Consider the following 109190-nt stretch of genomic DNA (forward strand, 5'->3'; position numbering starts at 1 on the left):
GCGCCCGGCACACGGTGGTGGACGCGCTCAACAACGGTGACTGGTCGGGCAAGACCAGGGTGGTGCGCGTCAACGACTGGACCACGCACTGGACCTACCGGGACGTGATCACCGTGGTCGAGGGCGCCGGCCCCAACCTGGACTGCATCATGCTGCCCAAGGTGCAGGACGCCCAGCAGGTGGTGGCGCTGGACCTGCTGCTCACCCAGATCGAGAAGACCATGGGCTTCGAGGTCGGCCGGATCGGCATCGAGGCGCAGATCGAGAACGCCAAGGGCCTGGTGAACGTCGACGAGATCGCCGCCGCCTCACCGCGCCTGGAGACCATCATCTTCGGCCCGGCCGACTTCATGGCCTCGATCAATATGAAGTCCCTGGTGGTCGGCGAGCAGCCGCCCGGGTACCCGGCGGACGCCTACCACTACATCCTGATGCGCATCCTGATGGCCGCCCGCGCCCATGACCTCCAGGCGATCGACGGCCCTTACCTGCAGATCCGCAATGTGGACGGCTACCGCGAGGTGGCCGGCCGGGCCGCGGCGCTGGGCTTCGACGGCAAGTGGGTGCTGCACCCCGGCCAGGTGGAAGCGGCCAACGAGGTCTTCTCCCCCTCGCAGGAGGACTACGACCACGCCGAGCTGATCCTGGACGCCTATGAGTACTGCACCTCCGAGGCGGGCGGCAAGAAGGGCTCGGCCATGCTGGGCGACGAGATGATCGACGAGGCCAGCCGGAAGATGGCGCTGGTGATCGCGGGCAAGGGGCGGGCCGCGGGCATGACGCGGACGTCGAAGTTCGAGGCTCCGGAGGCGTAAGCACCATGCAATTCGGCCGCACCTATGAGGAATTCACCGTCGGGGACGTCTACAAGCACTGGCCCGGAAAAACGGTCACCGAATACGACGACCACCTCTTCTGTCTGCTCACCATGAACCACCACCCGCTGCACATGGACAGCAACTACGCCGAGCGGACCACCGATTTCGGAAAGAACGTGGTGGTCGGCAACTACATCTACTCACTGCTGCTGGGCATGTCCGTGGCGGATGTCTCCGGAAAGGCCATCGCCAATCTGGAGGTGGAGTCGCTCAAGCACATCGCGCCCACCTTCCATGGCGACACCATCTACGGCGAGACCACGGTGCTGGACAAGACGCCGTCGAAGTCGAAGAGCGACCGGGGCATCGTCCATGTGGAGACCCGTGGTTACAAGCAGGACGGCACCGTGGTCTGCGTCTTCCGGCGCAAGGTGATGGTGCCCACCGCCGAGTACATCGACAAGCGCGGTGGGGACCAGCCGGGCCGCCCCGCACCGATCAGCCGGGAGAAGTGATTCCATGGGCCGCCTCGCACAGACCGACGGGCTCACCGACGTCCAGCGGGAAATCCTCGCCACCGTCCGGGACTTCGTCGACAAGGAGATCATCCCGGTCGCCACCGAGCTGGAACACCGGGACGAATACCCCACAAAGATAGTCGAGGGCCTCAAGGAACTCGGCCTCTTCGGACTGATGATTCCGGAGGAGTACGGCGGGCTCGGCGAGTCACTGCTCACCTACGCGCTGTGCGTGGAGGAGATCGCCCGGGGCTGGATGAGCGTCTCCGGCATCATCAACACGCATTTCATCGTCGCCTATATGCTCAAGCAGCACGGCACCCAGGAGCAGAAGGACCACTTCCTGCCGCGTATGGCGCTGGGCGAGGTGCGCGGGGCGTTTTCCATGTCGGAGCCGGGACTTGGCTCCGATGTGTCGGCCATCACATCCAAGGGCGTGCGGGACGGCGAGGATTACCTGCTGACCGGCCAGAAGATGTGGCTCACCAATGGCGGTTCGTCCACTTTGGTGGCGGTGTTGTGCCGCACCGACGAGGGCCATCCCGAGGGGACCGCTCCGCACAAGTCGATGACCACCTTCCTGATCGAGAAGGAGCCGGGCTTCGGCGAGGTCCGGCCGGGTCTCACCATTCCCGGCAAAATCGACAAAATGGGCTACAAGGGTGTGGACACCACCGAGTTGATCATGGATGGCCTGCGCATTCCGGCCGACCGGGTGCTCGGCGGGACCACCGGCCGCGGTTTTTACCAGATGATGGACGGCGTGGAGGTCGGCCGCGTCAATGTCGCGGCACGTGGCTGCGGCGTCGCACAGCGTGCCTTTGAGCTGGGTGTCGCCTACGCCCAGCAGCGGCGGACCTTTGGCAAACCCATCGCCCAGCACCAGGCGATTCAGTTCAAGCTTGCTGAAATGGGGACAAAGGTCGAGGCGGCCCATGCGATGATGGTCAATGCTGCCCGTAAGAAGGACTCGGGCCAGCGCAACGACCTCGAGGCCGGCATGGCCAAGTACCTCGCCTCGGAGTACTGCAAGGAGGTCGTGGAGGACGCCTTCCGCATCCACGGCGGCTATGGCTTCTCCAAGGAGTATGAGATCGAACGCCTCTACCGGGAGGCTCCGATGCTGCTCATCGGTGAGGGCACGGCGGAGATCCAGAAAATGATCATTGGGCGCCGACTACTCGAGGAGTATCGGATCCAGGGGTGATTGTCCAGAAAGGTGCGATTTGGGAGAGAACTAGATCACACCCTGTCATCAATGTTCGGCCACCTACTGGCCCTGGCGCTTAGCCAGTTGTCGCTCGCAACCGATAGCATCGCCGGAAAGCCGCCGTCCCCACATTGTTACGCGGCCCCCTCCGCTACGAAGGTCATCCATGCCCCACAGCTCTACCTCTGCACCACGCGATAGCCGTCTCGGCGTACGCCTCGCGCGCGGAGCATCGCCGTGGCTCCTCCCGACCGTCGCCACGGCGGCGGTCAGCCTCTCCCGCAGCCGCCGCTCCGGCCGCTGGGCGGCGCTGGCCGTGCCCTCCACCGCGCTCGCGGCGGGCATGCTGTGGTTCTTCCGTGACCCCGACCGAGAGATCGCCCAGGGCAGGGTGATCTCCCCGGCGGACGGCGTGGTGCAGAGCATCATGCCGTGGAAGGACGGACGCACCCGTGTCGCGATCTTCATGAGCCCGTTGAACGTCCACGTCAACCGTGCGCCGCTGGCCGGCACGGTGGCCTCGGTGGAGCACATCCCCGGCGGCTTCGTTCCGGCGTTCAACAAGGAGAGCGAGAACAACGAGCGCGTCGTCTGGCACTTCGACACCGAGATCGGTGACGTGGAGATGATCCAGATCGCGGGCGCCGTCGCCCGGCGCATCGTGCCGTATGTCCCCCAGGGCACCAAGGTCGAGCAGGGCGAGCGGATCGGTCTGATCCGTTTCGGTTCCCGGGTCGACGTCTACCTGCCGGAGGGCATCGAGCCCGCTGTCGAGGTCGGCCAGGTCACCAAGGCAGGAGTGACACGCCTTGACCGTGATTGATCCAGATACCCAGGCCGCCTGGGTTCCGGAAGCGGAGCCCGAGGACGATGTGGATGACATGCCGCTGTCCACTCGGCTGTCGATAGCGGACACCCTCACCCTGGGTAACGCCATCTGCGGCTTCATGGCGGTGTACTTCACCACCACCGGTGTGCTGATGCCGCACCTGACCGGCAACGACGACGGGGGCATGGCCCGCAACAGCGCCGCCACGGCGGTGATGCTGATGCTGCTCGCCTCGGTCTTCGACCTGTTCGACGGTCTGGTGGCCCGCAAGCTGCGCAGCTCGGCGATGGGTGCCGAGCTGGACAACCTCTCGGACCTGATCAGCTTCGGGCTGGCCCCCGCCTACTTCGTGGTGGTGTGGGGCGTGGTCGCCGAGGGCGCACACCAGAAGGTGTCGGCGATGGCGGCCGTGGTGCTGCTGTTGTCGGTGGTGCTGCGGCTGGCGCGGTTCTCCTGCGTTCCGATGCGGGATGGCATCTTCCAGGGGATGCCCAGTCCCTTTGGCGCGCTGACCGTGGTGTCGGTGGTGCTGCTGGAGCTGCCGTTTATCCCGACGCTGCTGGCCATCGTGGGTGTGGCCTGGCTGATGGTGAGCCGGGTCGAGTACCCCAAGCCGCGGGGCCGGCTGGCGGTGGCGATGCTCAGCTGGATCGTGCTCAGCATGGGGCTGCTGTGTGCGTGGGCTTTTGACGCGCCGGGCGGCGAGCTGCTGCTGCAGACGGGCTGTGCGCTTCAGCTGGTGCTGGGGGCGGTGATTCCGCTGTTCGCCACGGCGCGGCGGGTGAACACGTTCCGTGACAACCGCCGGGAGGCGCGGGCGGCTGCCCAGTCGTGACGCTGCGTGCCGAGGGGCCCGGGCTTTTGCCCGGGCCTCTTCGCGTTTCCGGGTGCGGCCGCATTTCCGGGTGCGGCGGGCTCGCCCCGCCCACCGGGGGTCAGCCGAGGAAGTCCGCCGCCACCCGTGCGGCGAGCCGTTCCAGCAGCGGCCCGGTTTCGGTCATGCACCGCGCCACGTCCGGCTCCAGCGAGGTCAGCGCATAGGCGGCGGCCAGCCCCAGCGCCTGCGGCGCGACCGACAGCCGCCCGCACACGGCGACCGTGGGCACCCCCAGCCGCGCGGCAGCGGCGGCAACCCCCACCGGCGCCTTGCCCCGCAGGGTCTGCTCGTCCAGCGACCCCTCCCCCGTGACCACCAGCGAAGCGCCCCGCACCGCGTCCGCGAAGCCGATGACCTCCAGCACCACCTCGATCCCGGGCCGGAACCGCGCTCCCAGGCCCACCAGCGCGCCGTAGCCGACCCCGCCCGCGGCGCCCGCGCCCGGCACCTCCGGGTGGACGCCCAGCACCCGCGCGTACCGGGCCAGCGCCGCGTCCAGCAGCCGGACATCCGCCTCACCGGCCCCCTTCTGCGGCCCGTAGACCGCGGCGGCGCCCTCCGGACCGGTCAGCGGATTGTCGACGTCACTGGCCAGCACCACCGAGGTCGCCCGCAGCCGGGGGTCCAGGCCCGACCAGTCGACCGAGGCGACCTCGGCCAGCCCGGCCCCGCCGGGCCCGGTCTCCCGGCCGTCCACGGCCAGGAAGCGCGCGCCCAGCGCGGCCAGCATCCCGGCCCTGCCGTCGGTCGAGGCGCTGCCGCCGACGCCCAGGATCACGGTCCGGGCCCCCGCGTCCAGGGCCGCCCGTACCAGTTCCCCGGTCCCGTAGGAGCTGGCCGTCAGCGGCGCGGGACGGCGGGCGCGCCGCAGCCCGGAGGCCTCGGCCAGTTCCACCACCGCCACCTCGCCGCGCAGCGCGTACGCCGCCGTCACCGGCTCTCCCAGCGGTCCGCGCACCCATGCCCGGCGGCGTTCGTACCCGGCCGCCACCGCCGCGTCCACGGTGCCGTCACCGCCGTCGGCGACCGGCAGCGCGGTCACCGCCACGCCGGGCGCCGCCCGGCGCAGCCCGGCCGTCAGATGCCGGGCGACCTCCACCGCCGTCAGCGACCCCTTGAACTTGTCGGGAGCCAGCAGTACCCGCCGGTCCACCGCCATCAGCCATCCCTTCGCTCGGGCCCTGGTCGGATGACCCTACCCAGCCGGCCGGGGTAACCCGGTTGCGGGCGCCGGCCCGTTCTGGTTGCGTGCCGGGCATGGACGAGACGGAACTGCTGCGCCGCTCCGGCGGCCCGGTCTCCCGGAGCCAACTGGTCGGCGATCTCAGGGCACTTGGGCTGGCCGAGGGCGACACCCTGATGTTCCACACCCGGCTGTCCGCGCTGGGATATGTGGCGGGCGGGGCCCGTACCGTGATCGAGGCATTGCTCGAAGTGGTGGGAGAACAGGGCACCTTGCTGGTCTACTGCGGCTGGAACGATGCCCTGCCCTATGACTTCACCGAGTGGCCCGAGCCATGGCAGGCGGCGGTACGGGCCGAACTGCCCGCCTATGACCCGCTGTTGAGCGAGTCGGACCACCACAACGGCCGGCTGCCCGAGGTCCTGCGCCGCTGGCCTGGGGCCGTGCGCAGCCGTCATCCGGATGTGAGCTTCGCGGCGCTGGGGGCGGCGGCCGGGGAGTTGACGGCCGGGCATCCCTGGGACGACCCGCATGGTCCCGGCAGCCCGCTGGCCCGTCTGGTGGCCCGTGGCGGCCGGGTGCTGCTGCTGGGGGCGCCGCTGGACACCCTCACCGTGCTGCACCATGCGGAGGCGCTGGCCCAGGCGCCGGGCAAGCGGTTCGTCGACTATGAGCTGCCGGTGGTGGAGGACGGGCGCCGGGTGTGGCGGCGCTTTCACGACATCGACACGGACGAGGGCGCCTTCGACTACTCCGGGGTGGTCCCGGCGGGAGAGTGGCCGTTCACGGTGATCGCGCGGGAGCTGCTGGCCGCCGGGGGCGGGGTGCGCGGGCTGGTGGGCGCCGCGGAGAGTCATCTCTTCGACGCCGCGGCCCTGGTGCGGTTCGGGGTGCGGTGGATCGAGGCTCACCTGGCCTGACGGATGAGCTCGAAGAACTGGTCGCCGCGCACCACGGTGAAGCGTTCGTCCAGGCCCTGGGCGATCTCCGCGACATCGCCGGGGGTGAGGGTCCAGGCCAGCACCCCGATGGTGAGGAAGAGCGGCGCGGTCCCCTTCCAGCCCTGGGCGGCCTTGGCCAGCACCTGGCGGGCGCCATGGACATCGGCGACCAGCCGGGCGGTGCTGACGGGCATCCCCGAGGACAGGGCGGTGCCGAAGTGGCTGGTCCAGTGCTGCCAGATGCCCGCCGGGCGGACATCGCGGGCATAGGCCGCCAGCGTCCCGGCGCTGAGGTTGATGTCCCGTCCGTGCGCCCGGTTGAGCGCACAGAGCGCCGGCAGCCCGGTGTCGCGCATATACGCGCCGGTCTGCCGGGTGAAGTGGGAGAGCTTGCCGGCGGGCCAGTCGTCGGGGTAGGCGTAGCCCAGGCCGGAGGGACCGGCGACCAGGAGGTCGTGCCGGGTGGCGGTGCGCTGGTAGTAGGAGAGGAACAGTGAGGCGGCGTCGGCGGCCAGCGGGCTGACCGACCAGTTGAGCGGGACCTGTCCCCGGGCGGGGTCGTCCCAGAGCTTGCGCAGCCGGTGCTGGTTGTACTGGAGGTTGTCGCCCTCGGTGAAGGTGAAGGTCACATAGATCCGCCGGCGCAGCCGGGGCGGGGCGGCAGCGGGCTGCCGGGAGGCGTAGCGGCGCTGGGCGCCGGCGAACACGGTGAGGTTGTTGATGTAGTCGGCGGCCACCACATACGCCCCGTGCCGGGAGGCCAGTTCGGTGCCGGCGTTCTCCCGGTCGTTGGGAAACCAGCCCAGGAACGGGGAGTTGTCCGGCATGCCGCGCAGCAGCGAGGTCAGCAGGGCGGCCTCCTTGGCGCGGGTGGGGTCGGCCCACAGGACGAAGGCGCGGTGGGCCACCGCGTAGTCGCGCAGGTTCTCGGCGTTGCGCTGGGGGTCGACGGCTACCAGCATCCGGTGGGTGCAGCGGGGCCACAGCTCCCTGGCCGCCCAGGCGTAGGCGGAGGTGGCGTCCTTGAACCGGCCGCGCAGGTCCTTGACCACCGGCAGCCCCAGCCGGGATGCCAGGCCCGCGGTGGCGGCCACCGCGTTCTCCAGGCCGGCCAGGGTGGTGGCCACATTGCGGGTGGCCGGCACCGCCGGGTCGGTGACGATCGCTCCCCTGATCTCGGACCGGTACCGGCGCACCAGGGTGGCCAGGCCGTTCACCGGGGCGTAGGGCACCTCCAGTTCGCGGAGCCAGGTGTGGCGGCCCTCCTCGAACGGCGCCGAGAGGTAGAGGCAGGGGCGCCGCCGGGCAGTGACCCCTTGCAGGGTGCTCAGCAGCAGCCGTTCGTCCACCGAGAGGCCGTCCACTTCGCAGACGTCCAGCCGGTAGGGCTCGGGCAGGGTGGGCAGGGCCTGGTCCTGGGGCCAGCTCGCGGCCCGGGCCGGCCGGGCGGCGGTCGCCCCGGCCTCGGTCGCCCGGGTCGCGGCCGGGGCCCCGGTCGCGGCCAGGGGCACCAGCGCCGCGCCCGCGCCCAGCGCCGCCCGGCAGAAGTGCCGTCGCGATCTTCCTACGGTCATGTTCGAGAGGGTCGCAGCAAGGGGCCCGTCCCGGGTGCGGCGACGCGCGTCCGACCGGGTGCGGGTGGCCGCGCTTGACCTTGCCCCCGGGGGCAGGCTTTAGCCTCCCTACCTGGCACAGCGGAGGTGAGCGGGATGCGGATCGGGGATGCCGCGCGGGCGGCGGGGGTGTCGGTCAAGGCGGTGCGCTACTACGAGTCGCTGGGGCTGATCGCGCCCGGCCGGCTGGCCAACGGCTACCGCGACTACGCGGAGCGGGAGGTGCGGCTGATCCGGGAGATCAGGGCGCTGAGCCGGCTGGGGATTCCGGTGGAGCGCACCCGTCCGTTCCTGGACTGCCTGGCCACCGGACAGGACAACGCCGACGACTGCCCGGCCTCGCTGGCGGGCTATCGCCGGGTGATCGATGAACTGACCGAGCGCATCGAGGAGTTGACCGCCCGCCGGGCGGCCGTGACGGCCCGGCTGCACCGGGCCGCCCACCGCACCATCACTCAAGGAGAAGCGATGCACGACCACTCCCGGCCGCCGGCCGGTCTTCCGGTGCCCGAGGACGACGGGGCGGCCGCCCATCTGCCCGGCGCCGTACTGCCGGGGCTGACGCTCATGGCCACCTCGGGCGAGCGGATACGGCTGGACGCCCTGGGCCCGGGACGTACGGTGCTCTACCTCTACCCGCTGACCGGGCGGCCGGACGCCGACCTGCCGGAGGGCTGGGACAGCATCCCCGGTGCCCGGGGCTGCACCCCGCAGGCCTGCGGGTTCCGTGATCACCACCAGGAGCTGCTGGCGGCCGGGGCGGGCCGGGTGTTCGGGCTGTCCGGGCAGGACACCGGCTACCAGCGGGAGGTGACGGAGCGGCTGCACCTGCCCTTCGCCATGCTCTCCGACCCGGGGCTGGAGCTGGCCCGGCGGCTGGGGCTGCCCACCTTCGAGGCGGGCGGGACGGAGCTCTACCGGCGGCTGACCCTGGTGGTGCGCGGGGGCGTGGTGGAGCATGTCTTCCATCCGGTGTTCCCGCCGGGCGAGCACGCCGGGCAGGTGCTGGACTGGCTGCGGGCCAACCCGCGCTGAACGGCCGCGCCGCACAGCCGCGCCGAATTCGCTCGCCGGGTGCCCGGAGCGCCGCATACCCTCCCCGCATGAGCAGCGAGCAGCCCGCCCCGGCCCGCAAGCCCCTGGTCGCCATTCTCAGCGGCGCCGGGATCTCCACGGACTCCGGCATCCCGGACTACCGGGGGCCCCATGGCCTGTGGCGACGCGACCCGGAGGCGGAGAAGCTGGTCACCTACGGGTTCTATATGGCGGACCCGGAGATCCGGCGCCGGTCCTGGCGGATGCGGCAGGACGCGCCCACGCTGCGCGCCCGGCCCAACGCGGCGCATGAGGCGGTGGTGCGACTGGAGCGGTCCGGCACCCCGGTGCGGGTGATCACCCAGAATGTGGACGGGCTGCACCAGCTGGCCGGGCTGCCCGGGCGCAAGGTCCTGGAACTGCACGGCACCGCACGGGCGGTGGTCTGCACGGGCTGCCGGGCGCGCTCGGGGATGGCCGAGGCGCTGGCCCGGGTGGCGGCCGGGGATCCCGATCCGGCCTGTGAGTCCTGCGGCGGGATCCTGAAGTCCGCGACGGTCATGTTCGGTGAAAGCCTGGATCCCCTGGTGCTGGGCGAGGCGGTGGCGGTGGCCAAGGCCTGCGAGGTGTTCATCGCGGTGGGCACCAGCCTCACCGTCCAGCCCGCCGCCTCGCTCGCCGGGGTGGCCGCCGACCACGGGGCCCGGCTGGTCATCGTCAACGCCGAGCCCACGCCCTATGACGGGCGGGCCGACGAGGTGATCCGGGAGCCGATCGGCACCGCGCTGCCCGCGCTGCTGGAGCGCTTCGGCGGCTAGGGCAGGCCCGGCGGGTCCATGGCTCGCGGACCCGCCGGCTCGCCATGGCGTGGGATCAGACCGGTTCGGGTTGCGGTTCCGGTTGCCGCACCGGTGCGGCCTTCGGTTCCCACAGCCTGGTGGTCTGGAGGTAGCCGTAGATGACCGAGGTCATTGCCAGAATGAGAAGTGGTCCGAACACCCAGGGGTGCCCGGCCATTTCCATCGGCAGATAGCGGTATGCCGCCAGGAGCGCGGTGAAGACCGCCGCGCCATAGGCGACCAGCTGGATTCCCGCCCGGTCCCAGCCACGGTCGAACGAGCGCAGGGCCGTCTCGATGGTGAGCGCGAACACCACACCGGCGACAAGATCCGCCCCGTAGTGGTAGCCGAACCCCAGCGTGGCGCAGAGCGTGGCGATCAGCCAGAACGTCCCCGCGTATCGCAGCACGCGAGGGCCCTTGCGGGAGTGGATGAAGATCGCGGTGGCCCACGCCGTGTGCAGGCTGGGCATGCAGTTGCGCGGGGTGATCGCGTCATAGGGCACCGGGTGCGGGGTGGTGACCGGCGGCAGCATGTCCGGCCATACATTGGTCACCGCCCAGTGCACGCCGCCGGTGCCGGAGGCGCCCGGGCCGTAGGCGAAGACCGGTCCGACCACCGGGAAGACCATGTAGATGGCCGGTCCCAGGAGGCCGATCACCAGAAAGGTGCGCACCAGATGGTGGCGCGGGAAGCGGCGCTCCACCGCCACGTTCCGCAGCTGGTACAGCGTGACGGCGACCGCGGCCACCGCGAGCTGCGCGTAGACCACATGGAGAAGGTGGTTGCCGACCGGGCCGGTGGCCTTGAGGATCCGGCCTGCCAGCCACGAGGGGTTGCCCAGTGCGTGATCGGCGGTCGCCACATAGGGGTCGAGCACCATATGGCGGGTCTTCGAGGTGATCTGCAGCCAGGTGTCGCCGGTCTTGCGGCCGGCCACCAGCAGCAGGCCCAGCCCGACGCCCTTCAGCAGCAGGGCACGTTCCCGGCCGGTACGGCGGGTGAGGGCGATGACCGCACAGCCCAGCATCACCCACAACGCGCCGTTGCCGAAGAACTGGTCGTCGGGCACCTTGGCGCCGATCGCCCACCGCACCAGCACAAAGACCAGGTCGATGCCGATCGCCGCACCGGCCGCGATAAACCGTTGCCGCCAGGTGAGCACCACCATCATCAGCGCCATACCGCCGTACAGCGGTCCCGGTTTGGGGGCGAATATCACCTCCCGCACCTGGCTGGTGATCGGCCCCCGGAGGCCGTAGTGGCGCGCGGTGATCTCCAGCGCGATGAGAAGTCCGAGGGTCGCCACACCCGCCATGGCCCACAGGATCGCCCGTGGCTGACGCCACGCGGCGGACTTATTGCTGCTGCTGGGTCGCGCTATAGGTATCAATTGCCTGGCCGATTTGTTAGGTGTTGGTTTCCGTGAGGGCGGGCGATGAGGGCGCTCGTCAAGAGTCCGATCATGCCATTGGCGTGGTGCGGGTGGTTTCGCCGGTCACGGGCGGCACGGAGGTCAGCCGATGCCGCGCTCGATGTTCCAGCATCTCAGGGATGGCATAAAGCGCCGGCCGCCGGGTGGTCCGCCGGGCACGCCTCAGAACAGCGTGGGCGGACCGGACAGCTCGCGTTCGAAGGCCAGCAGCCGGCGCTTGCGGTCCAGGCCTCCGCCATAGCCGGTGAGGCTGCCGTCGGCGCCGATGACCCGGTGGCAGGGGACGATGATGCCAATGGGGTTCTTGCCATTGGCGAGCCCGACGGCGCGGGAGGCGCCGGGTGCGCCGATGTGGTCGGCGAGTTGGCCGTAGGACAGGGTGGTCCCGTAGGGGATCTCCTGGAGGCCGGCCCAGACCTTCTGCTGGAACGGTGTTCCCTTCAGCCGGAGTTGGAGGTCGAAGCGCTTCAGCTCGCCGGCGAAGTAGGCCTCCAGCTGGCGGATCACCTCGGCGAAGCCGGAGGGGGCGGTGCGGTCACCGAAGAGCTCCGGCTGCGGGCGGTGCCGCTGCTCGGTCATATAGAGGCCGCACAGGGCGCCGTCCTCGGCGACCAGGGTGAGTGTCCCGTAGGGGCTGTCGATGACGGTGTGCACGGTGGGCATGGCGATTCCTCGGTGTTCGGGCTCAGTTGCCGGGCATGCGGGCGGCGGCATGGCCGTCAGCCGACCACAGGTATTGAACGGCATAGGCGCGCCAGGGCCGCCAGGCGGCCGCGTGCCGGGTCAGGGCGGCGGGGGTGCCGGGCAGGCCGAGGTGGGCGGCGGCCCGGCGCACCCCCAGGTCGGTGGGGAGAAAGGCATCGGGGTCGCCCAGCGCGCGCATGGCGATCAGCTCGGCGGTCCAGGGGCCGATGCCGGGCAGTCCGGCGAGCCGGGCGCGGGCCGCGGACCAGTCGCTGTCGACGCCCAGCCGCAGCTCGCCGGAGGCCAGGGCGGTCACCAGGGACCGTATGGTCTCCCGCCGGGCGGCGGGCATGGCCAGGGCGGCGGGGTCCAGCCCGGCCAGGGCCTCGGCGGTGGGGAACAGATGGGTCAGGCCGCCTTCGGCCCGCTCCAGGGGTTCGCCGTGCGCGGTGACCAGGCGGGCGGCCAGGGTGCGGGCGGCGGCGGTGGAGACCTGCTGTCCGAGGACGGCCCGGATGGCGAACTCGCCGCCGTCCACGGTGCGCGGCACCCGGCGTCCGGGCGCCCGGGTCACCAGCGGTGCCAGGCGGGCGTCGGTGCGCAGCTGGGCGTCCACCGCCTCCGGGTCGGCGTCCAGGTCCAGCAGGCGGCGGCAGCGGCTGATGGCACCGGTCAGGTCGCGCTGGTCGGTCAGGGCGAGCCGGCAGTCGATGTGCCCGGGGCGGGGGGCCAGGCTGACGGTGCCCTGACCGTAGGACAGGCGCAGGGTGCGGTGGTACGCGCCGTCACGCCACTCCTCCACGCCGGGTACGGCGGTGGCGGCCAGCATCCCGAAGAGATTGTCCGGGCACAGCGGCCGGCGGTAGGGCAGGCGGAGGGTCAGTGCGCCGGGTGCGGCCGGGAGCCTGCCGTTGCCGGCCCGGGTGCGCAGTTCGGTCGGGGAGAGCGCGAAGACCTCGCGGACGGTCTCATTGAAGGTGCGGATGGAGGAGAAGCCCGCGGCGAAGGCGATGTCCGCCATGGGCAGGGCGCTGGTCTCGATCAGGAGCCGGGCGGTCTGGGCCCGCTGGGCACGGGCCAGGGCCAGCGGTCCGGCGCCCAGCTCGGCCAGCAGCTGGCGTTCTATCTGCCGGGTGCTGTAGCCGAGGCGGGCGGCCAGTCCGGGTACGCCCTCCCGGTCGACCGCGCCATCGGCGATCAGCCGCATGGCCCGGGCCACCAGGTCGGCGCGCTCGTTCCACTGCGGTGAGCCGGGGCTGGCGTCCGGGCGGCAGCGCTTGCAGGCCCGGAAGCCGGCCTGCTGGGCGGCGGCCGCGCTCGGATAGAAGGTCATATTGCGCGGCTTGGGCGGGACCACCGGGCAACTGGGGCGGCAGTAGATGCCGGTGGTGCGCACGGCGGTGAAGAACCAGCCGTCGAAGCGGGCGTCCTTGGACTGTACGGCTCTCACACAGCGGTCGAAGTCGGCGTGCATGCCTCAAGGGTCACCCCTGGTGGTGCCCTCGGCTGGCGAGAATCCGACAGCTACCCCGGCCCCAACCCTGTCAATGATGGTTGACGCCGGAGCCCTTGTCATCCTAAGTTGACAGCATGGCCGGAACGGATGCGAAGGAAGCGGTCGGCACCACCGAGGCCGCCATGCACGCGGATCCCCGGGTGGGACTGCGCGCGGTCGCCGCGCTACGGCGGCTGGTCGAGCGCCTGGAGGCGCTCCAGGTCGGCAACGCACGGCGGCAGGGCTGGTCCTGGGAGGAGATCGGGACCGCACTGGGTGTCAGCAGGCAGGCAGTCCACAAGAAGCACGCCAGGAGGTAGGGGCATGTTCGAGCGGTTCACCAAGGAGGCCCGCACGGCGGTGGTGTGGGCGCAGGAGGAGGCGCGCGGGCTGTACGCGCACCGGGTCGGCGTGGCACACCTGCTGCTGGGCACGGCGTTCCGGGACGGCTACCCGCCCCTGAACCAGCTGGGGGTCACGGCCGGGGCGCTGCGCGAGGCGATACGGACCCAGGGCCCGCTGGGGGCGGACGACGCGGCCGCCCTGCGGTCACTGGGCATCGACCTGGACGCGGTGCGCGACCGGGCCGAGCACACCTTCGGCCCCGGGGCACTGGACTGGCCGGCCCCGCAGCCACCGCCCGGGCGCGGGCCGCGCCGGCGGCTCCCCGAGGGGATGCCCAAGGGGCACATCCCCTTCGCCTCGGAGGCCAAGCGGGCACTGGAACTCTCGCTGGGCGAGGCGCGGGCCCTCCAGCATGGCCATATCGGGGTGCCGCACCTGGTCCTGGGGCTGCTCCGCACCGAGGACCCCACGGTGACGGCGGCCCTGCGGGAGCTGGGTACCGACGGAGCGGCGGTGCGCACCGCGGTGCTGGCCGACCTGCGGCGGGCCGCCTGACACTGCGATTCCTGCCCGATTCCGGGCAGGAATCTGGAACATCGCATGACCCCCGGCCTAGGGTGACCGTTCATGATCACCCTAGGCGCACTCGGAACCTTCACCCTGATAGTCGGGCTCCTCACGCTCACCCCTGGACTGGATACCGCACTCATCCTGCGCACCGCGGCCCTCGGGCACCGGCGTCGTGCCTGGGGCGTGGTCCTCGGCATCCAGAGCGGCACGCTGATCTGGGGCGCCTTCGCGTCCCTGGGCGTCACCGCCCTGCTCACCGCCTCCCACCTGGCCTACGAGATCCTGCGCTGGGCAGGAGCCGCCTACCTGCTGTGGATGGGGGCTCGCATGCTCCTCCATACGCGGCGCGACCGGTCGGGTGAGGCCGTGCCCGACGCCTCCACGGCCGGCCCCATGGCACCCGGCGCCGCGGCGGTGGCCGGGAACACCCTGGCCGGCGGCTGGCGCCAGGGCACTCTGACCAACCTCCTCAACCCGAAGATGGGGGCGTTCTATGTCGCCCTCCTGCCCCAGTTCATCCCGCCGGGCGCCCCGCACCTCACCCTGGCCCTGCTTCTCACCAGCGTGCACATCGTGCTGGGGCTGCTCTGGTCGGCGGTCCTGATCGCCTTCACCCATATGCTCCGCGGCTGGCTCCGCAAGCCACCGGCCAAGCGGCTGCTGGACCGCGTCACCGGCACGGTCATCGTGGGCTTCGGGCTGCGTCTCGCTCTTGGCGACTAGGGCCGCGACCGGCCGTACTGGCCGCGCAGCCGCCGCCATACCGCCCGGGCCGCATGGTGACCGGACATGCCGTGCACCCCGGGCCCGGGCGGGGTGGCCGAGGAGCAGAGGAAGACCGCCGGGTGCGCGGTGGCGTACGGCACCCGTGCGAGCTTGGGACGGACCAGCAGCCGCAGGCCCGCCACCGAACCGGTGGCGATGTCGCCCCCCACGTAGTTGGCATTGCGCGCGGCGAGCTGGGGCGGCCCCTGCACCGCACGGGCCAGCACCAGGTCGCGGAAGCCGGGTGCGAAGCGTTCGATCTGACGCTCAATCACCTCGGTGGCATCACCGGTCCAGCCGTTGGGCACATGCCCGTACACCCAGAAGGTGTGCTTGCCCTCCGGCGCCCGGCTGGGGTCGATCAGCGAGGGCTGGGCGGTGATCAGGAACGGTACGGAAGGGTCACGCCCGTGCACCGCCGCGTCCAGTGCGGCGCTGATCTCCTGGTAGCTCGCTCCCACATGGACCGTGCCCGCCCGGCGGGCCGCCGCCGCGGTCCAGGGCACCGGAGCGGACAGCGCGTAGTCCACCTTGAAGACGGACGGGCCGTAGCGGTAGCCGCGGTAGGCGTCGCCCAGGCCGGCGATGCGGGCCAGCGCGGTGGGCGAGGTGTCGAAGACATAGGCCCGGGCCGGCGGCAGGTCGTCCAGCCGTTTGACCTCGAACCCGGTGTGCACCACCCCGCCCTCGGCCCGCAGACAGGAGGCCAGGGCGTCGGCGATGGCCTGGGAGCCGCCGCGCGGCACCGGCCAGCCCCGCTCATGGGCAGCCAGCGCGAAGATCATGGCCATGCCCGCGGTGCCCAGGCCGGTGAGCGGGGCGATGCCATGCGCGGAGAGCCCGGCGAACAGCGCCCGCGCTCTGGCCTCGCGGAAGCGGCGCACCAGCAGCGCCACCGGCTGCCCGGCCCACAGCCCGAAGCGGGCGTAGGTCACCGGGTCACCGGGCAGCCCGTCCCACTGGGTGCGCAGGAAGTCCCGGGCCAGCACCGGCCACTTGCCGTGGAAGGGCGCCACCAGCCGCCGGTACGAACCGGCGTCGCGCGGCCCCAGGGCGGCGGCGGTGTCACCGACCAGCCGGGAGAGCACCGCGGCCGTGCCATCGGGGAAGGGGTGCGCCAGCGGCAGCTCGGGGTGCAGCCACTCAAGGCCGTGCTCGGCCAGTGGCAGCGCCTCGAAAGCGGGCGAGCCCACCGCCAGCGGGTGCACCGCGGAGCAGGGATCGTGCCGGAAGCCGGGGAGGGTCAGCTCCTCGGTGCGGGCGCCGCCGCCGATGGCGTCGGCCGCCTCGTACACCTCCACCGCCAGCCCGCGCCGGGCCAGTTCGACGGCGGCGGTCAGACCGTTGGGCCCCGCTCCCACCACGACCGCGTCAAGCATGCTGGGCACCGATGGACTCCCCTCGCACCGCTCAGCCGGCGGACGCCAGCAGCCCCAGGATATGCCGCAGGGTGGCCTCGTCCCGGGCGGCGGCGAAGGGCAGGGCGTTGCCGCCCTCGATCCGGAACGGCTGCCCGGCGATCGTGGCACTGACCCCGCCCGCCTCGGCCACCAGCAGCAGCCCGGCGGCGTGATCCCAAGAGTTTTCCCAGGTGAAAGCCAGCGCGTCCAGCGTGCCCTGGGCTATGTGCAGATACTCCAGGCCGGCCGAGCCACAGGAGCGCGGCGCCAGGCCGTCGGTGAACAGCGGGGACAGCGTGCGCTTCTCCTCGTCGGTGGTGAAGTCATGGTGGGAGACGGCCACTTGGAGCACCCGGCCGGGCTCCGGCGAACCGGCCTGCAGCGGCGCCCCGTTGAGCCACGCTCCCCCGCCCCGGCGGGCCACCGCCATCAGCTCCAGTGCCGGGGCGTGGATCCAGGAGGCCAGCAGCTCGCCGCGGTGCGCCAGGCAGACCAGGGTGGCGAAGCCGGGGTCGCCGTGGACGAACTGCCGGGTGCCGTCGACCGGATCGACGATCCACACCGGGTCGCCGCCGTGCAGCGCCTCCAGCACGGAGGGGTCGGCGTGCACCGCCTCCTCGCCGACCACCACCGAGCCGGGCAGCAGGGTGGTCAGCGCGGTCGTGAGGTGTTCCTCGGCCAGCCGGTCGGCGACCGTCACCAGGTCGTGCGGGCCGTTCTTCTCCACGATCTCGTCCGCGGCCAGTTGCCGGAAGCGCGGCATGATCTCGGCGGCGGCCGCCTTGCGCACCGCCTCCTCGACATCGGACAGGTCACCGGAGAGAAAGTCTTCGAGCATGCGTCCATCGAACCACGGGGGTACGACAGCCGGTGAAGGGACGGTGGCCGGCCGCCGTCCCCCGGGCGAACGGGCGGGGTCACCGCCCGGTCGCATAGCCCTGCATGGCACGGGGGTTGGCGGCGGCCGACAGCAGGCCGCTGTCCGGATCACGGGCCACCGCGCAGAGCCTGCCCTCGGTCCACGGCCCGGCCACGGTCACCCGGTGCCCCCGGCGGCGCAGTTCCCCGATCACCGCATCCCCGGCCCGTGACTCCACGGTGACCGCCCCGGGGTCGGCCAGCCTCGGCTGGAAGGAGCCGGGGAAGGAGCTCTGGTGCCAGTTGGGGGCGTCGATGGCGCCCTGCAGATCCAGCCCGCCGCGCACCGGCGGGCGCAGCGCCACCGCCAGGAAGAAGTGCAGCTGCCACTGGTCCTGCTGGTCGCCGCCGGGGGTGCCGAAGGCCAGCACCGGTTCGCCGTCGCGCAGCGCCAGGGTGGGGCTGAGGGTGGTGCGCGGGCGGCGGCCGGGGGTGAGCGAGGCCGGCAGACCGGGTTCCAGCCAGGCCATCTGCAGCCGGGTGCCCAGCGGGAAGCCCAGTTCGGGGACGACCGGGTTGGACTGCAGCCAGCCACCGCTGGGGGTCGCGGAGATCATGTTGCCCCAGCGGTCCACCACATCCAGATGGCAGGTGTCGCCCCGGGTGACTCCGTCGGCGGCCACGGTGGGTTCGCCCCAGCCCGGCAGGGGCGGCGCCGTCCCTATGGCGGTACGCGCCCGGGCGGGCAGCCTGGGGGCGCGGCCGCCGGGGCTGCCGGGGCGCAGCTCGGGGCAGGCGGTGGGGCCGATCAGCTTGCGCCGCCCGGCGTTGTACTCCGCCGAGAGCAGGTCGTCCAGCGGCACCTCGGCGGCGTCCCCGTACCAGGCCTCCCGGTCGGCCATGGCCAGCTTGCTCACCTCGATCAGGGTGTGCACATACTCCGGGCTCTGGTAGGGCGCCAACTCCCCCAGCAGCGCCAGCTGTTGAAGCAGCACCGGCCCCTGTGACCAGGGTCCGGCCTTGCACAGGGTCCAGTCCCGCCAGCGGTAGGTGACCGGGTCCTCGTAGCGGGCCCGGCAGCGGGCGAGGTCCTCCCCGCTGAGGGTGGCGATATGCCGTTCTCCCGAGCTGTCCAGGGTGGGGCGGGCGGCGGTGCGCAGCAGCGCCTCGGCGACAAAGCCCTCACGCCAGGTCCGGCGGGCGGCGTCGATGCGCGCCTCGCGGTCCCCGCCGGCCGCGTCCGCCTCGGCTATCAGCCGCCGCCAGGTGGCCGCCAGCGCCGGGTTGCGGAACAGGGTGCCGCAGGCGGGCGGCCGGCCACCGGGCAGGTAGACGGCGGCCGAGCTGTGCCACTCGGTCTCGAACAGCTCCCGGACCGCGCCCACCGCCCAGCCGAGCGCCTTGACCGGCGGATGTCCGTGCTCGGCGTAGCCGATGGCGGGCTCCAGCACCTCGGCCAGCGGCCGGGTGCCGAAGTCGCGCAGCAGCAGCATCCAGGCGTCGAAGGCGCCGGGGACGGCGGCGGCCAGCGGCCCGGTGCCGGGGACCTCGGTCAGTCCCAGCGCGGTGTAGTGCGCGATGCTCGCCCCGCCCGGCGCCGGCCCCTGACCGCACAGCACCCTGACCGCCCCGCCGGCCGGTGCGATCAGCGCGGGCACCTCACCGGCCGGACCGTTGAGATGGGGTTCGACGACATGCAGGACAAAGGCCGCCGCCACGGCGGCGTCATAGGCGTTGCCGCCGCGCTCCAGGACGGACATCGCCGAGGCGGAGGCAAGCCAGTGGGTGGAGGACACCATGCCGAAGGTGCCCTGCAGGGTGGGCCGCGTGGTGAACATGCCGTACAGGAGGGCAGATGCGGGCCCGGTGGTGCAAGACCCCGGTGGGGTTACCGTGGGGTTCGTTGTCTGACAAGGCTGGAGGATGCGCCGTGCATGGCGAGTACAAGGTCCCGGGCGGCAAGCTGGTCGTGGTGGACCTGGAGGTCCATGGCGGCGTGCTGCGCGAGGTGCGGGTGGCCGGGGACTTCTTCCTGGAGCCGGATGAGGCGCTGGTGGAGATCGACCGGGCACTGGAGGGCGCCGACGCCTCACTGTCCGCCCCCGAGCTCGCCGCCCGGATCCAGGCCGCACTGCCCGAGGGCACCGTGATGTTCGGCTTCTCCGCCGAGGCGGTGGGCATCGCGGTGCGCCGGGCACTGGCCAACGCCACCGACTGGCATCACTACGACTGGCAGCTGATCCATGACGGCCCCCAGGCGCCCGAGTTGCATATGGCGCTGGACGAGGTGCTCACCGCCGAGGTGGCGGCCGGGCGGCGGCCGCCCACGCTGCGGGTGTGGGAGTGGGGCTCCCCCGCGGTGGTCATCGGCAGCTTCCAGTCGCTGCGCAATGAGGTCGATCCAGAGGGGGCGGCCCGGCATGGCATCACGGTGGTGCGCCGGATCAGTGGTGGTGGGGCCATGTTCTGTGAGCCCGGCAATACCATCACCTACTCGCTGTGCGTGCCGGACGCGCTGGTGCAGGGGCTGTCCTTCGCCGACAGCTACGCCTACCTGGACGACTGGGTGCTGGGGGCGCTGGGCGACATGGGGATCAGGGCCTGGTACCAGCCGCTGAACGACATCGCGACGGAGGCCGGGAAGATCGCCGGAGCGGCGCAGAAGCGGGTGGTGTCCGGGGGTGGGGCCGTGCTGCACCACGTGACGATGGCCTACGACATCGACGCGGACAAGATGCTGGACGTGCTCCGGATCGGGAAGGAGAAGCTTTCCGACAAGGGGACGAAGAGCGCGAAGAAGCGGGTGGATCCATTGCGGCGGCAGACGGGCTTGTCGCGGGCTGCCGTTATCGAGCGGATGATTGACTCCTTCGGGAGCCGGTACGGGCTGACGGCCGGGGCCGTCACGCCCGAAGAGATGGCTCGCGCCGAGGAGTTGGCGGCGAGCAAGTTCTCCTCCGAGGAGTGGACGGCCCGGGTGCCGTAGGTTTCATTACCGGGTGCGGTCCGGTGGGCACAACCGCAGAGCCGCGCCCCGTAAGGGGCGCGGGGAACTGCGCGACCAGCCACAAACCACCCGCACCCGACGACGAACCCTCGTTACCCCAGCGCCGGAATCACCGCGCTCCCATAGGCGTCGATCGTCGCCTCCCGCGCATCGTGCATCGCATAGACCGCGAACTGGTCCACCCCCAACTCCCGCAGCGCCCGCAGCCGTTCCCTATGCGCCTCCGCCGGTCCCAGCAGGCAGAAGCGGTCCACGATCTCGTCCGGGACAAAGTCCGTGGACGGGTTCCCGGCGCGGCCGTGGTGGGAGTAGTCGTACCCGTGCCGGTCCTTCACATAGGCGGTGAGCTCGGACGGAACCGCGCCCGCCGCCCCGTACCGGGCCACCAGGTCGGCGACATGGTTGCCGACCATGCCGCCGAACCACCGGCACTGCTCGCGGGCATGGGCCAGGTCGTCCCCGATGTAGGCGGGGGCGGCCACGCAGATGGTGATGGCGGAGGGGTCGCGGCCCGCCTCCGCCGCCGCGGTCCGTACCGACTTGACCATCCACTCGGTCAGGTACGGATCCGCGAGCTGGAGGATGAACCCGTCGGCCTCCTGCCCGGCCAGGGCGAGTGCCTTGGGGCCGTACGCCGCCATCCACACCGGCAGCCGCCCGTCCCGTACCCAGGGCAGCTTCAGCGTCGTGCCGCCGACATCCGCCTCCCGGCCCTCGGCGAGGTCGCGGATGACGCGGATGGCATCCCGCAGCACCGCCAGGGTGTTGGGCTTGCGGCCGGCCACCCGCATCGCCGAGTCGCCCCGCCCGATGCCGCACACGGTGCGGTTGCCGTACATGTCGTTGAGGGTGGCGAAGGTGGAGGCGGTGACCTCCGGGGTGCGGGTGGAGGGGTTGGTGACCATGGGGCCGACGATCAGCCGCTCGGTGTGTTCCAGGATCCGGCTGTGGATGACAAACGGTTCCTGCCACAGCACGGCCGAGTCAAAGGTCCAGCCATAGCGGAAGCCGCGCTGCTCGGCGCGGCGCATCAGCTCCACCACGGCCGAGGCGGGCGGGTCGGTCTGCAGGACGAGGCCGAAGTCCAAGGCAGGGCTCCTTCTTGCGCATGCGGGTCGCGTGGAGTTATGAGAGGGCCGTGCGGGGAACATAGCGGCCATGGCCGGCGCGTCCGGTGAAGTGCCGCCGGTCGATGACCACTTCGCCCCGGGAGAGCACCGTTTCCACCTGTCCGGTGACCCGTTTGCCCTCGTACGCCGAGTAGTCGACGTTCATATGGTGGGTGGCGGCGGAGAGGGTCTGCTCGGTGTGCGGGTCATAGACGACGATGTCGGCGTCCGCGCCGGGGGCGATGGTGCCCTTCCCGGGCAGGCCGAACATCCGGGCCGGGGCGGCGCAGGCGATCTCGATCCAGCGGCGGCGGCTGAGGTGGCCGTCCACCACCGCCTGATGGAGCAGGTCCATCCGGTTCTCCACGCCGGGCAGCCCGTTGGGGATCTTGGAGAAGTCGCCCCGGCCCAGTTCCTTCTGTCCGGAGAAGCAGAACGGGCAGTGGTCGGTGGAGACCACCTGGAGGTCACCGGTGCGCAGCGCGTGCCAGAGTGCCGCCTGGTGTTCGCGGGGCCTGAGCGGTGTGGAGCAGACGTACTTGGCGCCCTCGAAGTCCGGTTCGGCGAGGTTGTCGGTGGACAGGAACAGGTACTGCGGGCAGGTTTCGCCGTAGACCGGCAGGCCCAGGTCCCGGGCCCGGGCGAGTTCGGCGACCGCCTCCTGGGCGGAGACATGCACCACATACAGCGGGGCGCCGGCCACCCGGGCCAGCTGGATGGCGCGATGGGTGGCCTCGGCCTCCAGCAGTGCCCTGCGCACCTCGCCGTGGTAGCGGGGTTCGGTGTGGCCGGCGGCCAGCGCCTGTTCCACCAGGACATCGATGGCCAGGCCGTTCTCGGCATGCATCATGATCAACCCGCCGTTGCCGGCGGCGCGTTGCATGGCCCGCAGGATCTGGCCGTCGTCGCTGTAGAACACGCCGGGGTAGGCCATAAAGAGCTTGAAACTGGTGCAGCCCTCGGCCACCAGGAGGTCCATCTCCTTGAGGGTGCCCTCGTTGACATCGGAGAGGATCATATGGAAGCCGTAGTCGACGGCGCACTTGCCCTCGGCCTTGGCGCGCCAGGTGTCCAGCCCTTCGCGCAGCGCCCGGCCGCGGGTCTGCACCGCGAAGTCGACCACGGTGGTGGTGCCGCCCCAGGCGGCGGCGCGGGTGCCGGTGGCGAAGTCGTCCGAGGAGGAGGTGCCGCCGAAGGGGAGGTCGAAGTGGGTGTGGGCGTCAACTCCGCCCGGGATGACGTACTTTCCGGTGGCGTCGATCACGCGGTCGGCGGTCCAGCTCTGGGCGGCGGTGCTGTCCGGGGCGGCCAGTGCCGCCACCTTGCCGCCTTCGGTGAGGACGTCGGCCCGCATCTCCTCGGCCGAGGTGATCACCAGTCCGCCGCGGATCAGGGTCCTGTTCATGCCGGTTCTCCTCCGTTCACCTGGCGCAGGGTCCGTTCCAGCAGGGCGGCACCCTCCTCGGCCTCCGCGACGGTCAGCGACAGCGGCGGGGCGATGCGCAGCACTTGGCCCGCCCGGCCACCCTTGCCGATCAACAGGCCGTGTTCCCGGGCCAGTTCAAGGGCTTGACCGGCGGCCTCGGGGCCGGTCAGTTCCACGCCGATCATCAGGCCCCGGCCGCGTACCTCGCGTACCACCGCCAGGGGCGCGGCGGCGGCGCGCAGCCGCTCGGTGAGCAGGCCGCCGACGCGGCGGGCGTTGCCCTGGAGGTCGTGCTCCAGCAGATGGGTGAGGTTGGCCAGGCCGGCCGCCATGGTCACGGGGCTGCCGCCGAAGGTGGAGATGGAGTTGGCGTCCAGGCAGTTCATCACCTCGGCCCGGGCCACCACTCCGCCGACGGCCATCCCGTTGCCGATGCCCTTGGCGAAGGTGAGCAGGTCGGGCGGGCCGTTCTCGGCGTGCGCCTGCCAGCCCCAGAAGTGGTCGCCGGTACGGCCCCAGCCGGTCTGCACCTCGTCGCTGATCCATAGGATGCCGTGCTGGTCGAGGACTTGGCGGAAGGCGGCGTACAGCCCGTCCGGCGGGGCGGTGAACCCGCCCACGCCCTGCACCGGTTCGGCGATCAGCGCGGCGACATTGCCATGCGCCTGGCCGAGCATGTCTTCCAGGTCGGCCACACAGGCCTGGATGAAGTCCTGGTCGGAGAGCCGGCCGTAGCGGCCGCCGGAGCGCACCGCGCCATGGAGGTAGAGGGTCTGCAGCGGGGACAGACTGGTGGGCGACCAGGCCGAGTTGCCCGTGATGCCGACGGTCGAGAAGGAACGGCCGTGGTAGCTGTTGCGCATGGCCAGGATCTGGTTGGAGCGCCGGTAGGTGGTGGCCAGCAGCAGGGCGGTGTCATTGGCCTCGGTGCCGGAGGTGGTGAAGAAGACCCGGGCGTCGGGGATGCCGGACAGGGCGGCGATCCGCTCGGCCAGCTCGACCATATGGCGGTCGAGGTAGAGGGTGGAGGTGTGCAGGATGCGCCCGGCCTGCTCGGTGACGGCCTTGGTGACCTCGGGCAGGGCGTGTGCGGTCATGGTGGTGAGGATGCCGCCGAAGAAGTCCAGGTAGCGGCGGCCCTGAACGTCGAAGACATGGCGGCCCTCGCCATGGGTGAGCTCCAGCGGCTCGCGGTAGTAGAGGGCGAGCCACTGCGGCATGACCGCCCGGTGGCGCTGGTGCAGCGGCGCGGTCATGGGCGCACCAGCCCCTCGTAGGCGTCCGGCCTGCGGTCGCGGTAGAAGGCCCACTGCCGGCGCACCTGGTCGATCAGATCGAGGTCCAGGTCGCGCACCAGGAGTTCCTCCTTGGTGTCGCTGGCCGGCTCGCCGACGAACTGGCCGCGCGGGTCGACGAAGTAGGAGGTGCCGTAGAAGTCGTTGTCGCCGTACTCCTCCCGTCCCACCCGGTTGATGGCGGCGATGAAGTACTCATTGGCCACGGCGGCCGCGGGCTGTTCCAGCTTCCAGAGATAGCCGGACAGGCCGCGGGAGGTGGCGGAGGGGTTGTAGACCAGCTGGGCGCCGTTGAGCCCCAGTTGCCGCCACCCCTCGGGGAAGTGTCGGTCGTAGCAGATGTAGACGCCGACCCGGCCCACCGCGGTGTCGAACACCGGCCAGCCGAGGTTGCCGGGTTTGAAGTAGAACTTCTCCCAGAATCCGGTGACTTGGGGGATGTGGTGCTTGCGGTACTTGCCCAGGTAGCTGCCGTCGGCGTCGATGACGGCGGCGGTGTTGTAGTAGAAGCCGGAGGACTCGATCTCGAACACCGGCACCACGATCACCATGCCGGTCTCCCGGGCCAGTTGCCGCATCCGGGTCACGGTGGGGCCGTCCGGGACGGGCTCGGCCCAGCGGTAGTGCTCGTCGTCCTGGACCTGGCAGAAGTAGGGGGCGTTGAAGACTTCCTGGAAGCCGATCACCTTGGCGCCCTGCGCGGCGGCGGCGCGGGCGTGTTCCTCATGCTTGGCGATCATCGACTCGGTGTCGCCGGTCCAGGTGGCCTGGACCAGGGCGGCGCGGAGGACTTGGGTCACGAGCTGCTCCTTCGCCGGGGTTCAGCCGGGGTTCAGCTGGATTCAGCCGGGTTCAGCCCTGGGTTCAGCCGGGCTGACACGCGTAGACCGCGTGGGATGCCGACCGTAGATCCGGGTGATCCACCGAGGCAAGACCGCCGCACCCTCGGAAGGCGAACGCCGGGAACCCCCGGAAAATCCAACAGGGAAACTTGCAAGCCTGCCTGTCTACCTTCTACGGTGGCGGCATGCCTGTTACCACTCTGGATCCGCGGACCGCCCTTGTCCTGATCGATCTGCAGCAGGGCATCACCGCCCTGCCCACCGTCCATCCCGCCGAGGAGATCGTGGCCCGTGGCGCCCGGCTGGCCACCGCGTTCCGCGCCCATGACCTGCCCGTGGTGCTGGTGCGGGTGACCGGCCCCGGCTCGCCGGGGCGCAATGAGCTGCCGCCGCGCCAGGGCGAGCCGCCGGCCGGCTTCGCCGAGCTGCGGCCCGAACTGGGCCGCCAGGACGGTGACATCGTGGTCACCAAGCAGACCTGGGGCGCCTTCCACGCCACCGACCTGGATCTTCAGCTGCGCCGCCGGGGGGTGACACAGATCGTGCTCGCGGGCATCGCGACCAGCATCGGGGTGGAGTCCACCGCCCGCGCCGCCCACGAGCACGGCTATCACGTGACGGTCGCCGCCGACGCGGTGACCGACCTGGACCCGGAGACGCACCGGGTCAGCCTGACCCGGATCCTGCCGCGGCTGGCCGAGACCGGCACCACGGACGCGATCATCGCCTTGCTGGGCTGACCACCATGGCCGAGCCGCCGCCGCGCCGGACCTTCTCGGCGGCGGCCAGCCACCGGCCGTCCGGCAGCCGCTGGACCCCGGTGGCGGCGCCGATCTCCGGGTTCGGCTTGAACACCTGCCCCCTGGCCTCCAGTTGGCCGCGCAGCCTGCTGTTCCACAGCGCCGGCTCCAGCTCGGTGGCGGCGGTGTTGCGCTGGCTGGCGCGCGGTGCGGCGATCGCGTCCACCAGCGGCATGCCCCGGTCCACATGGTTGAGGAAGGTCTGCAACACGGTGGTGATGATGGTGGCGCCGCCGGGCGAGCCGATGGCGAAGTCGAACTTCCCGTGCTTGAGCACGATGGTCGGCGAGATGGAGGAGCGCGGCCGCTTGCCGGGGCCCGGCAGGTTGGGGTCGTGCACCCCCGGAGTGACGGGTACGAAGGAGAAGTCGGTCAGCTCGTTGTTGAGCAGGAAGCCCCGGCCGGGCACGGCGATGCCGCTGCCGCCGGTCTGCTCGATGGTGAAGGTGTAGGCGACCACATTGCCCCACTTGTCGGCCACCGTCATATGGGTGGTCTGCTGCCCTTCGTAGGGCGTGGGGGCGGCCCGGCCCAGCTGCCGGCAGGCGGCCGGGTGGTACGGGTCACCGGGCGCCAGCGGACTGGTCAGCGCCTTGTGGTCGTTGACCAGACAGGCCCGGGAGTCGGCGAACCGCTGGGAGGTCAGGGCGGCGGTGGGCACCTTCTCCTGCGCCGGGTCGCCGATCCAGCGGTTGCGGTCGGCGAAGGCGATCCGGCTGGCCTCCAAGTAGCGCTGGAGGTAGGTGACTTGGTCCACCTTGCTGAGATCGCCGCGCTTCTGCAGGATGTTGAGCGCCTCGGCGACGGCGGTGCCACCGGAGGAGGACGGCGCCATGCCGTACACATCCAGGCCCCGGTAGCCGGTGTGGGTGGGCGCGGGCCGCTTGACCGTATAGGCGCGCAGATCACGCTCGGTCAGCCCGCCCGGCCGGGCGTTGCGGCCCGACCTGGGGTCGACCGGGGGCTTGCGTACGGTCTTGACCAGGTCGCGCCCGATCTCGCCGCCGTAGACGGCACCGATGCCCTTGCGGCCCAGCAGCTGGTAAGTCCGGGCCAGATCGGGGTTCTTGAGCGTGGAGCCGACGGCCGGCGGCTTGCCGCCCGGCAGGAAGAGCCTGGCGGTGGCCGGGAAATCCTTGAAGCGCTTGGCGTTGTCGGCGGTCTGCTGCCGGAAGGTCTCGTCCACGGTGAAGCCCTTGCGGGCCAGCCGCTCGGCCGGCTCAAGCACCTTGGCCAGCGGCCTGCTGCCCCAGGACCTCAGGGCGGTGTCCCAGGTGGCGGGCGTTCCGGGGACGCCCACGCTCAGTCCGCTGGTGACCGCGTCATCGAAGGCCAGCGGCTTGCCGTGCGCCAGGAAGAGGTCCTGGCCGGCGGAGAGCGGGGCGCGCTCCCGCCCGTCGATGGTCAGGACCTTGTGCGACCTGGCGTTGTAGTAGACAAAGAATCCGCCACCGCCGATGCCGCCCGAGTACGGCTCGGTGACACCCAGCGCGGCAGCGGTGGCCACGGCCGCGTCCACGGCGTTGCCGCCCTTGCGCAGCACCTCCAGACCGGCCGCCGAGGCATCGGCGTCCACGCTGGCCACCGCGCCGCCGCTGCCGATGGCCAGGGGCGACTTGACGGGCGGACGTACGGCCGCGGAGCCCTGGGCCATGGCGGTCGGTGCGACACCGACTCCGGCCAGCAGGGCGGCCGTTACGGCCAGGACGGGCAGTTGTCGGCGTCGGGGTGGTCTGGTTCGGACCATCACAGCCTCCTGTCGGCGAACGGGTCCCGGAGCCTACTCGGCCGACACCGTTCGCCAACAGATACGGGGGTGTTGGGCGCGCCCCGCGCGCTTACCGCGCCCGCTGGGGCGCGCTCCCGTCAGTGGGCGCGGGCCTGGGAGATCACCGGCCGGCTCATGGCCTGCTCACCATCCGCGTTGGGGTGGAAGGGGGCGGCCGGACGGCTCGGCTGGGCGCCCTCTATCCAGCGGGTGGCCTCCGGCTGGCAGACATCATGGCCGACGGTGGCCCGGTAGGTGTCCGCGTAGCGGATGTGCGCCTTGCCCGCCTGCGCCTGGAGCATGGCGTTCAGCTGCTTCTCGGTGTCCCGCAGGTAGGCCACGTCACCGGCGGCCATGGGGACGGCGGGGAAGCAGCCCACCCCGTTGTCCGGCATGATCGACGGGTAACCGACCAGCACCACCTTGGCCTTGGGGGCGCGCTGGTGGATGGCGGCCAGCACCTGGGCGATCTTGGGCGCGGTGTCGTTGATCCGCTGGGTGAGCTGGTCGGTGCCGCCCGCGGTGTACTGCTTGCGGCAGGGGTCCCCGGCCGGGTCGCTGACCGACAGCTGGGCGCAGGTGCGGATGATCTCGCCAAAGCCGACGTCATTGCCGCCGATGCCCACGGTGACCAGCCGGGTGGTCCGGCCGAGCGCGTTGAGCTGGGGCCCGTTGGCGCCCTGGGCCTGCCACATGTCACCGGTCTTGGCACCGCTGCAGCTGACGTCCCGGAAGGACTTCTGGTGCAGCGCCTTGGCGGTCAGCGAGGGGTAGTTGACGCTGGAGCGGGCACAGTCACCGCCGCTCTGCTCGGGGATGCCCGGTCCGGAGGTGTAGGAGTCGCCGAGGGCGACATAACGCTCGCCGCCGGTGACGGGCGTCGCGGCCATCGTGGGTGCGGCGGCGCCGGCCGCCAGGGCCGTGGCCGCGCCGACCGCTGCCAGCGCCTTGCCGTACCGCCCGCCGTTGTGGCGTACCTCTGTCACCCATGCCTCCTGGGATCGGGGTTTATTACTGGCCAGTCAGATTCGCCGCGCACCGGCTTCCTGTCAATCTCGTCAGCCACAGACGTGTCTTCCGTTACACCCCGTCAAGGTCCCCCGCCAGCGCCCGGCGGGCCGCGCGGACGAACTCCTCACGGGCGCCCTCCAGCCCGTCGGGCGTCCCCTCGCCGCGCAGCCGGCGCTCCATCTCCCGGGCCGCGCGCACCACTTCGGAGGGTCCCTCCAACAGCACGGCGCCCAGCGCCCGCTGGAGCTCAAAGCGGTCCGAGCCCTGCCCCTCCCCCGTCCACCGGGTCAGCAACCGGACCTCCACGGCCTCCAGAAAGCGCAGATAGCTCTGCCGCCGCTGCTCCAGCCCCCGGACCCGCCGCTGGTCCAGCAGCATCATCCGGGCCGCGCTCCGGCTGAACCAGCCGGTGACCAGGCTGCCGGCCAGCGCCGAACCGGCCGCGATCAATGCGATCCCCACCTCACTCATGGGCGCATTCTGCCGGGCCCGTCCAGGGCGCGGGTACGATCTCCGGCATGCCGCCGTCCGCCCCCTGGATATGCGCTCCGATCTGCGGAAACGACCATCGGGGCGAGGCGGCCTGTCCTACCATGGAGACTGGCCCAGCGGGCAGCGGGCAGCGGGCAGCGGGCAGCGGGCAGCGGGCAGCGGGCAGCGGGCAGCGGGCAGCGGGCAGCAAGTCGGTGCTGTTCGCGGTGCGCTCGGCGGCCGCCCTGCACCGGCTGCTCGATGTGCTGCCGGTCTTCGCGGGCGACCGGCGCGTCCGGCGGCTGTTCACCCTCGTCCCGGGCTCGGACTTCGACCTCGGCGCGCTGGCCGCCCTGGAACACGCCGGGGCGCGCACGCTGCCCTGGGCGGCCGCCTGCCGCCGTTCCTTCGACCTGATCCTGGCCGCCAGCCCCAAGGGCGAACTCCACCGGCTGGACGGCCCGCTGGTCCTGCTCCCCCATGGCGCCGGCTTCAACAAGACGGTACCCAAGGAGGGTTCGGACGGTCTGGCCTCCGGGCTGGACCCGGTCCACCTGCTGGCCGGCGGCCGGGCACTGGCCGCCGTGCACGCCCTGGCCCACCCCAGCCAGGTGGCCCGGCTGGCCGAGCACTCTCCCGAGGCCGCGGCACGGGCCACCGTGACCGGTGACCCCACCCTGGACCGGCTGCTGCAGTCGGTGCCGCACCGCGACGCCTACCGGGCGGCGCTGGGCACCGGCGGGCGCCGGCTGATCGTGCTCACCTCGACCTGGGGGCCCGAGTCCCTGCTCGCCACCCGGCCGGATCTGCCGGCCCGGCTGGCCGCCGGACTCCCCTGGGACACCCACCAGCTGGCGCTGATCGTGCACCCCAATGACCACAGCAGCCTGGGCGGCTTCGACCTCGCCGAGCAGCTGGCCCCGGCACTGGCCGCCGGGATGATCCTGGCCCGGCCCTACGAGGAGTGGGCGGCGGTACTGGTGGCGGCCGACGCCGTGCTCACCGACCATGGCTCGGCCGCGCTCTACGCGGCCGCCCTGGACCGCCCGGTGATCGCGGCCGGGGGCGGCGGCGCCGAGCTGATACCGGGCAGCCCCATGGACCGTCTCCTCGGCCACAGCCCCCGTCTGACGGACCCCCGGGCCATCGACGACGTCCTGCGCGCCCACCGTCCCGGAAGCGTACGGGCCCTGACCCAGGGCGCGTTCGCCGAACAGGGGCGCGCGCTTGAGCTGTTGCGCCGGGAGGGGTACGCGCAACTGGGTTTGGCCCCGCCGCCCGGGCCGGTGACCGCGTCACCGCTGCCCCGGCCGGAACCGCCGGCCCGGCGGCCGTCCGCCTTCGCGGTACGCACCGAACGGCGGGGTCGTGAGGTGCGGGTGGAGCGCTTCCCCGCCCATCTGGCCCCGCCCGCGCGGCATTTGGCCGCCGAATACGGGGTGGCGGGTGAACGGCAGGTGCGCAGTGCCGGGTTGCTCTACCTACGGGCCGGGGCGGCGGAGGGCGCCGGGCATGGTGCGGGCTGGACGGCGGGCGGCTGGACCGGCCGGATCCTGGCCGAGCACCCCGCCTGCCGGATGGCCGCGGTGATCCTGCCCTCCGGGGAGTGTCTGGCGCGGCCGCGCGGGGGTGATCTGCTGTGGGTGCGGGCTGGTTTCTGCGCCTCGCAGGGGGGTCGGGTGGTGCTTGCCGATCCGGCGGCGGTGCTTTCTGCGGTGTACGCAGCTGTCGACTTGCTGCCCGGCGAACTCCGCTGCGTTCTGGGCGATCACGTCCACCGGGTTCGGGGGCGGGGCGCCTCGCGGCGGGAGGGGGAGCGAGTGCTTGTGCCTGCGTGACGGTCCTTGGGCGGCGCCAATGGCGGTTCGGGGTGGCCTCCGTTGCGTTTCGCGCGCGGGCCGTCGGTGGCTGGTCGCGCCCACGCGGCGGAGCCGCATGACGCAGCCGCCCCGCGCCCCTTATGGGGCGCCCGGCCCCATAAGGGCCCCGCACCGCTCGCGGACCGCCCGGGCCGTCGCGCGGTGTTCGCGGGCCGTGTCGGTGTCGCCGGTGTCCTCGGCCAGTTCGGCCAGCGCGTCCAGCACCCTGGCCTCGTCGAAGCCGGAGCCGCGTGCCCGGGCGGCCGCCAGGGCCGAGGTGCAGAGGCGGTGGGCCTCCTCGGTGCGGCCCAGTCGGCGCAGGACCAGGGCCAGTTCGAAGCCGGTGCGCGCGGTCATCCGTTCGCGTCCCAGGTCGCGCGCGGCCCGGTGGGCCCGGGTGAGCAGGTCGGCGGCGCGGGCGGGGTCGCCCAGGGCCGCGGCGGCCTGGCCCAGGCGGTGGGTCTGGAGCAGCACACCGTAGTCATTGCCCATGGCCTGGTGGGCGGCCCGGGACTCCTCGAAGTCCGTGGCGGCGCCCGCCCAGTCGCCCTGCGCCGAGCGCAGCATGCCGCGGAACTCGGTGACGGAGGCGGACAGTTTACGCTCGGCCTCCGAACTCCCCAGCGCCTGGCGGGCATTGACGGCGGCCTCCAGTTCCCGGCCGGCTTCGGCGAAGCGGCCCCGTTCCCACAGCGGCCGGGCCAGTTGACAGCGCATCCGCGCCAGGGCGGCCACCCGCCCGGCACGCTGGGCCGCGTCCCGGCCGATACGGAAGGAGTCGATGACCTCGGCATGGTGCGGATGGTCGAGGTAGTGGGTCCACAGCGGCTCGCACAACGCCCAGGCGGCATCGTCCAGTTGCCCGGCATGGGCGAGGGTGACACAGCCGTGCAGGGTGTGCCGTTCGGTCTCCAGCCAGTCATAGGCCGCCGCCGGGCCGGAGAGGGGCACATCGGGGGCGGGGAGGGCCGGTACCGGTGCGGCCAGGGTCAGGCGGCGGCCGGCCGCCAGCGCATCGGCCCGCTGGGCCTGGCGGAGATACCAGAGCACCATGGCCCGGCGCGCCTCAATATGCTCCCGTGCGCCGCCGTCGCGCCGCGCACAGCGCCCGGCGTGGGCGCGCAGCAGTTCATGCAGGCGCAGTCTGCCGTCCCTGATCTGCGCCAGGCCGACGGCCTCCAGGGCGTCCAGCGCCTCCTCGGCCGCGTCCGGCCCCAGACCGAGCAGGGCGGCCGCGCCGGGCAGCGAAAGGGACGGGCCGGGGTGTTGCGGAAGCAACCGGTAGAGCAGGGCGGCCTCCCGGCTCAGCTCGCGGTAGGCGGCGTCCCAGACCTTCTCCACCATGGGCAGGCCCTTGTCGTCCAGTTCGGCGGTGAGGGTTTCCAGCAGCCGGGCGAGCGGGCGGCGGGGGCGGGCGCGCATCAGGCGGCCGGCCACCTGAAGGGCGGCGGGCAGGCCGGAGCACAGGCGGACAAAGCCGCGTACCGCCTCCGGCTCGGCGGCCGGCCGGGGATCACCGACGAGGCGGTGCAGCAGTTCGGTGGCGTGCTCGTCGGAGAGCGGGGCCAGCGGCAGCTCCAGCGCCGCCCCGCCCTCCAGGTCGTACAGCGGGCCATGACTGGCGACGATCACCACGCCGGCGCCGGAGGCCGGTAGCAGGGGGTGCAACTCGGTGGCGTAGCGCACATTGTCGACCACCAGCAGCGGCCGCTTGTCCCTGGTCCGCTGCCAGTACTGCCGGGCGCGGGCCCTGGGCGACTGCTCCAGGCAGCGGGACTCCACGCCGAGGGCGAGCAGCAGCTGGCCCTGGGCGTCCACGGGGTCCACCGCGCCCTCGCGCCGCAGATCGTCCAGGTCGAGGCTGAGGACATGGGGACGGTCGTCGGATAACGCCCGGGCGATCCGGAAGGCCAGTTCGGTCTTCCCGGTGCCGCCCGGGCCGCTGAGCGCGATGACCAGCGGGCGGTCCGGCTCGCACCACTGGGCGGCGGCCCGCAGGGCGCGCTCCTGCTCGTCCGCCCGGTTGACGAAGTTGGCGATGCCGGGCGGCAGTTGGTACGTCATCCCCGCGCTCCCCCCTAGGTCACGGGCTCACCCTATGTCGCGGGGAGCCGGGTGTGCGCGGAGGTCGGCCAGATCACACCCGGTTAATTGGACTCTGAAAATCCAATTAGCTAGCGTGAATGTGTGCGACTGAACAAGAGCACGGACATCGCTTTGCGCATCGCCATGCGCCTGGCCATGGCCGGCCCCGAGGAGGCGCCCACCACCCGCGAGGTGGCGGAGGCCATGGCCGTGCCGTACACCCATGCCGCCAAGGTGGTCAGCCGCCTCCAGCACCTGGGAGTGGTCGAGGCCCGCCGGGGCCGTGGCGGCGGCCTGAGCCTGACCTCCGCCGGGCGCACCGGCTCCCTGGGCCGCCTGGTGCGGGAGCTGGAGGGCGTGGGCGATGTGGTGGGCTGCGAGGACGATCCGCCCTGCCCCCTGCGGGCCGGCTGCCGGCTGCGCGGCGCGCTGCGCAACGCCCAGGAGGCGTTCTTCGCCGCGCTGGACCCGCTGTCCGTCAGTGACCTGGTGGAGCCGCCCACCGGGCCGCTGCTGCTCAGCCTGGGAAGTCGCTGATCTTTTCACAAGCCGCCCGGTGAGGGCGGCTTCCCTTTGCCGATAAATACGCATCCAGGATGCATATTAAGAGGAGTCGCCGATGCTGTCCGCGAAGTCCACCGAGCTGGTCCGCGCCACCCTGCCCGCCGTCGGCGGCGCCATCGGCGAGATCACCTCGCTCTTCTACGACAAGCTCTTCGCCGCCCACCCCGAGCTGGAGCGGGACCTGTTCAACCGGGGCAACCAGGCCACCGGCAGCCAGCAGCAGGCCCTGGCCGGGGCCGTCGCCGCGTTCGCGGTGATGCTGGTCGAGAACCCGGACCAGCGCCCCGACGCCATGCTCTCCCGCATCGCCCACAAGCACGCCTCGCTGGGCATCGTCCCCGAGCAGTACCCGATCGTGCGGCAGCATCTGTTCGCCGCGATCGCCGAGGTGCTGGGCGAGGCGGTCACCCCGGAGGTGGCCGCGGCCTGGGACGAGGTCTACTGGCTGCTGGCCAATGCGCTGATCGCCCTGGAGGCACGGCTCCACCAGGAGGCGGGCACCGTGCCGGGCGAGGTCTTCGCCTCGTACGAGGTGGTGGAGCGCCGGGCGGAGACCGCCGAAGTGGCCACCTTCCTGGTCCGCCCGGTGGACGGCCGCGCGCTGCCCGCCTCGCGTCCCGGCCAGTATGTGTCCGTCCAGGTCACCCTGGCGGACGGGGCCCGGCAGATCCGCCAGTACAGCCTGTCCGGCCGGCCGGAGGGTGCCCTGCAGTTCTCGGTGAAGCGGGTCACCGACGACCCGGCCGGCGAGGTCTCCAACCACCTGCACGACCAGCTCACCGTGGGTGACACCCTGCTGCTCAGCCACCCCTTCGGCGATGTGACCCTGGAGGGGGGCGACTGCCCGGTGCTGCTGGCCTCGGCGGGCATCGGCTGCACGCCGATGATCGGCATGCTCGCCGAGCTGGCCGCCACCGGCGCCACCCGCCGGGTGATCTCGGTGCACGCCGACCGCAGCGAGGACGACCACGCCTTCCGGGCCGAGCTGGAGCAGCTCACCGGGAAGCTGGCCGACGCGGAGGCGCACATCTGGTACGAGAGCCCGGTGGGCGAGTGGCCCGCCGAGCGCACCGGGCGGGCCGACCTGTCGCGGATCACGGTCCCGCGGGGCACCGTCGCCTACCTCTGCGGCCCGCTGCCGTTCCTGCGCGCGGCCCGGGCCCAGCTGCTGGCGGCCGGAGTGGCCCCGGCGGATGTGCACTACGAGGTCTTCGGCCCCGACCTGTGGCTGGGTTCCGACAGCTGAGTCTGCTGGGTCTGCGGATGGCCGGCCGGGCCCGCGAGCAGCGTGCCCGGCTCGGCCGCGGCCACCTCCACCGCCTCCGTCTTCGGGCTGTGCCGTTCCCGCCGGGCCACCCAGGAGGCCAGCCAGGACAGCAACATGCACATGCCGATATAGACGGGCGCGATCACCATCACCACCGGGATGAACGGCAGGTCGTAGTCGAGGTTGCCGGCGATCAGCTTGCCCGCGTGCAGGAACTCCTCGTAGGTGATCAGAAAGCCCAGCGAGGTGTCCTTGAGCGCCACCACCAGCTGGCTGATGATCGTCGGCAGCATCGCCCGGACCGCCTGCGGGACCAGCACATGGGTCATCACCTGGGTCTTGCGCATGCCCAGCGCGTAGGCCGCCTCCCGCTGGCCGCGTTCCACCGAGTCCACCCCGGTGCGGAAGATCTCGGCCAGCACCGAGCCGTTGTACAGCGTCAGCCCGGTGACCAGGGCGGTCAGCGGCTGGGCCTGGAGGGCCACAAAGACAAAGAAGATCATGACCAGCACCGGCATCGCCCGGAAGAACTCCACCAGCACGGTGGCCGTCCAGCGCAGCGGGCGGTGGTCGGACAGCCGCCCGCAGGCCAGCACCGCGCCCAGCGCCAGGGCGAGCACCGCGGCGAGCGCGAATGCCTTGAGGGTGTTGCCCAGGCCGCGCAGCAACAGCTCCTGGATTCCGGTGTATTCGAAGGGCGTCCACTTGGCGGCGGTGAACTGCCCGGTGCTGAACAGCAGATGGACGATCCAGCCGGCCAGCACCAGGATGAGGGCGCCGGCCACCAGCGCGCAGAGCAGATGCCGGCGGCGGGCGCGCGGGCCGGGGACGTCATAGAGCGCGGTGCTCATCGGGCCACCCCGTAACGGCTCTCCAGCACATTGAAGACCGCGCTGATGGACAGGGTGATCACCAGATAGCCCACCGCGATCCAGACAAAGCTCCAGATGACGCTGTAGCCCAGCTCCCCCAGTGACTTATAGGTGCTGAGCAGTTCGGTGACGCTGAACGAGCCGGCGATCGCGGAGTTCTTGGCCAGGGCGATCAGGGTGGAGCCCACGGGCGGGATCACCGAGCGGAACGCCTGCGGCAGCACAATGGCGCGCAGTGTCTGGGCAAAGGTCATGCCCAGGCTGCGGGCGGCCTCGCCCTGGCCGGTGGGCACCGTGTTGATGCCGGAGCGGATGGCCTCACAGATGAAGGCCGAGGTGTAGCAGCCCAGGGCCAGCACCGCGAACAGCTGGAAGGGCAGCACCAGGCCGAACCGGGGCAGCCCCAGCAGCACCGCGAAGAACAGCAGCGTCAAAGGGGTGTTGCGCAGCACCGTCACCCATACGGTGCCCAACGCGCGCAGCGGGGCGACGGGCGCGACCCGGAAGGAGGCCATCACAAAGCCCAGCACCATGGCCAGCAGACCGGCGTAGACGGTGAGTTCGACGGTGCCCAGAAAGCCCTTGGCGTACAGGGCGAAGTTGTCGGTCAGTACGTTCACGGTGTGGCGCTCCCGGTGCCGTAGCGGTCGACGGCGGGCGGCCGCGGGGCGGGCACCCCGGACAGCCCGAGCGTGGTGTCATACGCCTTCGTCCAGTCGCCGTTGTGTTCATGGGTCTCGATGGCGTCGTCCAGGGCCAGGCGCAGCGCCGTGTCCGAGCGCGGCACGCCGATGCCGTAGGGCTCCTTGGAGAACGGCTTGCCCACCACCTTCAGCTCGTCGGGGGCCTTGGCGGCGAAGCCCAGCAGGATGGTGTCGTCGGTGGTGACGGCGGCCACCTGCAGGCTGAGCAGGTTGTCCACACAGATCGAGTAGGTGTCATAGGCCACCGCCTGGGCCTTGGGGTAGTCGCGTTCGATGCGCATCAGCGGGGTGGAGCCGGTGGCCGAGCAGACGCGTTTGCCGGCCAGGTCCTGGGGGCCGTTGATGCCCTGTTCCTTCTTGCGCACCAGCAGCGACTGTCCGGCCAGGTAGTACGGGCCGGCGAAGCCGACCTGCCGTTTGCGCAGGTCGTTGATGGTGTAGGTGCCCACGTAGTAGTCGATCTGGCCGTTCTGCAGGGCGGTTTCACGGTTGGCGGAGGCGATGGTGCGAAAGGCGATGGCCGCCGGGTCGAAGCCCAGTGAGGCGGACATCATCCTGGCGATCTCGATGTCGAAGCCGGAGTAGGTGCCGGTGGCCGGGTCCTTCTCGCCCAGGTAGGGCTGGTCCTCCTTGGCGCCGACCACCAGGTGGCCGCGGGCGCGGGCCCGGCGCCAGGTGGGCGAGGCGGTCAGGTCCACCCCGGTGGCCACCCGGTAGACGGGCAGGCTGCCGGGCTTGGGGCCCTTGACCGGGGGGCTGCCCGGTTTGCCGCAGGCGCCGCCGAGCAGGGCGAGGACGGCCAGGGCGAGGGCGGTGAGGCGGCAGCGCTTCATCAAGGTGGGCATCGGCGTGGGCACCCCGCTCAGTGCTTGAGGATCTTGGAGAGGAAGTCCCTGGCCCGGTCGCTCTCCGGCGCGGTGAAGAACTCCTCGGGGGCCCGGTCCTCGACGATCCGGCCGTCCGCCATGAACACCACGCGGTTGGCGGCCGAGCGGGCGAAGCCCATCTCATGGGTGACCACCACCATCGTCATGCCGTCCCGGGCGAGTTGCCGCATCACCTCCAGCACCTCGTTGATCATCTCCGGGTCCAGCGCCGAGGTCGGCTCGTCGAACAGCAGCGCCTGGGGCGACATGGCCAGGGCGCGGGCGATGGCCACCCGCTGCTGCTGGCCGCCGGAGAGCTGGGCCGGGTACTTCTCGGCGTGCGCCAGCAGCCCCACCCGTTCCAGCAGTTCACGGGAGCGCCGGTCGGCCTCCTCCTTGCCGCGGCCGCGCACCTTGATCTGGGCCAGCGAGACATTGGCCAGCACGGTCTTATGGGCGAAGAGGTTGAAGGACTGGAAGACCATGCCCACCTCGGCCCGCAGCCGGGCCAGTTCCCGGCCCTCCTCGGGCAGCGGCTGCCCGGCCAGGGTGATGGTGCCCGAATCCACCGGCTCCAGCCGGTTGATGGTGCGGCACAGGGTGGACTTCCCGGAGCCCGAGGGCCCGATGACCACCACCACCTCGCCCCGGCCGACGGTCAGGTTGATGTCCTTGAGCACATGGACGGGCCCGTAGTGCTTGTTGACGTCCCGCAGTTCGATCAGTGGCTCGACGGCCATGCTCAGCCCCACTCACTCTCGGCGCTCGCCCTCTCGCGGCCGGAGCAAACTATCCACCCGATTACGGGACTTCACCGATTTCACCGATGACACGCCTGAAAGAGATACAAATCGCCATTTGTTCCGGGCAGGCCCTAGGTACACAGACCAAGCCTGGGTACCTAGCCTGTGGGGACCGGTTGGGGGCACATGGGGGAAGGGAGCCCTGGGTGGGCGACAGCAGGCCCGTATATCTGCGCATCGCGGACGACCTGCGGCGGCGCATCGACGAGGGCTCGCTGGCGGTGGGCGCCCGCATCCCCTCCCGGTCCGAGCTCAAACGCGCCTACGCGGCCAGCGACCAGACCGTGGACCGGGCGGTGCGGGTGCTCAAGGCCGCCGGTTACGCGGAGGGCCAGTTCGGGCGCGGGGTGTTTGTCGCCGACCGGGCTCCGCTGGGCACCCTGCTGCGCTCCACCGGCGCGGTGGACTCCCCCTTCGCGGCGGAGATCCTGGCCTACCAGCCCTGGGAACGCCCGGTTCCGCACCGGGAGACCGTGCTGACCTGGGAGGCGTCCTCGGGCGAGACGCCCGCGCCGGAGCCGGTGGCCCGCCGGCTGGGCATCGCACCGGGCGAGCCGGTGCTGCGTACCGACTATGAGTACCTGGCCGACCGGCATCCGGTGCAGCTGGCCACCAGCTGGGAGCCGCTGACCGTGACCGAGGGCACCGATGTGTGTCATCCGGAGCGCGGGCCGTACGCCCGGCGTGGAGTGCGCGGCCGGCTGGCCGCCATCGGCATCCGGGTGGTACGGGCCAGGGAGCTGGTCGGCTCCCGGCCGGCCACCACCCCGGAGGCGGAGGCACTGGGCTGTGCGGCGGGCCAGTGCGTCACGGTGGTGGAGCGCACCCACTTCGACGGCGACGACCGGGCGGTGGAGACCTCGGACCTGGTGATCCGCGCGGACCGCTGGCGGCTGGAGTACGCCATCGCTTTCACGAGTTGAGCGCCCCGCAAGGGGCGCGGGGCGGCTGTGCCATGCGGCTCCGCCGCGTCGGCGTGATCAGCCACGGACGGTCCGGCCCCGCTCAGCTCTCCGCGATCTCCGCATACCGCTGGGACAGTTGCGGCGCACCGTCCTCGGCCCACTGGTGGCCGGCCTCCACCACATCGATCTCCCGGCCGTTGACCAGGCGGACGAACGGCTGCCCGTCCGGCCACATCCGCCAGGCCGCGCCCGCGACCCGGTGGACCACCACCGTGCCCAGGTAGAGGCCGGCGTCATTGCCGAGCCAGGACTGCAGCTCCTCGTCCTCGCGCCAGCGCGGCTGCAACTGGTCCAGCGCCTCCAGGGACGACGGCGAGTCATCGAGCACCACCCCGGCCGACTGCGCCTGCGCACGCAGCAGTTCGCACTCCGACAGCAGCTCGGCCAGACCCTGCGGGTCCCACTCGCCGGTGCCGGCGCCCACCCCGTGCGCCGCCACCGCATGCCGCCTGCGCCAGCCGTCCAAAAAGGGAATGTTCATACCGGCAAGGATCGCACTCGCGCAGATGGCCTCACCACCGGCACGCGGCGGAGTGTGTGCCCGATCGGCCTCCTTGACGTTGCCCGGATGTCTCCTTAGCTTCATCCCGCCACTGTCCGAGCGGAGAACGCGGGAGGCATGACCGGCATGCTCAAGGCATTGACGCAGGGGGCGGGACGGCACAGACGGTGGCCGGCCAGGACGGTGGTCGCGGCGTTCGCCGCCTGCGCCGCCGCCCTGGCGAACGTCCCCGCACTCGCCGCCTCCGGTGAACTCCGCCCAGAGCCGCTCCCCTTGGAGCGGCTCTTCGACAATGTGGCGGTCAGCGAGGACGCCCGGCCGGGTGCCGCCGACTTCGACGGGGCGGGCAACTCCTTCTCAGCCCAGGACCTCCGGGCCGCCGGCTGGACCCCCGGCCGGCTGCTGCACCTGGACGGCTCGGCACTGCGCTGGCCGCGCCCCGGTGCCGGACGGCCGGACAATGTACGCGCCGACGGGCAGGCGGTGCGGCTGACCGGGCGCGGTACGGCGCTGACCTTCCTGGTGGCCGGCAGCACCAGAACGGCGGGCGGCACCGGAACGGTGCGCTACCGGGACGGCTCGCATGGCTCCTACCGGCTGACCGTGCCCGACTGGCGGCACGGCACCCTGGCCACCAAGGCCGTCGCCCTCCCGCACCTCAACTCCCGTGCCGGGCAACGCCGGGAGACCGTGCGGCTGTACGCGGTGACGGTGCCCTTGGCCCCCGGCCGGGAGACCGAGTCGGTGGTGCTGCCCCGCTCCGCCGGGCTGCATGTCTTCGCCATGGCGCTGCGCGTTCCCACGAACGGGTGGACCGGCAGCTGGGCGGCGCCCATCTCCGGCTACACCGCGGTGGGCCCCTGGCGGGACCGGACCCTGCGGCTGGTGGTGCACAGCAGCACCGGCGGGCCACGGACCCGGATCCGGCTGGAGAACACCTTCGCCGGGCGCCCGGTGCGGATCGGGCGGGCCACGGTGGCCCTGCAGGACCGGGGCGCGACGGCGGACGCCCGTCCCAGGGCACTGACCTTCGGCGGCCGCGCCCAGGCCGAACTGCCCGCCGGTGCCCAGCAGTTGAGCGATCCGGTGGGGCTGCGGGTGCCGCCGGACACCAATCTGCTGGTGAGCCTGTATCTGCCCGGCACGGTGCGGGCACTGCCGCTGCACAGCTACACCAGCGGCCAGCGCTCGTACCTCACCGCCGACGGTGGCGGCGACCGGACCGGGGACACGGCGGGCGGCGCCTTCACCGGCGGCCTGTCCACCTGGCCGCTGCTGACCGGGGTGGATGTGGCCGGCGGCCCCGGCTCGGTGGTGGCGCTGGGCGACTCCATCACCGACGGCGAACGGTCCACGCCGGAGGCCAATGTCCGCTGGCCGGACCTGCTGGCCCGCAGGCTCCGCGACCAGGACGATGTGCCCGAGCTGGGCGTGCTCAACAGCGGGATCTCCGGGAACCAGGTGGCCAACGACCGCTACCCCGGCGACGGGACCGGCGGCTCACTCGCCGGAGTGAGTGCCGAGCACCGGCTGGAGCGGGATGTCCTGGCCCAGACCTCGGCCCGGAGCGTGATCGTCTTCGAGGGCGTCAATGACATCCGGACCGACACCACCGCGGCCCAGGTGATCGCCGGACTGCATGCCATCGCGGCCCGGGCGCACGCCCACGGCCTACGGGTGATCATGGCGACCATCGCGCCCTGCGGCGGCTTCCATGACTGCACCCGGCAGGCCGAGGCCAAACGCATCGCCATCAACCGGGACATCCGGGCCCGCAACGGGGCCTGGGACGCGGTCTTCGACTTCGACGCCGCCATCCGGGACCCCGACCGGCCGGACCGGATGCTGCCGCGCTATGACGGCGGCGACCACCTGCATCCCAATGACGCCGGAATGCGGGTGTTCACCGGCGCCGTGGATCCCCGCGAACTGCTCTAGACCTCCAGGTCCACCACCACCGGGGCATGGTCGGAAGCGCCCTTGCCCTTGCGCTCCTCACGGTCGACATAGGCATCCTTGACCGCGCCCGCGAAGGGGGCGTTGCCATAGACCAGGTCGATGCGCATGCCCCGGTTCTTGGGGAAGCACAGCTGGCGGTAGTCCCAGTAGGTGTACGGGCGGTCGTACTTCAGCGGGCGGGGCAGCACATCCGCCAGGCCCGCGTCGCGCAGCGCCGCCAGGGCGGCGCGCTCGGCGGGTGTGACATGGGTGGCGCCCTCGAAGACGGCCGGGTCGTGGACGTCCTCGTCGGTGGGGGCGATATTGAAGTCACCCAGCACCGCGAACGGGCGCTGACCCGCGGCGTCCGGCGCCACGGCGTTGCGCAGCGCCTCCAGCCAGTGCAGCTTGTAGCCGTAGTGGTCATGGCCGACCTCGCGGCCGTTGGGCACATACACCGACCACAGGCGCACCCCGCCGCAGTCCGCGGAGACGGCCCGGGGCTCCTGCACCCCTTCGTACTCCGGGCCGTCGGGCAGTCCGGTGACCACATTCTCCAGCCCGACCCGGGAGACCAGCGCCACGCCGTTCCACCGTCCGGTGGCGTGGACGGCGGACTCATAGCCCAGCTCGCGCAGCTCCTCGACGGGGAACTGCTCGGCGGCGCACTTGGTCTCCTGTATGCACAGCACATCCGTGCCGCTGCTTTCCAGCCAGGCCAGCAGCCGGGGCAGGCGGGCGGTGATCGAGTTCACGTTCCAGGTGGCGATGCGCATAACCGCCACCCTAACGGTGGGGTCGGACAGTCACAGATCCATGCTGTCCCCGGGGGCCAGCCGCAGGTGCTCCGCGCCCGAGGTGCCGCCCGGTCCGTCCGGGCCCAGCATCCGGTCGTAGACCGGGCGGGCCAGGTCGGTCAGCAGCCCGTCGTGGATGTCGACGGCCAGGCGCGGCTTCAACTCCCGTACATAGTCGATGACTTCGGACACCTTGTTCCAAGGGGCCATCACCGGCACCATCAGGGTGTCCACCGGCTGCCCGGGCACGGTCAGCGCGTCCCCGGGGTGGAACAGCGAACCGTCCACGAGATAGCCGACGTTGGTGATCCTCGGCAGGTCCGGGTGAATCACGGCGTGCAATTGACCATGCACCTGTACCTCAAACCCGGCGGCGGTGAAGGCGTCGCCCTCGCCGACGATGTGCACCCGGCCGGGGAAGCCCGCCGAGATCTGCTCGGCGACACTGCGCAGGGTCCACAGCTCGGCGGCCGGATTGGCGTCCAGCGCGGCCCGCAGCCGGTCCTCGCTGAAGTGGTCCGGGTGCTCATGGGTGATGAGGATGGCGTCGGCGCCCACGGCGGCGTCCGCCTCGCTGAAGGCACCGGGGTCGATGACGAGGGTGCGGCCGTCCTTCTGCAGGCGCACACAGGCGTGGCTGTGCTTGGTCAGCTTCATGCCTCCCATCCTGCTACCCGGGGGGCCGCGGCGCCGCGCCGTCGCCTCCGGTCTCCGCCTCGATCACCCGCCGCGCGATGCCGAAGGCCGCCGAGGCGGCGGGCAGCCCGCAGTACAGGGCCGTATGCCGCAGGGTCTCCGCTATCTCCGCCACCGTGGCACCGGCACGCAGCGCGACCCGGGTGTACGGGGCCAGCTCCGCGAGGTGCCCGCCGACGGTCAGCGCGGTGAGGGTGAGCAGAGCGCGGGTGCGGGTGTCCAGGCCAGGGCCGGCCCAGGTCTCGCCCCAGGCGGTGCGGGTGACGAAGTCGTCGAAGTCCGCGCCGAACCTGTCCCGGTCCGGCTCCGGAGTCTCGCCGAGCAGCTCATGGCGCAGCCGGGCGCCACGGGCGAGGGCGTCCTCGCCCTCGCCACCGGCGGCGGCGGGCATGGGCCGGGCCGGGTGCCCGGCCGCTCCGTACCCGACGGGCCCCTCCACCGCTTCCGGCAGCGAGCCGTAGGCGGGCAGCACGGTGGTGGGGGCCGCCGAGTCATGCCCGTGCTCCTCGCCCACCATCGGCGGCGGACCGAACGCCCCCGGCGGCACGGCCGCCGCCCCGGGCTGCGGCCAGCCCGCCGCCTCGGCGGACGGCATACCGAACCCGCCGGGTGCGCCGGGTGCGTTGGCCGCGCCGGCGGAGGGCGCGGCCCCCGGGACGCTGCCGGCACCCGCCGGGGCACCGGCGGCACCGGGCCCGCCATGCGCGGCAGCGCCGGCTGGAGCGGCCGCCCCGGCCATCACATGTGCGGGCGCCCCCATCGGGCCGACCGGGTCAACCGAGGGCGCGGGCGCATCGGCACCGACCGGCCCCGTCACTCCGGGCACCGCGGCCGCGGGCGCTCCACCAGGACCAGGAACCCCGGGTCCAAGGGATCCTCCCATCGAGCCGGACGAGTCACCGGGCGGCGCCATATCGCCGCCGGCCGGACCCGCCGCCCCGGACAGCGACGGCGACGGCGAATCGGCTGCGGCCATGCCCGCCAAGCCGGGCAGCTGCCCCGCCGCGCCGGCGGCACCGGGAACCGCCGAATCCGCGCCGCCCGCCCCCGTTGCCCCAGGCATCGCACCCGGCATCCCATGCCCGGCGGACCCCATGGACCCCACGGACCCCGTCGACCCCGACGAGTCACCGGGAGGCGAAGCCATGCCGACGCCGCGCGGCCCGGCCACCCCGGACACCGCAGGCCCCTGCATCCCCTGCCCGATGGAGGCCATCGAGCCGGATGACTCCCCCGTCGGCGAAGTACGGCCGTCGCCGGCCGGACCCGGGGGCATGGGCGACGTTCCCGGCCCGCCCTGCGGGCCGGGCGGAACGGCCGCCGGGGCACCGGTCATGGCGGGCGCGCCCAACGGCCCCGCGGGCGAAGGTCCCGGCGGCGGGTTCAGCAGGGACGGCGGGACGGTGGAAGCCGGCTTGGGAGCGCCAGGGCGGGCCGGCGGGGCCGGGTGGTGCTGCCAGGCAGTGGTGAAGTGGCGGACCAGCAGGTCGGTGACGGCGGCGGGCTGTTCCACCGGCGCCAGGTGGCGGGTGTTGGGCACCACGGCCAGCCGGGAGTCGGGGATGCCCGCGACCAGCACCCGGGCATCCGCGGGCGGGGTGACCTGGTCCTCGGCACCCACCAGGACCAGGGTGGGCACCTGGACGCGGTCCAGCCCGGGGCGTATGTCGAAGACGGCGAGCGCCTCGCAGGCGGCGGCGTAGCTCGGCATATCAGTGGTGCGAACCATCTGGACGGCCCAGTCCACTATGGCCGGCTGGGCACCCGCGAAGGCCGGGGTGAACCAGCGCTCGGGGGCCGCGCGGGCGGCCGGGTCGAGTCCGTGCGAGCGGGCCTCCGAGGAGCGGACGCCCCAGGTGTCGGCCGTACCGAAGCGAGCGGAGGAGCCGACCAGGGCCAGCGAGGCCAGCCGCTCCGGGCGGCGCAACGCGAGGTCGGCGCCGATCGCGCCGCCGATGCAGCAGCCGGCGTAGCCGAAGCGGTCGATCCCCAGCGCGTCCAGGGTGGCGGCCAGCCAGTCGGCCAGCTCCGCCACGGTCGCCGCGGGCCGGGCGGGCGCTCCGCCGTGGCCGGGCAGGTCATAGCGCAGGACGCGCCAGTGGCGGGTCAGCTCCGGAATCTGCCGATCCCACATGTGCCAGGTGGTACCCAGCGCAGGGCCCAGGACCAGGACCGGAGCGTCTTCTGGCCCGTCAGAGCGGTATTGCAGGGTGTTCGCCGGTGTCTCACTCACCCGCCAGACCCTCTCACGTATCACGACTGCCCCTATAGCGGGGTTCATGACTGTGCGGGTCCGACCAGGTGGAAGACCTCTCGGGCAACGTAGCGTTTGAGGCACCGGACGACCTCGTTGCGGGTCTTGCCCTCCTTGATACGGCGTTCGTAGTAGTCCTTGGTGCGCGGGTCGCAGGGCAGCCGGCTCTGCACGATCCGGTGCAGGGCGGCATTCGCCTGCCGGTCGCCGCCGCGGTTGAGGCGACGGTACTGCCGACTCCCGGAGGAACGCTCCACGGGGCTTACTCCGCACAGCGCGGCAAACGACGCCTCGCTCGCCAGACGTTCCGGGTTGTCCCCCACCGTGGTCAGCAGGGTGACGGCCGTGTCCGGACCGATGCCCACCACGTCCGGCAACTGCGGGGCGTGCCGCTCCACGAGCCGGGCCGGACGACAGCTCCTGGATCTGCGGAATGTCGATCGGGTTCGAAGACGTCACGGCGGTTGACACCCGCATAGGCAGGGCGCCGCTCGACGAGATGGTCACGTTCGTCGAGGGACTCTGACGCCGCCCTTCCTTGGTCGGCCGACAAATTTGGTCGACCAGCGAACTCGGTCGATCAGCGAGCCGTTCATACCCCGCCCACATAACGCTGTATATGCCCTATTGCGCAGTAATCCCGATGAAAGGCACGTCATGAAGATCGCAGTCATCGGCGGTACCGGACTGATCGGTTCGCAGGTCGTCAAGAACCTGAACGCCGCCGGACACGAGGCCGTACCGCACTCGAAGTCCACCGGAGTCGACGTCATCGGCGGCCAGGGGCTGGACGAGGCGGTGGCGGGAGCCGACGCCGTCGTCAACCTGACCAACTCCCCGACCTTCGACGAAGCCTCGCTCGCATTCTTCCAGACCTCGATGGACAACCTCCTGACCGCAGCCCGGAAGGGCGGCGTCGGCCACTTCGTCATCCTCTCGATCGTCGGCGCGGACCAGGTGCCGGAACTGGACTACTACCGCGCCAAGGTGCTCCAGGAGAAGATCCTCGCGGCCGGGCCGATCCCCTACTCGATCGTGCGGGCCACGCAGTTCATGGACTTCATGGACGCGGTTCTGTCCTGGACCGCCGACGCCGACACCGTCCGGCTGCCCGCCACGCCCATCCAGCCCATCGCTTCCAAGGACGTGGCCCACGCGGTGGCGGAGGTCGCCGCCGGGGCTCCGCTGAACGGCATCCGCAACATCGCAGGACCCGAGGTCTTCCCCCTGGACGAGCTGGGCCGGATCACCCTGTCCCACAAGGGCGACAGCCGTACCGTCGTCACCGACCCCACCGCCGGCATGTTCGCCGTCGTCAAGGGCGATGTCCTCACCGACAAGAACGCCCGCCTCGCCCCCACCCGCTACACCGACTGGCTCTCCTGACAGTCCCGCCTCCTGCATCTCCATGGAGCAGTTGAGAGCGGTAGATGATCGAGGGAGGTAGCTGATCGTGGATGTCTATGAGGCGGTCACGAGCCGAAGGGCGGTGCGCGGGTTCACCGACCGGCCCGTCCCGCGACGGGTGCTGGAGCGGGTGCTGTCGGCCGCGGCCTGGGCGCCGTCCGGATCGAATCTCCAGCCGTGGCGCTCCTACGTGGTGACCGGTCGGCCGCTGGCCGAGCTCAAGAAGCGCGCCGGCGAGCGGGTGGCCGCATGTGACCCCTGGGACGAGCGGGAGTACGAGATGTACCCGCCCGCACTGAAGTCCCCGTACCACGAGCGCCGATCCGCCTTCGGTCATGAGCGCTACAGCGCACTCGGCATCGAGCGCGAGGACTGGGAGGCGCGCCAGCGGGCCGCCGCGGCGAACTGGGACTGTTTTGGTGCGCCCGCCGCCCTGTTCTGCTATATCGACCGCGACATGGGCCGCCCTCAGTGGTCCGACGTCGGCATGTATCTGCAGACGGCCATGCTGCTGCTGCGCGCCGAAGGGCTGCACAGTTGCCCGCAGATGGCGTGGTCGGTGTACCGCAGGACTGTCGCGGAGATCCTGTCACCCCCGGACGAACTCATCCTCTTCTGCGGCATGTCGATCGGCTTCGAGGACCGCACGGTGGGCTACGTCCGTACGGGCCGGGCGCTGCTCGACGAGACCGTCACATTCGTCGGGGGATAGATCCGGGTGGATCCGCGACCGCGCGACGATCACGGCCGACCGGGCGGCCGGGACAGAAGAGCTTCGCCGCGGATGTCCCACCTGTCCAGGACATGCCGATCTTCAGCACGGCCTTCGAGTTCGCCCACACGGTGATGGGTGATTACCTCCCCACCCTGGAGGAGTGGAGGCCCGTCCGTTGGCGTAGACCGCGGCGGCGATGCCTGTGGGCGCCGCGATCGAGGCGACGAGGAAAATCTGGTACGGAAGCCGGCGCCAGGCACCGGACGCCCAGGAGGAGTGGACGGCCTTCACCCAGGCCCTGCGCTCAGCCTCACCCGAGCGCTACCCGAACCTGGCAGCGGCGACTGACGACCTGTTCACCGGAACCCCGGGCGAACGACGCATCTAGATCTTCCAGGTCCTCCTCAACGGCATCCTCACCGCACCCGCACCCGGCGCCCGTCCTGCGTGAAGCCCCAGGTCGCTGTCGAGCCGCGAGGACCACACCGGCGCCGGGAAGGCCGGGGCACCACTGACGACGGGCCCCTGCCGATCTTCGTGCACTTCGTGCCCCGGTCATGTACGGGCCCATCGGTCGGCTGGTCAGCCCCTGCCGCCTCCTGGGCGCGCGTGCAGGTAGTTCAGGAGATCGGCGAGGCGTTCGGGCATGGAGAGGAACGGGGAGTGGCCGCTGGGCAAACGGTGCACGCTCTGCGCTCGGGCTGCCAGGCGCTCCTGGTCCTGTGGTGCGAAAGCGCGGTCGCGGTCACACAGGACGTACGTGGAAGGAACGTCCCGCCATCCCGCCGCCGTCACCGGTTCGCAGAAGCTCCGCAGGCTCTGGCGCGTCAGGCGCCGCACGGCACGCTCGGCCTCTTCCTCGGGCACGTCGGAGTAGAAGGACTCCCGGGGGTTGTCCAGCGGTGGGACCGTGCCCTGGGCGGGGTCGGGTGCGGGCCTGCCGTGAAAGCCCAGCAGGCTTTCGCCAGCGTCGAGTTGATACGCCGCCAGATAGACGAGATGAGCAATGCGCCGGTCGCCGACGGCGGCCATGGTGGCGGGTATGCCTGCGTAGGAATGGGCGACGACAGTGGCAGGGCCGTCGATACGGTCCAGCGCGGCGCGCAAGGTCTGTGTGTCTTCCCGCAGACCTGTTCCGAGGTTCCCGTCCGGTGACGCGCTGGGCAGGTCGACCGTCACGGCGGACAGGCCGCGTCCGTTCAGGGCCGGCAGGAGCCGTTCCCAGCACCAGGAGCCGTGCCAGGCTCCGTGGACGAGCAGGAGGGTATTTTCGGCATTCTGCATGTGCGCTTCCTTCATCTCGCCCGGGTGGGTCGTGGCGCGCTTCCGTTTGCCCTGGGGTGGTGGGTCCAGGGATTGGGCCGGCTGCTTGTGGCGGTGCCTGCCCGGCGGGCTGTGCCGGTGGCTACGACAAGGCCCGCATAGGCCAGAAACAAAGCGGTGACGAGGGAAACGAGCGAGCGTAATCGCCGGCTTCTCCCCGACTTTGGGGCGTCGGCGCCATTGCGCCGGACAAGACTATGAGCGTGCATCAACCTACCTTTCTACAGGGGTAATTGAGGCGTAGGGGTTCCCCGCATGCCGACGTGAGGCCCCGCACACCCCGGCCCATGTCAGCCGCCCCCAGGCGACCTGCGAGCACTGAGACCGAGGAGGCACCAGGGCGACGTCCCGCGCTCCGGGCGATCACTCATGCCCGGTAGCCGGACCTGGCGATTGCACCGTGTGAGGACGATGCCGTGGTCACGGCGCAGGTGTCTGCCACCGGGCCAGATTAGGGCGGTGCGGTCGGCTCGGGACATGCGCGGGGTTGCCCGCCTGTCGATGAAATCTTGCGGCAGGCCGACGGCCGGACACCGACGTGGGCCAGGAAGGCTGTGGACAGGCTGCCGGGGCTGGAGAAGCCGCAGCGTTCGGCGGTCTGTCCGATGGTGAGGCCGGTGCCGTCGAGCAGTCGTCACGCCTGTCACTCCGGCCGAGTCTTGAACTGTCACGTGACCGCGCAACAAGCCTAGGATTGTGGGGTGTTCGACACATCTGACTTCGATCTGGCGCCGTACGCCGGTTTCGACATGGACAGGTTCGTTCGGCGCTCCTTCTGCAGTTGGCAGGACGCCGGCTGGCGGTCGTTGCTGGTGCAGCGCTTCACCCACGCGCGGGAGGCGGAGGATCTTCCGCTGCCGGCGGTGTCCGACCTGCATCTCGTGCTCTGCACGAGCGGGGATACGGAGATGCGGGTCCACGCCGGTGGGAAGGCGACCCGGCGACGTTGGGTCGCCGGCCGCCTGGAACTCATGATCCCCGACCACTCGACCATGCGCAGCTACCGCGCGACGTCGACGATGCACACCGTCCAGGTGCACATTCCGCGGGCGACCGTGGAGCGGGCCGCAGCCGAACTGGGTGGGCCCGGACCGGACTTCGAAGCACTGTCCGCGGGCCTGGGCGCGGGCGACGCCCTTGTCGAACACGTTGTACGCGCGCTGCCGGCCGTCAAGGACACGAACGACGTGTACGCGGAAGCAGCCGCGGCCTTCCTCACGACACATCTGCTGTCCCAAGGCCGGGACCAGCGCATACCGGGCCCCGAGCGCACGGCCGTCCGCCAGAGCATCGCGGTCATGCGAGAGCGCCTGGCCCATCCGCTGACGCTCGCCGACCTCGCCGCCGAAGTGCACTTGAGCGTGTACCACTTCATCCGCGTGTTCCGCGAAGCCACCGGCCAGACGCCGCACCGGTTCCTCACCCGGCTACGGATCGAGCAGGCACGGCGGCTGCTCGACGGCACCGGTCTCACCATCGGACAGATCGCCGATCGCTGCGGCTTCTCCAGCCCCGGCAGCCTGTCCTCGGCTTTCCTGGCCCACGTCGGTGTCCGGCCGTCGGCGTACCGCAAGATTTCATCGACCGGCGGGCAATCCCGCGCATGTCCCGGGCCAACCGCACCGTCCTAGCGTGGCGGAATGACCTACGCCTATGCCGTGACCTCACATTCGCCGGCGAACCCCGACGCCGTCTTCACGGTTCTCGTCCATGCGGCCACCTGGTCGACGTGGGCACCGATCGACACCGTTGAGATCGAGGGCGGCGATCCCAAAGGCCCTCAGCAGGTCGGCGACACACGAGTCTTCCGTACCGGCCGGGCGACCTCCCATGAACGCATCGTCGAACTGGTCACCGACCGGCGGTTCGGATACGAGAATGCGAGCGGTCCGTTCCGGTCCTATCGAGGCACCGTCGAACTCGCCGAGGCGCCGCAGGGCGGCACCGACATCACCTGGTCGGCAGCCTTCGAGCCGAAGCTGCGTCTGTCGGGGCCGTTCTGGCGGTGGTACCTGACCCGCTTCATGCAGAAGATGGCCGATGGCCTGGCCGCCTACGCCGAGCGCTCACAGAACGTCACCACAGCCCGAACGACCACCCCCTCGATCACCGGGGTGCCATCCCAGACCAATGAGGAGTGACCATGGACGGGAACCGGTTCGCCGACAAGGTCGTGGTCGTCACCGGTGCCGGGTCCGGCATCGGGCACAGGCGCCCTGTGGCGGGAAGCGACGCGATGGAGGCGAAGAATGTCCAGCCATACCTCAACTTTCAGTCCTGTCGGGTGGGTTGCGGCGAACCACGGCGGCGAGCAGATGCCGGGGGTCTGGAGGAAGGAGCTGCTGAACTCCTCCTCCCAGGGCGACTCGTTCTCGCTGCTGCGGCTCGCGGCAGGCGGCGAAGGCACTATCGCGGGGGCCGCGGACGACCGGATTCTTGTGTTGGACGGCCGGCTCTCGATCGCGGCGGCCGACGCCGGGGTCGTCGCGGACCACCGCACCGGAGCCTACGCCGCGCTGCCCGGGGACGCCCTCGTGTCCAGTACAGACGGCGCCCTGGCCCTGTTACTGACCGGAAAGCGGCTGGGAAGCCCGGCCGACGACGTGTTCAGCCCGCAGGGGTGGCAGCAGTCGGGGCCGGGCCAGTGGTTCCGGCTGCTCCTCGACGTCGCCTTCGACGAGGACTTCGACGAACGTGTCGTCGGGCTGTCCTATTTCGAGCCGGGCTCCGCCTCGCCCCGCCACCCGCACCGCACGGCGCACCGCTTCCTGTTCCTCGACGGCGAGGCCGACGACGAGCTGGTCTTCCCCGACGGGACCCGGCACACGGCACACCGGGCCAAGGGCGACTTCATCGACTACCCGCACCCCGTCGAGCACCAGACCTTCAGCAGGACGGGCTGCACGATCCTCTTCCTGCACGAACCCATCCCGCCCATCCCGGCCGAAGAAAGGTGACCAGCTCCAGGCCAGGATCACCACGTTGTGAAGTGGTACGCGTGCTGCGGGCGGACGGACACTCGCGCGGGTGATCTCAGTCGGTCTTCGCCGTCGTGGGGGTTGGTACCTCGGCGGCGAGGCGCGCGGCTCGCTCCACGACGGCCCGTTGGTGCGGTTGCAGCTGCTGGCCCCCGAAGCCGTCGACGAGTTCGAGGTAGGGGTCTTCGAGCAGGTGCCGGCCGGCCATCTCCTCGATCACCGCGTGCCCGCAGAACGGCACATAGACCTCGCTGTACCCGCCTTCGTGGATCATGCTGACCCGTCCGGAGCACAGCCGGTCCGCAGCGTCAAGGACATGGCGCGCCATGGCGCGGAAGCCACTGGAGCTGACCAGCTGGCGCGCGAGTGGGTCCATGGCCCCGGCGTCGAAGCCGGACGCGACGATGATCAGTTCCGGATGGAAACGGTCCAGTGCCGGCACGACCACCTCGGTGAAGGCGAAGTCGTATCCGCCGTTGCCGGTTCCCGGGGGCAGCGGCACGTTGACGGCGCTGCCGTATCCCGGTCCGACACCTCGCTCGGATATGTCACCGCTGCCCGGCGGGAAGCAGTTCTCCTGGTGCAGCGAGATGGTGAGCACGCCGGGGTCCTGCTCGAAGGCGTGCTGGGTACCGTTGCCGTGGTGGGCATCCCAGTCGACGATCGCCATGCGCTCGATCCCGAGTGCCTTCGCGTGGTGTGCGGCGATGGCAACGTTGCCCAGGTAGGCCATTCCCATGCCGTGATCGGGCAGCGCATGGTGGCCGGACGGCCTCACCAAGGCGTAGCTGTTGCGCACCGTGGCGTCGACCACCGCTTCCACCGCGCTGATCGCTCCGCCCGCAGCGCGCCGCAGGATGTCCAACCCGCCTGCGCCGAACGGTGAGATGCCGTCCCCGGCATCACCGCCGGCGCCATCGCTCTGTGCCGAAAGCCGTTGCAGGTAGTCCTCGGTGTGCACGGTGAGCAGTTGCTCGTCGGATGCCACGGCAGGCTGTAACCGCACCAGATGGTCGAGCAGACCGGACACGGCGACCAACTCGTGTAGCCGGCGCTTCGTGTCGGGCGTGTCAAGGTGGTGCAACGGCTGAAGTCCGCGGCGCGGGTCGGCCGGCAGCAGGCCGGTCACCGAGCCGGATTCGTGCCAGGAGTAGATCTCGTGGTAGACGTACCCGCTGCTCATCTCAAACTCCTCACTGGGCTGGCGCGTTGGGCGCTCCGCCGGGGTTACCCGGGGGCATTATGTCCGCCTGTGGACTCGTCCATGGGCGTCAAGCTGCTGCTCGGCCTCGACGTCAACAAGCCGGCGGGCAACTCTGTGTGCGGCCTGCTGCCTTGGCAGACCCACCGATCAGACAGTCCCGTCGTGGGACCGCGTCGAATCCCCGAACGCCGAAGCCCCCGCCGGCCGACAGGGGGCGTGGCTGTGGCATCCCCCGCACCATTCGAGCCGAGCGGGGCCCGCGCCGGACTCCGCGTGCCGTCGTGGGCCGCTGCGCGCCGGGGCCCAGCACCAAGCCCATTCACCGGTGGGGCGCCAAAGGCACCTGTTCACCCGCCTCGACAGAGGCACGGCCATTTCTCGCCACCCATGAGGAGGATTGCCGGTAGGATTGGTGGCATGAGTGAGCCTACCGGCAAGTACTCGATCACCATGCCGCGCGACATCGCGGAGGCAGCCCGGACCCGCAGCGGCCCGTCCGGCCTGTCCGCGTACGTGACTGCCGCCGTCGCCCGCCAGATCGAACGCGACAATCTCAACGAACTCATCACCGTCGCCGAGGCCGATCACGGCCCCATCACCGACGACGAGGTCCAGGCGCTGCGTGACCAGCTCCACCAGGCCCGGCAGGAACAGGCCCACGGCGGGGCGGACGCCGCGTGAACCGCTCGCCGGCCGCCCCCGGCGGCACCCTCGTCCTCGACAGCGAGGGACTGGCAAAGGCTGTCCTGCGCGACCGCACGGTCACCGCATGGCTCGCCCTTGCCCGCGCCGACGATCTCCGTGTCATCACCTCCGCGGCCACCCTCGTCGAGGTGGTCCACCCTCGCATCAACCGGCCGGCCCTGGAGTGGACCTTGTCCCGCCTCGTCGTCGAACCGGTCACCGAACCGATCGCCCGCCATGCTGCCGCGCTCCTGGCCGACGCCGGACTGCACGGACACAAGTACGCCATCGACGCCATGCTCAGCGCCACCGCCCTCGCCGCTCCCGGCCCTGTCACGGTCCTCACCTCCGACCCCGAGGACCTCACCACCCTGTGCGGCGCACGCGTCACCGTCATCAAGGTCTGAGCCGGACCGCCGTGGCGCGTGCCCGGTTTACACGAACAGCGCACGCTTGCCCCGTGACAACCGCCGGATCAGTCCCCTCCGGCGAGTTTGTGCGGCCAACTGCCGGGCCGAGGAAGGCAGTCCACGTAACTGGCTCGCCGTCCGGGGGGTGGGCCTGGTCCAGGGCGGGGACCAGGCTGGGGGCGCGCTCGGCGGGTGCGCGTTGCAGGACGGTAGTGCCGGTCTCGGCCCATGTGAGCCCTCACCCCGTTACCGCCTCGCCCCCTCCGCCGCGTCAACGGTGAGCCGGAGCACAGCAAGATCGCGCCGAACACCGCGAACCAGGCAGCCCCCGAACGCAGGGACCCCCGTCGGCACCTCCCGACGGGGCTCCCTCATCTGTCACTTGCTCTCACATGCGTCTCGCCAACACCGTCGACGCGCTTGGACCACAAGGCCCCCACCTGCACAAACAGCCCTGACCTAGACCACGTGGACGCCAGAAGACGCTTTCGCCTACCTATGCCATGTGGTACCCAGCGCGGCCCCAGGACCAGGACGGGAGCGTCTTCTGGCCCGTCAGAGCGGTATTGGAGGGTGTTCGCCGGTGTCTCACTCACCCGCCAGACCCTCTCACGTATCACCTGCAGTCCTACCGCCAGGGCCAGAAGGTGTGGGGAGAGGCGGGCATGGACGCCATGTGGTCCGCCTCCACCATCAAGGTCATCGGCTCCGGCATCGACGACCCCGACTTCGCCGACAAGCTCTCCCGCCTGATCGGCGACCACGACGTGGAGACCAAGTCCACCTCCACCTCGGACTCCGGCACCTCCACCAGCATCAGCATGCGCCAGGAACGGATCATGCCGGCCGATGCCATCCGCGCCCTGCCCAAGGGCACCGCGCTGTGCTTCGCCACCGGCATGCGCGCGGCCATGCTCAACCTGCGCCCCCGGTACCTCGAGCCCGACGCCGACGAACTTGCCGCCGCTTCCGGCCGTGCTTCCAAGGCCATCACCGCCCGTGCGGTGGCCAAGGCAGCGCCGAAGCAGGGGCGACTTCGGCACCGCCGCGTAGGGCCTTCCCCCTGGCCATCCTGCCCAATTCGCCTAGGGAGGAGCCCCATTCACACCTACGAGCCCGCCGATCTGGAGGGCATGGAGCCGCTCGAAGCACTGAACGCCGTCATCGCCGACATGCGCGAGCACCACATCACCGGTGACGGCAGCGGTCTGTTCACCGCCATTCGCCGCGTCGACCTGCTCTGTCATCTCGCCGCCCGCATGGCCGCCGACACCGGATACCGGCTCGTTCCCGGCCGCCCTGGTGCCCGTGCCCGGCATTCGGCCGACACCCTTGGCCAGGCGACGGGGCACATCGGACGCGCCGTCGCCCACTACACCCAGGCCCTCGCCCCGCTCGTCGCCCTCGCCAAGCCCGACGCGCAGACCACGATCCAACAGCAGTTCCACGCGATCGACCACCACAGCCGACTCCGCATGCACCTCGACGACGCCGGCCAGGCCATGGCAGCGGCCCACGCCTCCCTGGCCGGGTATCACCGCCCCGCCTCTGCGCGCAAGCCCGCACTACCCCTCGTGATCACCCCGGCCCCGCGGCCCCGTTGACGTTCACATCCGCGCGCCGTTCGCCATCCGCCGCCCAGCTCACCTCCAGGGAAGACCTGCCATTGCCATGACGACACCGCCCTCCGATGCCCTCCTGTTCGAGGTGCCCGCGCCGCTCACTCCCATCGAACGGCTACTGGTCCTCGCCGACCAGTACACCCGGCACAACGACGCGATCGACTACCCCAACCTCAGTTCTCCTCGGGCCCCTATCCGGGCGCGCACGCCGACTCCGCGCAGCGCCTGGCCCACGAGGCCCTAGCCGAGGCTGCCCGCCACCTCACCGACGCGCAAGAAGCCCTCACCATCCCGCCCGCCACGGCAGGCGACCGGAGCGTGGCCGTCCTGACGTTCTGGAGAACGTCGGCCGCCAGGCGCGGCCGGCTTGTGACCTGACCGCACTCGCTCCTGAAGCGGCCGTTGAGCCTGCCGGTCGCATCGCCCGGGAAATGCGCCGACGGCGGCCCTCGGCCGCCGCCGCGGCACAGGAGTTGACCGCCGCCGAGCACTGCGATCTGCAGGAAGTCGCCCGCGGCCACATCCGGGTGTCCGAGAGTCTCGACCGGCAGTACGTCCACAGCCGCAAGGCCCGTGTACTGATCAGCACGCTGCGATCCCTGGAAGCCAAGGGCCTCATCGCACGTCGGACGGGTACGCCGGCACCCTCACCGTGGCGGCCAAGGCCGAGGCCGCCCAGCACACCAACACCGCACAGCACAGCGCCGGTTCGGTGACCACCACGGTCACCGCGCTGATTCGCGCACGACAGTGCCAGGTGCCCCGGCAGGGCATCCGGTGATCCCTCGATTCCGCCCAGAGCATCACCGCATGTGGAGACGGGGCAGCCCGGGAAGACGGAACGGCCCTTGCTCACCAGCTCCCCCTGTGAAGAAGCGCAGTGTTGTGTATGTGACGGCAGAGGGGCTCGCGCCATGCCTTGGGAAACGGGTGGGTTCAGGGGGGTGTGAGGGTGTCGAGCCGGGCGGCGAGGTCGGGGTGGGCGGTGGCCAGGTGGGGGCGGATGGCGGTCAGGGGGGCGATGAGGTCGGCGGGGTCGTCGTGGGCGAGGGCCGCGTGGAGCTTGTCGAGCGGGCGGCGGGCGGCGGCGGGGAGGTCGGTGAGTGCGGTGATCTGGCCGGCGAGGCGGCGCAGGACGGCGGCGTTGGTGCGGGCCCAGGTGGCGGTGTTGCGTTCGGCGGCCCGAGCCTGGCGGGTGGCCGTCACACGCTGCTCGCCGGTGGTCCCGGCCGGACCGGGACGGCCGCGCAGATAGCGGCGTTCGGCTGCCTGGCGGCTGGCGACGCCGAGGGGATGAGCGAGGTCCGCCCAGCTGGCTCCCGCGTCGCGGGCGGTTTCGATCAGCCCGGTCTCCCATCCGGCGAGCTGCTCGCGCACCTGCCGCAGCAGCAGCAGGGAGGCCAGCGCCTGCTCCGGCCCGGGACCGGGACCTTCGGGCGCGTCCGGAGAGTCGCACCGGGCGTCGCGCAGGGCGTCTTCTATGGCGTTGAGAGCCGCCGCTGCGGCGAGGAACGACGCCGGGCTGTGGGCGTTCGCGCCGGTCGCGGGTGGTTGGTCGGCTGCGGTCACGGGCACCTCCCTCGGGTTGTCATCACATCGACGACATTTTGTTTGTCATCCATTGGATGACATGTTACAACAGTGTCAGTGAGGCGCATTGGCAGCAACTGCCCGAACCTGCTGGAGGTGTTTTCACGATGTTGATGCGCACTGACCCCTTCCGTGAGCTGGACCGGCTGGCGCAGCAGCTGATGGGCCCGGGCACCTGGTCCCGCCCGTCGGCGATGCCGATGGACGCCTACCGCGAGGGCGACGAGTACGTGGTGGCCTTCGACCTGCCCGGCGTCAGCACCGACGCGATCGACATCGACGTCGAGCGGAACATGCTCACCGTCAAGGCCGAGCGCCGGCCGGCGGCGAAGACCGACGCCGTGCAGATGGAGCTGTCCGAGCGGCCGCTGGGCGTCTTCTCCCGCCAGATCGTGCTCGCCGACACCCTCGACACCGAGCACATCAAGGCCGACTACGACGCGGGTGTGCTCACCCTGCGCATCCCGATCGCCGAGCGCGCCAAGCCCCGCAAGATCTCCATCGGCGTCGGCTCCGGCCACAAGGAGATCTCCGGCTGACACCGGCCGGACGGGTGCGGAGAGCGGGCGCCTGATCTCCCCCCTCGCCCCGCTTTCCGCACTCCCTTCGGCGGTCCGAAGAAGCGGTCCGAAGAAGAAGAGGGATGGCGGCCGAGATGACTCTGCGACGTGAAGCGTTCCTCGGTCATGTGAAGGAACGCGGGAAATACGGCACTGCGGAGGAAGCCGAGCGCGCGGCCCGCGTGGTGCTCGCCCTGCTCGGCGCGCATCTGGTCGGCGACGTCCGCGCCCAGCTTGCGGCGCGCCTTCCTGAGGCGTTCGCCCTGATCCTGCTCAACCCGCTGCAGAGCGCCGAACCGCTGTCTCCGGAGCGGTTCATCCGGGCCACCGCCGCCTGGATCGAGGGCGCCACCGAACGGACCGCGGCCTGGGACGTCAGCGCCGTGCTGTCCACCGTCGCCGACGCAGCCGGCGATGACCTGCTGGGGCAGATCCTGCTCCAGCTCCCGGCCGGCTACGACCTGCTCTTCGGCCGCCCCCAGCCCACCTGACCATCCCGCACGCCGGTGCACGGACACCGGCCACAGCAAGAAAGGCAACCACCCCAGTGATCTCCGACCGGCATGCACCGCTCCAGCAGCCGTACGGGACGGCATACGAGCAGATGCTGGAGAAGGTCCGCTACGAGGGCGCCTACCCCACCCGCGAGCGAGCCGACGAAGCCGTCCGCCTGGTTCTTGCCGGACTGGGGCGCCAGCTGACCGGCGACGAACGCGTCGACCTGGCCGGCTGCCTGCCCTTGGAAGCCGCACGCGTGCTGACCGCGCAGATCCCCGACCCCCAGCCGCTGACCGGCTGGGCCTTCGTCAAGGACCTCGCCGCCCGCACCGGCGCCTCCTTGGCCACCACTCGCTGGGACACCGGATCCGTCTTCTCCGCCATCGCCGCCTACGCCGGCCCCGACCTGATCACCCGTATCCTCCACCAACTCCCCACCGGCTACGCCCTGCTGTTCGGCCGCGCCGAACTCACCCCCGCCGCGTAGACGGCGACGTGCGTGCTCGGGGCGGGCGCGGCCACCGCCGCGTCGCCGGCCGGGCGCCGGCACGTCCTCCGAGGGCGAGCGCGACCTGCCGCAGCAGGTCGCGCAGCGGCACACTGCGGCGTCCGTACCGGACCGTCAGCCCGTCGATCCGCTCGGCGAACATCCGGCGCCCGCACTCATCGTCGTCGCCGAAGTACCGGTGGACGCGCAGGTCGATGCCTACTTCCCACCCGCCCACCGCAGCGGTCGGCGAGGCGCCGGGGGTATCCGCTGTGCCGCCGGTGCGAGGCGGTCCCGCACCCCGGGCACCGGGCTTCCACCGCCCGGCTCCGGGCCCGTATCCGCACGGACCGGCCGCTGCGGAACACCAACTCGACCACCACCGAGCCGAGATGCGGGAACAGGACACTCAGCAGGCCGGACCTGCGACCAAGGCTCTGCGGGCCGCCCAAGCTCTGACCGATGCCCGCTGCTGACGACCGCAGAACGGCCCTCGCTCACCGTAGGGACCTTGTGGTGCCGGTGCACATGATGTTGGTGCCGGTGCACGTGATGTCGTCCGACGTGCAGAAGAGTCGGCGCACGTCCACCCGCTCGAGGAAGGCGACCTGCCCCGCCGCCTGTGGCGCGTCCCCCAGAGGCTGCCTTGATGAGCCACGCCCCGATACTCGACCCGCACCACACCGTTGAGTCTTTGCCCTGGTTCGGCGGCGATGGGCAGGAGCGTCGCGGTCGTCGGAACGCCGGTCCGATGTGGTGTCGCGCCGGCCGGCGTGGGAACGTCGCCCAGCCGTTCCAGTAAGTCGACCAGCCGTTCCAGTGGTTGGCCGAGCGCGGCCTGGTCGTCGCCGGCGGCGGCGCGCTCTTCGTCGTTGAGCGGACGTTCACCAGCATGCGCGTCGGCGCGGTCCGGGCCTCGTGCACTCGCACCTCGGGTGCCGGCGTCATGATTCCGTGAATGGGCCGGTGGCGACAGAGCGGTGGAGTTGGCGGGCGAAGCTCTGCGCCTCCTCGGGTAGCCAGGAGGCGAGGGACGCTTCGATGATCGTGGCGAGGCGCTGCCGGGTGGTCCGGACCGTCTGCTGTCCGGTTTCGGTCAGGGTGAGCAGGGTGGCGCGGCGGTCGTCGGGGTGGGGTTCGCGGCGCAGCAGGCCGGCTTCCTCCAGGCGGGTGGCGCGGCGGGTGACGCCGGAGCGGTCGAGGCCGATCTCGCCCGCGAGGTCGGCAGCGCTGCACGCGCCGGTCCGGGCGAGCCCACTGAGGACGGGGTAGGTGGTTTCGTCCACCGCCTCACCCAGGCCGCCCGTCAGGCGGGCGTACAGCTGTGCCCGGGCGCCTCGCCTGAGCAGGGCTCCAAGAGTGTCGGCGATCTCGTGTCCCACATCGTCAGGCATGACCCAAGGATAGCGTGCGCGGCGCACGCAATCTGTAGTACGGTGCATATGCGTGCTCAGCGCACGCACTTCTGCCGAAACGCGAACTCCAAGGGGACCGTCATGACCACCGTCAGCACCCACACCGACGCCCGCGCCGCCCTCACCGACCTGCTCCTCACCCCGGGCCTCGACCTCGACGAGGCCGCCGACCGGCACTTCGCCCCCGACTACCGTCAGCGCACCGACGGAAGCTGGGCGGACCGCACCGAGTTCCTCGCCCACATCGCCCACCTGCGCACGGTCGTCGCCGGCGGCTCGGTCGAGGTGCACGACGAACTCGCCTCCGGCGACCGCTACGCCGACCGCCACACGATGGAGGTCATCAAGACCGACGGCTCCACCGTCCGCATGGAGGTCTACCTCTTCGCCGAGTTCGCCCCCGACGGCCGCTTCCGCCGCATCGAGGAGACCACCCTCATGCTCGAAGGCGCCGACGCCGACCGGAATCTCGGCAGCGCCCGCTGAGCCGCATTGCCCACCTGACGCCATGACGGCGGCGCCCCTGTGCCGGCGCACCGGGGCGCCGCCGTCATGGCGCATCGTCCCCAAGTGAGAGGAAGTGCTTGTCATGCTCGACGTGCTCATTGCCGGGGCCGGCCCGGTGGGGCTCTGGCTCGCCGCGGAGTTGCGCCTGCACGGGGTGGAGGTGACCGTCGTGGAACGCCGGGCGGCGCCGGACGGACGGTCGCGCGCGGTCGGCATGCAGGCCGGCACGCTGGACACCTTCGCCACCCGCGGCCTGGCGGAGCGGTTCATCGAACGCGGCATCCCGGTGCCGACCGGCCACTTCGGCGCGTCGACCACCCGGCTGGACTTCTCCACAGTCGGGGCGGCGCACCCGTTCATGCTGGCCCTCGGCCAGTCCGTCACCGAACAGCTCCTGGAGGAGCACGCACTCGCCGTGGGCGCCCGGGTCCTGCGCGGGGAGGAGGTCGTCTCGCTCACCCAGGCACCGGACGCCGTCGAGGTGGTGATCCGGGCCGGCACCACCCACCGGACCGTGCACGCCCGCTGGGTGGTGGGCTGCGACGGCACCCGCAGCGCGGTACGCCAGGCGGCCGGCATCGACTTCCCCGGCCAGGACACCACGCTGACCGGGTGGCTCGCCGACGTCGAACTCGACGATCCGCCCAGCGCGCCGCTCGCCGCCACCGGGCCGGCCGGTTCGTTTCTGGCGGCCCCGATCGGCGACGGCGTCCACCGGCTGGCGGGCCTGTCCACGGCCACCATGCACCTCGGCACCGGCGAACCACTGACGCTGGAGGAGGTGCGCGAGCAGACCCGGGCGCTCCTGGGACGGGACCTCGGCATCCATAACCCCCGGTGGCTGTCGCGCTACGGCAACGCCACCCGCCAGGCCGCGCGGTACCGGGCCGGACGGGTGCTGGTGGCCGGGGACGCGGCGCATATGTTCTTCCCGGCCGGTGGGCAGGGCATGAACCTCGGCATCCAGGACGCCGCCAACCTGGGCTGGAAGCTGGCCGCCACCCTCCAGGGCCGGGCACCCGACGGACTGCTCGACAGCTACGACACGGAGCGCCGCCCGGCCGCCCGCGCCGTCATCGACAACACCCGCGCGCAGCTCGCCCTGTTCGCGGCGGTGAGCCCGGAGCAGATCGCATTGCGCGAGGTCTGGTCCGCCGCGCTCAACGAACCGCGGACCAACCGGCAGTGGGCCCGCCGGATCGCCGGCTTCGACGACCCGCGCCCCGCCGGCACCGCACCCGGCGCGCACCCGCTCAACGGCACCCGACTGGCCGGCCTCGCTCTGGACATGGCCGGCGTACCCACCGCCCACCCGCTGATGCACCATGGCCGGCCACTGCTGCTGGACCTCGGCGGGACACCCACACCGTGTACCGCGGACGGCCTGGAACAGCGGGCGGCCACCGTCAACGCCCAAACGTCAGAACCGATCTGGCGGGACGTCACCGCAGTGCTCATCAGGCCGGACGCCCGGATCGCCTGGGCCAGCACCGACACCGACCCGCAGCGCCGGGCCGCGGACTGCCTCACCACCCTGCGCACCCAGTACCGCTGAACGCCGCCCGGTGAGCCACCCCCATCTCCGCCGGCAGATGGGACGACGCCGAAGCGCCGGTGCGCGCCTTCCGGCTCGCCCACGAGGCGCGCCGCACCCGGCCCGACGCCCCCTGGCGCATCGAGCATTGCGCAGCACTCGTCCCGGCCGGCGGTGAAGGGGCGGCAACTCCGGCCATGCGGTGTCGATCGTTCGGTGATGGGCGCCGAGGTGCCGCCTGACGCCGGCACTCGCAGCACGGAATCGCAGGCGTCGTAAGCGACCACCCCTCCCTATTGGTAACGGTTCCCGTTTTCAGATAGCGTGGCGGCACGCATCCCGACGATGGAGGTCTTCGTTCCCATGGCCGTGCCCAAGCGGAAGATGTCCCGCTCGAATACCCGCCACCGCCGTGCCCAGTGGAAGGCGAGCACGCCCCAGCTGGTGCCGGTCACCGTCGACGGCTCCGTGTACCTGGTGCCGCAGCGGCTGGTGAAGGCGTACGAGCGCGGGCTGCTGCACCCGGAAGGCTGACGGTCCATGGCTGATCGACGACTGCCGGTGACCGTTCTCTCCGGCTTCCTCGGCGCGGGCAAGACGACCCTGCTCAACCACATCCTCGCCAACCGTGACGGGTTGCGCGTCGCCGTGATCGTCAACGATATGAGCGAGATCAACATCGACGCCGCGCTGGTGCGGGGCGGCGAAGGCGCACTGTCCCGGACCGAGGAACGCCTGGTCGAGATGACCAACGGCTGCATCTGCTGCACCCTGCGGGACGATCTCCTCGAGGAAGTGGACCGGCTGGCCCGCGAAGGCCGCTTCGACTACCTGCTCATCGAGTCCAGCGGGATCTCCGAACCGATGCCCGTCGCCGCCACCTTCGCCTTCCCCCGGGACGACGGCGCGACCCTCGGCGACCTGGCCCGGCTCGACACCATGGTCACCGTCGTCGACTCCGCGAACTTCCTCCCCGAGCTCGCGGGCGGCGACGGCCTGGCGGAGCGCGGCCTCGACCAGTACGAGGACGACGAGCGGACGGTGAGCGACCTCCTCATGGACCAGGTCGAGTTCGCCGACGTCATCGTCCTCAACAAGCTCGATCTGGTGGACGCGGCGGATGCCGGCCGGCTCCGGGCGGCGCTCGCCCGTCTCAACCCGGCCGCCCGCATCGTGCCCGCCGAGCACGGCCGGGTGGACCCGTCGACGATCCTCGGCACCGGCCTCTTCGACCTGGAGCGTGCCCAGCAGGCGCCCGGGTGGGTCAGGGAGCTCAACGGCGACCACACCCCCGAGACCGAGGAGTACGGCATCTCCTCAATGGTCTTCCGCGCCGATCGGGCCTTCCACCCGCAGCGCCTGTGGACGTTCGTCACCGAGGAACTCGATTCCGCGGCCTATGGCCAAGTGCTGCGTTCCAAGGGGTTCTTCTGGCTGGCCGGGCGCGACCGGGTGACCGGGCTGTGGTCACAGGCCGGAGCCGTGGCCCGCTTCGAGCCCGCCGGTGCCCGCGAGCCGGGCGGACAAGGACAGGAACTCGTCTTCATCGGCACGGAGTTGCGCCCGGAAGCGTTGCAACAGGCGCTCTCCGCCTGCCTCGTGCGGCCGGACGAGGCAGGCATGTCATGGTCCGATCCCTTCCCCGCCTGGGACGTCCGCGGCCTGGACGACGCCATCTGCGAGCACGACCATGAGCCGGAGGCAGTCCGCGCATGAGTACCCCGGCATAAGACCCGGACGTCAGCCGTCCCGCCAGGGTGGCCCCGGCGGGACGGCAGTCGGCGAAACGACGCCGGCAGCTGTCTCGTTGTAGCCCCTCGGCACAGTGGGCGGTGTTCGGCTAGCCGCCGCACTGGCACGGGCCGCCGGACTGGCATCCACAGCTGCAGCCCGGACCACAGGTGCAGCCTGAACTGCATGTCGGGGACGGCGTGTTAACGGTCATGGCCAGCGCTCCTTCTTCGCTGATGCGGTTGTCCATTCGAGCGAACACCCAGCCGCTTCTTGGTCACAAGAGGTTGGGCGCGGGTAGCGGCTACGCGCCGCAGGGTTCACGTCGGCGGGCTGCGCTGTGGCGGTGGCCTGGCCATGTGATGCCCGAGTCACCCTCTGCCGCATGGCGTGTTTTCAGCCGACTTCTGGCAACTTTTGTGAATTCCTGGCGCGGTTAACACGGGAAGGGCAGGCTCTCCCGTCGGAACAGATCCGATCATGCGGGGGAGAAAAGAAGGCTTTGCCATGTTGACCAGTACGCACACTTCTCACGCGAACCACACCCACCAGCACGGTGCGGGATGCGGTCATGTCGCTGTACCGCACAGCGACCACATCGACTACGTCCACGACGGGCACCTGCACCGCATACACGAGGACCACACCGACGAGTGCGAGCCCACCGGCCACACCGTCCACCAGGAGCACGCGCACCAGCACGGTGCGGGGTGCGGTCATGTCGCCGTGCCGCACGGCGACCATATGGACTACGTCCACGACGGGCACCGTCACGCCCAGCACGACGGGCACTGGGACGACCACTGACCTTCAGGATGTCTGTGCCTGATCTGTCTGTGCCTGATCTGTCTTCCGGCCGCAGTCCGGGCACACGCCGGAGAGTTCGACGGCGTGCCGAACGTCGGCGAACCCTGAGGTCCGGGCGATCCGGTCGGCCCATTTCTCCACCGGGCCGGATTCGACGGGCAGACTGAGGCCGCACTGGGTGCAGATCAGGTAGTGGCCGTGGTCGGGGCCGGGGCGGTGGCGGAAGAGCCGCTCGCCATTGGTGTCGCGGAAGACGTCCGCCCGGCCGGCCTCGGCCAGCGCGGTGAGGGTGCGATAGACGGTGGAGAGGCCGACGGGCGAGCCGTCGGCCACCAGCCGCTTGTGCAGGGCCTGGGCGCTGATGAAACCTTCCACCACGACCAGGGCTCCCAGCACCACGGCACGCTGCTGGGTGATGCGGCCGAGCAGCGCCATATCGCGGGCGGTTGCCCGCGGTCGTTTGTCTGCCATCTGGTGCTCCTCCGCTCAGCCTTCAGCCTTCAGCCGGTACGCGGGACAGGGCGCCGTATGAGGAAGGTGGCCGCGTAGACGGCGGTGGCGGTGGCCATGATGGCGAAGCTCGGCGGCATTCGCGGCACCGCGTACGAGGTGAACAGGCCCGTCCACATCTCCGTCACCGCAAGACCCACAGAGAGAGCGAGCGCCCGGTACGGCCGGTCGGTCAGCCGGATCGCGGCTCCGGCCGGAGCGGCGAGCAGGCCGAGCAGCAGCAGCGAGCCGACCGCCTGGGTGGCCTCGGCGGCACTGGCCCCGGCCACGGCGAGGAAGCCATAGCCGAGCAGCCGGACCGGAACACCACGGGCCGCGGCCACCGCTTCGTCCACCGTGGCGAACAGCAGCGGGCGGGCGGCGATCAGCAGCACCAGGCAGACGCCCGCGCCGAGCAGGGCGGCAGTTGCCGCATGAGCCGCGGAAATACCGAAGATCGAGCCGAACAGGACGCTGACGCCCGCGGTGCCGTCGGCCGTGCTGCGGGAGGTGGTGTAGAGGGTGACAAAGAACGCGCCCAGGCCGAGGACCCAGGAGAAGACGCTCCCTATGACCACGTCATCCGGGCGGGCCCGGCGGCCCAGCGCGCCGAAGAGCAGCGCGATGCCGATCGTGGCGGCGAACAGTCCCAGCCGCAGGTCATAGCCGATGGCGAGGGCGGCCATGGCGCCGGTGAAGGCGACATGGCTCAGCGCGTCGGCGGTGAAGACCTGGGCGCGCAGCACCAGGAAGTAGCCGACCATGCCACATGCGGCCGCGATCAACGTTCCGGCGAGCAGGGCGTGTTGGAAGAACGGCTGGGACAATGCGGTCATCCGGCAACCTCCCTGACCGGCCGGCCCGGCAGGGCCTTGCGCACCACACGCACCCCCAGGGCGAGGACATATCCGGCGAAGGCGAACGAGGTCACAAAGAACCCCAGTGGATAGGGCGAGTAGTAGGCGGCGACCAGCCCCGCCCAGGTGGCCGCGAGCGCCAGCACCACGGCCAGCAGCAGACTCGTCATCGGACGGGCGGTGAGGGTCTGTGCGGTGGCGGCGGGGATCACCATCAGGGCGAACACCAGCAAGGTGCCCGTGATCTGGCTGGCCTCGGCGGTCGCCGCCCCGAGCAGGACGAGGAACGCGATGGACAGCGCCCGCACCGGGACCCCGCGCCCGGCGGCGACCCGCGGGTCGACGGAGGCGAACAGCAGCGGCCGGCCGATCAGCGCCAGCACCGCGAGCACCGCGATACCCACCCAGAACAGGACGGTCACCTGGCTGCTGGTGATGCCGAGGAAGGTGCCGAAGAGGATGGTCTGCGGCCCCTCCAGCAGTCCCTTGTAGAGGGCGGTGAAGAGGTATCCGCAGGCAAGGAGGAAGGCCTGGACGGTTCCGGTCAGCGCGGATTCCTCACGGTCGCCGGTGCCGCGCAGGGCCGCGATGACCAGGGCCGCGGCGAGGCAGACCGTGAAGTAGCCGGAGACCGCGCCGACTCCGAGGAACACGGCCCCGGCGGCGCCGGGGAACGCGACGGCGGAGACGGTGTGCGCGGCGAAGGTCTGCCGCCGCAGCACCACAAACCACCCGACGGCGGCGGAGACCACGGCCACGATCGCGCCCGCGCGGAAGGCGTTGACCATAAACGGGTACGACCACATCTGCCGGACGTCACCCACCAGGTTCCACGACCAGAGCGGATCAGCCGACACCATGACCGCCCCCGGTGGACTCGGGCCGCCCGACCACAACCAGCCGCCCGTCGGAGGCCCGCAGCACCTCGACCGGCGTGCCATACAGCCCCGTCAGGGTCTCGGACGTGATCACGTCCTGCGGAGCACCGCTGACAGAGCCGCCCCCGGCGAGATACACAACCCGGTCGAGGTGGTGCAGTATCGGGTTCACATCGTGCGCCACCATCACCACGGCCACGCCCTCCTGGTGACAGATACGCCCGATCAACGCGGCGATCCCGCCTTGGTGGGAGAGATCGAGACTGTCCAACGGCTCGTCCAGCAACAGCAGTTGCGGTCGCCGGACAAGCGCCTGCGCGATGAGGAGCCGCTGCTGTTCGCCGCCGGAGCACTCTCCGACCGGCCGGTGAGCATAGGCGGTCGCGCCCACCAACTCGATGACCTCGGCCACGCGTTGGCGGGCTGCGCGCCGACGCGGTCCCGGGATCGGCAGCGGCACGCCCCAGCGGTCACCGTCCAGCCCCAGGCGGACCACATCGATGCCACGGATCCGCATCGAGGCGTCGAAGCTGCGGCGCTGCGGCAGATAGCCGATGCGCCGGCTGGCCTGACCGGGACGGGTCCCCAGGACCCGCACCTCGCCCGCCGCGATCGGCATCGCACCGAGCACCACCTTGACCAGGGTGGACTTGCCGACGCCGTTCGGGCCGAGGACGGCAGTGAACTCCCCTGCCCCCACAGCGAGATTCACCCCCGACCACAGGGTGCGGCCGCCCACCCGCACGGCGGCCTCACGCAGCTCAAGCACCGGTTCGGCCACCTGCCGGGAAGCAGGGAGCCGGCCCCCAGCGGCCCGTACCGCCGACTCCATGGCCTCGATCATCGCCCGGTGGCCTTGGCCAGGGCCTCTTCGATGCCCTGGAGCTGGCTGGTCTGCCACTGCTGGAAGGTGGCGTTGGCCGGGGCGAGGGTCTCGGTCACCGTGGCCACGGGGATGCCCGCGTCCTTGGCCTCCTTGACCTGGGCCTGCACATCCGGGGTGGAGTTCTGGGAGTTGTAGACGTAGACCTTGATCTTCTTGTTCTTGATCTGGTCGTCGATGGTGGCCTTGTCCTTGGCCGTGGGGTCGGTGCCCTCGCTCATCGCGTCGAGGAAGGTCTCCGGGGTCAGCATCTTCAGCCCGAGCCCCTCCGAGAGCGGGGTGACGATGGACTCCGAGGCACCGATCGGAGTGCCCGCGTACTTGCTCTTTATCTCCGATATCAGCTTGGTGTACGGGGCCAGGTCCTTGGTCTCGTAGGCGGTCTTCCGCTGGTCGAAGTAGGCGGCGTCGGCGGGGTCGGCCTTCTTGTAGTCGTCAGTGATCTTCTCGATGACCTTGTGGACGTCGTCCGGCGAGTACCAGCGGTGCGGGTTGCCGCCCTTCTTGACGCCGACGAGGTCACCGACCTTCAACTCGGTACGCCCGCCTGCCGGGTTGGCGGCGAGGAGCTTGTCGGCCCAGGCGTCGTAGCCGATGCCATTGACGATCGCGTACCGAGCACCGGCCACGTTGCGGGCGTCGGCGGCCTTGGGCTCGTAGTCGTGCGGGTCGGTGTCGGGGTTGGTGATGATGCTGGTGACATGGACGTGGTCGCCGCCGAGCTGGGTGGCGATGCTGCCCCAGAAGTTCTCCGCCGCCACCACCTCGATCTTCTTGCCCGAACCGGAGCGGCCCGTGGCCGACGTGCTGCCGCCTGCCTTCGCATCGGAGGAGGACGAGGTCGAACAGGCGGTGGCGGTCACGGCCGTCAGGGCTGCCACGGCGGTGACAAGGGCGGTCCGTGCGGATGGTCGCGGAAATCGGGACGTGACGGCGGTGGGCATGAGGGGCTCCTTCGGGCGGTGCCGGTGGCGCGGTGGCCCACTCCGGCGTGCGTGGCTCACCCTCAACATAGATGAAAACGATTTTCATATCAACGCAAGATGAAAACCATTGCCACCTTTTGACTGGAGTACAACCATCCGGGCCAGACCAATGTGCCGGCCGGGATCACCGCGGTGCGGTGCGGTTTCGCAAGCGGGCCGGCACGCAGGTCCTACCGCAGATCGCGCACCCGGGGTTCGCGTGCCAGTTGGACGACCAGCCGTTCCAGGGCCGCGGACGCCTGACCGTCCGAGGCGAGGGTCACCTGGATCACTACGTTGATGCCGTCGTCCGGTTCGAAAGTGGGGAAAGCGGCGCGACAGACGTTTCACAGGGAGCTCCCCATTGAGCTGACGAGTTGACCGGTGCCGTCGCCGCCGACGGCCGAGGCGTCGAGGTGCCAGTGGAGTTCGTGAACTGCGCGCTCCAGTCCGACGAGGGCAACAAGTCGGCCCAGCGGTGCGGCAACCGGTCCGTCGGTGGTGAAGTGCGCTTCCAGGAACGCGGCATGCGACTGAACCACCCGGACGCGGGAATCGCCGGCCTGGACATCTTCCGCGGCGGGCGCCTCGGCGAGCCGGGCCCGAATGCGAGGCAAGCGGTGAACGGGCGAGCGGGCAGGCAAGGTGGACGTACCGGTTCCTCAACGGACCTGCCGGATCACCGACTTCGGCAGCACGCGGAGGCAGGCGCGTTCGGTTTCACTGCCGAGCGGACCGTGGGCGGGGCGAGAGGCATATGAGGGTGCCCGCCCCTGTTTTCGGTTGAGGAGTCGATGGAGGGCCGGTGGAGCATCCCCAGGCGACGGGAGGGGAGGAAAACCGCCGCCCGGGGACGGTCAGTTGCCGTGGCCGGTCGCGAGCTGGACGACGTGGATGATCACCAGGACCATGGCGATCACCAGGTACACCCGCAGCGCACCCATGCCGACCTTGCGCCCGCTGGACATCACGGGCTTGGGCAGTTCCTCCAGCGGCGGCATCCGCCAGTTCTCCTTGCCCGTACGGTCGATGGGCGCGGCCGGTGCCCAGCCCTTGCGGCGGCGTACCTCGGCGTAGCCGATGGCGAGGATGCCGGCGACGCCGCAGACGGCCATGATGTCCAGGATCGCGCCGGAGGTGATGTCGGGGAAGGCCACCGAGGCGGTCAGGATGATGGACAGGGTGACCAGGACGCCGACGACCAGCGAGGTGAAGGCGTTGGTCCAGCGGCCGTTGGCCCAGGACGGCCTTGTCGTTGCAGAGCAGGGGTGCGCGCCGGTCCCGGCCGTGGCCGGCTACAACGCCTGCTGGGCACCGGGCTCCAGGGTCAACTTGCCGTCATCACGGTCGTAGTCGTACAGCTCGGCGTAGCGGCCCCAGTCGATCGCGGTCTCCAGCTGGTTGCGCGCTTCTTCCGCGGAGAACCCGCGCCGGAGCAGGTCCAGGAAGAAGTCTTCGCGCAGGGTGTGGCCCTCGGTCGCGGCCAGGGCCTGGACGATCGCGCGCACCAGCGGGGCACGGGCGGCGGCGTGCCGGGCGAAGAGCCTCTTGCTGGTGAGGATGTCGGCGGCGGAGAATTCGCGGCCGGTGTCGGTGATGGTGATGCGTGGACCGTCGAGGCGCGCGAGGCCGAGCATGACGGCGGCGTCGACCAGAGGCAGGAGATCATCGACCTCGAAGTTGAGCTCATCGGCGATCTCGGCCAGTCCGTCCTCGCCCCCGCGCGCGATGAGGATCTCCAGCAGGCCCGCCAGGCCGCCGACCCTGACGTCCGGCAGCGGGGCGCTGATGGGGGTCGGCGCGGGCGCCGGACGGGCCGGGCCACCCGGCGGCGCCGGAGCTTCGGCAGCGGCGGCGGCCGCCGCCTCCCGGCCGGTGAGGATGGCATAGACCGTATCGACCAGGGCTTCGAAGCGGGGGTGCTGCCGGTTGCGGGGGCGGGGCAGGTCCACGGTGAGTTCGGCCTGGATGCGGCCGGGGTTGGAGGAGAGCACCAGGATCCGGTCGGCCAGCAGCACGGCTTCCTCGATGTTGTGGGTGACGATCAGGATCGACTTCACCGGTGCCTCATGGCCTTCCCACAGGCCGACGAGCTCCGTGCGGAGGTTCTCCGCCGTCAGCACGTCCAGGGCGGAGAAGGGTTCGTCCATCAAGAGCGCGTCGGGTTCGACCACGATGCCGCGGGCGAAGCCCACGCGCTGACGCATGCCGCCGGACAGTTCCTTGGGATAGGCCGACTCGAAGCCGTCCAGGCCGATCAGGTCGATCGCCTTCAAGGCCCGTCGGCGGCGCTCCTCCTCGCCCACACCCAGTGCCGCCAGGCCGAGTTCGACGTTCTGCTGCACCGTCAGCCAGGGCAGCAGCGCGAAGGACTGGAAGACCATCGACACCCCAGGATTGGCGCCGGTCAGCGGCGTACCCCGGTAGAAGACCGAGCCGGACGAGGGGGCGATCAGGCCGGCCACGCAGCGCAGCAACGTCGACTTGCCGGACCCGGACTTGCCCAGCAGGGCGACGATCTCGCCCTCGGCCAGGTCGAAACTGATGCCGTCCAGTACCGGCAGGGCACCGCCGTCCGGTGTGGTGAACGTCTTGGTCACCGAGTCGGCCCGGACGATCGTCTCCCCCGGCGGACGCGCTCCGGTCATGAGGGCTTCGCTGCTGTTCACGGATCCTGCCTCGGGAACTGGAAGGGGTGTGGGTGGACGGGCGGGCGGACAGGGGACGGGGTCAGAGCGCGTACCGGGTCTCGGCCAGCCGGTAAAGGCGGCGCCAGAACAGCCGGTTCGCGGCGACGACGTACAGGCTCATGGCGAAGATGCCCACCAGGATCTTGGGGAAGTTTCCGGTGGCGGTGGCTTCGGTGATGTAGGCGCCCAGTCCGGTCGCGGTCAGATGGTGCTGCCCGTAGTCGACCACCTCGGCGACGATCGAGGCGTTCCATGCCCCGCCCGCCGCCGTGATGCCTCCGGTGACGTAGGACGGGAAGACGGCGGGCAGGATGAATTCCCGCCAGCGCAGCCACCCGCTCACCCGGAATGTCGTCATCGCCTCCCGCAGATCGGACGGGATGGCCGAGGCGCCCGCGATGACGTTGAAGAGGATGTACCACTGTGCCCCCAGCGCCATCAGCAGGATCGCCCCGAAGTTCAGCGAGATGCCCAGTGCGACAAAGACAGCGGTGGCGAAGGGGAACAGGAAGTTCGCGGGGAAGCTGGCCAGGATCTGGACCACCGGCTGGGCGAACCGGGTCACCCGGGGATTCATCCCGATCCACACCCCGACCGGCACCCACACCAGCGTCGCGACGACGATAAGCACCACCACGCGGGCGAAGGTGGCCGCGCCCAGCGCCAGCGCGGAGCCGAACGCGCCGAAACCGACGCTCGAGTTCACATAGGTGCACGCCTTCCAGGCTCCATAGGCGACGATCGCGCTGACCACTCCGGCGAAGAACACATCACCGGTCCGCTCCCGCGCCGGCGAGACGCCGATGGCGTGCTCGGCCAGTCCGAACGGCCGCATCAGCCGGTCGAGCGCCGGCCAGAGCGGCTTCAGCGGCCGTCCCATCAGCCGCGGCACCTGCGAGCGCCGCAGGAAGTCCAGTACGAGGCTGCGGGGGTGCTCGGCGGCCCGGGACTCTTCCACCCGGAAGCGCTCCGACCAGGCGGTCACCGGCCGCCAGAACAGCACATTGACCCCGATCACCAGGACGACCATCACCGCGATGGCGTTGCCCACCTTGCCCAGGTCTCCCTGGGCGATCGCGGCGGCGGCATAGGACCCCATGCCGGGCAGCGCGTACTGGTGGTTGAGGACGGAGATGGACTCCGAGGCGGCCAGGAAGAACCAGGCCCCGCCGAAGCTCATCATCCCGTTCCACACCAGTGGAATCACCCCGCTGGGCACGTCCAGCTGCCAGAACCGCTGCCACTTCGTCAGCCGCATCACCCGGGCCGCTTCATCGAGTTTCCGCGGCTGGGAGACCAGCGAAGCGTAGAAGGCGAACGTCATGTTCCATGCCATCGCCGTGAAGATCGCAAAGATCGAGGCGCACTCCAGACCGAGCTCGGAACCCGGGAAGAGGCTGATGAACGCAGTGACGGTCACCGACAGGAAACCCAGGACGGGCACCGACTGCAGGATGTCCAGCACCGGCAGCAGGACTTTGTCCGCCCTGCGCAGCCGCGCTGCCGCGGTGGCGTACGCAAAGGTGAACAGGACCGAGGCGAGGAGAGCGACAAACATGCGCAGCAGCGACCGCACCGCGTAGAAAGGCAGATTCGACGGATCCGTCGACACCGCCTTGGGCGCCGTATTCGGCAGGAACGGTGCGTTGAGCGACGGAGCCAGCCGCAACAGCCCGTACAACAGTGCGATCAAAGCCGCCGCGACCACCAGATCGACCCACCGCGACGGCGGCCGCCGCCACACTCTCCGGGAAGGGAATCCGCTCGTATCCACCATCAGTCGCCTCCGTGCTCTCCTGGCACGCCCATCCCGGCCAGGAGATCACGCCCGACAGAGTTCCTGCCGCACCTCGGCTGCCAACACGTCCACGGGCCCACTGCCGGCGGGGTGACCCCTGCTGGACCCCTGGGCCAACACCCGGACACAGAAGATCACCGCCGCCTGCCTGACCTGCCTGCTGGTCGCCGCCGCATGCACCGGCGCCCGGGACCGGGTACCAGGGGACCAGGAGGCCCTGGGTGGTCCAGCTGAGGCGAGATGGTCAAGGCCCTGTCGATCGCCCGGAACCACGCTCGCGCCGCCCTGCGTGCGGCAGGCCGTCCGGCGCCGTGACCGGGCAGCCGCCGACTACCCTCCTGACACGGCGAGTTGCGCCGGACGCCGGGAGGTGTCCGGCCTTTTTTCCCGCGTCAAGTTTGGGTCAAGTGTTTGCATGCAGACATGATCAGGACGCTACGCTGGCGGCATGTGAGGCACCTCGTTCGGTGAGGCGTCTGTACGGACACAGGCCACTGACCCCACGACGTCGAGAGACGCCCAGGTTCAGGACAGGTCTCCCCGGCCCAAGGGGTGACCCCAAGTGGCTTCCCCGGCAAGGGGATTACGCCGTGCAGTGCCAAAGCTCTGACGAGTTGGGGTGAGCCGGTCGTCTGCGGGCCGGTCCGCTCCTTGCCGCGCCCATCACGGCGCCCGCGCGCGCCCCGGCCGGGAGGAGGCGAGAGATATGGATTGCGGTCCAAGCAGTCCGGGCCACAGTAGGCCCCATTCCCGCCTGTCCCCGCTCCGTCCTGGCATGCGGTAATCACCTTTCCTGCGCACACATGGCACCGCCCTGGCGTCCGTACGGCCTGAATGCCGTTCCGGGACGATGTTCTGCGCGCTCACGGGGGTGAATGGCCGCCTCATGCCCGAAATCGCCCCCACCGGGGGAACGGGAGGTCCGTGATGGCCGGGACGACGATCACCAGTCCGGCTGGGCAGTCTCGCGTCTTCGGCAAGCGCACCACCCCCTGTTCCACGCGCTGTTGCGAGAAGACCGGCATGCGGCTCCACACCGCCATCGCGGTCCGGCGATCGTGCGCGTCTCGCGGTTGGTGACAGATGACCGACCACCCCTTCCCCGCAATGGCGACGGAACGCACCACCACCCACCGCCACCCGACCCGTCCAACGACTTCCCATGAAGGGAGGGCACCGTGCGCCTTCTCACACACCGCGCCAGGCTCTCCGCACCAACCCGTCAGTGCCCGCCCGCCGCCGACTGCAAGCGTTGCCCTGAATACGCCTGCCCACACGTGAACTTGGTGCTGGGTGACGGACCGGAGCGGACCTACCGGCTGGACGACCCCAGCACCTGCCCCCGGCCCTATGCCGCACACGCCGCGTACGACCCGCGGGTACACCTCACTTACATCCTCGCCCAGCAGGGGCACGACGCCCACTGGCTCTCCCGCTTCACCGGCCTGCCCCTGCCCGCCGCGCGCCGCATCGCCGGAGCCGCCGTGCTGTCCCACGCCTGACAGCTTCCGCACCGAACTCGCCTTACGGAGGTGACTCCTGCATGCGTCCGTTCTCACCGCCATGCGCACCAAGACGCACACCCACCGCGAACGCCCGTAAACCCACCGGCCGTTTGCCGTCATCCGCGATGGACGGCCCCGCCGTGAGGCCGCCTCGCGTCCGGCCCCTTGACCACCAGCTCTCCTGGAATCAGAGAGGAGACTCCGACATGTTCCTTCCGGCCGGCCTCCTGCAGGAAACCGTCGAACGCCTCATTGCCAGTGCCCCGTATGCGACCGTCAACGCCCCCCTGTACGGCGTCGCACACGTCATGTGCGACATGACCGACGAACCTCGGGTACGGGCCCGGCTCGCCCGGGCCCTGACCGGCCCCGATGTGTGCCTGACGGAGATGTCCAGCCGGAGTGAAACGCCCGGCTCAGCGCTTCTGGAAGCCGGCTTCGCCACCCAGGGCCCCATCACCGCTGTCCTGTCACAACTGCTCTCCCTCGTCTGGCTGGAGCCTGCGGTCAGTGACCTGCACTGGCACCTCGATCACCGGCCGTCGGCGATTGCCGACGACGGGAAGGCTCCGCATGCACCGGTACACCGAGTGGGCGGTCTTGTCCTTGATCTTGAACACCGCACGGTCTCGGCGGACAGCCGGCCAGTCAAGCTGACCTGCATGGAGTTCGAACTCCTCGCCCACCTCGCCACGCATCCCCAACGTCCCCAGCAGCACCGCAAGTTGATGGAACTGGTGTGGCAGCGGTCCGCCGTCGACGAGACACACACGGTCGACACGCACATCGCACGCCTGCGGCGCAAGCTCGGCTCCCGATACGGGGCCGTCATCACGGACGCCGGGCAGGCCGGGTACGCGTTCGAACCGTCGAAGGCGGCATCGTGAAGTCCATGAGCCCACTCGAACACGCCCCGGGGGCTTGCTCGTTGTCCGGCACGGCGCGCTGATTCCACTGCGCGCCGCGCCGGAACCATGGGCCGGCGGTCACCAGGTGATCTGCACAACTGGCCACAGACTGCCCACCAGTTGCTGAGCCAGACGCCGGCCGGCAAGAACACCCACCGTGCGGGCGAGCCGACCATGACCACCAGGAGCACGGATCGCGAAGTTCGACATCCTGTTCAGCCTTTGGGATTCACCAACGGCGCCGGCGAACGGCGAATGGTCCTGGTCCCGGCTACCGGACCGGGATCAGCGCGCGCCCGAGCATGTGATCGGGAATCCGCGGCTATCAGGGCAGCGGCTCTCAGCCGCCGCGCCGCACCCGGGCCGCCTTGCGGGCCTCGGCGAGTTTGCGGGCCTCGCCGGCCTTACGGGACTTGCCGCCGGTGCCGCGGGAGGCGTCCTTGCTGGTGCCCAGGCCGCGGAAGGGGGCGTTGGTGTTCTTGGCTCGGGGTGCGGCGGGCCCGCCGTCGAGCGGGATGCCGGAGGGGGCCTTGGCCCCGGTGATCCGGCTCAGCTCCGCCTCACCCGAGCGCACCTTGGTGACCGTCGGCTCGATGCCGGCCTCGGCCATCAGCCGACTCAACTCGCGGCGCTGGGCCGACAGAGCCAGCGTGACGACAATGCCGGACCGGCCGGCCCGGGCGGTGCGGCCCGCGCGGTGCAGATAGTCCTTGGGGTCGGTGGGCGGGTCGACGTTGACCACCAGATCGAGGTCGTCCACGTGCAGACCACGGGCCGCGACATTGGTCGCCACCAGGACGGTGACCTGGCCGTTCTTGAACTGCGCGAGGGTCCGGGTGCGCTGCGGCTGGGACTTGCCGCTGTGCAGGGCCGCGGCGTGCACTCCGCTGGCCCGCAGATGCCGGGTGAGCAGGTCGACCGCGTGCTTGGTGTCCAGGAACAGCAGCACGCGGCCGTCGCGGGCGGCTATCTCGGTGGTGACGGCGTACCGGTCGGGGCCGTGGACGACCAGCACATGGTGGGCCATCGTGGTGACCGCGCCCGCGGACGGGTCGACCGAGTGGACGACCGGGTCGTGGAGGTAGCGGCGGACCAGCTGGTCGACATCGCGGTCCAGGGTGGCCGAGAACAGCATCCGCTGGCCGTCGGCGTGCACCTGGTCCAGCACCTCGGTGACCTGCGGCAGGAAGCCCATGTCGCACATCTGGTCGGCCTCGTCGAGGACGGTGATCCGTACCCGTCCCAGGCTGCAGGCCCTGCGCTCGATGAGGTCATGCAGGCGGCCGGGGGTGGCGACGACGACCTCGGCGCCATCGCGCAGCGCGGCGGCCTGCCGGCCGATCGACATGCCGCCGACGACCGTGGCCACCCTCAGCCGCAGCGCGTCGGCATACGGCGCGAGCGCCTCGGTCACCTGCTGGGCCAGCTCCCGGGTGGGCACCAGGATCAGCGCAAGGGGCTGCTTCGGCTCCGCACGCCGCCCGGCCGTCCGTGCGAGCAGCGGCAGGCCGAAGGCGAGCGTCTTGCCCGACCCCGTGCGCCCGCGCCCCAGGACGTCCCGTCCCGCGAGGGCGCTGGGCAGCGTGGCCGCCTGGATCGGGAAGGGCTCGCGCACGCCGAGTTCGGTGAGCGTTCGCAGAACCTCGGCCGGCAGTCCCATATCGGCGAAAGCAGCCGGGGGCACCGTCGGGGCGAGGGTCACCGGCCGGGCGAGGTCGCCGTGCGAGGTGCCGAGGCGGTCCGGGTGGTTCATAAAAGAGCCTTCCGCATGGGGAACATACCGAGGAAGGCCCGGCAGCAATGAGCAGCCGACGAACAAGGGGAACCGCACGGACGGAGTCGCCGGCCACCACAGCCGTCCAAACGTTTGAGGCTAACACAAAGTGATATTTCGACCCGGCACTGTGGTGCTGATCGCTCCGCCTGCCTCGGTGACGCGACACAGGCCGAGATCCATTTCCGACGTGCCTGGTCCCCCCGGGCCGCATTCCGGGCACCGAACGGGCCTACTTAGGTTAGCTTTACCTTCATGAATTTTGCGCACCTCGCAGCTGCCGCGCCCTACACCACCCCTCCCCTCTGGAGGATTCTGACCAAATCCAGCTATTTCGCCGGGTTGTGCGGGGCCATCGGCTTCACCGTGACATACGCGGCAGTGGCACTCCCCGCCCTGCGCGCGCCGGAGAACGAGCGCGGCGACGTCGCGGTCCTGCGGCGGCGGGCGGCGCGGTCCCTGGCGTGGGCCGGGGTGGTGCTGCTGGTGGTGGGCTACTTCCAGCTCGCGGCCCGGGTGGCCCGCGCCGGCAAGGGCATGCCGTTCGGGGACGCGCTCGCGCCGGGACGGATCCGGGACTTCCTGAGCGCACCCGCGGCCAAGGGCGCGTGGGTCGCGCAGGGCACGATCTACCTGGTCCAGAACATCGTGCTCGTGCTGGCATCCGCCTCGCTGATCGCGCTGTTCAGCCCGGTCGCGCGCCGTCACCTCAACGCCCTGGCGCTGACCGCTCTGCCGCTGTCGCTCGCGGTGACGCTCATCCCGGCGATACCCGCCACCGCCCCGGCGGACACGGATCGCGTGCTCGACCTCGTCTTCGGCCAGGTCCACATCATCAGCGGCACGGTCTGGATCGGCGGACTGGCCCTGCTCGTCACCCTCGCCGGAGCCCGCCGTCATCTGAGCGAGAACGCCGGCCTGCTGTGGGCGGACATCTGGCGGCGGTTCAGCCTCGTCGCCCTGGTCTGCGTCGGGGCAGTGCTGACATCCGGTCTGTGGATGTCCTGGAAGCACGTGGGCGGCATCGGGCAGCTGTGGACAACGGCCTACGGCCTCTTCCTGCTCGTCAAGACCCTGCTGGTGCTCGGCATGGTCGCGGCCGGCGCCTTCAACCAGTTCTGGCTGATGCCCCGCATCGCCCGCGCCCGCCGCGCCGACGCGACGGCCTCCCTGCTGCACCTGACGCTGCGGCACTTCCCCAAGGTCGTCTGGACCGAAGTCGCCCTCGGGATCGGTGTCCTGGCCATCGTCCCCTTCCTCAGCGGCTCCGCCCGCCCCGCCGGCAGCCCCGCGCCCGTCGCCACCGGCAGCATCTTCGCCGTCGGCGCCGCCCTCGTCCTCACCCTGGCCGCTTCCCTCTGCATCACGGCCAAGACCTCCGACGCCCTCTCCCGGCGGCAGGTCGCGGCCGCGTCCTGACCGCACGCCGTGCCGGCGGCGGGCACGAGATCGGCGTCGGTCGCGGCCGGCGCCGCGGCAGGCGCTCCCATGGGGTGGGATCCGCCGAGCCATCTGCCGCCGGTCGCGGCCAGGGCGTCGTCGTCGAGGACACCTGCGCTCAACAGGACTGTACCGTCGGCCCGTTGCGCGACCACGGTCGGCTCCGGCCGGGACCGGTCCCGCCCGTCGGCCGCCCACAGCCCCGTAGGATGTCTACAGATGCGTAGTCAATGGTGCAGTCGATTTCTGCCCGGGTGCCTTGGCGCGTGGACGGCGTTCGGCGTGCTGGCCACGCTCGTCGCCGTCGGCGCCGGTGGGCCGCTCCGGCCGGACAGCGCTCTCCTGTCGTGGTCGGTCGCCCATCGCCCGGCGACGGCAGTAGCCCTGGCCCGCGGGGTGACCGACACCGGAACGGGCATCGTCCCCTACCTCCTCGCCGTGCCGGCCGGCCTGATCGCGGGACGGACCGCACGCCAGAGGCTGCTCGCCACCGTGCTCAGCGCCGCCTGCCTCGGTGCCGGGCAGGCGCTCCGGTACGGCGCGATGGAGCTCGTCCACCGGGCCCGTCCACCGCGCGAGGACTGGGCGGCCCAGGCGAGCGGCTGGTCGTTCCCCTCGGGGCACACCACAACGGCGGCCCTGGCCGCCGGGCTGCTGATCGTCGCGCTGACCCCGCGCGCCCCGCGCGGCGCGACACCGCTGCGACTGGTCGTCGGCTGCTGGGGCGTGCTGGTCGGACTGACCCGCGTCTATCTCGGGGTGCACTGGTTCACCGATGTGGTCGGCGGCTGGCTGTTCGCCGCCGGCTGGCTGGGCGTATGTCTGTGGGCCATACACAGGTGGCTGCCCGAATCGCTCACCTCGTGCGCACACCGCACCCCCGACGGGCCGGCAGAGGACAATGCGCCGCAAGATCCTGGTCGTTGAGGACGACCACGGCCTGTACGACGAGGACTTCGACCCCGTCCCGGCCCCCGACGGTGCCACCGCCCTGCGGCCGGCCACCACCGGCGTCTCCGCGGCCGTGCTGGACATCGGGCCGCCCGACGCGGACGGAGGGGACGTGTGCCAGGCCATGCGCGCCAATGGCTTCCTGGCCCCGGTCATCTCCCTGACCGCCCACCACCCCGTCCTGCGTCAACCGGCCCAGCACCACTGCCGCGCGGCGTGAGCGCCCGGCAGCGGAACGGGGGGCCGAGGTCGCGTCAGGGCGAGGTGGTGGAGACCACAAAGACCCGCGGATAGTCCGGGTTGTCCAGGTTCGCTGTGATCTCCAGGGTGGGGCGGGGCTTGTCCTGCTCCTGGACCGTGCCCGCCCAGTGGTGCTTGCCGCCGAAGTTCCAGCCGACCAGGCCGGCCTCGTCCTGGTCGATGGTCACATCGCCGTTCTCCAGCTCCGAGAGGTGCATCCCCCGGTCGTTCAGCCACTGCTCGAACTTGTCGTGGGTGGTGGTGAATTGCAGGAACAGCGAGCTGGACTTCCAGGAGTTGGTCTCGAAGTGCGCGACATCCTCCGCGTACGGCGGCACCGTCACCTCATAGAGCCGGCGCTGCAGCCGGGAGGGCCAGCCGTCCTCCAGGCCGTCGACGGAGGCCTGCTCCTGCGCGTCGCCGTTGCCGGCGCGGCTCTGCATCGCGGAGATATAGAGGTAGCCCGCCGGGATGGCGATCAGCAGGAAGACGGCCAGCGCCTTGATCCAGCGGCGCTCGCGCGGCCGGGGCGCCTGGCCGGATGACTCCGGCGCATCCGGCAGCTCCGCCGGCTCCGGCCGTTCCGGCCGGGTCTCGGGCTCGATGTCCGTCATGGTGCTCACCCGCGGCCCGCCTGGGCGTACCGCTCATAGCGCTCGACCCGCCGCCGGTTGGCCCGGCGGAAGCGGCGGGCGACCAGGCGGGCCAGGTCGGCCGCGCCCACCATGCCCGCCTCCGGGCCGAGCTGGGCCTTGACGATCCGGGCCTCCGGCCGGTAGCCGCGCCCGGTCAGATGGCGCCTAAAGGCGTCCCGGGCCGGGCCGATCAGCAGGTCATCGGCGGCGCTGACGCCGCCGCCGATGACAAAGCAGGACGGGTCCAGCGCGGCGGCCAGGTTGGCGATGCCCACGCCCAGCCACTGGCCGATGTCCTGCAGCAGCTCCACGCACATGGCGTCGCCGCCACGGGCCAGCTCGGTGATCAGCGGACCGGTGATCTCGGGGATGTTGCCGCCGACCCGGTCGATGATCCCGTAGGCCACCGGGGACTCGGCGGCGGCCAGCTCCCGGGCCTCGCGCACCAGGGCGTTGCCCGAGCTGTACTGCTCCCAGCAGCCCCGGTTGCCACAGGGGCAGCGGTGCCCGCCGGGCACCACCTGCATATGGCCGAACTCCCCGGCCACCCCGAACTTGCCCCGCTTGACCTGGCCGTCCTCCAGGATGGCGCCGCCGATGCCGGTGCCCAGCGTGATCATCACCAGGTGGTCCTCGCCCCGGCCGGCACCGAAGCGCCACTCCGCCCAGGCGGCGGTGTTGGCGTCGTTGTCGACCATGACCGGGACCGCCAGACGGCCGGCGAGGCGGTCGCGCAGCGGCTCATTGCGCCAGGACAGATGGGGGGCGAACAGCACCCGGTTGCGGTCGGCGTCCACCCAGCCGGCCGCGCCGATGCCCACCGCGTGCACATCGTGCCGGTCGGAGAGGTCCAGGACCAGCTCGACGATGGTGTCCTCGACGACCTTGGGGCTCTTGGACTTGTCCGGGGTCTCGGTGCGCAGTTTCTCCAGGATGTTGCCGTCGGCGTCCACCACACCGGCCATCACCTTGGTGCCGCCGATGTCGATGCCGACGGTGGGCACCCGGGGGGCGGTCAGGTGCGAGCGCCGCTCGCGCGTGCCCGCCGTGCGCAGCATGGTGGCCCTGGCCGAGCCCCGGTAGACCCGCTCGCGGTACATGCTCATCGTGCGGCCTCCACGGGGTGGGGGGTGGCCGGGATACGGGGGCGTGCTCGCACGGAGGTCGTCGTCCCTGGGGTGGTCTCGGGAGGCCGGAGCCTCGTGGTCTGCGTTCCACGGGGAGCTACCCCGCCTGGCCGATTGTGCCTCACCGGCCGTGTGCCCCGCATAATGCCGGTCCCGGCGAGGGGCTACTCCTCGCCGGGAGCGCCGGGAGCGGCGGACGCGCCGGAGGTGCCGGAGGTGCCGGGCGCGCCGGGCTCGTCCGGAACGTCCATCCGCCGGCCGCCGATGACATCGGGCACCGGCGCCCGCTCCAGCTCATGGCTGAGCTGTTCCAGCTCGCTGCCGCCCGCCATCTGGCGGGTGAGCTCCTCCAGGGCGATCTCCGACTTGGCATGGCTGCCGGCCATGGCACCCCGCTTGAGCAGGACGAACCGGTCGCCGACCAGATAGGCGTGGTGCGGGTTGTGGGTGATCAGCACCACACCCAGGCCCGCGTCCCGGGCGGCGGCCACATACTTGAGCACCACCCCGGACTGCTTGACGCCCAGCGCCGCGGTGGGCTCGTCCAGCACCAGCACCTTGGCGCCGAAGTACACGGCGCGGGCGATGGCCACGCACTGGCGCTGGCCGCCGGAGAGGGTGCCGATGGGCTGGTTCACATCGTGCAGTTCGATGCCCATCCGGGCCAGCTCATTGCGGGTGGTCTCGCGCATGGCGGCCACGTCCAGCCGCTTGAACGGTCCGCGGCCCCTGGTCGGCTCGGAACCCAGGAAGAAGTTCCGCCACACCGGCATCAGCGGGACCACCGCCAGGTCCTGGTAGACGGTGGCGATGCCGCGGTTGAGGGCCTCGCGGGGCGAGCCCAGCGAAGCCTGCTCGCCCTCGATCTCGAAGTCGCCCCCGTCGTGCTGGTGCAGCCCCGCGATGATCTTGATCAGGGTCGACTTGCCCGCGCCGTTGTCGCCCAGCACACAGGTGATCTCACCGGCGTGGACCTCCAGCGAGACCTCGTCCAGCGCCTTGTTGTTGCCATAGGACTTGCTCACCCCGGTGAGCTTGACCAGAGGAGTCACTTGCTCGCCTCCGCCCTCTTGCGTACCCAGGCGTTCAGCAGGGTGGCCAGCAGCAGCATGGCGCCCAGGAAGAACTTGAACCAGTCCGGGTTCCACTGGGCGTAGACGATGCCCTTGCTGGTCATGCCGAAGATAAAGGCACCGACCGCGGAGCCCACGGCCGAGCCGTAGCCACCGGTCATCAGACAGCCGCCGATGACGGCCGCGATGATGTAGAGGAACTCATTGCCCACGCCCTCGCCGGACTGCACCACGTCATAGGACATCAGCAGGTGCTGGCCGGAGATCCAGGCGCAGAAGGCGACCGCCATATACAGGCCGATCTTGGTGCGGTTGACCGGCACACCGACCGCGCGGGCCGCGTCCGCGCCGCCGCCCACCGCGAAGATCCAGTTGCCCGCGCGGGTGCGCAGCAGCACCCAGGTGGCCAGGGCGACCAGGGCGAACCACCACAGGATGGTCACCTGGAGGTCCACCCCGCCCACCGTCAGATGCGAGGCGAACACCGCCCGGGCGGAGTCAAAGCCCTCCATGTCACCGATGGTCTTGGTGGAGACGGTGCCGCTGATGAGCTTGGTGAAGCCCAGATTGAGGCCGGTGAGCATCAGGAAGGTGCCGAGCGTGATGATGAAGCTGGGCAGCTTGGTGCGGGTGAGCATAAAGCCATTGAAGAAGCCGATGGCCAGGGTGGTCAGCAGCGAGACCCCGACGCCCACCCAGACATTGGCCGTCATCTGGTAGCTGAACATCGAGGAGATCAGCGAGGAGCTGGTCACCATCACACCGGCCGAGAGATCGAACTCCCCGCCGATCATCAGCAGGGCCACCGGCACGGCCATGATGCCGATGGTGGAGGAGGCGTAGAGCACCGTCGACAGGCTGGATGCCTGCAGGAAGCTTTCGGCGACCATCGAGAAGAACAGGAAGACGGCGGCCGCGCCGACCACCGCGCCCAGCTCGGGCCGGCCGGCCAGGCGGCGCAGATAGGTACGGCCGCCGGTGCGCTCCCCGGCGGATGCCGTGCTGGGAGCGCTCATCGGGTCCCCCGCTTGATGTACTCGGCCAGGGCCTTGGTGTCGTCCTTGGTGACGATCTGCGGGCCGGTGAGCACCGGGCGGCCGCCGCCGAGGGCGTCCGCGTTGTACTTGTACAGCCACAGCAGGTCCACGGCCTCATAGCCCTGGAGGTACGGCTGCTGGTCGACCGCGAAGCCCAGCGAGTCGTCCTTGAGCCCCTCGGCCACCTTCTCGTTGAGGTCGAAGGTGTCCACCTCGGCCTTGCTGCCCGCCTGCTGGGCCGCCTTGACCGCAGTGGACGCGAACGGGGCGCCGAGGGTGACCACCGCGTCGATGTCCTTGTCGGACTGGAGCTTGGCCTCGATGGAGGACTGCACCGAGGGCATGTTGGTGCCCTCGACATAGAGGTTCTGCAGGTCGCCCTTGAAGGTCTTCTTCACTCCCGCGCAGCGCTGTTCATGGCCGACGTTGCCCTGCTCGTGCAGCACACAGACGGCCTTCTTCTTCCCGCGCTTGTTGAGCTCCTCGCCGACCGCCTCGCCGGCGATGGACTCGTCCTGGCCGATGTGCGAGAGCGCACCGAACTGCTTGGACTCCTCGGAACCCGAGTTCACCGTGATCACCGGGATGCCGGCCTTGACGGCCTTCGCCACGACGTCCTTCATGGCGTCGGGCTTGGCCAGCGAGACGATCAGTCCGTCGACCTTCTGGTCGATCATGGCCTGGACGTCCTGGGCCTGTTTGTTGCCCTCGGGGTCGTGGGCGTACAGGAACTTGATGTTGTCCTTGACCGCCGCCTGCTTGGCGCCCTTCTGGACGATGTCCCAGAAGGTGTCGCCGTCTCCCGAGTGGGTGACCATCGCGAAGGTCCACCGCGGGGTGTCGACCGCGGCGTGCCCCTCGGCGGCTGCCCGGGCGGCCCGGTCCTCGGCGCGCTTGCCGCCCGTGCTGCTGCATCCGGCCAGTGCGGCACCGAGCACCGCCACCAGCACGGCGCTCACCGCGCGTACGCCTGTCCCAACCCTTGCCACGAGGAGTTGCCCTTCCCACTGTCTGTCACGGTGCGTCCGGACCCCGGTCCTGCGGGCCCAACCGCCCAAGTATCCGTCACCAACCGTCACCGCGTTCAGCGGGGCCGGGCCATACGCCTGGTTCTAGTGGTGTACGCCACACCGAGTCAAGATCTTTGTCCGAACATTCTGACGACCGCGGGGTCAGGAACGGGCCAGCAACTGGAAGTCGAAGGAGTAGCGGGAGGCGCGGTAGAGGTGCGCGCCGAATTCCACCACCCGCCCGGTGTCGTCGAAGGTGGTCCGCTCCATGGTCAGCAGCGGCGCCCCAGCCGGCTCGGCCAGCCGCTCGCCCTCCTCGGCGGTGGCGGCCCGGGCGCCGATGGTCTGCCGGGCACTGTGCAGGGTGACGCCCGTCATCCGCAGCAGCCGGTAGAGGCCGGTCTCCTCCAGTACGCCGCCCGCCAGGTCCAGCAGCCCGGCCGGCAGATGGTTGCGCAGATAGGCCACCGGCTCGCCGTGCGCCAGCCGCAGCCGCTCCAGGCGCACCACCTCGGTGCCCTCCGGGACGCCCAGGGCGGCGGCCACCGCTCCGGCGGCCGGCTCGGTGGTGTGGCACAGCACCCGGGTGGCCGGGCGCTGGCCGGCCGCCTCCAGGTCGTCATAGAGGCTGCTCAGCTCCAGCGGGCGGCGGACCCGGGTGTGCACCACCTGGGTGCCCACACCCCGGCGCCGCACCAGCAGTCCCTTGTCCACCAGTGACTGGATGGCCTGCCGGACGGTGGGCCGGGACAGCCCCAGCCGCCCGGCCAGCTCGATCTCATTGCCGAGCAGGCTGCCCGGGGCGAACCGGCCCTGCTCGATGGCCGCCTCCAGCTGCTGGGAGAGCTGGTAGTAGAGCGGTACGGGGCTGCCGCGGTCGAGGGTGAAGCGGAGGTGCTGGTGCGTGGCCACGCCCGGAGCGTAGTCGGATGGCGTGTTGACGGGAAGTCCGGTTGTCCGGACATGGATCCCGGTACGGTCCGGATTCCCGCTAGCCGGCCGCCTCCTCCAGCCGCGCCAGCAGCAGCCCCACCCGCTTGGCCACCGCGTCCCGGTCGCCCTCGGCCAGCGCCGTGCCCAGGCCGCAGGCCGCCGCCCCGGCGGCGATCCACTCCGGGGCGCTGTCGAGCTCGATGTCGCCGCTGGGCACCACGGCCGCCTGGGGCAGCTCCGCGCGGATCTCCCGCAGCCCGCCCGGCCGGTGCGAGGAGGCCGGGAAGAGCTTGACCGCGTCCGCCCCCAGCTCCAGGGCCCGGACGATCTCGGTGGGCGTGCCCACGCCGGGGAAGACCGGCACGCCATAGCGGTGCCCGGTGCGCATCACCTCGGCGTCCACCGAGGGCGAGGCCAGGAACCGGGCCCCGGCGTCCACCGCCATCCGCGCGGACGGCCCGTCCAGCACCGCGCCCGCACCGATCAGCGCCTCGTCGCCGACCTCCCGGGAGAGGGTGGCGACCGCCTCCAGGGCGAACGGGGTGGTGAGCGCTATCTCCACGCTGGTGATCCCGGCGGAGACCAGAGTGCCCGCGATCTCGGCGGCCTGGTCATAGCTCTCGCCGTGCACCACGGCGAGGACTCGCTGTGCCAGCGCGGCCCGGGTGAGCTCCCAGCGGTACACGGCAGTTCGCCGCCCTTCTCCTGACGTGGGTGGCCAGTTGACCTGAGTGGTCCTCCTGCCACCACACGCTAACCGCACCCACCGGCAATCGACCCCGGTCCGACCACACCGCCCGCGCGACAGCGCATCAACCGGCGCGAGGGCGCGCGGCCCAGCGCCACAAGGCAGTTGACGCTCCGCCATACAAAAACGCCCCGCCCCGAAGGCGGGGCGGGGGACGTACTCAGTATCCGATCGCGGTCAACTGCCCACTCAGCAGCTGAAGTCCACCAGGCTGAAGGTCCGGTAGTGGTCACCGGTGTAGTAGTCCTCGTGGTCCTGCTCCCCGGTGATGATGCGCCGGGTGCCACGGGTAGGCGCACCCGGGGTGATCACCGTGTACTCGTGGTAGTAGCCGCTGTGCTGCCTGGGCAGCGCGCCCTCGCGGTTGGTGAAGACGATCCCGTCCCGGGGGTACGGGAAGGGGCCGCCCTGGTCGATCAGGTCGATCGTGTCATGGGCCTCGGAGGGCAGGTCGCCGTAGCAGATGCTGCCGACGGACTGCACGGCGACCACGGAGGTCACGCTGGGTGCCGCGGTGGCGGCGACAGCCGGGGTACCGAGCAGCAGGGTGGAAGCCAGGGCGGCACCGAGGGTGCTGGTCCGCACGATGTGGGGGATTCTCATGTGAGCAGCATGACGCGCGTAGCGCATGTCATGTCAACGACAAGTGCTTAATGTTTCCTTAACGTTCACCGCACCATGACTCTTCGATGATCTTTGCCTCTGGGGCAAAAGTTTTGCCTCTCAGGCATGGAGGGTCTTCTACTGGGACCATGAGCCAGTCCCCCGCCACGGCCGGCGAGCCATCGGCCGAACTGCCCGATGTGGCCCCGCGGCTGCGCGCCCTGCGCTCCCGCAGCGGGCTGACCCTGGAGGCCGCGGCGGCCCGCATCGGGCTGTCCCCGGCCCACCTGTCCCGGCTGGAGACCGGCCGGCGCACCCCCTCGCTGCCGATGCTGCTCACCCTTGCCCGCACCTATGGAACGACGGTATCCGAACTCCTGGGCGAAGTGGGCGAGGAGCGGGAACCCATCATCCGGGCGGACCGGATGGCGCCACAGCTGTCGGGCGGCTGGAGCTATTGGCGGGCCGGCGGCTCCGGCCGCGCCATGCAGGCGCTGCGGCTGCATGTACCGCCGGGCACCCAGCAGGAGCTGGTGCGGGTGCACCCGGGCGAGGAGTGGCTCTATGTCACCCGGGGGCGGCTGCGGCTGTCGCTGGGCGGCACCACCCATCTGCTGGAGACCGGGGACGCGGCCCACTTCGACTCGCTCACCCCGCACCGCATCGCCGCCGCCTCACCGGGCGGGGTGGACCTGCTGTTCGTACACACCCTGCTGCAGAGCGGCGCGGCCGAGCTGTGCCTGGGCGAGGACCGACCGACCCATAGGAGGACACCGTGAGCGACACCGCCGACAGCACCCCCCGGCAGCGGGTGGAGGAGGACCGGGCCCCGATGGGCATGGCGGTCCGGGTGTTCATCTATCTGGTGGCCGTCCACTTCATCGCCGCCTTCTTCTTCCTCATCTTCTATCTGGGCGGCGCGGCCTGACGCCCGCCGATACCCTGGCGCCATGGCACCCACCGCCAGGGACGTACTCGCCGAAGCGGTACGCCGGCTCGCCCCGGACACCGGGGCCAACCGGCTGGTCCCGCTGATCGCGGCCGGCCGCGCGCCACTGGAGACCATCGCCGCGCTCGCCCTGGAGCAGCACCACATCATCCCCGCCGACCGGACCGGCTACCGGCTGCTGCGCGACCGCTGCGCCCAACGGCCCGCCGAGGCGGCCTACTTCGCCGCTCTCGTCCAGGGCGAGGACCTCGCCCTGGAACGGCTGCCCGCGCTGCTGGCCGCCTGTGGGCAGGACGAGGCCACCATCGCCGCCCATGAGCCCCGGGCCGGCTGCCAGGCGTACCCGGCCTATACCGCCTGGCTGGCGCTCAACGCCGACCCGGTGGACGTGGTGGTGGCCGTCACCGCCAACTTCGCGGCCTGGAGCGGCTATTGCGCCACCGTGGCCGGGGCGCTGCGCACCCACTACGGCTTCACCGATGAAGCCTGCGGCTTCTTCGGCCTGTTCGCCGCTCCCGACCCGGAGGGCGAGCGGCGGGCCGTGGCGGCGGTGACCGCCGGGCTGGAGGCGGGCCGGTTCACGCCCGTCCTCGCGCATCGCTACGGGCGGCTGCTGCAGAGCTATGAGTTGATGTTCTGGAACGCGCTGGCCGGGGACAGCGCCCCGTAAGCGGGGCGATCACTGCGCCGCTCACCCCCCGGCCGGCGAGCCATACACCCGCAACCGCGCTATCCCCCCGTCGGGATGGATGTCGATCCGCAGATGGGTGGCCACCTGATCACCGGGCAGGACGAAGCGGTGCACCGTGTCCGGCTGCAGCCGGGTACGGGGCAGCAACTCGGCCCAGCCCCTGGCGTGATCGGCCGGGTCCGCGCCGGTCGCGGCGTCCAGCGCGAACAGGGCCGCCCAGCCGGCCGCGTTGCCCGAGTACTGGCCGGTGTCTATCTCCACCGCGCGGGGCACCGACCGGGCGGCCAGCCGGTAGCGCACCCAGTCATGTCCCCGGTCGCGGCGGCGGCGGGTCTCCCAGCCCTCGTCCATCCGCCGGGAGCCGCCCGGCCGGATGGTGTTCAGCGGCGGAGAGTAGAAACGGTCCGAGGCGTCCTCGACGGTGCCTCCGTTCTCCAGCGCGGCCAGGTCGAAGGTGCCCAGGGCGGCCAGCCAGGCCGGGTCCGGCACCGGCCGGCCGTGCACCCGCAGCCGGGCGATGCCGCCGTCGGGGTACTGGCTCAGCCGCAGATGGGTGCAGCGCGGCCGGCCGGCCACCGCGAAGCCATTGGCCGCGTGCCCGCCGACCGGTGTACGGGGCACCAGCGCCGTCCACCTGATCTCCGGCGCCAGCAGTTCCCCGGGCGAGGGCGTGCCGGGCAGTTCGGTGCCCTCGATGCCCACCGCCCGCGGGTGGTTGCCGCGGAAGTGGGCGGTGTCGACCACGATGCCATGCACCTCCCCGGGCACCCCCAGGCGGATCAGCGCCCAGTCGTGCTCATGGTCGGTGGGGTGCGGATGATCCGCCGAGGCACCGCGCCGGCGGCGGGTCTCCCAGCCGTCCATCACCTTGCCCTTGTGGCCGAAGCGCTCCGGGTCGAAGCGGGCGGGGCCGGGGAGGAGCAGGTTCTCGCGCTCGGCGAAAAACTCGTCGCTGGCGGCCAGCACGGCCCCGCCCAGCCGCCGGTCGGCCAGATCGGGCAGCTCGGTGAAGGGGAGGTCGGCCGCGCGGTAGTCGGCGTAGGGGTCGCCGCCCGGGTAGGGAGCCGCGTCACCGGTGAAGCGGGGTATGCCACTGCTGCTCATGGGGTGGGCTGCCTCTCCAGGAGCCGGCCGGAGGGCCGGGCGAAGGTGCCGTGGTGATAAATCCGGCGGCCGCGCAGAAAGGTGGACCGTACGACGCCGTACAGGGTGCGGCCCGCATAGGCGGTGACCGGGTTGCGGTGCTGCAGGGCGGCGGCGTCCACGGTGAACGCCTCCTCGGGGGCGAACACCGCGAAGTCGGCGTCCCGGCCCGCCTCGATGGCGCCCTTGCCGGTGAGCCCGGCCAGGGCCGCCGGGGCGGTGGCCATCCAGTGCGCCACCCGGTCCAGGGGGTGGCCGCGCCGCCGGGCCTCGGTCCACACCACGGACAGGCCCAGCTGCAACGAGGAGATACCGCCCCAGGCCCGGCCGAAGTCGGGCACCTTGAGGTCGGCGGTGCACGGCGAGTGGTCGGACACCACACAGTCCACGGTCCCGTCGGCGAGCCCGGCCCACAGCGCGTCCCGGTTGGCGGCCTCCCGGATGGGCGGGCAGCACTTGAACTCCGTTGCCCCGTCCGGGACCTCCTCGGCGGTCAGGGCCAGGAAGTGCGGACAGGTCTCGGCGCTGACCCGCACCCCCGCCGCCCGCGCCCGGGCCAGCGGCCCCAGCGCCTCGGCCGAGGACAGGTGCAGGATGTGCACCCGGGTGCCATGCCGCCGGGCCACCTCCACCAGGCGGTCCACCGCCCGGTTCTCGGCGGCGCGCGGACGGGAGGCCAGAAAGCCGGCATAGCGCGGGCCGGCCGGATCCGGTGCCCGCTCCAGCTGCGCCGGATCCTCCGCGTGCACCATCAACAGCCCGTCCAGGGCGGCCACTTGGGCGGCCACCCGCTCCAGGCCGGCGGCCGTCAGGGGCGGGAACTCCTCGACCCCCGAGGGAGAGAGGAAGGACTTGAAGCCCAGCACCCCGGCCCGGTGCAGCGGGGCGAGGTCCGCCCCGTTGTCCGGCAGCGCCCCGCCCCAGAAGCCCACGTCCACCCGCACGGAGTCTTCCGCCGCCCGCCGCTTGACCCGCAGGCCGGCCACCGTGGTGGTGGGCGGGAGGCTGTTGAGCGGCATATCCACCAGGGTGGTGATGCCGCCCGCGGCGGCGGCCCGGGTGGCCGTGCCAAACCCCTCCCATGTGCTGCGGCCGGGATCGTTGATATGGACATGGGTGTCCACCAGCCCCGGCAGCAGGGCGTCCGTGCCCAGGTCCCCGACCGCCGCGCCGGGCGGGGGCACCGCCTCATACGGCCGCACGGCCGTGATCCGGCCGTCCGCCACGGCCACCGAGGCGGGGCGTACGCCCTGTGGCGTCACCACCCTGGTCGAGCGCAGCCATAACTCGGTTCCGGACACCCGCGGTCCTCCCCAACAGCCCGATTTCAACGTTCTGTTGAACAGCGATGCCCCGCAGTCTCCAGACGCCACCCGGGCCCGTCAACCCCCGGCGGGCGATCACCCGCCCTATGCCCCATTTCCGTAAAGCGAAAGCGGTACTTCACTCTCACCAACCGAGCGTGAGCCATCGGCCACGGCCCGGTAGGCTGCTCCCACCCCCCATCCCGGAAGGACCCCGCACGTGCCCTCGTCCGCCGAGCCCCGCACCGCCCCAGCCACCGGAGGCGTCCAGTCCCTAGAGCGTGCCTTCGATTTGCTCGAGCGGATGGCCGATGCCGGTGGCGAGGTCGGGCTGAGTGAGCTCGCCATCAGCAGCGGCCTGCCGCTGCCGACCATCCACCGGCTGATGCGCACCCTGGTGGCCTGCGGTTATGTCCGCCAGCAGCCCAACCGGCGGTATGCCCTGGGCCCCCGGCTGATCCGGCTCGGCGAGAGCTCGGCCCGGCTGCTGGGCACCTGGGCGCGCCCCTACCTGGCGCGGGTGATGGAGGAGACCGGCGAGACGGCCAATATGGCGCTGCTCGACGGTGACGAGGTGGTCTATGTGGCGCAGGTCCCCTCGCGGCACTCGGTGCGGATGTTCACCGAGGTCGGCCGGCGGGTCCTGCCGCACACCACGGGCGTCGGCAAGGCGCTGCTGGCCCAGGAGCCGGACGAGGAGGTGCGCGCCATCCTGGGCCGCACCGGGATGCCGGCGGCCACCGACAAGACCATCACCACCCCGGACGACTTCCTCCAGGCCCTGGCCCGGGTCCGGGAGACCGGCTACGCGGTGGACGACAACGAGCAGGAGATCGGCGTCCGCTGCTTCGCGGTGCCGGTACCGGACGCCCCCACCTCGGCGGCGATCTCCATCTCGGGACCGGCCGGACGGGTCACCGAGGAGGCCGCCGAGAAGATCGTGCCGCTGCTGAAGCAGGTGGCGGCGGAGCTGTCGGTGGCGCTGGCCAGCACGGGCACCAACGCCTAACCGGGTTCCCCGCGCCCCTGGGGCGCACCCTCCCGGGGGCGGGGCAGCGCCGGCTCGGCGAGGTCCTCGACCGCCCCGCGCAGCTCCCCCAGCGCGGGCGCCAGCGCGCTGACCGAGCCGACCGCGCCCGCCACCAGCAGCAGTGACCGGCGCAGCCGGGACACCTCCGGGCTGCCGGCCCGCGCCATCGCGTCCAGCGCGGCCAGTTCGTCCTCGGCGGCGTCCCGGTCGGGTAACGGCGCGGGGTGCGCGGCCAGCGCCCGGCGCAGCCGGGACACGGCCCGGCACAGGGCGTCCACCCGTGGATCCGGGCTCCCGGTTCCGTTCATCCGCTGCTGGTCCACCGCTACCGCGCCTTCCGCCACGACTCTCCCCCTCCCACGCGCTCGCGCCGATCAGTTAACGCCACCTTCCGTGTGCCGCGCCACACGCACAGCGAAATTGAGGCCCTCTGTTCTCGGTGTGGGTGACGAACTGGCATGCCCCGCACTGACTGCCGTGATTGCGGTAAGCAGGGGGTCATGGCGTTGACGACGGACACAGAAACGGAACAGCGTCCGGTGGCGGGCCTGGTACTCGCCGCGGGCGGCGGGCGACGGCTGGGCGGACGCCCCAAGGCGCTGCTTCCGCACCGGGGCCGGACCCTGCTGGACCACGCCGCCGAGGCACTGCGCGCGGCGGGCTGCACACCCGTCCACGCGGTGCTGGGCGCGGCGGCGGACAAGGTACGGGCCGGGTTGAGCGGGGTGGTGCCGGTCGTCAACCCCGACTGGGGCCAGGGCATGGGCTCCTCCCTGCGCGCGGGGCTGAACTCCCTTGCCCCGGTGGAGGCTTCGGCGGTGGCCGTACTCCTGGTCGATCAACCGCGCATTGGCGCACCGGCGGTGGTGCGGGTACTGGCCGCGCACCGGGCCGGCGCGGATCTGGTGGCCGCCGCCTACGCCGGGCGGCGCGGCCACCCCGTACTGTTCGCCCGCCGGCACTGGCCGGGCATCACCGAACTCGCCACCGGCGATCAGGGTGCTCGGGCCTATCTGCGGGCTCACGCCGCCGAGTTGACGCTGGTCGAGTGCGGCGACATCGCGGCTCCGGACGACATCGACTCGCCGGCCGACCTCGCGCTCCTGGAGCCCTGACCCAAGCCCGCTACGGTCCGACCCCGTTGAACTTCCGCAATAAGGAAACTAATATCCACAGAAATCCCGGCGGCCCACGCCGGTGCCACCCACCCGCGCCGAAGGAGCAGCCATGCCCGGACCGGCCACGGTCATCCCCGACACTCCCCCCGTCCCCCGCCAGGGCGAGGTACTCACCGAGGGCGCGCTGGAGTTCATCGCCGCCCTGCACCGCCGTTTCACCGGCCGCCGGGACGAGCTGCTGGCGCTGCGGGCCCGGCGGCGGCAGGAGATCGCGCGGAGCGGGACCCTGGACTTCCTCCCGGAGACCGCGCATATCCGCGCCGACCCCGGCTGGCGGGTAGCCCCGGCACCCGCCGCGCTGGAGGACCGCCGGGTGGAGATCACCGGGCCCACCGACCGCAAGATGACGGTCAACGCGCTCAACTCCGGCGCCCGCGTCTGGCTGGCCGACTTCGAGGACGCCCTCGCCCCCACCTGGCACAACGTCATCTCCGGGCAGCTCAGCCTGCTCGACGCCCGGGAACGCCGGATCGACTTCACCAGCCCGGAGGGCAAGCACTACGCCCTGCGCCCGGAGCCGGAGCTGGCCACCGTGGTGGTCCGGCCGCGCGGCTGGCATCTGGACGAGCGCCACCTCACCGTGGACGGCCGCCAAGTCCCCGGCGTCCTGGTGGACTTCGGCCTCTACTTCTTCCACCACGCCCGGCCGCTGGCCGAGCGCGACCGGGGCCCGTACTTCTACCTCCCCAAGACCGAGTCGCACCTGGAGGCCCGGCTCTGGAACGAAGTGTTCCGCTTCGCCCAGGACCAACTCGGCCTGCCCCATGGCACCGTACGCGCCACCGTCCTCATCGAGACCATCACCGCCGCCTTCGAGATGGAGGAGATCCTCTACGAACTGCGCGAGCACGCCTCGGGGCTCAACGCGGGACGCTGGGACTACCTCTTCTCCCTCATCAAGAACTTCCGTGACGCCGGCCCCCGGTTCGTCCTCCCCGACCGCAACGCGGTCACCATGACCGCGCCCTTTATGCGCGCCTACACCGAACTGCTGGTCCGCACCTGCCATAAGCGCGGCGCGCATGCCATCGGCGGGATGGCCGCCTTCATCCCCTCCCGCAAGGACCCCGAGGCCGGCCGGATCGCCCTGGAGAAGGTACGGGCCGACAAGGACCGTGAGGCGGGCGATGGCTTCGACGGCTCCTGGGTGGCCCACCCCGACCTGGTCCCGGTGGCCGCGGCCCGGTTCGACGCGGTGCTGGGCGAGCGCCCGCACCAGAAGCACCGGCTGCGCGAGGAGGTGGCGGTGACCGCCGCCCAACTCCTCGCCGTGGACGCCCTGGAGGCCCGGCCCACCCTGGCCGGACTGCGCAACGCCGTCCAGGTGGGCCTGCGTTATCTGGCGGCATGGCTGGGCGGCCAGGGCGCGGTGGCCATCTTCCATCTCATGGAGGACGCGGCCACCGCGGAGATCTCCCGGTCCCAGATCTGGCAGTGGGTGCACACCGGCGTGGTCTTCGAGGGCGGCGAGAAGGCCACGACCGAGCTGGTGCGCGCCCTCGCGGCGGATGAACTGGCCGCGGTGCGCCGGGAGACCGGGGACCGGGCGTTCGCCGCGGGCCGCTGGCAGCAGGCGCACGACCTGCTGCTGAAGATCGCGCTCGACGAGGAGTATGTGGAGTTCCTGACGCTCCCGGCGTACGAACTGCTGGACTGACGAGAACCTTCTGCGGCCGTTCGGCCACCCCGGCGCCCCGTGGGGGTCTACCGTTTCCGGGCAGGTCCACTGGGCGTTGGAGGGCTGATGAGTCAGTTGGGCAACGATGGGCTGCCACCCGAGGCCGCCTGCCCGGAGTGCGAGGGGCGGGGCAGGGTGGAGTGGGAGACCCCGGGCGGGCAGCGGACACAGACCGCGTGCAGCCACTGCATGGGGACGGGCCGGGTGATGGCGTGACCCTGCTCCCGGAGCCCTTCCCCGCCCGGCTGCAGCCGGAGGAGGTGCCCCTGGGCACCGCGCTGTGCCCCCGATGCCATGAGCGGCCCATCAAACTGGCCGGCCTGGATGTATGGCTGTGCATCGCCTGCTACGCCCTGGAGCAGCAGCACGGCCCCCGGCCGGCCACCCAGTCCCGCAGCTACCTCCCGGCCAACTTCGCCACCCCCGAGTGCCTGGCCTGCGGCAGCCGGGAGGTGGACGCCGACGGCCGGCTGTGGTGGTGCACCTCCTGCCGGCTGTGCACCAGGGTGCGCGGCGAAGGGCAGTAGGCGGCGCCCCGGAGCCGCCGGCCGCCTCAGGACGAGGCCATGGCGCCCAGCGCGACAAAGCAGCAGATGAGCACCGCCAGCACGGCCAACAGCGGCCAGACGAACCGCAGGTAGCGGTCGTACCCCACCTTCGCCAGGGACACCCCGCCCATGATGACGGCGGTGGTGGGCACCCAGAGGTTCATCCAGCCGCTGGCCGACTGCCAGGCGGTGACCGCCAGCGCCCGGGAGACCCCGGCGAAGTCGGCCAGCGGGGCCAGCACCGGCATGGCCAGCGTGGCATGCCCGGAGGTGGAGGGGATGAGGAAGGCCAGCGGCAGGTTGACGACATAGACCAGGATGCCGAACACCGCCGCCGAGGCGCCGGTGACCGCCGCCTCGATGGAGTGCAGCACGGTGTCGGTGATCAGGGCGTTGTTCATGATGACCGTGACACCCCGGGCCAGCACAATGGTCAGCCCGGGCGCGATGAAGTCGCCCGCGCCCTGCACCACCAGGGCGCTCAGCCGCTGCTCGCCGAGCCGGGCCACCAGCCCGACCAGCAGGGCGGCCAGGATGAACAGCGCGGCCAACTGCGCGAAGGACCAGTCCAGTTCCCAGACATAGGGCATGGCGTCGGCGTTGCCGGTCAGGGCGCTGGACCAGGGAATCACCGAGAAGATCATAAAGATGAAGACCAGGGCGACGGTGGCCAGCACCGTCCACTGCAGCCGGGTGAGCTCGGGCGGCTCCTCGGCGGCCGCCGCCAGCTCCCGGTCGCCGGGCAGGAAGCCGACCAGGGAGCGCTCCGGGTCGGTGCGCACCCGGTGCGCGTACCAGAGCACATAGCCGATGGTGACGGCGGTGAGCACCACCCACATGGTGAAGCGCAGCCCGATCCCGTCACCCAGGGAGATCCCGGCCGCCGAGGAGGCGACGCCGGTGGAGAAGGGGTTGACGGTGGAGGCCAGCACCCCGATGCCGGCGCCCAGGATGATGGTGCCGGTGGCCACCATCCGGTCGTAGCCCAGGGCCAGCATCAGCGGCACCAGCAGCCCATAGAAGCCCAGGGTCTCCTCGGCGAAGCCCTCCACCGTGCCCAGCAGGGAGAAGACCGTCATCACCCCGGCGATCAGCAGCGCGCCACGGGCCTTGAGCCGGTGGGCCAGGCGCTCCACGCCCCGGTCCAGGGCTCCGGTGGCGAAGACCACGGTGATGAAGGCACCGATGGCCAGGACGAAGAGGAAGACGGCGGCGCTGCCGTAGAGGACGCCGGTGGCGTCCGGCCCCACCTGGCCGGTGGCCTGGTCGCGGATGCCGTAGAGGCCGTTGACGGGGGCCAGGAAGAGGTCACCCAGGCGGTGTACGAAGTCGCCGGGGGCCGGGGCGTGGTGGTAGGTGCCCTGGATCGGCTTGCCCTGGGCGGTGCGCCGGTAGACCCCGGAGGGGACGGCGAAGGCGACGGCCCACACCACGATGGTCACGGCCGCCAGCACGGTCAGCGCGCTGGGGAAGACAAAGTGGCGCTTGCGGTCGCCTTCGGGTGCGTCTTGGGGTACGTCCACGGTGGAGCCTCTCCGCACATCCAGGCAGCATTGTGCGGAGATTGTTGCCTAATACGGCTTTTCTCCCCAGCCGCCACGCGCGGCCCGGCCGAAGACCAGGTTGAGGACGACCGCGGTCAGACACCCGGCACTCACCCCGGAGTTGAGGATGATCTTCAGCGTCCGGGGGATGGCCGGGTCGGCATAGAAGTCGCCGGAGACCACCGGTATCAGGCCCACGCCCAGCGAAACCGCGGCGGTCAGCAGGTTGTCGCCCTGGTCCAGGCCCGCCTTGAGCAGCACCCCGACCCCGCTGGCGGCGACCGTGCCGAACAGCACGATGCCCGCCCCGCCCAGCACCGGCCGGGGCACCAGGGCGATCAGCGAGGCAAAGGCCGGGCTGAGGCCCAGCAGCACAAACATCAGCCCACAGGCCGCCACGGTGAAGCGGCTGCGCACCCGGGTGAGCGCGACCAGGCCGATGTTCTGGGCGAAGGCGCTGTTGGCGAAGCCGTTGAAGAACGGGCTGAGGGCGCTGCCCAGGGTGTCCGCGCGCAGTCCGGCGGCGATCACCCGCCGGTCGGCCTCACGGCCCACGATCTCACCGAGCGCCAGCATGTCGGCGGTGCTCTCGGTCATACACACCAGCATCAGGACGCACATGCTGAGCACTGCCGGGAGCTGGAGGACCGGGTGCCCGAAGTGGAAGGGCTCCGGGAAGCCCAGCAGGGCGGCGTGCCGGGTGACGCCGGTGTCCACCGCCCCGGCCGGCACGGCCAGCAGGGTGCCCGCCACCAGCCCCAGCAGAATGGCGATCTGGCGGGCGAAACCACGCAGCACCCGCCGCAGCACCAGCACGATGACCAGGGTCGCGCCCGCCAGGCCCAGACCGGTGGGCGAGGCCGGACGCTCGGGATGCCCGTCCTGGATCCAGCCGAAGGCGACCGGGAGCAGGCTGAGGCCGATCAGGGTGATGACGGTGCCGCTGACCACGGGCGGGAAGAAGCGGACCAGTCGGCAGAAGTAGGGGGCCAGCAGGAAGCCGAGCGCTCCCGCGACGATCACCGCGCCATAGATCACCGGTAACGCCTGGCTGCGGTCCGGCTGTTGGCCGGCGATGGCCAGCATGGGCGCCACCCCGGCGAAGGAGACGCCGTTGACAAACGGCAGCCGGGCGCCGACCTGCCAGAAGCCGATGGCTTGCAGCAGGGTGGCGATCCCCGCGGTGAACAGGCTGGCTCCCACCAGGAAGGTGATCTGTGCCGGGGGCAGGCCCAGGGCGGCGCCCATGACCAGTGGGGGTGCGACTACGCCGGCGTAGCTGGCGGCTACGTGCTGGAGGCCGGTGGCCAACAGGCGGCCGGGGGGCGGGATCTGATCGACCGGGTGGACGGGCATGACGGCACCTGCCTCCTGTTGTCCGGTGGTTGACGGTCCGTCGCCAGATGGGTCGGCCCCCGTTGTGCTTCAAGTGCAGGCTGTCCATGGCTGGTCGCGCCCACGCGGCGGAGCCGCATGTTGAAACCGTCCCCCACCCATGAGGGCCCTGTCGCGTTTCGAGTGCGAGTGATCGGTGGCTGATCGCGCCCACGCGGCGGAGCCGCACGACGTAGCCGCCCCGCGCCCCTTAGGGGGCGCCCAGGCGCCGGCCCTCGTCTCGGGCTGCCCGGGCGATCTCGTCCTCGTCGGCGGTGAGCAGCCGGCCGTCGGCCACCACCGGGCGGCCGTTCACCAGGGACAGGGTGACCGGCGCGGGCGCGCCCAGTACCAGGGCGGCCACCGGGTCGGCGATGGTCGAGTGGCCCAGCCCGTCCAGCCGCCAGAGCACCAGGTCGGCCAGCTTGCCGGGCTCCAGGGAGCCCAACTCATCGGCCCGGCCCAGGACTTGGGCGCCACCCCGGGTGGCCAGGCGCAGTGCCTGGCGTACGGTGAGGGCCCGTTCGCCGCCCGCCAGCCGGTGGATCAGCAGGGCGTTGCGCAACTCGGTGTGCAGCTCGCCCGATTCATTGGAGGCGGTGCCGTCCACCCCCAGGCCGACCGGGATTCCGGCCGCCAGCATCGCCGGGACCGGGGCGGTGCCCGCGCCCAGCCGGGCGTTGGAGGACGGGCAGTGCGCCACCCCCGTGCCGGTGCGGGCGAAGGCCGCCAGATCGGAGTCGTTCATATGGACGCAGTGCGCCATCCACACATCCCCGCCCAGCCACCCGGTGGACTCCAGATAGTCCGTGGGGCCCATCCCGAACCGCTCCTTGCAGAAGCGCTCCTCCTCCACCGTCTCCGAGCCATGGGTGTGCAGCCGTACACCCATGCGCCGGGCCAGCACCGCGGATTCCCGCAGCAGTGCGGTGCTGACCGAGAACGGGGAGCAGGGAGCGACCCCGATCCGCAGCATCGAGCCCGGGGACGCGTCATGGTGGACGTCGATGGCCCGCTCGGTGGCGGCCAGCGCCTCGTCCAGCGTCTCCACCGCGAAGTCCGGCGGCAGCCCGCCGTCCGACTCGCCGAGGTCCATCGAGCCCCGGGTGGGGTGGAAGCGCACGCCCAGTTCCCCGGCGGCCCGGATCTCCGCGCCCAGCAGGTCCCCGGCGCCGCGCGGGAAGACATAGTGGTGGTCGGCGGCGGTGGTGACGCCGCCGCGCATCATCATGGCCAGCGAGCCGCGCGCCGCCTGGTACACCATGGGCTCGTCGATCCGGGCCCAGACGGGATAGAGCGCCTTCAGCCAGTCGAACAGGTTGGCGTTCTGGGCCAGGCCCCGGGTGAGCCACTGGTAGAAGTGGTGGTGGGTGTTGACCAGTCCGGGCGTGGCCAGATGGCCGCGCCCGTCCACCCGCCGGGTCACCTCCGGCAGCCCGTCCGGCGCCGGGCCCGGCCCCAGGGACTCGATCCGGTTGCCGGCCAGCACGATATGGCCGTCGGCGTACTCGGTGTCGCGGGCGTCGACGGTGGCGATGGCGCAGTGCTCGATGACGGTGCGTGCCATGGGTGCTTCCGTGGGTGCTGCCATGCGGGGTCCTTAGAGGTTGGTCAGGTCCACCGGGATGCCCGGCTCGGCGCCCTCCCGCAGGACGGTCGCCTCGATCAGACCGTAGGGGCGGTCGGCGGCGTAGTAGACCTCGTTGTCGTTGTCCAGCCCGAAAGGGGTCAGATCCACCGGGAAGTGGTGCTTGTTGGGCAGGGAGAGGCGGATCTCCTCGATCTCGGGCCGCTGTTCGATGACCCGGGAGCCCATGGCGTAGAGGGTCTGCTGCAGCGAGTAGGAGTAGGTCCCGGCGAAGGCGTGCAGCAGCAGTTCCCGGGTCCGGCGGTAGCTGTCGTCCCAGTCGGACTCGTAACCACCGTGCCGCCAGCGGGCGTTGACCTGGGTGGCCAGGATCCGGTCGGTGGTCTCCTGGAGGGTGGTGTAGCGGTCCTTGACATAGCCATGGAACTCCGAGCCGGTGGAGTTGAGCACCACCAGGTCCTTCAGCCCCGAGAGGATCTGCCACCGCTCCCCGTCGAAGGTGATCTGCGCGGTGCGGGTCTCCCGGCCGGAGCGGACGAAGGAGTGTCCCCTGTCCCCCTCGGCGGTGCGCACCCGATCCCAGGCGTACTCCTCGATACGGATGCGGGCGGTGGTGATGGCGGGCTGGCTGGTGACAAAGTGCCGGGCCAGCCGGATGCCGAACTCCTCGGCGGAGGCGATGCCATATTCCTTAGCGAAGGCATAGACGGTGTTCTTGGTGGTGTCCGTGGTCAGCACCCGGGCGTTGGAGCCCTGCAGATGGACGTCCTCCATCCGCCCGGACAGGGCGACGGAGACACTGAGGTCCTTGAGATGGTGGACGGCCCCGTCGCGGGTGACCCGCAGCACCCGGGTCTCGGCCTTGCCGTACTGGTTCTGGCCGAGCACCGCCGGCCGGGCAGAGTCGCTCATCCGCTCTAGCTCCCTCGGTATACGGAGTAGCCGAAGGGGCTGAGCAGCAGCGGCACATGGTAGTGCTCGCCCGCTTCGACGGCGAAGGTCACGGTGATCTCGGGGAAGAACGGCGCCTTCTTCCCGGACGGGTAGGGCCCGGTCTCGAACACCAGCCGGGCCCGGGTGGTGCCCTGGGGCGGCAGCGGCAGTCGGGCGCAGCGGCCGTCGACGTCGGTACGGGCGGTGCCCAGTACGGTCCAGGTCCCGTTCTCCCCTTCGCCGGCGGCCAGTTGGACGCCGACCCCGGCGGCGGGGCGGCCGGCCGCGGTGTCCAGCACATGGGTGGACACCGACGCCCGCGCCATCAGCCCGGCCAGCCGCAGCCGGTTGATCTTCGCCAACTCGGCTTTGACCACGACCCGTTCCCGCTCGGGAGTATTGCCCAACCGCTCCCGCGCGGCGTCCCGCAGCCGTTCGGCACCCAGCCCACCGGCGCAGATCAGGAAGACCTGGCCGAACCTCTCCTGATAGGCCAGGTTGAGCTCCAGCATCTCGGCCTTAAGGGCGTCGGGCGCGCCGGCCATCCCGCGCTGCTCCCGCGCCGAGACCGGATCCGACGGCCGGGGCCGCCCGATGGGCGGATGACCGGCCAGCGCCTGGGCCAGCCCGGACTCATCCAGCCGGGCCACGGCCGCGTCGGAAGCGGCCAGCAGCGCCTCCGCATCGGGATAGGGCCGCCCGCAGAGCAGTTCATCCACCCAGGCGGCGCTGGTACAGATCTCCTTGAGGACCGCCCGGGCCTCACTCTCGGCGGCCGCATTGAACCGGGCCGGACCCGGCGTCGAACTCGCAGACACGGGAACCTCCGTGGCGCTTGTCACTGCGCTCGGACGAGCTGCGCATAGCCAACCGCCTGGGTTCCCCGGCGTCAACAGTTTGTTGAATTAAATGCCCGTTACCGTTCTTGGCCGAGGCAACGAAGAAGCCCCGGCCCGATGGTGGCAGGTCGGGGCTCTGGTCGCCCGATCGGTGGGCCGCTCCCAAGGGGAGTGGAGCGGCGGGAGCCGTAACGTGCTTCGGGTAGTCAGGAGTGGTCAGACGGTGCAGAGCTCTCCGGTCTTGACGCCTGCCACGAAGGAAGAGAACGCGCCTATGGGGAAGCCCAGAGTGGGCCTGCGCGGTGTCTTGCTGTCACGGACGGGGACGACGCCGCTTGCGACGACAAGGTTGGCGGCGACCTCAACGCAATCGCCGCCGTTGCTGCTGTAGGAGGACTTGAACCAGCGGGGGGAATCGGTAGTCACGAGATGCCCTTTCGTACCTGCTCGATCACGGCCACGGATGCCGCCTGCGACAACGCTTCGGCCTGCAACTGATGGTAGGCCGTCAACAGGGGCAACACGACTGCCGTCTCCCGCTCCACGTGCCCGCGCAACTGGGATTCCGCGTACGCGATCACGGACAGGTCCGGCATCGTCAGCAAGTTCATTGGCAGGTTGAATGACCGCCGTGCTCCTATCTCAAAGGGAGACACCTGGATTACCCAGTTCGGGAGGGAGGCAACTTCGACAAGTCGCTGGAGCTGCCGTTCCATGACCTCCGCGCCGCCGACCGCATGACGAAGACAGCTCTCGTCCATCACCACAAGCATCATCGGCGCCCTGGGGCGCACCAGCGCGGCTTGCCTCTGCGCCAGGAAGGCAACGCGTTCCTCTGCTTGTTCGGGCGTGATGGCCCCGCGCTGTACATCACCATCCGCCACCGTCCGCGCATACTCCGGCGTCTGCAACAGGCCGGGGACGATCCCCATGTTGAACAGCCGGATCTCTACGGCCCGCCCCTCGTACTTGACGTACTCCGGGAACCCCTCCAGCAGTGCACCGTGCTTGATCTCGCGGTACTCACGTTCAAACGCGTCTGCCGTGCCCGCAAGGCCGAGCGCCATGTCTGCGCTACGCGAGAAACGCAGAGTTGGAGGCTTCCGACCAGTTTCAACCGCCGAAATATGCACGCTGGAATATTCCATGCGTGCGGCAAGGTCGTCCTGGGTCCAGCCGCGCGACTCTCGCAAGCTGCGCAGACGCGCCCCGTAGGCTGCATGAGGCGAGGCGTCCGGGTTCAACTCCTTGCGGTTCAAGGGCTGCTCACCAACCTTTCGTTCGCTTCCAACAGCTTGAAGGGTGCCCAGGCGTGGGCCACGCTGAACCTCCCCAGTAGTAGGAGCACTACAGAGAGGAGCAGGTGTGAGCCTGAAATCGCCTGGCTGTAAAGGCAGTTGGCGTAACACCCCGAACGTTGCCAGCGGTGTGCCCGATCGGATGCATGTCGTCCTCTACGCCTGCATCCACGACGGCAGCGACCCGGTGCGCGATGTGACCGGCCTCGTTGTCCGGACGGAGGACGAGCCGGCACTCACCCCCCTCGGAAAGAAGGCGCTTGGGGAGCGGCTGTTGGCCCTCCGGGCCTTCGTCAAGCGCACCCAGGGGGCAAGCATCTGATGTCGAGCGACACCACCTACCGCGTGGGCGCCTGGCTGGTTGACACCCACCGCAACGCGGTGGGACAGCTCATGGCAGAGGACAGACGCGAAGGCGCGCTCTTCCTCCTACACCTTCGGCCGCCTGGCGGTGGCCGGGAGTGGTCCACCAAACCGGAGTCGGTTCGTCTGGCCACGGATCAGGACCTTAAGGAGAGGGGCTTGGTCCGCCGGCACATGCGCAGCTGGCTCAACGGCCCCACGGCGGTGGAGCAGGTCATTCCGCGCAGGACGCCATGATGATGCGGAACTTGCAACAGCGTGGTCTGCCAGCGGTTCAGTGCGGATGACCGGCCAGCGCCTGGGCCAGCCCGGACTCATCCAGCCGGGCCACGGCCGCGTCGGAAGCGGCCAGCAGCGCCTCCGCATCGGGATAGGGCCGCCCGCAGAGCAGTTCATCCACCCAGGCGGCGCTGGTACAGATCTCCTTGAGGACCGCCCGGGCCTCGCTCTCGGCGGCCGCATTGAACCGGGACGGACCCGGCGTCGAACTCGCAGACACGGGAACCTCCGTGGCGCTTGTCGCTGCGCTCGGACGAGCTGCGCATAGCCAACCGCCTGGGTTCCCCGGCGTCAACAGTTTGTTGAATTAAATGCCCGTTACCGTTCTTGGCCGAGGCAACGAAGAAGCCCCGGCCCGATGATGGCAGGTCGGGGCTCCCGCCTCGAGTGGCTACCGGGCCGACTGCGCCCGGTCCTTGACGCCCGTCACGAACGCCGACCAGGAGGACGCCGGGAAGGCCAGCATGGGCCCACCGGGCGTCTTACTGTCCCGTACGGGGACGACGCCAGAGGCGAACGCGGGGGCCCACTCGACGCAGGTTCCGCCGTTGCCCTCGCTGTAGCTGGACTTCACCCATATCGCGCGGGCGAGGTCGGGGATGGTTCTCATGGTCGTACGCCTCCATAACGTGCCGGATAAGGGAGAGAGAATCAGACAGGGACAGTGCGTTGGCGCGCAGCCGCTCATAGGTCGCGCGCGCTTCGTCGACCGCCTCCGGTGAATCATGCACTTGCCCCTGCAAATAGCTCTCTGCGTACAGGACTTCCGTCCCGCCCTGCTGTTTTAGCAAGATAAACGGCGTTTTCCTTGCCGCGGTGCCACCGAGGGGGAGCACCTGAACCGTGATGCACGGGTGCTCGGACACCGCTACCAGGTGCCGGAGTTGGCCCCGCATGACATCAGCGCCGCCCACGCCGGACCAGAGCACGGCCTCGTGCAAGATGACCCAGAACGATGGGGGGTTCGACCCGTCGAACACCTCCCGGCGCCGCATGCGATCCTCTACCCGCTGCTTGATCTCGGACGCAGGGTCACCCGGCCGAGCCGCCCGGTACACGGCTTCGGCGTACTCGGGCGTTTGCAGGATGCCGGTAACCACGGCGGGCGAGTAGTCGCAAATGGTCACCGACTGGCGTTCCAGCTGGAGATATGGGATCAGCCACGCCGGATTACCCGCATCCGCCGCACGCTGGCGCATACGCGCGTACACACCCGGCGTACCGAACACCCTGTCGCACTGTTCGGCGAACTGCGCACTGGCGAGCTGCACCCCTCGCTCCACCTTGCTGACGTACGGCTGTTGGCAGCACAGTTTGTCGGCAAGCTGCACCTGTGACCATCCGCGCGCTTCACGGGCGTACTTGACCTCCAGGCCGAACGTCACCGCAGGCGGCTCCGGGTCGCTCATATGTTCAACTCCCCCCATTCCAAATGCAGTTGGACTACAAAATAGCCTGGTCCGCACATAGGGAACGGTGAAACCTGAGTCTCACGACTGATGCCCGGCCCCCATGGTCGGGACACACGGAGGCTCGAACAAATGGCATCCTCGATCACCTACCGCTGTGGTGCGTGGCTGATGGACACGGAGCGCGGCAAGGTCGGTCAGCTCATGGACGAGGACAAGCGCGACGGCGTGGTCTATCTGCGGCCGCCGGGTGGCGGCCGGGAGTGGACCGTCGAACCGTCGTCGGTACGTCTCGCCACGGACCAGGACTTCAAGGACGCGAACCTGGTCCGCCGCCGCAGGATCAGCTGGGTCGGCGGCCGCATCGTCGACGAGGTCCTCCCCCGGGCGGCGACATAAAAAAGCCCCGCCCCTACGCGCCGGGCTCCGTCCTGTTGAGGTAGTTGTAGATGGTGAAGCGGCTGACCCCCAGGGCCTCCGCCACCGTCTCCACCCCGTGCCGCAGCCGGAACGCGCCGCGCTGTTCCAGGCTGCGCACCACCGACTGCTTGGCCTTGCGGTCGAGTTGGGCCAGCGGCATGCCGTGCCGCCGCTCCAGCTCGGCCAGCAGGTGTTCCAACGACTCGGCCAGATGCGGCAGCCGTACCGCCACCACCTCGCGGCCCTCCCAGCGGAGCACCACATCGTCGTGGCCCGCCTCGGCGGGTTCGATCAGCCGGCCGCCCATGGCATCCACCAGCGGCTGGACCGCCGCCCGGAACCGCCGGTCGGAGGACTCGGTCATGGCCCGTCCCCCTCGATCACATTGAGCTGGAGCGAGACCCTGGTGGCCCCGGCGTCCACCGCCTCCGTCAACAACCGCCGCACCACGGCCAGTACGGCCTCCCGGCCGCCTTCGGCGGTGTTGCCGAAGGGGCCGACCTCCACGGCGTCCAACCCCGCCCCCTCCACGACCCGCCGGGCCGCCACCGCGTGCGGCGGCGGCCGGTCCAGATCGAAGGGCTCGGTGGTGAACTCCACTCTCCATCGCGCCATGCCGCCACCGTAGTGCCCGACCCGCCGGGCGGCACCGAACCGTAAGATTCCGGCCACGGAGCGGCATTGAGCTTCCCTCGCGTGCGGTACCGGACGCCTTCCGCCGGGGGTATTCCTGTATCGGAGAGGGATTTCCGGACAACCTCCGGCCGCTTCTTGCCAGTCAGAAGCCGCCATTGTTTGAATCGAACACGCAGACGCCGCCCCTCCGGCGAGGACCGGCGCGGCACCGCATCCGCCAACCCCCCACCCCTCGCCGACGCCTGACGCGCGGCCTCGGCTGCTCAACGCCACCTCAGGAGCACACAAGTGAAGCCTTACCTGGAGAACTCCGCCGCGTCCGGTGCGCACACCACCCCCACGGACCGGCCGGCCAGCCCGGTGAGTTCGTACACCGAGTGGGACCCGCTGGAGGAAGTGATCGTCGGGATCGTGGACGGCGCCAGCTTCCCGGGCTGGCATATGGCCCTGCCGCCGGTGCTGCCCGCCGGTATGCACGAGACCTTCCGCACCAGGGCCGGACAGCCCTTCCCGGCCGAGCAAGTGGCCGCCGCCAGCGCGGAACTGGAGGAGTTCGCGCACATCCTGGAGGCCGAGGGCGTCAAGGTCCGCCGCCCGGAGCCGATTCCGCAGCGCCGCGAGTACTCCACCCTGGACTGGAGCAGCACCGGGATGTACGCGGCGATGCCGCGCGACGCCCTGCTGGTAATCGGCGAGGACATCATCGAGTGCCCGATGGCCTGGCGCTCGCGCTACTACGAGTCGCTGGCCTACCGGCCGTTGCTCAAGGAGTACTTCCACGGCGGCGCCAAGTGGAGCGCCGGCCCCAAGCCGGAGCTGACCGACGCGCAGTTCGACCAGGAGTGGACGGACCCGGGCGAGGACGGCCCGCAGCGGTTGGTGGTGACCGAGTTCGAGCCGACCTTCGACGCAGCCGACTTCACCCGCTGCGGACGCGACATCATCGCCCAGAAGAGCCATGTCACCAATGACTTCGGCATCGAGTGGCTGCGCCGTCACCTGGGCGACGACTACCGCGTCCATGTCTTTGAGTTCAATGACCAGCACCCGATGCATATCGACGCCACCCTGGTACCGATGGCGCCCGGCAAACTGCTGATCCACCCGGAGCGGGTGCCCGAGGTGCCCGCGCTGTTCAAGGGCTGGGATGTGATGGCCGCCCCGGCGCCGGTGATCCCGGACTCGCACCCGCTCTATATGACCAGCAAGTCGATCAACATGAACATCCTGATGCTGGACGAGCAGCGGGTGATAGTGGAGCGGCAGGACCAGCCGATGATCGACGCCATGAAGAAGTTCGGCTTCACCCCGATCCCCTGCAACTTCCGCAACTTCAACAGCTTTGGCGGCTCCTTCCACTGCGCCACGCTGGATGTGCGGCGGCGGGGCACCCTGCAGTCCTACTTCTAAAGCGCGCCCGCGAGTCGCGGGCGCGCCAGGGTGACTCAGGCCGAGTACCCCTTGGGCGGGATCAGTGAGGCGAGTTGGTCGAAGGAGAGCCAGTAGATCTGGTTGCCGCCGAAGCTGGCGGGGTCGGCTATCAGCACGCCGCGGTCGTCGTTGTAGCCGATCACCGTGAAGTAGTGGTAGATCGTCTCGTTGGGATAGCCGGGCGGGTGGTTGTTGGCGGGGGCGACGATATTGGCCACCAGGGCGTAGCCACGGTCGATGTCAAAGACGATGTCGTTCCACAGCAGGTCCCGCTGGGCCTGGGTGGGCGGGTCGTTGGGCATCGCCTTGGTCTCGTACCAGCCGCCGCCGAGGTTGTTGTTGAGCACCCGGGTCACCTGGCCGATCCAGCCGGTGCCATCGGTGGTGGTGCCCAGTTGCCCGGCCAGGTCGCCCTGGCTGGGCGCGGCCATCCGGGCGGAGAGCGCGATCCGGGTGGCGGCGGGGCCGCACCAGTAACCGGTCTGCTGGACCTGGTAGTCGACCCGCAGGGTGTGGTCACCGGCGGTACGCGCGGGAGCCAGCCGGACCGTGGTACCCGGCTTGACCGTCCCGTCGATGACGGAGGTACCGGACTTGGTGCCATGGGCCAGCACATCGACCACCGCCGGCCGTGCGGTGGGCGCCGCCTGGGCGATGCCGGGTGACACCAGGGCGCCCACGGCGGCGGCTGCGATCGCGGTGGACACAAGTCTCTTGCGCATAAGGCCTCCTGGGTGTGACAGCGAGGCAAGCGTGGTTCCGGGGCCGCTCCCGGCTCAAGCGATGAAAGGCCAGGCTTACGGCCCCGTCCCCAGCAGAGCCCGTCCCTCGGCGGTGGCGACATGGAAGGAGCGGCCGGCCGCGCGCACGGTGGTGACCAGCCCCGCCGCGCGCAGCACCCTCAGGTGCTGACTGACGGCGGGGTGGGTGACATCCAGCAGCCGGGCGAGCTCCACGGTGGAGCAGCCGGCGCCGGCCGCCCGCAGCACCGCGGCCCGGGTATGCCCGAGCAGTGGCCCCAACGCCCCGTCCGCCGCCCGTCCTTCGGGCGGCGGCGTCGCCCAGCCGGTGTCATGCCGGATCGGATGGACCAGCACCGGCGGCAGCTCCGGGTCGGCCGGCATCACCGGTGCCGGCCAGCAGAAGAACGAGGGCTGGAGCACCAGCCCCCGTCCCCGCAGATGGAGTTGCTGCTCCACCGGGTAGGCCACCTCCAGCACCGG

The 109190-nt window shown here is 71.0% G+C and carries 114 protein-coding genes, 5 pseudogenes and 1 riboswitch (2 of these 120 only partly in view); of the genes and pseudogenes, 54 read left to right on the top strand and 65 right to left on the bottom strand.

Going from position 1 to position 109190, the window contains the following annotated elements; all coding sequences use genetic code 11:
* The 5 genes from ACIHFE_RS08835 to pssA all read left to right on the top strand — a co-directional run.
* Positions 1–815: the 3' portion of an HpcH/HpaI aldolase/citrate lyase family protein gene (locus ACIHFE_RS08835; RefSeq protein ID WP_400105132.1), read on the top strand. 151 nt of this gene lie to the left of the window's left edge; 815 of the gene's 966 nt are visible here — the last part of the coding sequence; the start codon falls outside the window, past its left edge; its stop codon occupies positions 813–815.
* Positions 816–820: 5 nt separating this feature from the next.
* Positions 821–1333, top strand: a complete 513-nt coding sequence (locus ACIHFE_RS08840; protein ID WP_400105133.1) for a MaoC family dehydratase — start codon at positions 821–823, stop codon at positions 1331–1333.
* Positions 1334–1337: 4 nt separating this feature from the next.
* Positions 1338–2543, top strand: coding sequence for an acyl-CoA dehydrogenase family protein (locus tag ACIHFE_RS08845; RefSeq protein ID WP_400105134.1), 1206 nt, complete (start codon positions 1338–1340; stop codon positions 2541–2543).
* A 169-nt stretch (positions 2544–2712) separates the two neighbouring features.
* Entirely contained in the window at positions 2713–3369 is a 657-nt protein-coding gene (locus ACIHFE_RS08850; protein ID WP_400105135.1) for a phosphatidylserine decarboxylase, read from the top strand.
* Positions 3356–4210, top strand: coding sequence for a CDP-diacylglycerol--serine O-phosphatidyltransferase (gene pssA, locus ACIHFE_RS08855; protein WP_400105136.1), 855 nt, complete (start codon positions 3356–3358; stop codon positions 4208–4210). Before ACIHFE_RS08850 ends, pssA begins: the two co-directional genes overlap by 14 nt.
* A gap of 100 nt (positions 4211–4310) precedes the next feature.
* Here pssA and ACIHFE_RS08860 read toward each other — a convergent pair whose 3' ends face one another.
* Positions 4311–5411 (bottom strand): glycerate kinase, encoded by a 1101-nt coding sequence (locus ACIHFE_RS08860; protein ID WP_400105137.1) that lies wholly within the window; start codon positions 5409–5411, stop codon positions 4311–4313.
* A gap of 98 nt (positions 5412–5509) precedes the next feature.
* Between ACIHFE_RS08860 and aac(3) the strand changes: the two genes are divergently transcribed.
* Positions 5510–6355 (top strand): aminoglycoside 3-N-acetyltransferase, encoded by an 846-nt coding sequence (aac(3), locus tag ACIHFE_RS08865; RefSeq protein WP_400105138.1) that lies wholly within the window; start codon positions 5510–5512, stop codon positions 6353–6355.
* Here the strand turns inward: aac(3) and ACIHFE_RS08870 are convergent.
* A complete protein-coding gene (locus tag ACIHFE_RS08870) occupies positions 6343–7950 on the bottom strand; it encodes a GxGYxYP domain-containing protein (protein ID WP_400105139.1) in 1608 nt (535 codons plus the stop codon). The genes aac(3) and ACIHFE_RS08870 overlap by 13 nt on opposite strands.
* Positions 7951–8085: 135 nt before the next feature.
* On the opposite strand from ACIHFE_RS08870, the gene ACIHFE_RS08875 reads away from it, so the two are divergent.
* A complete protein-coding gene (locus ACIHFE_RS08875; protein WP_400105140.1) occupies positions 8086–9024 on the top strand; it encodes a MerR family DNA-binding transcriptional regulator in 939 nt (312 codons plus the stop codon).
* Positions 9025–9092: 68 nt separating this feature from the next.
* Positions 9093–9842 carry an SIR2 family NAD-dependent protein deacylase gene (locus ACIHFE_RS08880; protein WP_400105141.1) on the top strand — a complete coding sequence of 250 codons (750 nt, stop codon included), beginning with the start codon at positions 9093–9095 and terminating at the stop codon, positions 9840–9842.
* A gap of 55 nt (positions 9843–9897) precedes the next feature.
* Here ACIHFE_RS08880 and ACIHFE_RS08885 read toward each other — a convergent pair whose 3' ends face one another.
* From ACIHFE_RS08885 to ACIHFE_RS08895, 3 genes are all read right to left on the bottom strand, one after another.
* Positions 9898–11181 (bottom strand): phosphatase PAP2 family protein, encoded by a 1284-nt coding sequence (locus ACIHFE_RS08885; RefSeq protein ID WP_400105142.1) that lies wholly within the window; start codon positions 11179–11181, stop codon positions 9898–9900.
* Positions 11182–11460: 279 nt separating this feature from the next.
* Positions 11461–11961 carry a methylated-DNA--[protein]-cysteine S-methyltransferase gene (locus ACIHFE_RS08890; RefSeq protein ID WP_400105143.1) on the bottom strand — a complete coding sequence of 167 codons (501 nt, stop codon included), beginning with the start codon at positions 11959–11961 and terminating at the stop codon, positions 11461–11463.
* Between the two features lie 22 nt (positions 11962–11983).
* Entirely contained in the window at positions 11984–13456 is a 1473-nt protein-coding gene (locus ACIHFE_RS08895; protein ID WP_400105144.1) for an AlkA N-terminal domain-containing protein, read from the bottom strand.
* A gap of 116 nt (positions 13457–13572) precedes the next feature.
* Between ACIHFE_RS08895 and ACIHFE_RS08900 the strand changes: the two genes are divergently transcribed.
* The 3 genes from ACIHFE_RS08900 to ACIHFE_RS08910 all read left to right on the top strand — a co-directional run bounded on the left by ACIHFE_RS08900 (position 13573) and on the right by ACIHFE_RS08910 (position 15115).
* Entirely contained in the window at positions 13573–13797 is a 225-nt protein-coding gene (locus ACIHFE_RS08900; protein ID WP_400105145.1) for a hypothetical protein, read from the top strand.
* Positions 13798–13801: 4 nt separating this feature from the next.
* Entirely contained in the window at positions 13802–14377 is a 576-nt protein-coding gene (locus tag ACIHFE_RS08905) for a Clp protease N-terminal domain-containing protein (protein WP_400105146.1), read from the top strand.
* A gap of 72 nt (positions 14378–14449) precedes the next feature.
* Positions 14450–15115: a LysE family translocator gene (locus ACIHFE_RS08910; protein ID WP_400105147.1), complete on the top strand. Its 666-nt coding sequence runs from the start codon at positions 14450–14452 to the stop codon at positions 15113–15115.
* On the opposite strand, the gene ACIHFE_RS08915 is transcribed toward ACIHFE_RS08910, so the two are convergent.
* From ACIHFE_RS08915 to ACIHFE_RS08925, 3 genes are all read right to left on the bottom strand, one after another.
* Positions 15112–16545, bottom strand: coding sequence for a phytoene desaturase family protein (locus ACIHFE_RS08915; protein ID WP_400105148.1), 1434 nt, complete (start codon positions 16543–16545; stop codon positions 15112–15114). The two genes, ACIHFE_RS08910 and ACIHFE_RS08915, sit on opposite strands and share 4 nt — an antisense overlap.
* A gap of 22 nt (positions 16546–16567) precedes the next feature.
* The gene (locus tag ACIHFE_RS08920) at positions 16568–17395 is read right to left on the bottom strand and encodes an inositol monophosphatase family protein (RefSeq protein ID WP_400105149.1); all 828 of its coding nucleotides are present in this window, start codon (positions 17393–17395) and stop codon (positions 16568–16570) included.
* A 79-nt stretch (positions 17396–17474) separates the two neighbouring features.
* Positions 17475–19253 (bottom strand): gamma-glutamyltransferase family protein, encoded by a 1779-nt coding sequence (locus ACIHFE_RS08925; protein WP_400105150.1) that lies wholly within the window; start codon positions 19251–19253, stop codon positions 17475–17477.
* Positions 19254–19345: 92 nt separating this feature from the next.
* Here ACIHFE_RS08925 and ACIHFE_RS08930 point away from each other — a divergent pair, with 92 nt between their 5' ends.
* Positions 19346–20401: a biotin/lipoate A/B protein ligase family protein gene (locus tag ACIHFE_RS08930; RefSeq protein ID WP_400105575.1), complete on the top strand. Its 1056-nt coding sequence runs from the start codon at positions 19346–19348 to the stop codon at positions 20399–20401.
* 113 nt (positions 20402–20514) lie between these two features.
* Here ACIHFE_RS08930 and ACIHFE_RS08935 read toward each other — a convergent pair whose 3' ends face one another.
* From ACIHFE_RS08935 to ACIHFE_RS08950, 4 genes are read right to left on the bottom strand one after another with little or no spacing between them, the layout of a single operon-like run.
* On the bottom strand, positions 20515–21510 hold the full coding sequence (locus tag ACIHFE_RS08935) for a TIGR03842 family LLM class F420-dependent oxidoreductase (protein WP_400105151.1): 996 nt from the start codon (positions 21508–21510) through the stop codon (positions 20515–20517).
* A 37-nt stretch (positions 21511–21547) separates the two neighbouring features.
* Positions 21548–22936 (bottom strand): dihydropyrimidinase, encoded by a 1389-nt coding sequence (gene hydA / locus ACIHFE_RS08940; protein ID WP_400105152.1) that lies wholly within the window; start codon positions 22934–22936, stop codon positions 21548–21550.
* The gene (locus tag ACIHFE_RS08945; protein WP_400105153.1) at positions 22933–24213 is read right to left on the bottom strand and encodes an aspartate aminotransferase family protein; all 1281 of its coding nucleotides are present in this window, start codon (positions 24211–24213) and stop codon (positions 22933–22935) included. The genes hydA and ACIHFE_RS08945 overlap by 4 nt, the downstream gene beginning before the upstream one ends.
* Positions 24210–25052 (bottom strand): nitrilase-related carbon-nitrogen hydrolase, encoded by an 843-nt coding sequence (locus ACIHFE_RS08950; RefSeq protein ID WP_400105154.1) that lies wholly within the window; start codon positions 25050–25052, stop codon positions 24210–24212. The genes ACIHFE_RS08945 and ACIHFE_RS08950 overlap by 4 nt, the downstream gene beginning before the upstream one ends.
* A gap of 227 nt (positions 25053–25279) precedes the next feature.
* On the opposite strand from ACIHFE_RS08950, the gene ACIHFE_RS08955 reads away from it, so the two are divergent.
* Positions 25280–25834 carry an isochorismatase family protein gene (locus ACIHFE_RS08955; protein ID WP_400105155.1) on the top strand — a complete coding sequence of 185 codons (555 nt, stop codon included), beginning with the start codon at positions 25280–25282 and terminating at the stop codon, positions 25832–25834.
* Here ACIHFE_RS08955 and ggt read toward each other — a convergent pair.
* The 3 genes from ggt to ACIHFE_RS08970 form a co-directional block, all read right to left on the bottom strand.
* On the bottom strand, positions 25815–27641 hold the full coding sequence (gene ggt, locus ACIHFE_RS08960; protein ID WP_400105156.1) for a gamma-glutamyltransferase: 1827 nt from the start codon (positions 27639–27641) through the stop codon (positions 25815–25817). The two genes, ACIHFE_RS08955 and ggt, sit on opposite strands and share 20 nt — an antisense overlap.
* A 119-nt stretch (positions 27642–27760) precedes the next feature.
* A complete protein-coding gene (locus ACIHFE_RS08965) occupies positions 27761–28648 on the bottom strand; it encodes an SGNH/GDSL hydrolase family protein (RefSeq protein WP_400105157.1) in 888 nt (295 codons plus the stop codon).
* Positions 28649–28742: 94 nt separating this feature from the next.
* Positions 28743–29144, bottom strand: coding sequence for a hypothetical protein (locus ACIHFE_RS08970; protein WP_400105158.1), 402 nt, complete (start codon positions 29142–29144; stop codon positions 28743–28745).
* A 122-nt stretch (positions 29145–29266) separates the two neighbouring features.
* On the opposite strand from ACIHFE_RS08970, the gene ACIHFE_RS08975 reads away from it, so the two are divergent.
* Positions 29267–30982: a translation initiation factor 2 gene (locus tag ACIHFE_RS08975; RefSeq protein ID WP_400105159.1), complete on the top strand. Its 1716-nt coding sequence runs from the start codon at positions 29267–29269 to the stop codon at positions 30980–30982.
* Between the two features lie 120 nt (positions 30983–31102).
* On the opposite strand, the gene ACIHFE_RS08980 is transcribed toward ACIHFE_RS08975, so the two are convergent.
* On the bottom strand, positions 31103–33067 hold the full coding sequence (locus ACIHFE_RS08980) for a hypothetical protein (RefSeq protein WP_400105160.1): 1965 nt from the start codon (positions 33065–33067) through the stop codon (positions 31103–31105).
* Between the two features lie 123 nt (positions 33068–33190).
* Here ACIHFE_RS08980 and ACIHFE_RS08985 point away from each other — a divergent pair, with 123 nt between their 5' ends.
* Both ACIHFE_RS08985 and ACIHFE_RS08990 read left to right on the top strand, forming a co-directional pair.
* On the top strand, positions 33191–33625 hold the full coding sequence (locus ACIHFE_RS08985; RefSeq protein WP_400105161.1) for an RrF2 family transcriptional regulator: 435 nt from the start codon (positions 33191–33193) through the stop codon (positions 33623–33625).
* A gap of 82 nt (positions 33626–33707) precedes the next feature.
* Positions 33708–34898, top strand: a complete 1191-nt coding sequence (locus ACIHFE_RS08990) for a globin domain-containing protein (RefSeq protein ID WP_400105162.1) — start codon at positions 33708–33710, stop codon at positions 34896–34898.
* Here ACIHFE_RS08990 and ACIHFE_RS08995 read toward each other — a convergent pair.
* Genes ACIHFE_RS08995 through ACIHFE_RS09010 form a run of 4 tightly spaced genes read right to left on the bottom strand, consistent with a single transcriptional unit; the run spans position 34853 to position 38101 of the window.
* Positions 34853–35770 (bottom strand): amino acid ABC transporter permease, encoded by a 918-nt coding sequence (locus tag ACIHFE_RS08995; protein WP_400105163.1) that lies wholly within the window; start codon positions 35768–35770, stop codon positions 34853–34855. The genes ACIHFE_RS08990 and ACIHFE_RS08995 overlap by 46 nt on opposite strands.
* The gene (locus tag ACIHFE_RS09000; RefSeq protein WP_400105164.1) at positions 35767–36411 is read right to left on the bottom strand and encodes an amino acid ABC transporter permease; all 645 of its coding nucleotides are present in this window, start codon (positions 36409–36411) and stop codon (positions 35767–35769) included. The genes ACIHFE_RS08995 and ACIHFE_RS09000 overlap by 4 nt, the downstream gene beginning before the upstream one ends.
* On the bottom strand, positions 36408–37328 hold the full coding sequence (locus ACIHFE_RS09005; RefSeq protein ID WP_400105576.1) for a glutamate ABC transporter substrate-binding protein: 921 nt from the start codon (positions 37326–37328) through the stop codon (positions 36408–36410). Before ACIHFE_RS09005 ends, ACIHFE_RS09000 begins: the two co-directional genes overlap by 4 nt.
* 29 nt (positions 37329–37357) lie before the next feature.
* Positions 37358–38101: an amino acid ABC transporter ATP-binding protein gene (locus tag ACIHFE_RS09010; RefSeq protein WP_400105165.1), complete on the bottom strand. Its 744-nt coding sequence runs from the start codon at positions 38099–38101 to the stop codon at positions 37358–37360.
* A gap of 209 nt (positions 38102–38310) precedes the next feature.
* Here ACIHFE_RS09010 and ACIHFE_RS09015 point away from each other — a divergent pair, with 209 nt between their 5' ends.
* Positions 38311–39087 carry a GntR family transcriptional regulator gene (locus ACIHFE_RS09015; protein WP_400105166.1) on the top strand — a complete coding sequence of 259 codons (777 nt, stop codon included), beginning with the start codon at positions 38311–38313 and terminating at the stop codon, positions 39085–39087.
* An 82-nt stretch (positions 39088–39169) separates the two neighbouring features.
* On the opposite strand, the gene ACIHFE_RS09020 is transcribed toward ACIHFE_RS09015, so the two are convergent.
* Positions 39170–39610: a DUF6278 family protein gene (locus ACIHFE_RS09020; RefSeq protein WP_400105167.1), complete on the bottom strand. Its 441-nt coding sequence runs from the start codon at positions 39608–39610 to the stop codon at positions 39170–39172.
* A gap of 138 nt (positions 39611–39748) precedes the next feature.
* Here ACIHFE_RS09020 and ACIHFE_RS09025 point away from each other — a divergent pair, with 138 nt between their 5' ends.
* On the top strand, positions 39749–41569 hold the full coding sequence (locus ACIHFE_RS09025) for a GDSL-type esterase/lipase family protein (protein WP_400105168.1): 1821 nt from the start codon (positions 39749–39751) through the stop codon (positions 41567–41569).
* Here the strand turns inward: ACIHFE_RS09025 and ACIHFE_RS09030 are convergent.
* From ACIHFE_RS09030 to ACIHFE_RS09050, 5 genes and pseudogenes are all read right to left on the bottom strand, one after another.
* On the bottom strand, positions 41566–42345 hold the full coding sequence (locus ACIHFE_RS09030; RefSeq protein WP_400105169.1) for an exodeoxyribonuclease III: 780 nt from the start codon (positions 42343–42345) through the stop codon (positions 41566–41568). The two genes, ACIHFE_RS09025 and ACIHFE_RS09030, sit on opposite strands and share 4 nt — an antisense overlap.
* 30 nt (positions 42346–42375) lie before the next feature.
* Positions 42376–43023 carry an MBL fold metallo-hydrolase gene (locus tag ACIHFE_RS09035; RefSeq protein WP_400105170.1) on the bottom strand — a complete coding sequence of 216 codons (648 nt, stop codon included), beginning with the start codon at positions 43021–43023 and terminating at the stop codon, positions 42376–42378.
* Between the two features lie 13 nt (positions 43024–43036).
* Complete coding sequence (locus ACIHFE_RS09040; protein WP_400105577.1) at positions 43037–44338, bottom strand: carboxymuconolactone decarboxylase family protein; 1302 nt, start codon at positions 44336–44338, stop codon at positions 43037–43039.
* 12 nt (positions 44339–44350) lie between these two features.
* Positions 44351–45295, bottom strand: a pseudogene (locus tag ACIHFE_RS09045) (alpha/beta fold hydrolase); the annotation flags it as partial.
* A gap of 44 nt (positions 45296–45339) precedes the next feature.
* Positions 45340–45717 (bottom strand): annotated as a pseudogene (locus tag ACIHFE_RS09050) (transposase); the annotation flags it as partial.
* Between the two features lie 256 nt (positions 45718–45973).
* On the opposite strand from ACIHFE_RS09050, the gene ACIHFE_RS09055 reads away from it, so the two are divergent.
* The 3 genes from ACIHFE_RS09055 to ACIHFE_RS09065 all read left to right on the top strand — a co-directional run bounded on the left by ACIHFE_RS09055 (position 45974) and on the right by ACIHFE_RS09065 (position 47826).
* A complete protein-coding gene (locus ACIHFE_RS09055; protein ID WP_400105171.1) occupies positions 45974–46702 on the top strand; it encodes an SDR family oxidoreductase in 729 nt (242 codons plus the stop codon).
* A 67-nt stretch (positions 46703–46769) separates the two neighbouring features.
* The gene (locus ACIHFE_RS09060) at positions 46770–47435 is read left to right on the top strand and encodes a nitroreductase (RefSeq protein WP_400105172.1); all 666 of its coding nucleotides are present in this window, start codon (positions 46770–46772) and stop codon (positions 47433–47435) included.
* A gap of 205 nt (positions 47436–47640) precedes the next feature.
* The gene (locus tag ACIHFE_RS09065; RefSeq protein ID WP_400105173.1) at positions 47641–47826 is read left to right on the top strand and encodes a hypothetical protein; all 186 of its coding nucleotides are present in this window, start codon (positions 47641–47643) and stop codon (positions 47824–47826) included.
* 194 nt (positions 47827–48020) lie between these two features.
* On the opposite strand, the gene ACIHFE_RS09070 is transcribed toward ACIHFE_RS09065, so the two are convergent.
* Positions 48021–48722: an alpha/beta hydrolase gene (locus ACIHFE_RS09070; protein WP_400105174.1), complete on the bottom strand. Its 702-nt coding sequence runs from the start codon at positions 48720–48722 to the stop codon at positions 48021–48023.
* Positions 48723–49212: 490 nt separating this feature from the next.
* Positions 49213–49392 (bottom strand): helix-turn-helix domain-containing protein, encoded by a 180-nt coding sequence (locus ACIHFE_RS09075; RefSeq protein ID WP_400105578.1) that lies wholly within the window; start codon positions 49390–49392, stop codon positions 49213–49215.
* Positions 49393–49462: 70 nt separating this feature from the next.
* Between ACIHFE_RS09075 and ACIHFE_RS09080 the strand changes: the two genes are divergently transcribed.
* The 3 genes from ACIHFE_RS09080 to ACIHFE_RS09090 all read left to right on the top strand — a co-directional run bounded on the left by ACIHFE_RS09080 (position 49463) and on the right by ACIHFE_RS09090 (position 51718).
* Complete coding sequence (locus ACIHFE_RS09080) at positions 49463–50392, top strand: helix-turn-helix domain-containing protein (RefSeq protein ID WP_400105175.1); 930 nt, start codon at positions 49463–49465, stop codon at positions 50390–50392.
* Positions 50393–50401: 9 nt separating this feature from the next.
* On the top strand, positions 50402–50902 hold the full coding sequence (locus tag ACIHFE_RS09085) for an SRPBCC family protein (protein WP_400105176.1): 501 nt from the start codon (positions 50402–50404) through the stop codon (positions 50900–50902).
* A gap of 174 nt (positions 50903–51076) precedes the next feature.
* Complete coding sequence (locus tag ACIHFE_RS09090) at positions 51077–51718, top strand: hypothetical protein (RefSeq protein ID WP_400105177.1); 642 nt, start codon at positions 51077–51079, stop codon at positions 51716–51718.
* A gap of 76 nt (positions 51719–51794) precedes the next feature.
* On the opposite strand, the gene ACIHFE_RS09095 is transcribed toward ACIHFE_RS09090, so the two are convergent.
* The gene (locus ACIHFE_RS09095; RefSeq protein WP_400105178.1) at positions 51795–52922 is read right to left on the bottom strand and encodes a class II histone deacetylase; all 1128 of its coding nucleotides are present in this window, start codon (positions 52920–52922) and stop codon (positions 51795–51797) included.
* Between the two features lie 438 nt (positions 52923–53360).
* Between ACIHFE_RS09095 and ACIHFE_RS09100 the strand changes: the two genes are divergently transcribed.
* The 6 genes and pseudogenes from ACIHFE_RS09100 to ACIHFE_RS09125 all read left to right on the top strand — a co-directional run bounded on the left by ACIHFE_RS09100 (position 53361) and on the right by ACIHFE_RS09125 (position 56440).
* Positions 53361–53624 (top strand): CopG family transcriptional regulator, encoded by a 264-nt coding sequence (locus tag ACIHFE_RS09100; protein WP_229327604.1) that lies wholly within the window; start codon positions 53361–53363, stop codon positions 53622–53624.
* Positions 53621–54034, top strand: coding sequence for a PIN domain-containing protein (locus ACIHFE_RS09105; protein ID WP_400105179.1), 414 nt, complete (start codon positions 53621–53623; stop codon positions 54032–54034). Before ACIHFE_RS09100 ends, ACIHFE_RS09105 begins: the two co-directional genes overlap by 4 nt.
* Positions 54035–54642: 608 nt before the next feature.
* Positions 54643–55090 (top strand): annotated as a pseudogene (locus ACIHFE_RS09110) (TraM recognition domain-containing protein); the annotation flags it as partial.
* Between the two features lie 80 nt (positions 55091–55170).
* Positions 55171–55641, top strand: a complete 471-nt coding sequence (locus ACIHFE_RS09115) for a hypothetical protein (RefSeq protein WP_400105180.1) — start codon at positions 55171–55173, stop codon at positions 55639–55641.
* A gap of 67 nt (positions 55642–55708) precedes the next feature.
* Positions 55709–55903: a hypothetical protein gene (locus tag ACIHFE_RS09120; protein ID WP_400105181.1), complete on the top strand. Its 195-nt coding sequence runs from the start codon at positions 55709–55711 to the stop codon at positions 55901–55903.
* A 408-nt stretch (positions 55904–56311) separates the two neighbouring features.
* Positions 56312–56440, top strand: coding sequence for a hypothetical protein (locus tag ACIHFE_RS09125; protein WP_400105182.1), 129 nt, complete (start codon positions 56312–56314; stop codon positions 56438–56440).
* 155 nt (positions 56441–56595) lie between these two features.
* Here ACIHFE_RS09125 and ACIHFE_RS09130 read toward each other — a convergent pair whose 3' ends face one another.
* Positions 56596–57228, bottom strand: a complete 633-nt coding sequence (locus tag ACIHFE_RS09130) for a type III effector protein (RefSeq protein ID WP_400105183.1) — start codon at positions 57226–57228, stop codon at positions 56596–56598.
* 128 nt (positions 57229–57356) lie between these two features.
* On the opposite strand from ACIHFE_RS09130, the gene ACIHFE_RS09135 reads away from it, so the two are divergent.
* The 3 genes from ACIHFE_RS09135 (at position 57357) to ACIHFE_RS09145 (ending at position 58794) form a co-directional block, all read left to right on the top strand.
* Positions 57357–57788 carry an Hsp20/alpha crystallin family protein gene (locus ACIHFE_RS09135; protein WP_400105184.1) on the top strand — a complete coding sequence of 144 codons (432 nt, stop codon included), beginning with the start codon at positions 57357–57359 and terminating at the stop codon, positions 57786–57788.
* A gap of 116 nt (positions 57789–57904) precedes the next feature.
* The gene (locus tag ACIHFE_RS09140) at positions 57905–58300 is read left to right on the top strand and encodes a DUF2267 domain-containing protein (RefSeq protein ID WP_400105185.1); all 396 of its coding nucleotides are present in this window, start codon (positions 57905–57907) and stop codon (positions 58298–58300) included.
* A 56-nt stretch (positions 58301–58356) separates the two neighbouring features.
* On the top strand, positions 58357–58794 hold the full coding sequence (locus ACIHFE_RS09145) for a DUF2267 domain-containing protein (RefSeq protein WP_400105186.1): 438 nt from the start codon (positions 58357–58359) through the stop codon (positions 58792–58794).
* A gap of 944 nt (positions 58795–59738) precedes the next feature.
* Here the strand turns inward: ACIHFE_RS09145 and ACIHFE_RS09150 are convergent.
* Complete coding sequence (locus ACIHFE_RS09150; protein WP_400105187.1) at positions 59739–60188, bottom strand: MarR family winged helix-turn-helix transcriptional regulator; 450 nt, start codon at positions 60186–60188, stop codon at positions 59739–59741.
* Positions 60189–60290: 102 nt separating this feature from the next.
* Here ACIHFE_RS09150 and ACIHFE_RS09155 point away from each other — a divergent pair, with 102 nt between their 5' ends.
* The 5 genes from ACIHFE_RS09155 (at position 60291) to ACIHFE_RS09175 (ending at position 64788) form a co-directional block, all read left to right on the top strand.
* The gene (locus tag ACIHFE_RS09155) at positions 60291–60695 is read left to right on the top strand and encodes a nuclear transport factor 2 family protein (protein WP_400105188.1); all 405 of its coding nucleotides are present in this window, start codon (positions 60291–60293) and stop codon (positions 60693–60695) included.
* Positions 60696–60798: 103 nt separating this feature from the next.
* Positions 60799–62271 (top strand): FAD-dependent monooxygenase, encoded by a 1473-nt coding sequence (locus tag ACIHFE_RS09160; protein ID WP_400105189.1) that lies wholly within the window; start codon positions 60799–60801, stop codon positions 62269–62271.
* Between the two features lie 342 nt (positions 62272–62613).
* Positions 62614–62784 (top strand): 50S ribosomal protein L32, encoded by a 171-nt coding sequence (rpmF, locus tag ACIHFE_RS09165; RefSeq protein ID WP_400105579.1) that lies wholly within the window; start codon positions 62614–62616, stop codon positions 62782–62784.
* 6 nt (positions 62785–62790) lie between these two features.
* Positions 62791–63966 (top strand): GTP-binding protein, encoded by a 1176-nt coding sequence (locus ACIHFE_RS09170; RefSeq protein ID WP_400105190.1) that lies wholly within the window; start codon positions 62791–62793, stop codon positions 63964–63966.
* A gap of 522 nt (positions 63967–64488) precedes the next feature.
* Positions 64489–64788, top strand: coding sequence for a hypothetical protein (locus tag ACIHFE_RS09175; protein ID WP_400105191.1), 300 nt, complete (start codon positions 64489–64491; stop codon positions 64786–64788).
* Positions 64789–64791: 3 nt separating this feature from the next.
* Here ACIHFE_RS09175 and ACIHFE_RS09180 read toward each other — a convergent pair whose 3' ends face one another.
* From ACIHFE_RS09180 to ACIHFE_RS09200, 5 genes are read right to left on the bottom strand one after another with little or no spacing between them, the layout of a single operon-like run.
* Complete coding sequence (locus ACIHFE_RS09180; protein WP_400105192.1) at positions 64792–65259, bottom strand: Fur family transcriptional regulator; 468 nt, start codon at positions 65257–65259, stop codon at positions 64792–64794.
* A gap of 29 nt (positions 65260–65288) precedes the next feature.
* Positions 65289–66113, bottom strand: a complete 825-nt coding sequence (locus ACIHFE_RS09185; protein ID WP_400105193.1) for a metal ABC transporter permease — start codon at positions 66111–66113, stop codon at positions 65289–65291.
* Positions 66110–66994 (bottom strand): metal ABC transporter permease, encoded by an 885-nt coding sequence (locus ACIHFE_RS09190; RefSeq protein WP_400105194.1) that lies wholly within the window; start codon positions 66992–66994, stop codon positions 66110–66112. The genes ACIHFE_RS09185 and ACIHFE_RS09190 overlap by 4 nt, the downstream gene beginning before the upstream one ends.
* Entirely contained in the window at positions 66981–67856 is an 876-nt protein-coding gene (locus ACIHFE_RS09195) for a metal ABC transporter ATP-binding protein (protein ID WP_400105195.1), read from the bottom strand. Before ACIHFE_RS09195 ends, ACIHFE_RS09190 begins: the two co-directional genes overlap by 14 nt.
* Entirely contained in the window at positions 67853–68839 is a 987-nt protein-coding gene (locus tag ACIHFE_RS09200) for a metal ABC transporter solute-binding protein, Zn/Mn family (RefSeq protein WP_400105196.1), read from the bottom strand. Before ACIHFE_RS09200 ends, ACIHFE_RS09195 begins: the two co-directional genes overlap by 4 nt.
* Positions 68840–69237: 398 nt before the next feature.
* On the opposite strand from ACIHFE_RS09200, the gene ACIHFE_RS09205 reads away from it, so the two are divergent.
* Positions 69238–69621, top strand: coding sequence for a hypothetical protein (locus tag ACIHFE_RS09205; protein WP_400105197.1), 384 nt, complete (start codon positions 69238–69240; stop codon positions 69619–69621).
* A gap of 96 nt (positions 69622–69717) precedes the next feature.
* Here ACIHFE_RS09205 and ACIHFE_RS09210 read toward each other — a convergent pair whose 3' ends face one another.
* From ACIHFE_RS09210 to ACIHFE_RS09220, 3 genes are all read right to left on the bottom strand, one after another.
* A complete protein-coding gene (locus ACIHFE_RS09210; RefSeq protein WP_400105198.1) occupies positions 69718–70017 on the bottom strand; it encodes a hypothetical protein in 300 nt (99 codons plus the stop codon).
* A 138-nt stretch (positions 70018–70155) separates the two neighbouring features.
* Complete coding sequence (locus ACIHFE_RS09215; RefSeq protein ID WP_400105199.1) at positions 70156–71529, bottom strand: nitrate/sulfonate/bicarbonate ABC transporter ATP-binding protein; 1374 nt, start codon at positions 71527–71529, stop codon at positions 70156–70158.
* A 61-nt stretch (positions 71530–71590) separates the two neighbouring features.
* Positions 71591–73243, bottom strand: coding sequence for an ABC transporter permease (locus ACIHFE_RS09220; RefSeq protein ID WP_400105200.1), 1653 nt, complete (start codon positions 73241–73243; stop codon positions 71591–71593).
* Between the two features lie 557 nt (positions 73244–73800).
* A riboswitch (M-box (ykoK) riboswitch) is annotated at positions 73801–73974 on the top strand.
* A gap of 651 nt (positions 73975–74625) precedes the next feature.
* Here ACIHFE_RS09220 and ACIHFE_RS09225 point away from each other — a divergent pair.
* On the top strand, positions 74626–74850 hold the full coding sequence (locus ACIHFE_RS09225) for a hypothetical protein (RefSeq protein ID WP_400105201.1): 225 nt from the start codon (positions 74626–74628) through the stop codon (positions 74848–74850).
* Positions 74851–75059: 209 nt separating this feature from the next.
* Positions 75060–75740: a winged helix-turn-helix domain-containing protein gene (locus ACIHFE_RS09230; protein ID WP_400105202.1), complete on the top strand. Its 681-nt coding sequence runs from the start codon at positions 75060–75062 to the stop codon at positions 75738–75740.
* Between the two features lie 361 nt (positions 75741–76101).
* Here the strand turns inward: ACIHFE_RS09230 and ACIHFE_RS09235 are convergent, their stop codons facing one another.
* Positions 76102–77514 (bottom strand): DEAD/DEAH box helicase, encoded by a 1413-nt coding sequence (locus ACIHFE_RS09235; protein WP_400105203.1) that lies wholly within the window; start codon positions 77512–77514, stop codon positions 76102–76104.
* A 276-nt stretch (positions 77515–77790) separates the two neighbouring features.
* Between ACIHFE_RS09235 and ACIHFE_RS09240 the strand changes: the two genes are divergently transcribed.
* The 3 genes and pseudogenes from ACIHFE_RS09240 to ACIHFE_RS09250 all read left to right on the top strand — a co-directional run.
* Complete coding sequence (locus tag ACIHFE_RS09240; protein ID WP_400105204.1) at positions 77791–78954, top strand: copper resistance D family protein; 1164 nt, start codon at positions 77791–77793, stop codon at positions 78952–78954.
* Positions 78955–79194: 240 nt separating this feature from the next.
* Entirely contained in the window at positions 79195–79902 is a 708-nt protein-coding gene (locus tag ACIHFE_RS09245; RefSeq protein WP_400105205.1) for a phosphatase PAP2 family protein, read from the top strand.
* A pseudogene (locus ACIHFE_RS09250) lies at positions 79877–80101 on the top strand (DNA-binding response regulator); the annotation flags it as partial. The gene ACIHFE_RS09245 and the pseudogene ACIHFE_RS09250, both read left to right, overlap by 26 nt.
* A gap of 79 nt (positions 80102–80180) precedes the next feature.
* On the opposite strand, the gene ACIHFE_RS09255 reads toward ACIHFE_RS09250, so the two are convergent.
* The 8 genes from ACIHFE_RS09255 to ACIHFE_RS09290 form a co-directional block, all read right to left on the bottom strand.
* Entirely contained in the window at positions 80181–80780 is a 600-nt protein-coding gene (locus tag ACIHFE_RS09255; RefSeq protein ID WP_400105206.1) for a hypothetical protein, read from the bottom strand.
* A 5-nt stretch (positions 80781–80785) separates the two neighbouring features.
* Complete coding sequence (locus ACIHFE_RS09260; RefSeq protein ID WP_400105207.1) at positions 80786–81907, bottom strand: ROK family glucokinase; 1122 nt, start codon at positions 81905–81907, stop codon at positions 80786–80788.
* 185 nt (positions 81908–82092) lie between these two features.
* Positions 82093–82980: an ATP-binding cassette domain-containing protein gene (locus ACIHFE_RS09265; RefSeq protein ID WP_400105208.1), complete on the bottom strand. Its 888-nt coding sequence runs from the start codon at positions 82978–82980 to the stop codon at positions 82093–82095.
* A complete protein-coding gene (locus ACIHFE_RS09270) occupies positions 82977–84017 on the bottom strand; it encodes an ABC transporter permease (RefSeq protein WP_400105209.1) in 1041 nt (346 codons plus the stop codon). Before ACIHFE_RS09270 ends, ACIHFE_RS09265 begins: the two co-directional genes overlap by 4 nt.
* Entirely contained in the window at positions 84014–84997 is a 984-nt protein-coding gene (locus ACIHFE_RS09275) for a sugar ABC transporter substrate-binding protein (RefSeq protein ID WP_400105210.1), read from the bottom strand. The genes ACIHFE_RS09270 and ACIHFE_RS09275 overlap by 4 nt, the downstream gene beginning before the upstream one ends.
* Positions 84998–85210: 213 nt before the next feature.
* Positions 85211–85960, bottom strand: a complete 750-nt coding sequence (locus ACIHFE_RS09280; RefSeq protein ID WP_400105211.1) for a GntR family transcriptional regulator — start codon at positions 85958–85960, stop codon at positions 85211–85213.
* A 79-nt stretch (positions 85961–86039) separates the two neighbouring features.
* Positions 86040–86666: a bifunctional 4-hydroxy-2-oxoglutarate aldolase/2-dehydro-3-deoxy-phosphogluconate aldolase gene (locus tag ACIHFE_RS09285; RefSeq protein WP_400105212.1), complete on the bottom strand. Its 627-nt coding sequence runs from the start codon at positions 86664–86666 to the stop codon at positions 86040–86042.
* A gap of 252 nt (positions 86667–86918) precedes the next feature.
* Complete coding sequence (locus ACIHFE_RS09290) at positions 86919–87332, bottom strand: ribonuclease domain-containing protein (RefSeq protein ID WP_400105213.1); 414 nt, start codon at positions 87330–87332, stop codon at positions 86919–86921.
* A gap of 149 nt (positions 87333–87481) precedes the next feature.
* Between ACIHFE_RS09290 and ACIHFE_RS09295 the strand changes: the two genes are divergently transcribed.
* From ACIHFE_RS09295 to ACIHFE_RS09305, 3 genes are read left to right on the top strand one after another with little or no spacing between them, the layout of a single operon-like run.
* Entirely contained in the window at positions 87482–88111 is a 630-nt protein-coding gene (locus ACIHFE_RS09295; RefSeq protein ID WP_400105214.1) for a helix-turn-helix domain-containing protein, read from the top strand.
* Positions 88108–88260, top strand: a complete 153-nt coding sequence (locus tag ACIHFE_RS09300; protein WP_400105215.1) for a DUF6126 family protein — start codon at positions 88108–88110, stop codon at positions 88258–88260. Before ACIHFE_RS09295 ends, ACIHFE_RS09300 begins: the two co-directional genes overlap by 4 nt.
* A gap of 22 nt (positions 88261–88282) precedes the next feature.
* A complete protein-coding gene (locus ACIHFE_RS09305) occupies positions 88283–88951 on the top strand; it encodes a transcriptional regulator (protein ID WP_400105216.1) in 669 nt (222 codons plus the stop codon).
* Positions 88952–88972: 21 nt separating this feature from the next.
* Here the strand turns inward: ACIHFE_RS09305 and alc are convergent, their stop codons facing one another.
* Positions 88973–90076 carry an allantoicase gene (gene alc, locus ACIHFE_RS09310; RefSeq protein WP_400105217.1) on the bottom strand — a complete coding sequence of 368 codons (1104 nt, stop codon included), beginning with the start codon at positions 90074–90076 and terminating at the stop codon, positions 88973–88975.
* Positions 90073–91416: an allantoinase AllB gene (allB, locus tag ACIHFE_RS09315; protein ID WP_400105218.1), complete on the bottom strand. Its 1344-nt coding sequence runs from the start codon at positions 91414–91416 to the stop codon at positions 90073–90075. Before allB ends, alc begins: the two co-directional genes overlap by 4 nt.
* Positions 91417–91639: 223 nt before the next feature.
* On the opposite strand from allB, the gene ACIHFE_RS09320 reads away from it, so the two are divergent.
* Complete coding sequence (locus tag ACIHFE_RS09320) at positions 91640–92428, top strand: IclR family transcriptional regulator (protein ID WP_400105219.1); 789 nt, start codon at positions 91640–91642, stop codon at positions 92426–92428.
* On the opposite strand, the gene ACIHFE_RS09325 is transcribed toward ACIHFE_RS09320, so the two are convergent.
* Positions 92425–92793, bottom strand: a complete 369-nt coding sequence (locus ACIHFE_RS09325; protein ID WP_400105220.1) for a DUF5955 family protein — start codon at positions 92791–92793, stop codon at positions 92425–92427. The two genes, ACIHFE_RS09320 and ACIHFE_RS09325, sit on opposite strands and share 4 nt — an antisense overlap.
* Positions 92794–92949: 156 nt before the next feature.
* Here ACIHFE_RS09325 and ACIHFE_RS09330 point away from each other — a divergent pair, with 156 nt between their 5' ends.
* The 3 genes from ACIHFE_RS09330 (at position 92950) to ACIHFE_RS09340 (ending at position 95832) form a co-directional block, all read left to right on the top strand.
* Complete coding sequence (locus tag ACIHFE_RS09330; protein WP_400105221.1) at positions 92950–93564, top strand: NTP transferase domain-containing protein; 615 nt, start codon at positions 92950–92952, stop codon at positions 93562–93564.
* Between the two features lie 112 nt (positions 93565–93676).
* A complete protein-coding gene (gene aceB, locus ACIHFE_RS09335) occupies positions 93677–95284 on the top strand; it encodes a malate synthase A (RefSeq protein ID WP_400105222.1) in 1608 nt (535 codons plus the stop codon).
* Between the two features lie 233 nt (positions 95285–95517).
* A complete protein-coding gene (locus tag ACIHFE_RS09340; RefSeq protein ID WP_400105223.1) occupies positions 95518–95832 on the top strand; it encodes a hypothetical protein in 315 nt (104 codons plus the stop codon).
* A gap of 26 nt (positions 95833–95858) precedes the next feature.
* Here the strand turns inward: ACIHFE_RS09340 and ACIHFE_RS09345 are convergent, their stop codons facing one another.
* The 7 genes from ACIHFE_RS09345 to ACIHFE_RS09375 all read right to left on the bottom strand — a co-directional run bounded on the left by ACIHFE_RS09345 (position 95859) and on the right by ACIHFE_RS09375 (position 103390).
* On the bottom strand, positions 95859–97376 hold the full coding sequence (locus tag ACIHFE_RS09345; RefSeq protein WP_400105224.1) for a YfcC family protein: 1518 nt from the start codon (positions 97374–97376) through the stop codon (positions 95859–95861).
* A gap of 48 nt (positions 97377–97424) precedes the next feature.
* Positions 97425–98753: a nucleobase:cation symporter-2 family protein gene (locus ACIHFE_RS09350; RefSeq protein WP_400105225.1), complete on the bottom strand. Its 1329-nt coding sequence runs from the start codon at positions 98751–98753 to the stop codon at positions 97425–97427.
* 229 nt (positions 98754–98982) lie between these two features.
* Positions 98983–100338: an 8-oxoguanine deaminase gene (locus ACIHFE_RS09355; protein ID WP_400105226.1), complete on the bottom strand. Its 1356-nt coding sequence runs from the start codon at positions 100336–100338 to the stop codon at positions 98983–98985.
* Between the two features lie 33 nt (positions 100339–100371).
* Complete coding sequence (pucL, locus tag ACIHFE_RS09360; RefSeq protein WP_400105227.1) at positions 100372–101271, bottom strand: factor-independent urate hydroxylase; 900 nt, start codon at positions 101269–101271, stop codon at positions 100372–100374.
* A gap of 5 nt (positions 101272–101276) precedes the next feature.
* A complete protein-coding gene (gene uraD / locus ACIHFE_RS09365) occupies positions 101277–102110 on the bottom strand; it encodes a 2-oxo-4-hydroxy-4-carboxy-5-ureidoimidazoline decarboxylase (RefSeq protein WP_400105228.1) in 834 nt (277 codons plus the stop codon).
* A 237-nt stretch (positions 102111–102347) separates the two neighbouring features.
* A complete protein-coding gene (locus ACIHFE_RS09370; RefSeq protein ID WP_400105229.1) occupies positions 102348–102557 on the bottom strand; it encodes a DUF397 domain-containing protein in 210 nt (69 codons plus the stop codon).
* Positions 102554–103390, bottom strand: a complete 837-nt coding sequence (locus ACIHFE_RS09375; protein WP_400105230.1) for a Scr1 family TA system antitoxin-like transcriptional regulator — start codon at positions 103388–103390, stop codon at positions 102554–102556. The genes ACIHFE_RS09370 and ACIHFE_RS09375 overlap by 4 nt, the downstream gene beginning before the upstream one ends.
* A gap of 106 nt (positions 103391–103496) precedes the next feature.
* On the opposite strand from ACIHFE_RS09375, the gene ACIHFE_RS09380 reads away from it, so the two are divergent.
* Positions 103497–103751 (top strand): hypothetical protein, encoded by a 255-nt coding sequence (locus tag ACIHFE_RS09380; protein WP_400105231.1) that lies wholly within the window; start codon positions 103497–103499, stop codon positions 103749–103751.
* Between the two features lie 315 nt (positions 103752–104066).
* Here ACIHFE_RS09380 and ACIHFE_RS09385 read toward each other — a convergent pair whose 3' ends face one another.
* From ACIHFE_RS09385 to ACIHFE_RS09395, 3 genes and pseudogenes are all read right to left on the bottom strand, one after another.
* Positions 104067–104291, bottom strand: coding sequence for a 2-oxo-4-hydroxy-4-carboxy-5-ureidoimidazoline decarboxylase (locus ACIHFE_RS09385; protein ID WP_400105232.1), 225 nt, complete (start codon positions 104289–104291; stop codon positions 104067–104069).
* 171 nt (positions 104292–104462) lie between these two features.
* Positions 104463–104681 (bottom strand): DUF397 domain-containing protein, encoded by a 219-nt coding sequence (locus ACIHFE_RS09390; protein ID WP_400105233.1) that lies wholly within the window; start codon positions 104679–104681, stop codon positions 104463–104465.
* A 79-nt stretch (positions 104682–104760) separates the two neighbouring features.
* Positions 104761–105498 (bottom strand): annotated as a pseudogene (locus ACIHFE_RS09395) (Scr1 family TA system antitoxin-like transcriptional regulator); the annotation flags it as partial.
* A gap of 114 nt (positions 105499–105612) precedes the next feature.
* Between ACIHFE_RS09395 and ACIHFE_RS09400 the strand changes: the two are divergent.
* A complete protein-coding gene (locus tag ACIHFE_RS09400; RefSeq protein WP_400105234.1) occupies positions 105613–105879 on the top strand; it encodes a hypothetical protein in 267 nt (88 codons plus the stop codon).
* Positions 105880–105892: 13 nt separating this feature from the next.
* On the opposite strand, the gene ACIHFE_RS09405 is transcribed toward ACIHFE_RS09400, so the two are convergent.
* Together ACIHFE_RS09405 and ACIHFE_RS09410 are read right to left on the bottom strand one after the other, a co-directional pair.
* On the bottom strand, positions 105893–106264 hold the full coding sequence (locus ACIHFE_RS09405; RefSeq protein WP_400105235.1) for a helix-turn-helix domain-containing protein: 372 nt from the start codon (positions 106262–106264) through the stop codon (positions 105893–105895).
* Complete coding sequence (locus tag ACIHFE_RS09410) at positions 106261–106515, bottom strand: hypothetical protein (RefSeq protein ID WP_400105236.1); 255 nt, start codon at positions 106513–106515, stop codon at positions 106261–106263. Before ACIHFE_RS09410 ends, ACIHFE_RS09405 begins: the two co-directional genes overlap by 4 nt.
* Before the next feature lie 309 nt (positions 106516–106824).
* Between ACIHFE_RS09410 and ACIHFE_RS09415 the strand changes: the two genes are divergently transcribed.
* Complete coding sequence (locus ACIHFE_RS09415) at positions 106825–107946, top strand: amidinotransferase (RefSeq protein ID WP_400105237.1); 1122 nt, start codon at positions 106825–106827, stop codon at positions 107944–107946.
* A gap of 35 nt (positions 107947–107981) precedes the next feature.
* Here ACIHFE_RS09415 and ACIHFE_RS09420 read toward each other — a convergent pair whose 3' ends face one another.
* Together ACIHFE_RS09420 and ACIHFE_RS09425 are read right to left on the bottom strand one after the other, a co-directional pair.
* Positions 107982–108689: a C39 family peptidase gene (locus tag ACIHFE_RS09420; RefSeq protein WP_400105238.1), complete on the bottom strand. Its 708-nt coding sequence runs from the start codon at positions 108687–108689 to the stop codon at positions 107982–107984.
* Positions 108690–108764: 75 nt separating this feature from the next.
* Positions 108765–109190, bottom strand: partial view of an ArsR/SmtB family transcription factor gene (locus ACIHFE_RS09425; protein WP_400105239.1) — the end only. 552 nt of this gene lie beyond the right edge of the window; 426 of the gene's 978 nt are visible here — the last part of the coding sequence; its start codon lies beyond the right edge, outside the window; its stop codon occupies positions 108765–108767.

It is taken from the genome of Streptomyces sp. NPDC052396, assembly GCF_044593195.1.
Lineage (GTDB): Bacteria > Actinomycetota > Actinomycetes > Streptomycetales > Streptomycetaceae > Streptomyces.

Coding starts and splice junctions, on each gene's coding strand:
- ACIHFE_RS08840 (WP_400105133.1), top strand. CDS start 821: ATGCAATTCGGCCGCACCTATGAGGAATTCACCGTCGGGGACGTCTAC.
- ACIHFE_RS08845 (WP_400105134.1), top strand. CDS start 1,338: ATGGGCCGCCTCGCACAGACCGACGGGCTCACCGACGTCCAGCGGGAA.
- ACIHFE_RS08850 (WP_400105135.1), top strand. CDS start 2,713: ATGCCCCACAGCTCTACCTCTGCACCACGCGATAGCCGTCTCGGCGTA.
- ACIHFE_RS08860 (WP_400105137.1), bottom strand. CDS start 5,411: ATGGCGGTGGACCGGCGGGTACTGCTGGCTCCCGACAAGTTCAAGGGG.
- ACIHFE_RS08870 (WP_400105139.1), bottom strand. CDS start 7,950: ATGACCGTAGGAAGATCGCGACGGCACTTCTGCCGGGCGGCGCTGGGC.
- ACIHFE_RS08875 (WP_400105140.1), top strand. CDS start 8,086: ATGCGGATCGGGGATGCCGCGCGGGCGGCGGGGGTGTCGGTCAAGGCG.
- ACIHFE_RS08880 (WP_400105141.1), top strand. CDS start 9,093: ATGAGCAGCGAGCAGCCCGCCCCGGCCCGCAAGCCCCTGGTCGCCATT.
- ACIHFE_RS08885 (WP_400105142.1), bottom strand. CDS start 11,181: ATGGCGGGTGTGGCGACCCTCGGACTTCTCATCGCGCTGGAGATCACC.
- ACIHFE_RS08890 (WP_400105143.1), bottom strand. CDS start 11,961: ATGCCCACCGTGCACACCGTCATCGACAGCCCCTACGGGACACTCACC.
- ACIHFE_RS08895 (WP_400105144.1), bottom strand. CDS start 13,456: ATGCACGCCGACTTCGACCGCTGTGTGAGAGCCGTACAGTCCAAGGAC.
- ACIHFE_RS08900 (WP_400105145.1), top strand. CDS start 13,573: ATGGCCGGAACGGATGCGAAGGAAGCGGTCGGCACCACCGAGGCCGCC.
- ACIHFE_RS08905 (WP_400105146.1), top strand. CDS start 13,802: ATGTTCGAGCGGTTCACCAAGGAGGCCCGCACGGCGGTGGTGTGGGCG.
- ACIHFE_RS08910 (WP_400105147.1), top strand. CDS start 14,450: ATGATCACCCTAGGCGCACTCGGAACCTTCACCCTGATAGTCGGGCTC.
- ACIHFE_RS08920 (WP_400105149.1), bottom strand. CDS start 17,395: ATGCTCGAAGACTTTCTCTCCGGTGACCTGTCCGATGTCGAGGAGGCG.
- ACIHFE_RS08925 (WP_400105150.1), bottom strand. CDS start 19,253: ATGTTCACCACGCGGCCCACCCTGCAGGGCACCTTCGGCATGGTGTCC.
- hydA (WP_400105152.1), bottom strand. CDS start 22,936: ATGAACAGGACCCTGATCCGCGGCGGACTGGTGATCACCTCGGCCGAG.
- ACIHFE_RS08945 (WP_400105153.1), bottom strand. CDS start 24,213: ATGACCGCGCCGCTGCACCAGCGCCACCGGGCGGTCATGCCGCAGTGG.
- ACIHFE_RS08955 (WP_400105155.1), top strand. CDS start 25,280: ATGCCTGTTACCACTCTGGATCCGCGGACCGCCCTTGTCCTGATCGAT.
- ggt (WP_400105156.1), bottom strand. CDS start 27,641: ATGGTCCGAACCAGACCACCCCGACGCCGACAACTGCCCGTCCTGGCC.
- ACIHFE_RS08970 (WP_400105158.1), bottom strand. CDS start 29,144: ATGAGTGAGGTGGGGATCGCATTGATCGCGGCCGGTTCGGCGCTGGCC.
- ACIHFE_RS08975 (WP_400105159.1), top strand. CDS start 29,267: ATGGAGACTGGCCCAGCGGGCAGCGGGCAGCGGGCAGCGGGCAGCGGG.
- ACIHFE_RS08980 (WP_400105160.1), bottom strand. CDS start 33,067: ATGACGTACCAACTGCCGCCCGGCATCGCCAACTTCGTCAACCGGGCG.
- ACIHFE_RS08990 (WP_400105162.1), top strand. CDS start 33,708: ATGCTGTCCGCGAAGTCCACCGAGCTGGTCCGCGCCACCCTGCCCGCC.
- ACIHFE_RS08995 (WP_400105163.1), bottom strand. CDS start 35,770: ATGAGCACCGCGCTCTATGACGTCCCCGGCCCGCGCGCCCGCCGCCGG.
- ACIHFE_RS09005 (WP_400105576.1), bottom strand. CDS start 37,328: ATGAAGCGCTGCCGCCTCACCGCCCTCGCCCTGGCCGTCCTCGCCCTG.
- ACIHFE_RS09010 (WP_400105165.1), bottom strand. CDS start 38,101: ATGGCCGTCGAGCCACTGATCGAACTGCGGGACGTCAACAAGCACTAC.
- ACIHFE_RS09020 (WP_400105167.1), bottom strand. CDS start 39,610: ATGAACATTCCCTTTTTGGACGGCTGGCGCAGGCGGCATGCGGTGGCG.
- ACIHFE_RS09025 (WP_400105168.1), top strand. CDS start 39,749: ATGACCGGCATGCTCAAGGCATTGACGCAGGGGGCGGGACGGCACAGA.
- ACIHFE_RS09030 (WP_400105169.1), bottom strand. CDS start 42,345: ATGCGCATCGCCACCTGGAACGTGAACTCGATCACCGCCCGCCTGCCC.
- ACIHFE_RS09035 (WP_400105170.1), bottom strand. CDS start 43,023: ATGAAGCTGACCAAGCACAGCCACGCCTGTGTGCGCCTGCAGAAGGAC.
- ACIHFE_RS09040 (WP_400105577.1), bottom strand. CDS start 44,338: ATGCCCCCGGGTCCGGCCGGCGACGGCCGTACTTCGCCGACGGGGGAG.
- ACIHFE_RS09055 (WP_400105171.1), top strand. CDS start 45,974: ATGAAGATCGCAGTCATCGGCGGTACCGGACTGATCGGTTCGCAGGTC.
- ACIHFE_RS09070 (WP_400105174.1), bottom strand. CDS start 48,722: ATGCAGAATGCCGAAAATACCCTCCTGCTCGTCCACGGAGCCTGGCAC.
- ACIHFE_RS09085 (WP_400105176.1), top strand. CDS start 50,402: ATGACCTACGCCTATGCCGTGACCTCACATTCGCCGGCGAACCCCGAC.
- ACIHFE_RS09090 (WP_400105177.1), top strand. CDS start 51,077: ATGCCGGGGGTCTGGAGGAAGGAGCTGCTGAACTCCTCCTCCCAGGGC.
- ACIHFE_RS09095 (WP_400105178.1), bottom strand. CDS start 52,922: ATGAGCAGCGGGTACGTCTACCACGAGATCTACTCCTGGCACGAATCC.
- ACIHFE_RS09100 (WP_229327604.1), top strand. CDS start 53,361: ATGAGTGAGCCTACCGGCAAGTACTCGATCACCATGCCGCGCGACATC.
- ACIHFE_RS09115 (WP_400105180.1), top strand. CDS start 55,171: ATGGAGCCGCTCGAAGCACTGAACGCCGTCATCGCCGACATGCGCGAG.
- ACIHFE_RS09120 (WP_400105181.1), top strand. CDS start 55,709: ATGACGACACCGCCCTCCGATGCCCTCCTGTTCGAGGTGCCCGCGCCG.
- ACIHFE_RS09135 (WP_400105184.1), top strand. CDS start 57,357: ATGTTGATGCGCACTGACCCCTTCCGTGAGCTGGACCGGCTGGCGCAG.
- ACIHFE_RS09140 (WP_400105185.1), top strand. CDS start 57,905: ATGACTCTGCGACGTGAAGCGTTCCTCGGTCATGTGAAGGAACGCGGG.
- ACIHFE_RS09150 (WP_400105187.1), bottom strand. CDS start 60,188: ATGCCTGACGATGTGGGACACGAGATCGCCGACACTCTTGGAGCCCTG.
- ACIHFE_RS09155 (WP_400105188.1), top strand. CDS start 60,291: ATGACCACCGTCAGCACCCACACCGACGCCCGCGCCGCCCTCACCGAC.
- ACIHFE_RS09160 (WP_400105189.1), top strand. CDS start 60,799: ATGCTCGACGTGCTCATTGCCGGGGCCGGCCCGGTGGGGCTCTGGCTC.
- rpmF (WP_400105579.1), top strand. CDS start 62,614: ATGGCCGTGCCCAAGCGGAAGATGTCCCGCTCGAATACCCGCCACCGC.
- ACIHFE_RS09170 (WP_400105190.1), top strand. CDS start 62,791: ATGGCTGATCGACGACTGCCGGTGACCGTTCTCTCCGGCTTCCTCGGC.
- ACIHFE_RS09175 (WP_400105191.1), top strand. CDS start 64,489: ATGTTGACCAGTACGCACACTTCTCACGCGAACCACACCCACCAGCAC.
- ACIHFE_RS09180 (WP_400105192.1), bottom strand. CDS start 65,259: ATGGCAGACAAACGACCGCGGGCAACCGCCCGCGATATGGCGCTGCTC.
- ACIHFE_RS09185 (WP_400105193.1), bottom strand. CDS start 66,113: ATGACCGCATTGTCCCAGCCGTTCTTCCAACACGCCCTGCTCGCCGGA.
- ACIHFE_RS09190 (WP_400105194.1), bottom strand. CDS start 66,994: ATGGTGTCGGCTGATCCGCTCTGGTCGTGGAACCTGGTGGGTGACGTC.
- ACIHFE_RS09195 (WP_400105195.1), bottom strand. CDS start 67,856: ATGATCGAGGCCATGGAGTCGGCGGTACGGGCCGCTGGGGGCCGGCTC.
- ACIHFE_RS09200 (WP_400105196.1), bottom strand. CDS start 68,839: ATGCCCACCGCCGTCACGTCCCGATTTCCGCGACCATCCGCACGGACC.
- ACIHFE_RS09230 (WP_400105202.1), top strand. CDS start 75,060: ATGTTCCTTCCGGCCGGCCTCCTGCAGGAAACCGTCGAACGCCTCATT.
- ACIHFE_RS09235 (WP_400105203.1), bottom strand. CDS start 77,514: ATGAACCACCCGGACCGCCTCGGCACCTCGCACGGCGACCTCGCCCGG.
- ACIHFE_RS09240 (WP_400105204.1), top strand. CDS start 77,791: ATGAATTTTGCGCACCTCGCAGCTGCCGCGCCCTACACCACCCCTCCC.
- ACIHFE_RS09245 (WP_400105205.1), top strand. CDS start 79,195: ATGCGTAGTCAATGGTGCAGTCGATTTCTGCCCGGGTGCCTTGGCGCG.
- ACIHFE_RS09255 (WP_400105206.1), bottom strand. CDS start 80,780: ATGACGGACATCGAGCCCGAGACCCGGCCGGAACGGCCGGAGCCGGCG.
- ACIHFE_RS09260 (WP_400105207.1), bottom strand. CDS start 81,907: ATGAGCATGTACCGCGAGCGGGTCTACCGGGGCTCGGCCAGGGCCACC.
- ACIHFE_RS09270 (WP_400105209.1), bottom strand. CDS start 84,017: ATGAGCGCTCCCAGCACGGCATCCGCCGGGGAGCGCACCGGCGGCCGT.
- ACIHFE_RS09290 (WP_400105213.1), bottom strand. CDS start 87,332: ATGAGAATCCCCCACATCGTGCGGACCAGCACCCTCGGTGCCGCCCTG.
- ACIHFE_RS09295 (WP_400105214.1), top strand. CDS start 87,482: ATGAGCCAGTCCCCCGCCACGGCCGGCGAGCCATCGGCCGAACTGCCC.
- ACIHFE_RS09305 (WP_400105216.1), top strand. CDS start 88,283: ATGGCACCCACCGCCAGGGACGTACTCGCCGAAGCGGTACGCCGGCTC.
- alc (WP_400105217.1), bottom strand. CDS start 90,076: ATGAGCAGCAGTGGCATACCCCGCTTCACCGGTGACGCGGCTCCCTAC.
- ACIHFE_RS09330 (WP_400105221.1), top strand. CDS start 92,950: ATGGCGTTGACGACGGACACAGAAACGGAACAGCGTCCGGTGGCGGGC.
- aceB (WP_400105222.1), top strand. CDS start 93,677: ATGCCCGGACCGGCCACGGTCATCCCCGACACTCCCCCCGTCCCCCGC.
- ACIHFE_RS09350 (WP_400105225.1), bottom strand. CDS start 98,753: ATGCCCGTCCACCCGGTCGATCAGATCCCGCCCCCCGGCCGCCTGTTG.
- ACIHFE_RS09355 (WP_400105226.1), bottom strand. CDS start 100,338: ATGGCACGCACCGTCATCGAGCACTGCGCCATCGCCACCGTCGACGCC.
- pucL (WP_400105227.1), bottom strand. CDS start 101,271: ATGAGCGACTCTGCCCGGCCGGCGGTGCTCGGCCAGAACCAGTACGGC.
- ACIHFE_RS09390 (WP_400105233.1), bottom strand. CDS start 104,681: ATGAGAACCATCCCCGACCTCGCCCGCGCGATATGGGTGAAGTCCAGC.
- ACIHFE_RS09400 (WP_400105234.1), top strand. CDS start 105,613: ATGGCATCCTCGATCACCTACCGCTGTGGTGCGTGGCTGATGGACACG.
- ACIHFE_RS09405 (WP_400105235.1), bottom strand. CDS start 106,264: ATGACCGAGTCCTCCGACCGGCGGTTCCGGGCGGCGGTCCAGCCGCTG.
- ACIHFE_RS09410 (WP_400105236.1), bottom strand. CDS start 106,515: ATGGCGCGATGGAGAGTGGAGTTCACCACCGAGCCCTTCGATCTGGAC.
- ACIHFE_RS09420 (WP_400105238.1), bottom strand. CDS start 108,689: ATGCGCAAGAGACTTGTGTCCACCGCGATCGCAGCCGCCGCCGTGGGC.